Below are 115,343 nucleotides of genomic sequence, written 5' to 3' on the forward strand. Positions count from 1 at the left end.
CCCTCCCCGTCATTCCCGCGCACGCGGGAATCCCGAATGGCGAGGCATGACCCCATCCGCCCCTGGATTCCCGCGTGCGCGGGAATGACGGACGGAAGGCGCGGGGACATCACCTCAGGCGTCATCGCTCGCGAACTGGTTCATGGATGCGACGCCACCCGCCGCCGGGTTGGGGGGCGGCGCGACCTTGCCGGTCACCGGATTGGGGTAATGGAACGGCTCGCAATAATAGTTCGGGTACGTCAGATAGACGCGCGATGGCGCCAGGTCCGGCGGCGGCGGGAAGCTCTCCGGCCGCGTGTTGGGTGTGGTCACCTTGTGCCAGCCGTCTGTGTAGAGCGTGTACATGGTGAAGGGCGCGACCAGCTTGTCCATCACCCAGACGCCGTCGACCTTCTTGTAGTGGTTCTCATAGAGACAGTCGCCCCAGTTGACCGGCGCCCAGCTGCTGCCCCCGATGACGAAGGCGCGCCAGCGGCCTCGCGCGGTCCGGCCATCCTCGGAGACGGTGACGATGCCCTGGAACTGTTGGTGATTGATGATCTGCTCGCGCTGCGGACCGGTCGGGCCGAGGCCGATGCCCATATATTCGAGCACGCGCTTCTTGCCGAGGAAGACGCCGCGACCGCCAATCTCCAGCGTGGAGTCATCGACGAACAGGTCCGACACGTCGTTCCACATCGCCTTGTCGACATAATAGCCATAGCTGCGCTGCAGCTTCTCGCAGGCGCGCTGGTCCTCGATCCGCTCGACGCGCTTGGCGAGCGTCGAGAGCTGCGCGACGAGGCCGTCCGGATCGCTTTCCGGCAGCGCGGGAAGCGTCGGCTTCTCCGGCTGGGCGCCGGTCACCGGGTTGGGATAATGATAGGCCGGCAGATAGACCTCGGGCAGCGAGGCATAGATCTCCGTGGGCGGGCTGTCGGGCGGCAGCGTCTCGCTGGCGGGCGGCATCGGCAGATTGCCGAACACCCAGCCCTTGTCATAATCCCAAAGCACGGTCTGGTAGAAGTGCAGGCGGGCGATCTTCCAGACGCCGCCCTCGTTCACATAGTCATTCTCGAACGTGCCCTCGCCCCAGCTGGCCTTGCCGGCCTCGTTAAACTGCTGGTCGGTACGCCAGCGGGCCTTGGCGGTCTGGTTGTCCGGCGCGATCGTGATGATCGGCTGGCAGATGTAGTGATTGTTGAGATCGCCTTGAGCGAGCCCCTCCGGCCCGCGCAAGCCGAGCGCGGCGCGGATGCGCTCGCGGCCGCGATAGACGCCGCTCATGCCCCATTCCCAGCTGCCCTCGTCGGTGAAGAGATCGGCGGCGGCGGACCAGAGCCCCTTGTCGACATAATAGCCATAGGCGCGCTGCAGCCGCTCGACCGCCTCGTGCGAGGCCTGGCGGGCGGCGCGCAGCTCGACGGCGGCGAGATGGGCCTCCAGCGCGTCCAGCATATCGAGGGTTTCCGTGCTCATGATGCCACCGCCTCTCCGGTCACGGGATGGGTGAAATGGAAGGGCGGGACATGGACGTCCGGATAGGGCCGATAGTTGTCCGTCGGCGGCCGGTCGGGCGGGAAGTCGGCGAGCGCGGGTGAGCGCCAATCGCCCTCGACCGGCGTCAGCGTCGCCCAGCCGCCTTCATAAGGTGCAACGAAATTGGTGTAGAGCCGGACCGAGGCGATCTTCCAGACGCCGTCTTCCTTGCGGTAGCCATTCTCATAGACGCCGTCGCCCCAATGGGCGCTGGTGCCATAGTCGCCATACATGGAGAGCTCGTGCCAGCGGCCCCTCGCCGTCAAGCCATCGGCGGCGATGGTGATGACCGGCTGGAGCTGGAAGCGCTCGTGGAGCTGGCCGAAGGGCAGACCCGGGCCGACATTGCCGCCGGTGAGCTTGACGATCATCGCGTGGATGCGCGCGCGGCCGACATGGACGCCGTCGACGCCCTGCTCATAGGTCGCGTCCTCGGCGAACAGATTGGTCGCCTCGCGCCAGTAGCCCTTGTCGATGTAGAAGCCGTAGGCCCGCTGCAGCTTGATGATCGCGAGATAATCCTCGCGCCGCTGAACCTCGCCCGCAAGGGCGGCCAGCCGCTCCTTCAGGGCCGCGACACGGTCCGAACTCATTCGCCAATCTCCTCTGCCGTGCGCACGGGCTGTTCCTCGCGCGTCGGGATCTCGCCGATCACGCGGCGATAGTTGAAGCGCCAGCGCCCGTCCTCGCGCACCAGCTCGTCCTCGTAGCGCCCGGCCAGCATCGGCACCGGGCGGCCATCCTTGCGCGCGAAATAGACCAGGCGGGATTCCGCCGTGGCCGTGTCGCCGTCGACCTCGATCAACAGGTTGCTCATCAGGTGGAAATTCTTGGTGTTGCGGTAGTTCTTGGGCGTAGGCCCGAGCCCCTCGATCAGCATCGCCTCGATCGCTTCAGGCCCCGTCGCGTCGCCCATCCGGCCGGACCAGCGGCCCTCGCGCGCGAACAGGGCGGCATAGCCCTTGTGATCGAGCCGATCGAGGCGCTGGGCATAGCGGATGATGAGATCGCGAATCTCGCGCTCGTCCTCGAGCGCGCGCAGGCGTTGCTCGATCGACGCAGGCGCGCTGCCGCCATCCTCGCGCATCTCGGCCGCCATGACCCCTCCTTGCAACGGCGCTCTTGGCGGCGCCTGCCTTGTTTAGTGGGTTTAGTTTATGTGATTCGAAACAGGGCGTAAATCGCGGAATCCGGGCGGACTAGGAGGAGATGGCGACGTCTTTTGACTGATAAGGATGGGAGAACAACTTCCTAGCCCCTCCTCTTCAGAGGAGGGGCTGATCTTTGCTCACCCCCGCTTCGCAAGCTCGCTGAGGTTACGCGCGATCTGAAGGATCATCTGGTCGACTTTCGCCTCCAGCTGGCGAGTGGCAAGCCGGGGCAGCTCGATCTTCACGACGCGGACGCCCTCCTCGGCCGGTTCGGGCGACTGGGCGCGCGCGGCGCGGGGATGGGCGCGGTGATAGAGATCGAGGAAGCGCTCGCGCTCCTTGGGCGTCATATGCACCGCATCAAAGATCGGCTCGATATAACTCTCGGGCAGGGGGGTCGAATATTTGGGGTTGGTGACCTGCGAGACGAAGCTCTTGTTCTTGCCGATCATGTCGGCGATGCGCAGACGAATGCCGGACGGGCGCGCTTCGACGGCATCCTTGAGGATGCATTTATAGGCCCGGATCAGCTCCTGACGGGATTCCGTGGGCGCACTCGGCTTCATCCGCGCATCACCTCCTCCGCCGCAGAGACAACCTGATCGAGCGTGCCGCCCGAGGCCGCCTCGGCCGCGGCCATGATCGCGCCCTCGACCAGTGGCGCCTGGCAGATGCGCACGCGCTTGGCCTTGTCCGGCGCCATCTCCTCCACGGCCATTTCCGAATTGGTCTCGGCGCCGCCGACGTCGACGAGGATGGCGACGCCGTCCGGGCCCCAGATCGCATCGAGCTGCTCGGCGATCGCGCCCATGCTGGTGCCGAGGCCGCCGGCCGGATTGCCGCCGGTCCAGCCGATCGCCAGATCCGGCCCCGCCGTGCGCCGCGCCATCTCGGCCGTGCCGCGCGCGACATCGACCGAGTGGGAGACGATGAGGATCGCGACGGTCAAGCCGCGCCTTCCGCAAGCTTGGCCGCAACGAGCTGGACACAGATCATCGCCGTGGTCGCGCCCGGATCGTCCTGGCCGACCGAACGCTCGCCCACATAGGCGGCGCGCCCGCGCGAGGCATGCAGGCCGCGGCAGTGCAGATGGCCATCGACCGCCGCCTGGCTGAGTGCCGCGAGCGCGCTCGCAAAGTCCTGATCGACCGCGCCTTCGAATGCGCGTGCGGCAGGCCCCAGCACGTCGAGCATCGTCTTCTCGCCCTCGGCCGATTTGCCGCGCCGCGCAACGCCCTCGACCGCCAGCGTGAAGGCGCGCGCCCAGTCGGCGCGGCTTGCCTCGCCCTCCGGCAACCCCTTGCCCTGCTCCAGCAGCAAGGTGCCGTAGAGCGGGCCGGAGGCGCCGCCCACGCTCATCACCACCGCCTTGCCGGCGCGCTTGAGCATCTCGGGGACGGATAGCGGGGCCAGCTCGTCGCGGATCGCGAGCAGGGCGTTGGCGGCGCGCGCCAGGTTGTGGCCGTGATCGCCATCGCCGACCGCGCGGTCCAGCGCGTTCAGCTCGGCCTCGGCCTCGATCAGGCGCGCGCAGAGCGCGTCGAGAATGGCGAGCGCGGTCGCCTGGGTGGCGTCCTGTGTTGTCGTCATGACGCTCAGACTCCCCAACGCAGGCCCGGCGTGTGGACCGGATCGTCCCACAGCGCGAGCATCTGGTCGTCGAGCGCGGTCAGCGTGATCGACGCGCCCGGCATCTCCAGCGAGGAGCAGAGCGGCGCCACGATCGAGCGGGCGACGGTCAGGCCCTTCGCGTCCAGGATGCGCGCGGCCGCGTCATAAAGAATATATTGCTCCATCGGCGGCGTGCCACCGAGGCCGTTGATGAAGAGCAGCAGCGGCGTGGCTGCCTTGGGCTGCATGTCGGCGAGCAGCGTCTCCATCAGCTCCTCGACGATCGCGTCGGCGCTCGTGATGGGACCGCGGCGACGGCCCGGCTCGCCATGGATGCCGACGCCGATCTCCATTTCGCCCAGCGGCAGCTCCAGATTCGGCTTTTCCGACGTCGGTACGCGGCAGCCGCCGAGCGCAACGCCCATGCTGCGCGTGGCGGCCGCGACGCTCTCTGCGAGCAAGCGGCATCCCTCCAGATCGCCGCCCTGCTCGGCGAAGGCCCCGACGATCTTCTCGACGACCACCGTGCCCGCAACACCGCGCCGGCCGACCGTCGCGCTGCCGCCGGCCGCGCCGACATCATCCTGCACCACCATGGAGGCATTGGGGCCGTCATACAGCTCCATCGCCATCTCGAAATTCATGAGGTCGCCGGCATAATTCTTGATGATGCACAACAGCCCGGCATCGCTGCCGACCGCCTCGGCCGCCGCGAGAATCTGCTCGGTCGAGGGCGAGGAGAAGACCTCCCCCGGCACCGCCGCGTCGAGCATGCCGCGCCCGACGAAGCCGGCATGCATCGGGTCGTGGCCCGATCCGCCGCCCGAGATCAGGGCGACCTTGCCCGGTGTCAGCGTCTTGCGGCGTACGAAACGGGGCTGGTCCTCCAGATGCACGAGATCGGCATGAGCACGGGCGAAGCCGCGCAGGCTCTCGGTCACGGCATCTTCGGGCCGGTTCAGAAATTTCGTCAAGACGGCGTCCTCCCATTGGGTTTCGATAGATTATGCATGATGGCCGGCAGCGCTTGACCGTCCGCGCACCCCGGCCCAGCCTGCGCGCACGCGTGAACACCGCGCGCGAGGAGGGGATGATGACCGCGATCGCCGATACGAGCAGCCAGGACACCGAGGCGATCCGCTGCCTGCTGAGCGACTATGGCCGCCTGATCGACGCGCGCGACTGGGAAGGCTGGGCGAGCCTGTTCACGCCCGACGGCGCGTGGGTCGGTGGCCCCTATGGCGAGATACAGGGCCGGGAAGCGCTGATCATGTTCGGCAAGCGCGAGTTCGACGGGACGCCGCCCTGCGTCCACATGCTGTCCAACATGGCGGTGCGCCCGGACGGCGCGCGCGCCACGGCCTGGTCGCGCTGGCTGCTGATCGAGCAGCGGGCGGACGGGACGCTGCGCCCGGCGCTGGCCGGCAGCTATGCGGATCAGCTCGTCCGGCTCGCCGAAGGATGGCGCATCCAGCGGCGCGAGGCGACGCTCGACCTGCCGGCCGGCTGACCGCGCCGCGCTGGGCGCGGGCCTCTCCTGGTTTATCGTTCGCCCCAAAACACTAAACATCCCGCGAGTCCAAGCGTGCCGCTCCCCTATCGCGCGGACGACAGGAAAGGCAAGCATTTGTCAGCCGGATCGCGGTGGCGTCAGTTCACTGGCGTCTCTACCGGATCCGATCCATTACTAAACTCGCAGCGGGCGGCGGCGCTCGCCCTTTACTGCGCCTGCGGCTGGACCACACCCTGCAGGGCCGCCGGGCGCGGCGGCAGGTTCGGGTTGTTGCCGTCGCGATAGGGGATCACGCCGTGACTGGTGCGGCGATAGAGCTTCCAGACGCCATTCTCGCGCACGAGCTGGTCGACATAGCGCCCGGCGAGCGCGGCAACCGGCTTGCCATCCGGAGACGCGGTCATGAAGAGGTAGCGCGAGCGTGCGGTCGCCTTGTCACCGTCGACCTGAACGACTTCCGTCGTCATCAGGTGGAAATTGGACTTGTTGACGAAGCCGGGCTCGGGCTTGCCGAGATTCTTCTCCAGGATCGCCTGGATCGCGGCCGGGCCGGTCGCGCTGCCGAAGCCGCTGCTGGAGACGCCGTCCTTGGCGAAGAGCGAGGCATAGCCGGCATAGTCGCGCGCATCGAGATATTCGCCATATCTGATCAGCACCTGGCGGATCTCCTGCTGATCCTCAAGCACCCGCACGCGCTTCTCCAGCGCGGTCGCAGACGAGGTCGGCGCGGCAGTGGCAACAACGGTGCCGAAGAGCAGGGCCGACCCGAGCAGGATCGAGAGGCGGGGTGACGACATGAAACTTCTCCCTGAGACAAAGCGATAATCGACGAGATGGCGCCGTTCTCCGCCCAGCCGCGCGCGGGCGCAATGCCACCAGCGAACTGGCAAGTTGCGCGATGACGTCCGGCTCACGGGCCGGAATAGGGAATGATTCCATAAGTCGTGCGGCGCTTGATCCTCCAGCCGCCTGGCTCACGCACGAATGCGTCGACATAACGCCCCGCCCGGCTGGGAGCGGGCCTGCCGTCCGCATCGGCGGTGAATACCGTGAAGCGCGAGCGGACCGTGGCGGTGTCGCCCGTCACCGCGATCTGCTCGGTGGCCATGAGATGAAACTTGGTCCTGTTGATGAAGCCGGGCGCGGGCTTGCCCATGCTCTTTTCCATGAGCGCCTGGATAGCGGCGGGGCCGGTTGCGGTGCCATAGCCGCCGGTCCAGACCCCATCTTTGGCGAACAGGGCAGCATAATGCCCATAGTCCTGCGCATCCAGATAGTCGCCATATTGGATGAGCACCGCGCGGATCGCCTGCTGGTCCTCCAGCACCCGGACCCGATCGGCCAATGCGCCGGCAGAGGCGATAGGAGACGCGCTCGATACGGTCAGGCCGAGCAGGACAGCGAGCGCGAGAAAGCGTGTTGGCGGCATGGCCCTCTCCTTCCTTGCCAGCGTCAATCCGCCTTTTCCGCGCCTAACGCCAGCGCAGCGCTCCGCGCGGCCCTGTCAGCAAGGTCGGCGATGCACCCTCAGCAATGACAGCGACGCCGCGCCCTGTCAGCGTGGCTGGCATCGATCGAGGAGGGAATGATGTTAAGGACTTATGCCGCCGCGTTCGCGCTGGGGCTGGTCGCGGCCGGTCCGGCCGGGGCGCAGGCCTATGGCGAGACCAGCGCGCTCACCAGGGAGGCCTGCGGGCGCACCTGCCTCGAAAAGGCGCTCGATGCCTATGTCGCGGCACTGGCGAAGAAGGATCCCTCCGCCGCGCCGTTGGCCGAGACGGTGCGCTTCACCGAGAACAGTGTCGAGATGCCGATCGGCCAGGGCCTGTGGGAGACGGTCTCCTCCATCGTGCCCGACGACGGCATGAAGGCCTCCGATCCGGAGACCGGCAACACCGCCTGGTTCGGTCATGCCTATGAGCATGGCAAGCTCGTCTTCCTCGCCATCCGCCTCAAGGTCGACCATGACAGGATCACCGAGGCAGAGACGGTCGTCTCGCGCCAGACCGGCATGCCGCTCATCTTCGGCACCGGCAAGGAGCCGCACAATCCGGCCTGGGTGAAGGCGCTGACGCCCGAGCAGAGCCGCCCCCGCGCCCGCCTGCGCGCCGTGGCGGACAGCTATTTCAACACCGTCGAATATAATGACGGGCAGGTCTTCGCCCATTTCACCGACGATTGCTCGCGGCTAGAGAATGGCATCAGCACGACCTCGCCGACGACCACCCAGTCCAATTCCGCCTCGGTCGCATCGGGCTGCGAGAACCAGTTCAAGATGGGCATCTACCGGATCAACAAGCAGCTGCGCGAGCGCCGCTTCCCGCTGATCGACGTGGAGCGCGGTATCGTCGTGGGCATGACCTTCTTCGACCATGCCAATTATTTCGACGAATATAAGCTGACCGACGGGCGGACCATGAAGACCCTGCTCAAATGGCCCAACTCGCTCTCGATCATGGAAGCGTTCAAGATCATCGACGGCAAGATCTACACGATCGAGGCCAATTTCGATTACGTGCCCTACGGGATGCATTCGCCCTGGGCGGAGGAGAAGAAGTGATGCGCACGACCCTCGCTCTTCTCGCGCTCGGCGCAACCGCCCTTGCCCTCCCCGCCGCCGCGTCCGCCGCGCCGTGCGACGAGGCCTGCCTGCTCAAGCTCGCCGATCAGACCATGGTCGCGCTCGCCAGGCAGGACTGGAAGAGCCTGCCCTGGGCCGATCCGGTCGGCTACAGCGAAAACGGTGTGCGGCTGATGATCGGCGATGCGGGCTGGGGCTCGGCCGGCGCGACGGTCGGCAAGAAGGCCTTCGCCGCCGCCGATGCCAGGACCGGCAATGTCGTCTGGATCGGCACGATGTACGATCATGACGCGCCGGCCTTTGGCGGGGTGCGGATCAAGGCTCCCGAGGGCAAGATCCAGGAGATCGAGCTGATCGTCGCGCGCAAGGGCCTGCCGATGCTGTTCGGTGATCCGCTGGCCTTCACGATCGACAAGAGCTTCGCCAAGCCGCTCGCGGCTGCCGACAAACGCTCACGCGAGCGGCTGATCGACGTCGCCAACGCCTATCTCGGCACCAAGCAGCGCAACAACGGCACGCTGCTCACGCAGTTCACGCCGGGCTGCGAATTCAAGGAGAACGGCCTCTCGCTGACCGCCGGGACGACCGGGCCGGGCGCGCTCGCCAAGGGTTGCGAGGCGCAGCTCCAGCTCGGCGCCTATCAGCCGATCGACCGCATCCGCGACCGCCGCTTCCCGGTGGTCGACGAGGCGACCGGGCTGGTGGTCGCGATCAGCCTGCAGGACATGCCGCAGCGCGAGGCGAGCTTCACCACGACCGACGGACGCAAGGTCTCGACGCTGGACACGACGCCGATGAGTCAGATCCATCTGGAGTTGATCCGCGTCGAGGGTGACAAGGTCGCGCGCTCGGAAGGCGTGACGGTCGCTCAGCCGCTCAACATGCCCTCGCCCTGGAAGGAGTGAGAGCCGCCTGACCTAGCCCCTCCTCTTCAGAGGAAGGGGTTGGGGTGGTGCTTCGACGGTGCGGGCTTGTCGCTTCGCGAGCGATGCTGCGCATCGCCACCACCCCCGGCCCCTCCTCTGAAGAGGAGGGGTGATGCTTGCCTCGGCCCCTATTGCGGCATCTCGACATGGCCGCCGAAGCCGAAGCGCATGGCCGAGAGCAGCTTGTCGCCGAAGGTCGTGTCCGAGCGCGAGCGATAGCGTGCGTAGAGTGCGGCGGTGAGGACGTTGGCCGGCACGGCTTCCTCCATCGCCGCGTCGATCGTCCAGCGCCCCTCCCCGCTGTCGGCGACCCGGCCGCTGAACTGCGCGAGGTCATGATCGCCGGCAAGGCCGATCGCGATCAGATCGAGCAGCCAGGACGAGATGACGCTGCCGCGGCGCCAGACTTCCGCGATGTCGGTGAGGTCGAGCGTGTAGCGCTCCTCTTCGGGCAGCTTCTCGGACGCCTTGGTCTTGAGGATGTCGAAGCCCTCGGCATAGGCCTGCATCAGGCCATATTCGATGCCGTTGTGGATCATCTTGACGAAATGGCCCGCGCCGGCGGGGCCCGCATGGATATAGCCCCGCTCGGCCCGGTCGTCGGAAAGATTGCGGCCCCGCGTGGGGACGAGATTGCCCTTGCCGGGCGCCAGCGCGTCGAAGACCGGATCGAGCAGGTCGACAATCTCCTTCTCGCCGCCGATCATCATGCAGAAGCCGCGCTCCAGGCCCCAGACGCCGCCCGATGTGCCGACGTCGACATAATGGATCTGACAGTCACTGCAGCTCTTAGCGCGGCGGATGTCGTCCTTGTAGAAGCTGTTGCCGCCGTCGATGACGATATCGCCGGGCGATCCGATCTTGCAGAGCGTCTCGATCGTACTCTCGGTCGGCGCGCCGGCCGGGAGCATCACCCAGAAGATGCGCCGTCCGTCGAACTTGCCAGCGAGATCCTCCAGCGACGTGGCCGCGATGCCGCCCTGCGCCGCAAGCGCATCGACATTCGCCCGATTGTTGTCGAACCCGATCACCTCGTGTCCGCCGCGCATCAGGCGCAGCGCAAGGTTCGAGCCCATCCGGCCGAGGCCGATCATTGCCAGACGCATAGAGCGGTCTCCCAGACAGATAACGACATGCCTTATACGTTGATGGCCGATCGACGCGGCTTATGCATCAACTATTGCGGGCGTTGGTCAGGGGAAAGGCTTCCTCCCTCTCCGTCTTTTCCCGTCGGGGAGGAGAAGCCCACTTTCTCGGAAAGCAAGCGGGTCGTCTCGAAAGCCTCTCCGCGCCGCTCCACGGACAGCGCGCAGATATTTTCATCTACTTGAGATTGCGTGTCTCGATCTGCCAATCCGGATCGGTACAGAGCTTGCAATCCTTGCCCACGAACCATGTCCTGGCATTCTGGTCGCCACGCAGCTGCCAGTCCAGCCAGGCGACCACGGCCTGCGCCGCGCGGCCGCCGTTAGGCTGCGCATAGGTGCCATCATGCGTCACGTCGATGTTGATGACTGCGGAGGGCACATGCGTCAGGCGCGAATAGTCATCCATTCCGTTGGGATAGGCAATGTCCCTCTTGCCGCCCAGAACATAGATGATCGGCCGGTCAATCTTGTCCAGCAGGCTCTTGTCGGATGACATTTCCACCGAACCGGTGGGACCGTTGCCCCCGAGAATACCGCTATTCATGATGACGAACGTGCTGATGCGGGGATCGCCACCATATCTGAGCGCCTGGTTCCCGCCACAGGAATAGCCAGACACCGCGACGTGCTTGGTGTCGATCTTGCGATAGAAGGGGCTCCCCTTCCGGCCGTTTTCGGCAACCGCCCAGTCAATCGCCTCGCCCAGTTGCTGATAATGCGTCTTGTCGCGATGAAGGATCCAGCTCTGGGGAGTCATTACCACGCCCGGGCCGCTGTAAATGCCACCGGGCGCGACGACCAGATAGCCATGTGACGCGATCTCCAGAAGGTGCTGGCGCGATGATGCACCGTCCTCGGAACACGCTCCGTTGCCGAAGACATAGATCGGCATCTTCACGCCACCGAGCCGGGAAAGATCAGCGGGCTGATACACAACCTGGTTGGGCAGGCTCGGATATTGCAGCTTCTTGGCCGGATAGCGCCCTGTTCCGATACTGTCGGGCGCCTTGCCGTCCTCAATGCTGCGCGCCGCTGCCTGCGTAATCAGGTTGGAATCGATCCCGCCAGCCGGCGTGGCAGCCGGAGCGGCCTGCGCGAAACCGGGGCCGCTGGCCGCCAGCAAAAGGGAAGGACCGAGCAGTGCGATCAGGCAGGTCTTCAATGTGATCATCTCAATCCCTCCATATGGCCGTTATGCCAACGGCGGGGAGTTGAGATCACGCTCTACTCCCCGCCGCCCGCTTTTTCGAATTATCGCAAGAAGGTCAAAACCGGCGGCGCACGGTGACAGCCCACTGACGAGGCGTTCCGGGCTGCGCGCTTGCGTACCAGGTGTTGGTAAACTTGTTCAGGTAATAGAGCTTGTTGAACAAATTGGTGACTTCGAGCGCAACCGACCATTCCTTCTCCATGGTCTCGAAGGTCAACCTGGCGTTTGAGATCGTGTTGCTGTCGACGATGGCAATCGGCGTGCAGGTGAAGTCGCCGCAATAGCCGGACGTGTAGGCAATGTCGAAGCGCGGCGTGAGGGTAGCAAAGTCGCCAAGAATGGCTTGATACTGGATGCCCGCGCTCCACTTCCAGTCGCCGATGCCCGGTCGCTTCGCGCCGACCACGATGGAGGTTGTCGGATAGTTGATCGACGTGAACTTGAAGTCGGTCAGACTGAGCGATCCGTCGATGGTCAACCCGTCGACCGGCTTGATCGTCGTTTCGAGTTCGAAACCCTGGACGCGAGCATCGCCGATATTCAGATACTGACCGCACAGACCCGGCACACCACCGGCATTAGCCGGCAAGGGATTATTGTTGCTGTCCAGGCAGACCTGCGGAACGCCCTGATAGCCCTTATAATCCATATAGAAGACATCGCCGTTCACACGAACGCGACGATCCAGCAAATCGGTCTTGAAACCGATCTCGTAGGCGCGAAGCTTCTCGGGTCCGAAGCCACGGATCTGGCGATAATCGTAGGGACGCGGTGCCACACCGCCGCCCTTGAAGCCGGTCGAGAACTGCGCATAGACCATCGAGTCATCGTTGATCTTATAGGAAATCGCCGCGCGATAGTCGGTGGTCGTGCCCTTATAGGTGCCAACCTGACCGGTTAGCGGGTTAGCCGGGTTGCTGAGCGGCAGATAGTCGCTCAAGCCGTCCGGATTCAGGCGGGCATAATGATAGTCCTTCTGCTCATGCGTCACGCGAATGCCGCCCTCGAGCGTGAGCTTGTCCGTGATATTCCAGCTCACATTACCGAAGCCCGCATAGACCTTCAGCTTCGCCGTATCGTCGTTAATGAACGAGAAGGTTGGCTTGGCAACAACGCAGGCCGGCAGCGTGCCACCGCATGGGAACACGGCATATTCACCGAAACCCGAGAAGGGCGTGTGAATGCGGCCATCGTACCGCGTGTCGTCGTGATAATAGATACCGCCAACGGTGAAATGGACCGCATTGTCGGCGAGGTTACCCGACAAACGCAGTTCCTCGCTGAACTGATTGTGGGTGAAGTAACTGTAGCCGCCGCCGATGAAGGCCACCGGCGAGTTGTCATTGTCGTCCGAGCTTGCCGAGAAATAATGCCGATAACCGGTGATCGACTTCAACGCGAAATTTTCACCCAGCTTATAGTCGATCGTGCCCGAAACGCCCCAGCCTTCGTTCGTGCTTGACGGGTCCGCGAACAGCGGCCCGTTCGGCGCGCCGGCAGTGCCGGGACCACCCGTCGCGGTGGATGTCGCGGCACGATAGGTGACGCCCGGATCGAAGAAGTTGGCATAGGTCGCATAGGGATCGTTGAGGACGGCGTTCGGCCTGCGGTATTGCCCGTAGGTCACGAAGCGATTGTCGTACGGCACGCCCTGATAGGGGATGCTGTTATTCTGGCGGCCGGTCAGTTCGGCGCTTGCAAGAAGCACGGACGCCTGGGTAGCCGAATTGTCCTTCGTATAGTCGCCGGTCACATTGATTTCGAGCGGGCTGCCCGCGGGAGCAATGCGCAGCGAACCGCGCACGGCATACATCTTCTGATCGCCAAGGGTTCCGAGTACGCAGTGATTGCTGGTGGCGAGGCGCGGAATGGCCGCCGCGCCGGCCTGGATCACGCTGGTGCCCGGCTGAACATAAGGATCAGTGGGATTGACGCAGGCATAGTCATAGCGCGTGACATAACCATCGCGGTTGCGCGTCACGCCGGTGATACGGGCAAAGACCGCATCGGGGACCACGGTGAAATCAGCGCTTGCCTTGACGTCCCTGCGGTTCAGCGAACCGGCGGTGACCTCCACATAGCCGCCCTTGCCCTCGGGCTTCCGGGAATAGACTTTGACCGCGCCGCCCTCGGAATTCATGCCGGCCAGCGTACCCTGCGGGCCACGCAGCACCTCGACGCGATCGACGTCGCTCAGGTCAAAGGCGGATGCCGTGACCGAGCCGAAATAGATGTCATCAATGTAGATGCCGACGCCCGGCTCGACCGACGGGCTCTGGTCGGCCTGGCCGACGCCGCGGATATAGGCGCGCATCGAATTGCCGGAACCGGCCGGGTTCTGCTGCAGGATCACGTTCGGCGCCTGCGCCGCAATGTCGGTCAGGCGGGTCTGGCTGCGCGCCTCGAGCTGGGCGCCGCTCACCGCGGTGATGGCGAGCGGAATGTCCTGCAGATTCTGCGAACGCATCTGCGCGGTGACGATGATGTCGTTGCTGGTGTCTTCCGCCTCGGCGGCTTGCGGATCCTGCGCGAGCGCGGCTGTGCTCATGATCGACACGGTGGACAGGATCGTTCCCGTCGCGAGTGCGGCGCGCAACAGAGTGCGCGTCATGTTGTCCTGAAACTTCTTCATTCGAATCTCCCCTCCTGCCGGCTTTGCCGGACATGTCCCTTATTCTGGCCCCGTAAATGGGATCGCAACGGCGCCCATTTCGCCAATACACACGGCTCGCCCGTAACGGCGGCTCGTCTTGCGAAATATCCTGTTGGTCGCGGAGAGGCTTTGACTGCGGTAGAGTGGCGAGTTGCCACAGATGGAAAAAGCTAAACCGGGCAATGAGCGTGGTTTCGCGGCCACAACCCGCAGGATCGCGTCGCTGCAGGCGGCCCGACCGAGCCTCTTCGAGACCGCTAAGCCGTTGAACTAAACCGCGCGGTTCACCAGCCGGTGCCAACAGATCCTATTCGGACGGGGCGTCCACGCCGTAATAGAGCTCGCCGATGCGGATTTCCTCGCGGCCCTGGCTGACGCGATGCGCATTGGTGTCGCGCAGCGAGAAGACGCAGCCGCAATATTCCTGCTGGTAGAACTGCTCGCGCTTGCTGATCTCGATCATGCGCGCGCCGCCGCCCTGCTTGCGCCAGTTGAACGTCCAATATTTGATGTCGGGATAATGCGCCGCCGCGCGCTCGCCGCAATCGTTGATCTGGTTCATGTTCTTCCAGCGCGAGATGCCGAGCGAGCTGGTGATCACCGGGAAGCCATGCTCATGCGCATAAAGCGCGGTGCGCTCGAAGCGCATGTCGAAACACATGGTGCAGCGCGCGCCGCGCTCGGGCTCGAATTCCATGCCCTTGGCGCGCTTGAACCAGTTCACCGTGTCGTAATCCGCGTCCACGAACGGGACGCCATGCTCCTGCGCGAAGCGGATATTCTCGTCCTTGCGGAGGATATATTCCTCCTTGGGGTGGATGTTCGGATTGTAGAAGAAGATGGTGTAGTCGATCCCGCTCGCGGTCATCGCCTCCATCACCTCGCCCGAGCAGGGCGCGCAGCAGCTGTGCAGCAGCACCTTCTTCTGGCCATCGGGCGGGGTGAGGACGGGGCGCTGATAATCGAGGCTATTGGGGTTGGTCATGGCGCCGCCGATAGCAGAAAGGGGCGTATCGGCCAATCCCTGCCCCCGCCCGTTCGCTTCGAGCGGCCATCGAGCTTGTCGAGATGGCTGTCGAGAAGATCTGTGCTGAAGCATATTCTCGACACACGTCTCGACAAGCTCGACGCGCGCTCGAACCGAACGGGAAGTATGATCAAGTCTGGCCCTATTGCGGCATCGCCTCCGGCACGATGGTCTTCACGATCGAGGCGTCCAGCGCCTCATAGTCGTGCAGCCCGATCGTCTCGTACAACTCCGCGCGGGTCTGCATGCGGTCGACCATATTGTGGGTGCCGCCGTCGCGCCTGATCGCCGCATAAAGCTCGGCCTGCGCCTTGTTGGCAACGCGCAGCGAGGAGACCGGCCAGATCACCATGGCATAGCCCATCGCCTCGAACTCGCTCGCGGTGAAGAAGGGCGTCTTGCCGAACTCGGTCATGTTGGCGAGCAGGGGCACGCCCGGCATGCGCTCGGCGAAGGCGGTGAACATCTCGCGCGTGTTGAGCGCCTCGGGGAAGATCGCGTCGGCGCCGGCCTCCATGTAGAGCTTGGCGCGCGCTACCGCGCCGTCCAGCCCCTCGCTCGCCGCCGCATCGGTGCGCGCGACGATGACGAGGTCGCGCCGCGCCTTGGCGGCCGCAGCGACCTTGGCCGCCATGTCGTGCGCGTCGGCCAGCTTCTTGTCGTTCAGGTGCCCGCATTTCTTGGGGAGCAGCTGGTCCTCGAGATGCACGGCCCCCGCCCCCGCCTCCTCGAAGGTGCGCACCATGTGCATGACATTGAGCGCCTCGCCATAGCCGGTGTCGCCATCGACCAGCAGCGGCAGCCCGGACGAGCGGACGATCTGGCGGATGAAGAAGGCCACCTCGTCCACGGTGATGATGCCGAGATCGGGCAGCCCCATCGAGGCGGTCATGGCGGCGCCGGAGAGATAGAGCGCGTCGAAGCCGGCATTGCGCGCCTGGATCGCGGCCTGGCCGTTATGCGCGCCGGGAAGCTGAAGGATGCCGGGCGCGTCCAGCAGTGCGCGGAAGCGGCGGCCGGCGGGTTCGGTGGGGAGATCGGCGGCGGTCAGGTAGGGCATGCCTTGTCCTTTCTCTTGGCCCCTCCCCTTCAGGGGAGGGGTTGGGGTGGGGGCATCTTCGCAGATCGCTGCGCGACACCCACCCCCTGCCCCTCCCTTGAAAGGGAGGGGTGATCAGTGTGTCACTTCCGCTTCGCCAGCGGCACCCATTTCAGATCCTCCGGCCCGGTATAGTTCGCGCTCGGGCGGATGATCTTGTTGTCGATGCGTTGCTCGATGACGTGGGCGGACCAGCCGCTCGTGCGGGCGATCACGAAGAGGGGCGTGAACATCGCCGTCGGCACGCCCATCAGATGATAGCTCACCGCGCTGTACCAATCGAGATTGGGGAACATCGACTTCGCGTCCATCATCACCGTCTCGATGCGGTCGGCGATGTCGAACTGCTTCATCGCGCCGGCCTCTTCCGCCAGCCTCTTCGCGACGCGCTTGATGACGACATTGCGCGGATCGGACACGGTATAGACCGGGTGGCCGAAGCCGATGATGACTTCCTTCGCCTCCATACGGCGGCGGATATCGGCCTCGGCCTCGTCCGGCGTCGCGTAGCGCTTCTGAATCTCGAAGGCGACTTCGTTGGCGCCGCCATGCTTGGGGCCGCGCAGCGCGCCGATGCCGCCGGTGATCGCGCTGTACATGTCCGATCCGGTGCCGGCGATGACCCTTGCAGCGAAGGTCGAGGCGTTGAACTCATGCTCGGCATAGAGGACCAGCGAGACATGCATGGCGCGCACATGCGCCTCGCTCGGCGGCGTGCCGTGGAGCAGATGCAGGAAATGGCCGCCAATGCTGTCATCGTCGGTCTGCACCTCGATGCGCGTGCCGTTATGGCTGTAATGATACCAATAGAGCAGCATCGAGCCGAGCGAGGCCATCAGCCGGTCGGCAATGTCGCGCACGCCGGGCATATTGTGGTCATGCGTCTCGGGCAGGGTGCAGCCGAGCACGGAGACGCCGGTGCGCATCACGTCCATCGGATGCGCGGCGGCGGGCAGCGCCTCCAGCGCCTCCATCACCGCGAGCGGCAGGCCGCGCAGGGCCTTGAGCTTGGCCTTGTAGGCGGCCAGCTCGGCCTTGTTGGGCAAGGTGCCGTGGACGAGGAGGTGCGCGATCTCCTCGAACTCGCTCTCCTCGGCGAAATCGAGAATGTCATAGCCGCGATAATGGAGATCGTTGCCGGTGCGGCCCACCGTGCAGAGCGCGGTGTTGCCCGCGACGATGCCGGAGAGGGCGACACTCTTCTTGGGCTTGATGCTGGGAAGGTCGGTCATTTGGTCTTGTCCTCAAATCCTTCTCCCGCCGTTCGGTTCGAGCAAGGATCGAGCGAAGTCGAGAGCCTTGTCGAGAACTCCTGTCCAGTGTTCTCGACAGCCGTCTCGACTTCGCTCGACGGCCGCTCGAACCGAACGGGGGTCATATCATCAAAAAATCCCGGCCGGCGCCTCGGGCCCGAGCTGGTCCGGGGTCACGACGAAGTTGAGCTGCGCCACCTCCGCCGCGCTCAGCAATGGCAGCCGCCCGACCAGCGCCAGGAAGCGGTCCTGCTCGGCCGGCGAGACGATTCCCTCGGCCAGCGTGCGGAACTTATCGACATATTGCGGTCGCGCGAAAGGCCGTGCACCGAGCGGATTGGCGTCGGCGATGGCGAGCTGATCCTGGATGACGCTGCCGTCCTCCATGGTGATGATCACCTCGCCGCCAAAGGCCTTGTCCGCGCCGGGCGCGTGATAGCGCTTCGTCCAGACCGGGTCCTCGACCGTGCTGATCTTGTGCCACAGCGCCACCGTGTCCGGCCGTTGCGCGCGCTCGGGCGCATAGCTCTTCACATGGTGCCAGCCGCCATCCTGCAGCGCGACCGCAAAGATATACATGATCGAATGATCGAGGGTCTCGCGGCTCGCCTTCGGGTCCATCTTCTGCGGATCGTTGGCGCCGGTGCCGATGACGTAGTGCGTATGATGGCTGGTCTTGATCAGGATCGACTTGACCTTGGCGAAGTCGCCGACCTTCGGACCCATACGACGGGCAAGGTCGATCAGCGCCTGGCTCTGATATTCGGCGCTATACTCCTTGGTGTAGGTCTCCAGGATCGCGCGCTTGGGCTCGCCCGGCTCGGGCAGCGGGACATGATAGACATGGCCCGGGCCGGAGAGCAACCACGCGATGAAGCCGTCCTCGCCCTCATAGGCCGGCGACGGCGCGCCCTCGCCGCGCATGGCGCGATCTACTGCTTCGATCGCCATCTTGCCGGCGAAGGCAGGGGCGTAGGCCTTCCAGGTCGAGATCTCGCCCTTGCGCGACTGGCGCGTCGTCGTCGTCACATGCAGCGCCTGCTGGATCGCCTGATAGGTGACCTCTGTCGAGAGTCCGAGCAAAGCGCCGATGCCGCCCGCGGCGCTCGGACCGAGATGGGCGATATGGTCGATCTTGTGCTCGTGCAGGCAGATGCCCTTCACAAGATCGACCTGGATCTCGTAGCCCGCCGCGAGGCCACGCACGAGCGCCGCGCCGTCGAGGCCCCTGGCCTGCGCGACCGCCAGGATCGGCGGGATATTGTCGCCAGGGTGGCTGTAATCGGCGGCGAGGAAGGTATCGTGGAAGTCCAGTTCGCGCACCGCGACGCCATTGGCCCAGGCCGCCCATTCCGGGCTGACCAGCGTCTCGGCGGACAAGCCGAAGATCGGTGCGCCCTTCGCGCTCTTGTGCCCGAGCGCCTGCGCGCGCGCCGAGCGGATCGGCCCGCGCGCGATGGAGGCTGCGGCGACCGCGGCATTGTCGATGATGCGGTTGCCGATCATCTCGACCACGTCGGCCTCCACCGGCACGGGATCGGTCGCGACGGCGGCGAGCTTCCAGGCGAGCTGATCCTCGCGCGCGAGCGGTTCGGCGGACTTGTAGGTGCGGACGTCATGGATCTTCATGAAGCGGTCTTCCTTGACGAGTCTGTGCGACTGACAGCGGCGCGCGAGGGGCGCGCTGCAGATGGATGAGCGGCCTCTAGCGCAAATGAAAGGCGATGCCAAAGCCAGCAATGCGCCTCGCATTTCATTCGACAAATGTTGCGCGACATGCCGCGCGAAAGGCAGTTGCGTTGCGCCATACCGCCCATACAGATAATCAATCGATCGGAGGGGATGATGAGAGCTTTTCACGCAGCAGTTTTAGCCGCTGTCTTCGCGGCCGCGACTCCGGCGCAGGCTGGGTGGATCACGAGCTGGTCCGCCGCGCCTGTCCGCCCGATGCCCGGCTATGGCGCGATGTTCGCCGCGCCCTCCTTCAGGAACCAGACCCTGGTGCAGACGCTGCGCATCTCGGCCGGTGGCAAGGCGCTGCGGATAAGGCTCACCAATGCCTATGGCGAGACGCCGCTGGAGATCGGCGGCGCGCGCGTCGCCCTGCTGGACGCAGAGGGCAAGGAAGTGCCCGGCTCGGCGCATATGCTGACCTTCGCCGGCCGCGAGAGCGCGCGCGTGGCTGCCCGGGCGCCGCTTGTCAGCGATGCGATCGCCATGGCCGTGCCCGATCTCGCACGCCTGTCGCTGCAGCTCTATGTGCCCGGCGAGACCGGCCCCTGTTCCTGCCACCAGACCGGGCTCGACACGATACTGGTGTCGCCGGAGGGCAATTATCTCGGGCGAACCTTCGAGCCGGTGCAGACGCTGCAGAACCGGCCCTTCGCGGCGGCGATCGAGGTGGACGCGATCGACGGCGCGGGCACGATCGCGATGCTGGCGGACTCGATCACGGACGGCATCGGATCGACATTGGGCGCGAACCGTCGCTGGCCGGACTATCTGGCCGAGCGGCTGTCGGCTTGGGCCAAGGGGAAATGGGGTATCGCCAACCAGGGGATCAGCGGCAATCGCGTGCTGAACGAGGGGTTCGGCGAGAGCGGGCTGGCGCGCCTGGACCGCGACATCATCGCGCTGCCGGGGGTCCGATATGTCGTCGTCTTCCTCGGCGTGAACGATCTCGGCATGGCCTTCACACCCCCCGGCAGTCCTCCGCCGGCGCCGGGCACGGGCCTGCCCAATGCCGGCGTTCCGGTCACGCAGGAAATGTTGCTGGACGGCTACCGGCAGATCGTCGCTCGCGCGCATGACAAGGGCATCAAGGTGATCGGCGCGACCATCGCCCCCTACAAGGGCTCACTGCGCTGGACGGAGCAGGGCGAGACGGTTCGCGAGGGGATCAACGCCGCGATCCGCGCGGGCAGGATCTTCGACGGCTGGGTCGATTTCGACAAGGCCTTCGCGGATCCCGCCGACCCGCTCCAGATGCGGCCCGGCTATCACATGGGCGATCACCTCCATGGCACCGACGCGGGCTACAAGGCGGTGGCGGACTCCATCGACCTCGGGCTGTTCAAGTAGCGGTCGCATCCGGCCGTAGATAGCGGCTGTAGAGCCAGCCGATGCCGATCAGGCTGAAGCCGAGCGCCAGGAAGGAGAGGATGCGCAGCAATCCCTCCAGTCCCGAGGCATCGAGCAGGAAGACCTTGGCGACGGCGGCCAGCATGAGCAGCAGCGAGCCGATGCGCCAGGCGCGCTGGCCGGTGCGGATGCCCCAGAGCAGATAGCCGATCGCCAGCGCGATCGCGAGCACCGACCAGCAGATGCTCTCCGTCGCGCTCACGTCGCGCGCCGTCAGCAGGCTGCCCGCGAAGAGCTGGCGCAGGCTGGCATAAGCGAAGAGCAGGATGACGATCATGCGCAGGATCGCGCCGGGGCGCGGGAGGCGTGGCGCGAGCGCGGGGGCGACATGCCCGATCAGGCTCGGCCCGGCGAAGGCGATGGCAAAGGCCGGCAGCAGCAGATTGGCGAGCGGCCATGGCCCCACCGCCTGGCTGGCCCAGAGCGGATCATGCAGCAGCAGCGAATAAATGAGATTATGGGCGAGGCCGAGGCCGACGAGCACCAGCGGCTCCCGTCGGTCGGGCCGAACGCGTCCGATCGCGAGGCCCGCGCCGATCAGGAGCAGTTCCCAGAGCGTCCGCTCGGCAAGGCCGAGAGCGACGAAACCGGCCGTGTCACCGATCGCGAAGAGCTGCTTGTAGAGGATATGCACGCCGATCAGCGCGACGGCGCCCATCTGTGCCGAGGCGATGCGCAGGGCGAGCGGGTGCAGGTCATCCCGCTGGCGCCACAACGCGACGCAGCCGATCAGGGCGGGCAGGAAAAGATACTGCAGGGCAGTATGCGAGGTCGGCAGGTCCGCAACGAACACGGGATCGCCGGCGAGCGATTCCGCTCCGGCGAGCAGCCAGCGCGCCAGCGGCTCCAGCGCCCAGAGCGCGGCGATAAGGGCGAGAACGGCAGGCGCGATGGTGAGGCCGAGCGCGGGCCGGTGTCGCCCTGCTTCCACGGCGGCGAGCATGCCGAGCGCGGCGGCAATGGCGAGCCAGACGGCGGGGAGGAACTGCGCGACCAATCCATAGGCCAGCACTGCCGCGATCCCCTGGAGCAGCTTGCCGGTCATCGATCCGGCGAAGCGCCAGCTGAACGCGCTCGTGACCATGAGCGCGGCGACCCAGCGCAGCAAGGCCTGCAGCGGATGATCGAGCATCGGCATGGGCTGCGACAGGCGATTGAGTTCGGCGACGGCCGAGCCCGTCCCCATCAGCATGAGCAATGCGACGCCAAGAAAGGCCAGCGCGCCGTGACGGGTCCCGCCATCCGGCGCCGTTTCACCCACAAGGAGCAGACCGCCGGCAATGAGGGCGATCGAGACCGGGATCGTCCACTCGGAGAGGCCGAGAATGGCTGCGCACGAGACGAGCAGACCGGCACTGAGCGCGAGCGTGGCGAAACGATGGTCTCCCTGCCGCTCCGCCTTCGACCAGCCGAGGGCGACGCCCGCTGCCGGAAGCAGCGCGAAACAGATCGCCAGCAAGGCGAACTGCGTGTCTTCGCCCAGCGGAGCACTGTTGAACTGAAAATAGGCGACGAACAGGCCGCCAATCGCCGTCACGGCGAGCTGGGCCGCCTCCAGCGGGCCGCCGTCCGCCCGCCAGACGCGCCAGAGCGCGCTGCCCGCGAAGCTGAGGACGATGCCAGCCATCACCGCAACGAACTGGCCGAACGGCGGCTCGGGCCAGGTTGTGGCGAGGATCAGGGCGGTGAGCAAGGGCACGGCGACGGTCGCGCGAAGCGTCGGCATGCGCGTCGTCAGCCAGATGAAGGCCATAGAGAGCAGGCCGTAGAGGCCCCAGATGAGCGGCGCATAGCCGCCGGTCGCGACGAGCAGGGCAAGCTGCAGCGCCGCTACCATCGCGGCGACGACACGCAGGAGCGGCCCGTGATGGTCCGTCGCGGCGACGATCGGCAGCCCGATGCCGAGCATCAGCACGAGCAGGCCGACGGACAAGGCCGAGAGCTGGTCGAGCCCGCCCGTCACGATCAGCAATGCACTCCACGCGCCGCCGCCGATGAGCGCGCTCACCCCGAGCCAGACCCAGCGCTGGCGGCGAGAGAGCAAGGTGAGGCCGCCGATGACGATGGCGAGATAACCGGCCAGCAGCGGGACATTGCCCTCGCCGCTGTCGACGAGCGCGGGCGTCGCAAGCCCGCCCACGAGGCCAAGCACGGCGCACGGGGCCCCGAAGCGCAACGACAGCCCGATCGCGAGTGCGGTGATCAGGCACAGGCCCGCAAAGGCGATGCCGGGCGAGAAGAGGCCATAGAGATTGGCGCCGGCCAGCGTCGCGGCATAGAGGCTGCCGATGCCCGCTCCGGCCAGCGCCTGGGCGACGCGATCGTCCTGCACCAGATCGGCCTTGCGCCGTGCGACCTCGGCGCCGCCGATCAACCCGGCACCGAAGACCAGGCCAAGGAGGACCCGCACCGTCGGGGACAGGAGACCCGCGTCGATCGAATATTTGACCAGCAGCACGGCCGCGACGATCAGCGTGATGCCGCCGGCCCAGATCGGCAGCTTGCGGCCGAACAGATCCTCAAAGCTCGTCGATGCGCGGACGGGCTGTTGCGCTGGCTCGGCGGCGGGCAACGGGACGGCGAGAACCGGCTCGGCTGGAGCGTCAGGCTCCTCCATCGTCGGTGCCGGCTCGACGGGCGGCGGCGCATCGACGATGATGGCGCTCCGCCTGACGGGAGCCGGTTCGGCGGCCGCGGCTGGGCGATCGACGATAACCGCCGAGCGCCTCTGGTCTGGCTCCGGCGCGGGTTCCGCGTCAGGCATGCCTTGCTGGAACAGCCGCTCGAGCCGGGCAAGGCGATTGCGTGTGTTCCACAGCAGCGCCGCCAGAACCAACGTCACCAGAAACAGAAACTCTGTCATGTCATGCGCTCCCCCCTCTCAGGGACTGCCACAATGGGGCGAGCGCGAGAAGCGGCAAATCCGCAGGCGTCTCACCGCACCGTGAAGCGGACCTGGTCCACCCGCCGCCCGCTCTCGTCCAGCAGGGCGAGGAGATGGCTGCCAGGGATGAGCGGAAGCTGCACGGCCTCCTGCGCGCCACCCATCGGGCGACCGTCGAGCGAGAGGCGATGCGACGTCGCCGCACCGTTGACCACCACGCCGAGCGCCTGCTGGCGCGCGGGAATGTCGGGATCATAGGCGTAGACGCTGCCGGAGACGGGATTGGTGATGTGCGGGCGCCGGGCCGAGGCGGGGGCCTGGGCGAGCACTGCCTGACCCGTCCCGGCAAGGAACCATTCGGTGCGGGCCTGCTCGGTGCCGCTCACGAACGTGACGTGCGTGCCGCTCACATTGGCAGGACGCGCCGCCGCCTTGCCGGGGCGGCCCCGATGCAGCGCCATCATGATATCGCGCCAGACGGGCGCGGCGCCGCTCGTGCCAGAGACCGAGCGCATGGAATCGCCCTCGAGATTGCCGACCCAGACGGCGACGGTGAAGCGATCCGAAAAGCCGATGCACCAATTATCGCGCATGCCCTTGGAGGTGCCGGTCTTGGCGGCGGCCCAGAACGGCAGGCGCAGCGCGCTGTCGACGCCGAAGGTCGCCGCGCGGGCGCCGGCATCGGCGAGGATGTCCGCGACGATCCAGGCGGCGCCGGAGTCGAACAGCGCGCGCGGCGCGGCGCGCGCATCCTCGTTGCGCAGGCGGGCGGGCGACCAGCGGCCGAGATTGGCGAGCGCGCGATAGGCATTGGCCTGCTGGAGCAGGGTCACTTCCGCCGAGCCGAGCGCCAGCGAGAAGCCATAATAATCGCCGTCGCCGCTGAGGTCGGTGTAACCGAGATCGAACAGGCGGTCGCGGAAGCTCTGCACGCCGTCGAGGACGAGGGCGCGCACTGCGGGAACATTGAGGCTGTTGGCCAGCGCGCGGCGCACCGAGACCGGGCCGAGGAAGCTGTTGTCGTAATTGCGCGGCACATAGAGGCCCGAGGCGGTATCGAGCTGGACCGGACTGTCTTCCAGGATCGATCCGGCGGTCAGCCATTTGCGCTCGATGAGCTGGGCATAGAGGAAGGGCTTGAAGGTCGAGCCGGCCTGGCGCAGCGCATTGGCGCCGTCGACCGCCGCCGCGGTGGAGGAAAGGCCGACGCCGCCGACATAAGCCAGCACGTCGCCGGTCGCGTTGTCGAGCACGATGGCGGCGCCGTCGCGCGCGCGCGTCGGGCCGAGGCCGAGCAACTGGTGGCGCAGTGCCTGCACCGCGACCTGCTGCACGGCGGCGTCGAGCGTGGTGGTGATGCGTGTGCCCGGTTTGCGGAGCAGGCGTTGGGCGAGATGCGGCGCAATCCCCGGATCGAGCGCCTGCAGCCGCCCGGGCGCGACCATCCGCGCGGCCATGGCGGCAAGGACATTGCAATCGGCGCCCGGCACCAGGCGGCAGGCCCGCGCCGCGAGCTGATCCGGCCGTGCCGCCGGATTGGGCAGCAGCGCCGCCGTCAGCGCCGCCTCGCGCTTGTCGAGCGCGGCGGGGAGCTTGCCGAAGAGCGTCAGCGCGCTCGCGCCGATCCCCTGCGTCTCGCCCCGGAACGGCGCGAGATTGAGATAGGCTTCGAGGATCTGGTCCTTGCTCCAGCCCTGCTCGATGGCGCGGGCGGCGCGCATCTGGCGGACCTTGTCCAGCCAGCCACGCGCGCCGGGCGCGGCGATGTCCGGCGAAAGGAAGGCGGCGAGTTGCATGCTGATCGTGGAGGCGCCGCGATCATGACGGCGCGTCGCCTTGGCCCAGAGACCGCCCGCGACGGCGAGCCAGTCGACACCCTGATGGCTGACGAAGCGCCTATCCTCCGCCGCAATGATCGTATCGCGCATCGCCGGGCTCACCGCATCGAGCGGGGTCCAGGCGAGACGCCGCGCTGCATAGTCGACGCGGATGCGATCGAGCAGCTTGCCGTTGCGATCGTAGAGCCAGGCCTCGCTGGGCTTCCACCCATCGCGGACCCCGGCGAACGCGGGCAGGTCGGGCGGCCGGCTCAGCACATCCAGCGTCGAGCCGGCCGCGATCAGCGCGACCAGCGCGCCAACCGGACCCCAACGGCGGATCGGCCCCGGCAGGCGGCTCAGCGCGCCCATATCGTGATCGGCGCGACCGGCAGCTGCGCGCGGATCGCGGGCGAATACATCGCCTCGACCCGGCTCGGCGGCAGCGTGAAGTGGCCGATGCCGTTCAGCCGCAGCGTATATTCTATCGTGGTCGTGCCGCGCGGCAGCCAGTCGTAATAAGCCCGCCAGGCGTCACGGCCCTTCTCGACATAGGCCGGCCAGCTGCCCTCGCTCGCCTCGCCCTGCTTGAGCAACGCCGACTGGCCGCCGAGATCGGAGACCACCGTCGCGCCGGGCGGCAGCGGATCGCTGATCACCACCCAGGTCCGCTCGGCGCTCGCCTCGATCGTCAGCTTGACGCGGATCACGTCACCCTGGCTGAACCGGCCCTGCTGCCGCGCCGAGACGACGCTGATCGCGCGGGAGAGGCGATAGCCCGCCATCAGCGGCGCACGCAACGGCACGGCGGCGCGCACGCTCACCGTTGCCCACGGGCCTACCCCGCCCGTCTGGCTAAGGCTCATCGGTCCCGGCACCAGCGGCAGGCGCACCGGCCCGGCATTCGCCGCGAGCGGCCAGGCGACCGTGCGGCTGTTCGGCCCCAGCGCCACGCGCGTCGCGCCCGTCACCGCGCTTGCCGGATAGAGCCCGCCGAAGCGCCGGGCGACGACCGCGCCCCAGGCATTGGCAGGAGTGGTGTCCCAATGGCCATGCCATTGCCGCTGAGCGACGCCGGTCATCATGCGCGGCGCCTCGGCCGCCCAGCCGGGCTTGCCGAGCACGGCGTCCAGCGCCTTGATCGCCATCTCGTCGCCGCTGGTCATCATCCACCAGGGTGCATTCTTCTGGTCGGCAAGGTCGAGACGCGTGCCCTCATAGACGAGGCGCTTGCGCAGCTCGCCTTCCGCGGTCGCGCGCATCTGCGCCGAGCGCGCGGCACTCGGCACGCGATCAAGCGCGATGATCCAGTCGGCCAGCGCACTGGTCGGCATGTCTGCCGGGACCATGTCGATCGCGGCGATCAAGGCGGGATCGGCCGCCCCGGCCCGCGCCAGCGCGGCCAGCGACGCGATGCGCAGCAGCCGGTCGTCGCCGACGAACTTGCGATCGCGCGTCAGCCGCCTTTCGACCACCGAGCGCAGGGCCGCGATCATTTTCGCGCGGGACTCATCGGGGATGGCGAGCCCCGCCGCGGAGGTCACCGCCAGCGCGTACGCTGTCAGTTCCGGCGAACCCTGCACGTCGGCGATCGGCCAGTAACGCAGCAGCCCGTCGCTATCGAGATAGGTCGGCATCGACGCGGCCAGTGCCGTCCAGCCGCCCGTGTCGCCGGTCGCGACGATGCGCGACAGCCGCTGCTCGAAGCAATTATAGGGATAGTCGGTCATGTAGCTGCGCACGCCCGCGAGCGGCGGCGCCAGCGTGTCGGACAGCGCCACGTCGACCCAGCCGCCCGGCAGCGCGCCCGCCGGCCAGGCGATGGTCGGCGCCGCGCCCTCGCCGACGCGATAAAGGCTCGCCGCCCAGGTTTCGACCGGCACGGCGGGCACGACATCCTGGCTCGCCGTGACCTTGTCATTGTCCTTGCCGTCCGCCGAGCGCGCGGTGACCGTCCAGCGCAGCGTCACCGGATTGCCGGGCGCGCGGAGGTTCCAGCGCACGGTCGTCGCGCCGCCGGCGGGAATAGTGACGCTGATCGGCGCGACCTTGACATAGGCCGGCTCGATCGCGGGCGTCGCGGTGACCGTCATGGCATGATCGGAGCCGTTGCGCAGCGTGTAGATCGCGCCGTACCAGTCGCCGGTCCGCACCAGCGGCGGCATGCCGGAATAGATGGAGAGATTCTGCGCGGTGCGCACGCTGGTTTCGCCAGTGCCGAACAGCTGCGCGCCGTCCGTCGCGATCGCGACGAGCCTGAAGCTGGTCAGCGCATCCGGGAGCGGGACCGGCACGCGCGCGTTACCATTGGCATCGAGCGCGACATGGCCGCGCCAGAGCAAAACGGGCTGGAAATTCTCGCGATTGACCGCCGAGGCGTCACCACCGCCGCCACCGCCGGCCGCGACCGCCTTCTTGCCATAATGGCGCTTGCCGACGACCTGCATCTGCGCGGTCGAGGTGATGACCGACAGCGACCGCTCGCCCATCATCGCATCGAGGATGTTCCAGCTGGGATTGGGCATGAGCTGGAGAAGCGCTTCATCGACCGCGACGAAGGCGACGTCGGCACCGCGCGCCGGCCTGCCCGACGGATCCTTGACCGAGAGGCTGACACTGGCTGTGTCGCGCACCGCATATTTGGGTCGGTCGGCCTTCACCGCCACGGCCAGCCTATGCGCTTCCCAGCCGACCTTCACCTTGGCGATGCCCAGCCGATAGCTCGGCTTGGCGAGATCGACCAGGGCGGTCGGCGCCGCACCTTCGCGCGAGAAGAAGGGCAGGTGCCAGCGCCGCGCCAGATCGGCCAGCCACAGCTTGAAGCCGCCGACGCGACCGCGCACGGCCATGACCGACACATAGACGTTGGGCGCATAGGCACCGGGCATCGCCACCTCGACGACGGGATCCTTGCCCGAGAGCTGGGTCACGAAACTGGAGAGCACGCCCTCGCGTTCGACCGTCACCAGCGCCGTCGCCGAACGGAACGGCATGCGCACCTGGAAGCGCCCGGTCTCGCCGGCCTTGTAGGCGGTCTGCTCGGGGATGACATCCATGCGGTCGCCATTGTCGCCGCCGAACCACCAGTCGTCCTCGCCCGCCAGCCACACGGTGCGGACCGCGCGCGCCACCCGCCCCTGCGCGTCCATCGTCGTCGCGACGACCGTCACCTCGCCCGAGGTGCCGGGATCGAGCGCGCAGCCGGCGCGGCCGAGGCTGTCGGTGCGCGCGGTGCAGGTCGCGCCGATCTCGGTCACCTTCTCCTGATTGTCATAGGCGTAGAAACCGCCGATCAGACGGCGCCGCGCGGTGATGATCTCGCGCGAATAGAGCTTCACGTTGACGGTCTGGCCGCTCAGCGGCTTGCCGCTGAGATCGAGCGCGACGAACTGCAGGCGCAGATCGTCATTCTTCATCATCCAGCCGTCGGTCTTGACGCCGAGCTGCACAGCGGACGGATAGAGCGTCAGGTGCCGGCTGGCGGTCAGCGTCTCGCCATTGGCATCGGGATAGTCCATTTCGACCGTCAGGCCGAGCGGCTGCGTCACCTGCTGGTTGACATCGACGCTGGCCTTGACCGTACCGTCGGCGCCCAGGGTTACCGGCAAGGTCTGGGCATAGGGCAGAGGCGCGCTCGGCGCCTCACGCTGGTCATCGAGCGGCCGTGTGCCCGGCACGACGTCCGCGCCGCCGAACTGATAGCCGTCCCAGCCGTCGGGCGCGGGGACGTAGCTCGCGAAATCGGTGCGCAAAGTCACCGGCAGTTGTCCTGCCCCGCCGCCCGAGAGATAGCCGACATAGAGCGAGAGCGGCACGGCAGTCGGGCGCACCAGCGCCTCAGCCGGGCCGGTCACGGTCGCGCGCATCGTCGGCAGGCGATATTCGTCCACGCGCACCGACTGCTCGGTATAGACGGTGCGCCCATCAATCTCGAAGCGCAGCGAATAGTCGCCAAGCGGCGCGCCCTGCGGCACGGCCCATTCGGTCTCGCCGCTCCCCGAGGCGCTGATCGTCACGGGCATCGTGAACTGCGTGTCCGAGCCGAGATGGCTGAGCGTGAGCTTGCCCGAGAAGCCCCTGGCGAACGCGAAGCCGGCGGCGGAGGGATGGCGCAGGACATGCTTCATGTGCACCCTCTCGCCGACGCGGACGAGTGCGCGGTCGAAGATGGTGTGGATGATGTCCTCAGGCGCCGACCAGCCGAACGGCAGCTCGAAATCATAGGGCGCGATGCCCTGCGTCCAGCTTGTCAGGGTGAAGCTCATATCCTCGCCCAAGCGCGCAGAGACCATCAGCGGATGACTGGACTCGTCGTTGCAGGAACCGCCTGTCTCCGGCTCGGCGAGCTTGCCGCGGATCAACAGTCGCCCGGCACCATCGGTGCTGCCCCAGACGATCGGCTTGCCGGTGCAGCTATCCGTCACATGGATGGCGGCATTGGCGACGGGCGCGCCGCTCTTGAGCGCCGTCACCCAGACCAGCGAGCTTTCCCGACCCCATTTGAAATGCACGGCCATGTCGGTGACCAGCGTGCCGGCCGCAACATAGCGGGTGACGTTGTTGCGCCCCAAGAGCGCCCTGCCGAGCGCCGGGCTGGCCAGCTCGACGACATGGAAGCCATAGGATTTGAGCGGGATGCCGACGACCTCGAAATCCTTGCCCTTGCCCGGCAGGCCGAGGGTCATCGCGGTGCCGCCGCTGGTCAGAATCGGCTTCTCGCGCGTGTGGTTGATCGTGGTGGTCGTGCCGTCCTTATGATCAACCTCCTCATAGTCGCTCTCCTCCGCCTTATCGAGCTTGCGCAGCCAGTCGGCGATGGCGGCGTCGCTGTCCGCGATCTTCGCGCTCTTGCCGGCGATGGCGGTCGCCTTGCCCGCCAGTGACGGCTCGACCGCGCGCACCGTCACAGGCAGGACGCCACCTTCGCTTGCCTCGAGAATGCCGAAGCCGGCGGCGAACTTGACCAGCGGCGGCTGCGCATCGAAGCGCACGGCGAGCGGAAACCGCTCGCCATTGCTGAGCTTGCGGCCGGAAAGATCGGTGATCCCCTCCGGCAGGACGACGGTCGCGCCGGTCAGCGCCGGGAATGGCCCGGCGAACTGGAGATCGGCGACCTGCGCGTCATTCTTGTCGTCATCGGAGAGCTTCGGGCTGCGCTCGCTCCCATCGGCGAGGCGCAGGCGCACGGCCAGCGCCTTCTCGCGCGGGACCGGCGCGGAGAAATGGACCGAGGCGGGGCGGATCGGATCGCAGGCCGCGCCGCCGTTCACCCGGCCGCACTCGAACCGGGCTGTGAAGGCCTTGCGCACCTTGAAATCGAAGCGCTGGTCGCGCCCGGCCGCCTTGCCGCCATGATCGACGATGCCGGCGGTCCACAGGAGGGCAACATCGCGCTCGGGCGGCAACGGGCGGCGGCAGCGCAGTGCCATTACGCTGGCGAGCGCATTGGCGCGCGTCCTGGCGTCGGCCGGTAATTTGCTGGGGAGGCCTGCCTCGCTCAGGAAGCTGCTGACCCGCCAGTTGGTTTCACCGAGACCGGCGAGCAACTGCCCCGGGACACTCGCAGGCAGCACGTCGACGGCGATCGTCTCGCCGATTCCGTCGACGGCGCAGGCCGCCTGCGCAGCAACCGAACGGGCGTCGGCAGGAACATTGGTGGCGACGAGGAAGACCTGATCCTCGTCAATCTCATAATCATAACCGGGCGCAAGGACAGCGCGGACCGATGGCCCGCCGGTGTCGATCGGGAAGCGGCTGGTGCCGGACAGGCGGCTGCCCTTGAGCGTTGTGATCCCCGCGCGCAACGTGACCGCGCAGGAGAGCCCGCCCGGCAGCGGAGTGTCGAAATCCAGCACGAAAGTCTGTTGATCAACCCAGCGACCCTTGGCCGGCACCGGGCAATCACTGGTCGCCGCCGGCGTCGCGCGCGGATCGCCGAGCGGCACCATCGGCTCGGAGAAACGCAGGGTGAAACGCTCGATCGCGCCGCTCGCGGGGCCGGCGTTGCCGGCGACCGCCAGCGTGACCTGCGGACCGCTGTCCCCTTGGGCCGCGAAGGGCAGGACCAGAGCGCCCAGCAGGGCCAGCAGCCAGCGATGGCTCGTTCTCATGGCGCGCATGATCGCCTCCCCCAACGGTGATTCGAGGGGCAAGCTTCGTTCATCCCGGCGCGCCTGTCCATGATGGATCAGTACCGCTGGAGGCACGTCATGCTGCCGCCTCGGGCAAGGCACGTCGTTGACTCAATTCCCGGCGAGACATAGTCATCGATACGAGTTTCGCGGACACAGCGGGACCGGAAAAAGATTGAGGATGCCCTAAAAAGGGGAAGGCACGCCGTGCCCGGCAAGTACCATTTCTCGAACGAGAGAGCGGTCTGGCTCAGCCGGCATATCCTGCCGCACGAGCCGGCTCTGCGAGCGCAGCTTCATCGCTGGCGGGTGCCCGACGGGCTGGATGCCGACGACATCATCCAGGAGGCTTATGCCAAGCTGGCGACGCTTGAGGACGTGGAGGCGATCCGCAATCCCAAAGCCTATTTCTACCAGATCGCCCGCTCGGTCATCCTGATGCATGTGCGTCGCGCGCGCGTGGTATCGATCCAGGCTGTCGAGCAGATCGAGCAGTTGGCTATTGCCTCGGACGAACCCGGGCCTGATATCCAGATCTCCGATCGGCAACAATTGCATCTGCTCGCCACGATGATCGGGGCGCTTCCCAAGCCGGCCCGGACGGCAATGACGCTGCGCCTCGTCCACGATCTTTCACACCGTGAAATTGGTGATCGATTGGGCATGTCCCCGAATGCCGTTCAGAAAAGCCTGGCGAAAAGCCTATCGACCTTCGTGCGACAACTTGGCAGAGGCGGAACGGATGCATCCGAAGCATCTAGGGATCGAACCCTGAGGGACGACCAGCCTCGGCATGACAACGCGAGAGAGCAGTTCCGAGATTGACGAAGCCGCAGCGTCCTGGGCGATGCGGATCGACGAGGCCGTGCTCGATGAGGACGAGCAGACCGCCTTCGACATGTGGCTGGAGGGCGACCTCCGCCGGGTCGGCGCCTTCGCCCGCGCCCAGGCCGTGCTCGTCCACGCCAAGCGCGCCAAGGCGCTGGGCTCTGACTTCGAGCCGACCGCTTTCACGCCGGACCCCGCCGACCCCGCATCGATCACCGACGGACAACCGGCCCCACGACGGCTGACGCGGCGCAAGCTGCTGATCGGCGCGTCGGCGATCGCGGCTACGGGCGTCTTTGCCATGGTCCTGCCGCTCAAGCGGGCTTCAGCGAAAATCTATGAGACCAGCCGGGGCGAGACGCGCCTCGTGCCGCTCGAAGACGGCTCGACAGTCACGCTCAACACCGATTCCAGCATAGCCGTCACGATCGACGGCGAACATCGGACCGTAGCGCTGACCCGTGGCGAAGCACTGTTCAAGGTGGCGACGGCCGAGCACGCGCCTTTGATCGTCGAGGCCGGCGACACCGCGCTGCGCGCGCAGAACGCAACCTTTACCGTCTGCCGGCTCGATGACGAGCTGCTCAAGGTCCGGGTGTGCGAAGGCAGCGTCGAGGTTCGGCGCGACACATCGGAACCGCGCCTGCTGCGCGCCAATATGCAGGCGACCCTGCCCGCCAACGGCGCGTTCATCGCACGCAACATCGCGCCCGAGACGCTGCGGCGCGAGCTCTCCTGGCAGGAAGGCATGCTCTCCTTCGAGGACACGCCGCTGCGGCAGGCGGCCGACGAATTCGCGCGCTACAGCGATCGTAGGATCGGGATCGGCGATCCGACCGTCGGTGCCGAAACGGTCACGGGACTCTACGCGGCGAACAATCCCGAGGGATTTGCCCGGGCGGTCGCGCTCAGCCTCAATCTCCATGTGCAATCGAGTGCCGGCGGTATAATACTCTCCCGCTAGTATGGGCGCGCGGACCGGGCACAACCGGCCGGACGCTTGCTTATAAAGCCTGCGCCATGGCGGGCGGACACGGGAGAGGCTCAAGCATCTTGCCAAGGGGGACAGTTCTTGCCTGTGGCATAGCGGCGTCCGTTTTCTGCCTGCCGGACGCGGCACTGGCACAACAGCGCAGTTTCGACATCCCCAGCCAGCCTGCAAACCGCGCCATCACTTTGTTCGCGCGGCAGGCGGGCATCCAGATCATTGCGCCCGGCAGCCGGCTGCGGAATCTGCGGACCAAGGGCATCAAGGGGACCTACGAGATCCGCGCCGCGCTCAAGGCGATGCTGGAAGGCACCGGCATTCGCATCGTGGCGGATGCCAATAACACCATCACGCTGGCGATGCCCCCCGCGCCCGTGCGGCCGCCCGAGCTGGCAGGGACCCGGTCTGCGCGTTCCGGCGCGACTGAACCGCCGCCCCTTCCCGCCCGGCGGGCGATCCTCAGAACGCAGGCACAGGACGATGCTGCCCGGGCCGCGGCCGCGACGCAGGTGGGCGGCGGCGACATCCTCATCACCGGATCGCGACTGAAGACCAGCGGCTATGATTCCCCCGTTCCGCTCACGGTCATCGATGCCAGCCTGATCCGTCACCTGGGCCATGGCAACGCGGCCGATGTCGTGCGGCTGATCCCCCAGAACATCGCGACGCAATCCGACGCGACGGCCGGCAACGGCTTCTCGGCCGACATCGGTGCAGCGTTCGCCAATCTGCGCGGCCTCAACCCGACCTTCGGCACGCGGACGCTGACGCTGGTCAACAGCCGGCGCTTCGTGCCGACCTCGACCGGCGGCCAGGTCGACCTCAACCTCATTCCCTCGGTCCTGTTCGGACGGGTCGAGACGGTCACCGGCGGCGCGTCGGCGGCCTATGGATCCGACGCGGTGGCTGGCGTCGTCAACATCATCCTCGACAACAAGCTGGAGGGCTTCAAAGGCGTGGTCGACCATGGCCAGACCGCGCGCGGCGACGGCCAGTCCTTTCATGCCGCCGCCGCCCATGGTTTCAAGGTCGCGGGGGGGCGGGGACATATCGTGGTTGGCGCCGAATATCAGCGCAATCGCGGCATCTCACGTTGCGCGCAGGTTCGCAGCTGGTGCGCGGAAAGCTGGGGCATTTTCGTTAACGCGGCTGGCATTCAGCCCGGCACGCTCAACACGCCGGCGAACATCTCGGGCTACAATGTTCCCGGTTCCTTCGGCTATGGTGCGCCCAACTATATCGTCGACCCGCGCTCGGGCATGATCTACATGTCGCCCTATGGCGCGATCCGCAATTTCACGGCGCCGGCCAGCGTCAGCACGACCGCCTTCTCCAACATCGCCCCGGCCATCCAGCCGCCGCTCGCCGCCGTCGACAAGGTCTTCTCGGCGGATGGCAAGTCCGTCATGGACTATGACCCGGGCGCCTATGGACCAAAGAATGTCGGTGGTCAGGCCCAGGGCGGCGACAATCTCTCGGCTTACTCCGATCAGGCAATCCAGACGCCGCTGGAGCGCTATACGAGCTATGTGTCGACCGAATATGAGCTGAGCGACGCGCTGAAACTCTCCGCCGAGCTCATCTATGCCGGGCGGAGGTCCACGGCGCCGTCGATCGTCTCGGCGACGCGCTCGACCATGGCCATCAAGCCCGACAACGCCTTTCTGCCGCCTTCGGTCGTCGCGGCCATGAACGGCGCCAGCTTCAGCCTGGGCAAGGATGTCGACAATGAGCTGCGCAACGTCCAGCGCGTCAATGCCGAGGTGTTCCGTGGCGTAATCGGCCTCAGCGGCAAGCTCCTCGCCAACTGGACCTGGGACGCTTACTATCAATATGGCGACAGCCGGCGGCACGCCCGGGCCAATTATGCGCGGCAGAACGACGCCTTCGTGATGGCGATCGATGCGATCCGCGATCCCGCCAATCCCGGTCGGATCATCTGCCGGCCGCTTTCGCCGGCGACCCTGGCGACCTTCACGCCTGCCTATCAGGCGGAGTTGCAGGCGCTCTACGCCTCTTGCGTGCCGCTCAATCTGTTCGGCATCGGCAATATGGACCCGGCGGCGATCGCCTTCGTGTGGCGGGATGTCGGCGAGGATTTCCGCTATCGCCAGCATGCCCTGGCCGGGAGCGTGCAAGGAACGCTCTCGGCAGGCTGGGGCGCCGGGCCGATCGGCGTGGCGGCGGGGATCGATCACCGGGCCGAGCAGGGCGAAGTTACGCATGGCGGCGTCAACCCCAATGCCTATGCCGGCGCGTTCGGGCTCGACTATGCCGGCAGGATCAATGTCACCGAGACGTTCGTGGAAACCAACGTACCGACGCTGCGCGACTTCGGCCTGGGCGATTATCTCGAGCTGAACGGCGCGCTGCGCTATACGCTCAACAGGAGCAGCGACACGCTGACCGGCCAGTCACGCTCGACCGACGCGGCGAGCTGGAAGATCGGCGCGATCTACGACATGATCGACGGCATACGGCTGCGGGCCACCTGGTCGCGCGATATCCGCGCCGCTGGGTTCCGCGAACTGTTCCAGAAGACGGCGCCGACCGACGAAGGCACGATCCAGGGGCGCGTCAACAATCCGAACATCGCCGGGCCGAACAAGAACGACAACACGCCGATCTTCAGTGGCGGCAATTTCGGCCTGACCGCCGAGAAGGCCGACACCACGACGATCGGTACCGTACTCACGCCGGGTTTCCTGAGCGGCGTGCGGGTGTCGCTCGACTGGTACCAGATCAAGGTCAGGGACGCGATCGCCAACCTCAACGGCCAGCGCGTCACCGATCTGTGCATCGGCTACAAGGTCCTGTGCGACCGGATCAGCTTCGCCTCGCCCACCGACATCGTCCGGATCGACGCGGGACAGGCCAATGTCGGCAAGATCGAGATTCGCGGCTTCGATTTCGAGGCCTCCTATCGCCTGCCGCTGACCAGCCTCACGGCTTCGCTGGACGGGACACTCGACGTCCGCTTCCTGCTCAATCACCAATATGATTTCCAGGTGAAGCAGAGCGAAGGCATCCCGACCATCAACTATGCCGGCCAGTCCGGACCGGCTGTGGAAGGCGGCGACTTCTATCCGACGCCCAAATGGATGTGGAACGCGCTGATTGCCTATGACGGGCCGGGCTTCAACACGACAATGACCCTGCGCCATGTCGGCCAGGGCATCCTCAACCGCGAATGGACCGGCCCCGAGGATGCCGGCTATGCGCCAACCCTGCCGAACAGCGTCAATATCAATCGCGTCCCGTCGCGCACTTACGTCAATCTGGCCGTGTCGTATGAACTGCCGGTCGGCAGCGAAGATCAGATGATCGAATTGTTCGGGTCGATCGAGAATCTGTTCGACCTCAAGCCGCCCGTGGCGCCAGGCGGAACAACCACCGTGCTGGTCTCCGCCTATCCCACCAATCCGGTCTTCTTCGACACGTTCGGTATGCGCTGGAAGGCGGGCGTGCGCGTGCAGTTCTGAACGCCGATCAGCACTGAGCAGAAAATTTTACCCTTGCGGCGGCGGATTCCGCCTGCCCCGCGCATCTCATCCCACAGCGTCATGCGAGAAACGCAGGCGAAGGAGGGGACGAGCATGAACATCTCATCGACACGGGCGATACTCATTCGCGGCACCGCGCTGGCGGCACTGATCCTGCCGTCCTTGGCCGCAGCGCAGACCGAGCCGCAAGCGACCGAAGAGGGCGCGGCCGGAGGCGGAGAAATCCTCGTCACCGGATCGCGCATCAAGAAGGACGGCTTCGACTCGCCGGTTCCCGTGACGGTTGTCGACGCAGGCTTGATCCAGAATCTGGGCCAGACCAACGCGGCGGAAGTCGTCAAGCTGATGCCGCAGAACATCGCGTCGCAGTCCGACGCGACGTCGGGCACGAGCCTTTCGGCCAACGCCGGCTCGCAGTTCGCCAACCTTCGCGGCCTCAACCCGACCTTCGGCACCCGCACGCTCACGCTGGTGAACACCCGGCGCTTCATCCCGACGTCGGACGGCGGCCAGGTCGATCTCAACCTCATTCCGTCGGTGTTGATCGGCCGGGTCGAAACCGTTACCGGCGGCGCTTCGGCGGCCTATGGTTCCGACGCCATCGCCGGCGTCGTCAACATCATCCTCGACAACACGTTCACCGGCTTCAAGGGCCAGATCGATTACGGACAGACCGGGCGCGGCGACGGCAAGTCCCTGCACGCGGCAGCGGCCTACGGCCTCAACTTCGCCGACGGCCGCGGCCATATCATGATCGGCGGCGAATATCAGCGCAACAAGGGCATCGGACAATGCGCCGACGTGCGCGAATGGTGCGCGGAAAGCTGGGGCACCGTTGCCAACCAGGGCGCCATTCGTCCTGGTTACGACCGTAACGACCGCACGACGCTCAACCAGAACCAGGCCGGCCGATCGGGGCCGTCCAATACGGTTGGGTACAATGTCCCGGGGTCCATCGGGGCCGGCCTGCCCAACTTCATCATCGGTCGCGGTCTGGGGCTGGTCTACAACTCGACCTATGGCGTCATCCGCAACTTCTATCAGGCGGGGAGCACGACCGGGACCGCCTACAACGCCGTTTTCCCGGCGGTGAACCCGCCGCCAGCGCTGGTCGACAAGGTCTTCTCGCCCAACGGCCAGACGGTCAGCGACTATGACCCTGGCCTCTTCGGGCCGAAGCTGGTCGGCGGCGTCGCGCTCGGCGGCGACAATGACGGCGCCTATCGCGACCAATATATCCAGACGCCGGTCAAGCGCTACTCGACCTATCTCGCGGCGGAATATGAACTCTCCGACGCGTTGAAGATCTCCACAGAGCTTTCCTATGCGGACCGGAAGGCGAACAGCCGGTCGCTGACAGCTGCGACCCGATCGACCATGTCGATCCAGGCCGACAACGCCTTCCTATCACCTGCTCTGGCGGCGATCATGAATGCGCCCCAAGCGCCCGGCTCGTCGCCTTATCCGATCGCCCCCTATACGTTCAGCCTCGGCAAGGATCCCGACGACGAGCTCGACAATGAGATCTCGGTCGATGCGCAGGCGTTCCGCGGCGTGCTCGGGCTCAGCGGCTCTCTCTTCGCCGACTGGACTTGGGATGCTTACTACCAGTATGGCGAGAACAAGCGCTTTTCGTCCGTCAAATATTCGCGCCACAACGATGCCTTCTTCATGGCGATCGATGCCGTGCGACAGGATCCGGCGAACCCCAACAGCCAAATCATCTGTCGTCCGCTGAACGAGGCGACCATCGCCGCAGGTGTGGCGGCCGGACGCTTCTCGAGCGCCTATGTGACGCAGCTGAGGGCTCTCAACGCGGCCTGTAAGCCGCTCAATCTGTTCGGGTCCGGCAATATGAATCCGGAGGCGATCGCCTTCGCCTGGCGACCGGCGGTCGAGGACTTCAAGTTCCGTCAGCATGTCCTGTCCGCCAGCGTGCAGGGAACGGCGTTCCAGGGTTGGGGCGCAGGGCCGATCAGCGTGGCAGCCGGCCTCGACTATCGCGACGACAAAGGCGACGTTACCCATGGCGGCGTCAATCCCAATGATTATGCGTTCTCGTTCGGCCTTGATTATGCCGGCAAAATCAGTGTGATCGAAGGATTCTTCGAAACGAACGTGCCGGTGTTCCGCGATTCCGCTCTGGGCGACATGTTCGAGCTGAACGGCGCGATCCGCTACACGAAGAACAAGAGCACCGACACGCTCACCAGTCAGTCGCGGACGATCAATGCGACGAGCTGGAAGGTCGGCGGCATCTATGACGTGTTCGACGGCCTGCGGTTCCGCGCCACCCAGTCGCGCGACATCCGCGCGGCCGGCTTCCGCGAACTGTTCATGAAAACCGCTCCGACCGAATCGGGTACTGCCCAGGGGCGGGTCAACAACTTCAACAAGACCAATCCCGCCACGGGCGGGGTCGTGGGTGCCGATCCGGCCGACGCCACACCGATCTACAGCGGCGGCAATTTCACCCTGGCGCCTGAAAAGGCAGACACCACGACCGCTGGCGTCGTGTTCTCGCCGACCTTCATGCGCGGCTTCCGGATCTCGCTGGACTGGTATCAGATCAAGCTGAAGGACGCGATCGCCAACCTCAGCGGGCAGCGGGTTGTCGATCTCTGCCGGGATTCCGGACTGCTGTGCGATCGCGTCACCTTCGCGTCGCCGCTCGACATCACGCGGGTCAATGCCGGTTCGGCCAATGTCGGCCTGATCACCACGCGCGGGTTCGACTTCGAGGCCTCCTACCGGCTTCCGTTGTCCGACCTGAAGGGCTCGCTGCCGGGTTCCCTCGATCTGCGCTTCCTGCTCAATCACACCTATGACTTCGTGGTGCAGCAGGGTCCGGGCGCGGTGGCCAGGGACTATGCGGGTCAGTCGGGCCCTGTCGTCGAAGGCGGCGATTTCTATCCGTCGCCCAAGTGGATGTGGAATGCGCTGATCGGCTACAGCACTGAGCGCTTCAACTACACGCTCACGGTCCGCCATGTCGGCAAGGGTATTCTGAACGTCGAGCGGATCGGTCCGGAAGATCCCGGCTATGCTCCGAACATTGCGAACAGCATCACGACCAACCGGGTGAACTCGGCGACCTACTTCAACGTCGCCATGTCGTACAAGATTCCGCTCGGCGCCGACATCGACCAGAATATCGAGGTCTTCGGCGCGATCGAGAATCTACTCGACAAGAAGCCGCCGGTCGCTCCTGGCACGAGCCCGACCAACCCTGCGGCCTATCCCACCAACCCGGTCTATTTCGATACCTTCGGCATGCGCTGGAAAGCGGGCGCCCGCCTGAAGTTCTGACGCTTCGAAGACAACTTGCGCCGGATCCCGCCCCTCCTCGCGGGGTCCGGTTTTATTTGGACGCCAGCCGAGCGAGCCGCACGGTCAGCGTCCCACGCCGATCAGCATTCCTCGCCGACGAGCCGGCGGCCGTGGTGCGCCACGGGCGGCGACTTGGCGCTGTGCATGATCTTCCAGAGCGAGAGCGCGATGCGAACCTCGGCAAAATCGTCGCCCTGCCCGGCTGCGACGATGGCCGCCTCGTCCGGATAACCTTGATCGCGCAGATGCCGGGCTGCGGCCGCGCGCGCTGCCGCCATGTCGGTCGTTTCCGTCATGTCGGCTGGGCTGGAGGCGCCACGACCCGCCCCTCGCCGGCCTTGAAGAAATATTGGCTGCACACCAGCCAGCCCTTGAGCGGGCGCAAGGGCAGGATGCAGGTCGCAAGCGTCAACGGCACGGTGGTCAACAGATGCACCCAGAAGGGCGGGCTAAACTTGATCTGGAGCAGCAGCGCGAAAGTCACGGCCGGCACGCAGGCGAAGCAGATGACGAAGAAGGCCGGCCCATCGGCGGGATCGGCATAGTCATAGGACAGGCCACAGACCTCGCAGCCCTTTCGCATCTTCAGGAAGCCGTCGAAGATATGCCCCTCGCCGCAACGCGGACAATGGCCGCGAATGCCGGTGCGAACCGGGTCGAGCTTGGGCCAGTCGCGGCCCTCCTGATCAATCTGCTGTGCCATGTCGCGGTTCCTTGTTCCGCGCCGATATAGGCTTTATGTATGCAGATCGTAATCATACATAAATGTCAGAGCCGCCATGCAGAACTGGCTTTCCCTGATCCGGCTCGACGCCGGCCCGCGCTATGCCGCCATCGCCGATGCCATTGCCGGTGCGATCCGTTCGGGCGCGCTGCGGCCCGGCGAGCGCTTGCCGACCCATCGCGAGCTTGCCGGGCGCCTTGGCGTCGACCTGACGACGGTCACGCGGGCCTATGGCCTGGTTCGCGATGCGGGCCTCGTCGAAGGCGCGGGCAAGCTCGGCACCTTCGTGCGCAACGATGTCGCGCTGCCGAAGTTCGGCGAGACAGCGAGCGAAGCGGGCATGAATGTGCCTCCACAGCCAAGCTTCAACCTGCTGCCCGAGGCGATCCGATCGGGCATGGCGGCGCTGCTCCGATCGGGCCGGCACTCGCCGATCCTGCAATATCAGCCCAGCATCGGCAACATATCGGATCGTGCACGCGGGGCCGCGATGCTGACAGCACGCGGCATCCCGACCCGGCCGGAGCAGATTGCCATCACGGCGGGATCGCAGCACGCTCTGCACGGTGTCGTCGCCGCGCTGCTGAAGCCGCGCGACCGGATCTGCTGCGCACCGTTCATCTATCCCGGGATGATCGCGCTCGCGAAACGCTATCGCCTTCAGCTCGTCGCCGTCCCGTCCGACGAAGAGGGCATGCTGCCCGATGCGCTCGACGCCGCGCTGCGGGCCGGGGCGCGGACCATCTATCTGACACCCACCATCGATAATCCCACGACCGCAACGATGGGACAGGCTCGACGCGGCGAGATCGTCGCAGTGGCGCGGCAGCACGATGCGATAATCCTGGAGGATGATGCTTATGGGCCACTGCTCGCGGAACCGCATCCGCCCTGCGCGGCGCTGGCGCCCGAGTGCTGCTGGCACATCGCCGGAACCTCCAAGCTGATCTCTCCGGTGATCCGCATCGCCTATGTCCGGGCGCCATCGGCCCGCGAGGCGGCAATGCTGGCGACGGACATCAGCGAGACTGCCGTCATGGCCCCGCCGCTCAATGCCGCCCTTGTCTCGCTCTGGCACCGCAGCGGCCAGTTCGCCGAGTTGGTCTCCGGCGTGCGCGCCGAGTCGATCGCGCGGCAGCGGATCGTCGCGAGCCAGCTTGCCAGCCAGCCCTATCGCGCCCATCGCGAGGGCTATCACTTCTGGCTGGATTTGCGCGGGCGCACCGATGCCGACGCCCTGGTCGCGAGGGTGGCGGCGCTGGGCCTGTCTGCGGTGCCGGGACGCGTGTTCGACGTTTCGGGCAGCGCGCGCTCGTCACATATGCGCGTCTCGGTCGGCGGCGCGATCGATTATCATGGCTTGGAGCGGGCGCTTTCGGTCCTCGCCGAAGCGCTGGCGTCACGAGCCTGACCGGCCGGCCTATTTCGCGGGCTCGGCCACGACATTGCCCGCCGTCGCCTCGATCGCGATCGGGCCGACCAGCGATGCGACGATGCCGGGGCCGGTCTGATCGGGTCGCCGCGCATCCATGCGCATCTCGTTCATCGCGATATGCGCCGTGACGTGGCGATCGAACGGCAGGATCGTCCCGTCGCCCCAATCCTGATGCACGATGTCGAAGCTGAGCGTGTCGCCGTCGATCCTGAAATTCTCGAGCGCGCCGAACGTGTAGGGATTGTCGCACCGGCCGCATGCCACGCCGAACAGGCCGCCGCCGTCGCGGCGGATGATGAAATATTGCTTGTCCATGCCGACACCGAAGCCGAGCCAGACGCCGACCACATCGGCCGCTGTCAGGGATCGCCATGGCGCGGGCGGCACATAAGGCGGCGCGCGGCCGATGCCACTGGCGGGCTTGAGAAGCGGTGGCGCCGTGGTCCCGGGCGGCAGCACCGCGATCGGCCCCGTCGACGGGACGGGACCACGCGGATCCTTGATCGTCGGATGCTCGAACGCCGCGCCGCCCGGCCCGCCACGCGATCCGGTCACGATCAGCCGACCTTTGACCAACCGGGCGGTCGCCAGATCCTCGGACATTAGCGACCCATCGAGCCGCAGATGTCGGATCGTGAAAGCGAGACCTGTCGCTTCATCGAAGGTGCCGACGATCGGCGCAAGGGTCGTGCCGTCGGCACATTGGGTGCAATAGACGCCGCTGACCCGGTTACCCCTGATCACGAACTGATAGACATGCGGCTCGCCCGCATCAGTCCGCCACCCGCCGCGATAATAATCTGCGCCCTCGGCATGCGCGCCCGCTGTCGCGGCAAAGGCCGCGAGCGCCGCTGTCACGAGTGCAATTGACCGAATGAGCATCGGCATCCTCTCCCCTGAACATTCCCTGCGCGCCTCTGCCGGGCGACGGCGCGGATGCTAGCATCTGCCGAGGCGTTTCAGAAGGAAAAGCGGGCCGATCCAACGACGTCGTCGTGAAGCCGAACGGCGCCGTCTATTTCACCGGCGCCTTCTCGTTCAACCCGTCAGGCTCGGTATTCCCGGCGTGCCTGTCCCACGCGGCGAAATCCTGTAAGGGAACAGCATGAAGGAAGAGATCGGGGGCATGACCCTCGATCCGCCGCACTGGGGAGGATGACTGAGTGACTGAAGCGAAGATTGGGAACACAATCGAAACGCCCACCATGCCAGCCGACCCAGATCCGGACGACACTAGCCGGCGCGGCTGGTACACGGTCATCCTCCTGGGCATCGTCTCGACGCTCTCCTTCGTCGACCGGGGTGTCATGGCGCTGTTCGTCCAGCCCATGAAGCGTGATTTCCACCTGTCCGACACCGAGGTCAGCCTCCTGCTCGGGCTGGCCTTCACCATACCTTATGTGATTGTTGGCTTCCCGATGGCCCGCTTCATCGATCGGGGCAGCCGCCGCAACCTGATCGCGGGCTGCCTCGCGGTGTGGAGCTTCGCGACGGGCGCTTGTGGTATCGCCCAGAATTACTGGACCCTGTTCGTCTGCCGCTTCGTGACCGGCGGCGCGGAGTCCGTGAACACGTCCGGCTCGCTGTCCATGATCGCCGATTGCGTCCCGCGCGAGAAGATGCCGCGCGCCTTTGCCATCCAGTCGGCCGGCGTCGCGGGCGGCGCCGCCCTGTCGCTGCTGATCGGCGGCGTGCTCTATGGCCTGCTGGTCAAGGTGCCGCCAACCCATGTGCCTCTCATCGGCGTGATCCACAACTGGCAGCTGGTGTTCATGATCGTCGGCATTCCGGGTTTGCTTGTCGCCGGACTGATGTTCTTCACCGTGCCCGAGCCGCGCCGCAAGCGCGGCACGCGGCCGGGCGGCTATCCGCTGCGCGAGGTGCTGAGCCTGGTAAAGCAGCAGCAATCACTGCATCTGCCCTTGCTCGGCGGCATGCTCCTGCTGGCGATCATGACCAGCGGCTTCGCGGCCTGGATGCCGGCCTTCTACGAGCGCACCTATGGCTGGGGACCGGAGAAGGTCGGCCCGATGCTGGGCGCGGTCTCCCTGTTCACCTCGATCATCGGCCTGATCGCCGGCGCCCGGCTGGCCGAATGGTTCGGCAAGCGCCGGGACGATGCCAATCTGCGCGTGCTGTTCCTGGCGCACCTGCTGTCGCAGCCTTTGCTCATCATCATGCCGCTGATGCCCAATCCCTGGCTGGCGCTGGGCTGCGCGGCCATTTCCGGCGTGTTCGGCGTGATGGGCGGGCCGGGCTTCAGCGCGGCGATCCAGATCACCACGCCCAACGAGATGCGCGCGCAGATCAACGTCATGTATGCCGCCAGCATCACCGCCATCGGCGGGTCGGTAGGGCCGACCCTAATCGGCTTCCTGACCGACTTCGTCGCGGGGTCGGAGGCGGATCTGCGCTATGTGCTGGTCGCCGTGAAACTGCTGTTCGGGCCGCTCGCCGTCTACCTGATCTGGAGGTCGATGGCGCCCTACGGCAAGCTGTTCCGTCAGGATCTGGACGAAGCGCGCTAGAGCCATTCCCGATCGAAGGGGCCGGTGCTCCTGCGAAAGCAGGAGCCCAGGGCGGCTAGGGACGGCACATGCGGCCTGAGCTCCTGCCTTCGCGGGGGCAATGAGATTACGGACGGCTGCCTTCCGTGCCACTTTCGCGCCCTCGTCACGCATTCCGCTGGTCGAAGGCTCTTTTCAGCTCCCATCAATCCGTTTCCACCGCGCAAGGAAAACTTGCACACGCCTGCCTTGTAATTATCCGCCAATAAAGTATCTGCATATGCAGCTAATTATGAGGCAGATGAAATGGCGCGATTCGGTATGGACATTTGCGTGGGGCCCTTTTCCCCGGGCCGCATGATCCGTCGCCTCGCGAAGATCGCGACAGCCCATGTGGAATCCCGCCTGGAATCGCGGTTTCGCGAGCTGGATCTGGGCTTCACGCAGTGGATCGCGCTCAAGGTGATCCATGACGGCGTGGTCAGCACGGCCGGCGAGCTGGCGCGGGAGCTAGGCATCACCACCGGCGCCACGACGCGCCTCATCGACACGCTGGAAGAGCATGACCTGCTGTTCCGCGATCGGGGCACGGCCGACCGGCGCGTCGTCAAGCTCTCGCTTACCGATGCCGGGCGCAAGGTGACGGCCGCGCTGCTGCCCGACGTGATCAACGCCTGGACCGAGATCTTCGAGGATGTCGACCAGCCGGAAGCCGAGGCGTTCGTCGCCACGCTGAAGAAGATGTTCGCGACCGCCGAGCGGCTGGAGAACCGTGCCGAGGAGGTGGTGCTGTGACCCGCTCCGCTCCCTTCGCGGCGCTCGCCGCCCTGCTGCTCGCCGGCTGCGCCAGTGTGCCCCATGTTTCGCCGCAGCTCACGCAGGCGACGCCGACCACGATTGGACTGGATGCCGCGGCGCGCGCGCAGGTTTCCGACACATGGTGGACCGCGTTCGGCGATCCCCAGCTCGACCGCCTGATCGCGATGGGCGTCGCAGGCAATCCCGACCTGGCTGGCGCGCTTGCCCGCGTCCGCGCCGCGCAGGCCACGATTGGCGCCCGGCGCGCCGATACCCTGCCCCAGATCGCGGCCAGCGCGAAGGCGCCGCGCCAGCGTTATCCGGAGAATTACATCCTGCCGCCACCGCTCGGCGGATCGACGTTCTGGGTACCGCAGATCGAAGCGACACTCGACTGGGATCTGGATCTGTTCGGCCGCAACAAGGCGGCCTTGGCGCAGGCACGCTCCAATGCCGCAGCCACCGCGCTCGATGCGGAAGCCGCGCGGCTTACGCTCACCACCGCGATCGCGCAGACCTATGTCGGCCTTGCCCATGCCGAGCGCCAGATAGCGGTCGCCGACGGTTTCGTGCAGACGCGCGGTCAGGCGCTGTCGCTGGTCGAGACACGCGTGAAGAGCCAACTCGCCAACAATATCGACCTGCAGCAGGCGCAAACCCTGCTCGCCGAGGCGCAGCAGGCCAAGACCCGCGCCGTCGAACAGCGCGACACGATCGTCCATGCACTCGCCGCTTTGGTCGGCCGTGGCCCGGATTTCTATGGCCAGATCACGGCGCCGACGCTTGCCTTCGACAGCCCGCCAGTGGTGCCCGATGTCCTGCCTGCCGACCTGCTCGGCCGCCGGCCGGACCTGCTCGCCGGGCAAGCCCGGATCGATGCCGCCATGGCCGGCCGCCAGATCGCCAAGGCGGAGTTCCTGCCGAACATCAGCATCCAGGCGCTGGCAGGGACACTGGCGCTCGGCCTCGGCAACGCCTTCAAGCCCGGCTCAACCGAGTTCGGCGTCGGCCCGGCAATCCACTTGCCGATCTTCGAAGGCGGCCGGCTCAAGGCCAATTATATCGGCGCGACGGCAGGCATCGACGAAGCGATCGCCTCCTATGACGGCGCAGTCGTGAAATCCGTCCGCGATGCCGCCGACGCCATCACCCATGTCGGCGCGGCCGATCGCGATCTTGCCGATCAGGCTCGCATCGTCGGCGGCCTGCGCGAGACCGTACGCCTCAATCAGGTGCGCCTCGACACCGGGCTCGGCTCGAAGCTGGACACGATCGACTCCGGCTTCCGCCTGCTCGAGGCGGAGCAGGCGCTCGTCACGCTCCAGGCCCAGGCGTTCACGCGCCGCATCCAGCTCATCGCCGCTCTGGGCGGCGGCTTCGATCCCAACGCGCCGCGCGTCGCGGCAACCAGTGCAGTGGACCCCCAATCATGACCGACTATAGCAACGAGCGTTTCGACCGCAGCGAGACCATCGAGGAAGAGCGCGTCGAGCTGGCGCAGGCTGCGGACGTGACCGAGGCGCCGCGACCGCCGGCGCCCCCTGCCGGCAAGCCCAAGGCGCGCCGCACGGGCTTCATCCTGCTTGGCGCGGCCGTCGCGCTCGCCGCGCTCGTCTATGGCGGCATGCAGTATTTCGCGCCACCGAGCGAGGAGACAGACGACGCCTATGTCAGCGGCAACATCGTCGCGATCACCGCGCGCCAGAGCGGCACCGTGCTCGCACTCAATGCCGACAATACCCAGGCGGTGCAGCGCGGCCAGAGCCTGATCGAGCTGGACCCGGCGCAACAGGACGTCGCCCTTGCGGCGGCCGAAGCGAGGCTCGGCGAGGCCGTCCGCTCGGTGCGCTCGGGCCAGTCCGCCGTCGCGGAAGGATCGGCCGAGATCGAGAAGGCCCGCACCGACCTCGCCACCGCGCAGGCCGACTATGCCCGCCGCAAAAGCGCGGCTGCGGCCGGCGCAATTTCGGGCGAGGAGCTCAGCCACGCCAATGACGCGATCGCCTCGGCCCGCGCCGCCCTTACGCTTGCGCAGGCGCGCCGCGGGCAGGCCGCCAGCACCGTTTCCGGCACCAGCGTCGCGGGCAATCCGCAGGTGCTCTCGGCCATCGCCGGGCTGCGCCAGGCCGCGATCAATCGCGCCTATATGACGATCAAGGCGCCGGTGGCGGGCGTGGTCGCGCAGCGCACCGTCCAACTCGGCCAGCAGGTCGCGGCCGGCCAGCCCCTGATGGCAGTTATCCCGCTGGATTCCGTCTGGATCGACGCCAATTTCCGCGAGACCCAGCTTGCCGACCTGCGCGTCGGCCAGCCCGTGACGATCGTGGCGGATGTCTATGGCAGCGCCGTGACTTTCCACGGCAAGGTGCTGGGCCTCGGCGCCGGCAGCGGCAATGCCTTCTCGCTGCTGCCCCCGCAGAATGCCTCGGGCAACTGGATCAAGATCGTGCAGCGCGTGCCCGTGCGCATCGCGCTCGATCCCAAGGAATTGCGCGCGCATCCGCTGCGCATCGGTCTCTCGGCCAAGGTGAACGTCGATACGTCCGTTCGCTCTGGCCCGCTCGTCGCCGCCAGTACACCCCCCGCCGGCGGCACGCAGCAGAGCCTGGACGGTGGCCCGCAAGTCGACGCCACCGTCCAGCGTATCATCGCCGCCAATCTCGGCGGACGGGTGCGGTGAGCGACGCAGCCCAGAGCAGCGGCCCCGCGCCACTGCGTGGCCTCTCGCTCGGCCTCGCCGCCTTCGCGCTGGCGCTCGGCACCTTCATGCAGGTGCTCGACACGACGATCGCCAACGTCTCGCTGCCCACCATCTCCGGCAATCTCGGCGTGTCGAGCGACAGCGGCACCTGGGTGATCACCGCCTTCGCGGTCGCCAATGGCGTCATCGTGCCGCTCACTGGCTGGCTGATGATGCGCTACGGCGTCGTGCGCACCTTCACCGTCTCGGTACTCGCCTTCACGGTGGCGTCTTTCCTCTGCGGCATCGCCTGGGACCTGCCCTCTCTGGTGATTTTCCGCGTTCTCCAGGGCGGGGTCTCGGGGCCGATGATCCCTGGCAGCCAGGCGTTGCTGCTCGCCATCTTCCCGTCCGAAAAGCGCGGCACGGCGCTCGGCATCTGGTCCGCGATGACGCTCGCCGCGCCGATCTTCGGTCCCGTGATGGGCGGCTATATCTCGGACAATTATCACTGGGGCTGGATCTTCCTGATCAACGTGCCGCTGGGCCTCCTCACTGGCGGGATCACCTGGATGATGCTCGCCAAGCGCGACACGCCGACCCGCAAGATCCCGGTCGACAAGGTCGGGCTGCTGCTGCTCACCTTCTGGGTGTTCAGCCTGCAGACCATGCTCGACCTCGGCAAGAATCGCGACTGGTTCAATGACCCGTTGATCGTCGTGCTGACCATCTTCGCCGCGATCGGCTTCGCCGCCTGGGTGATCTGGGAACTGACCGAAGGCCAGCCTGCCGTCGACCTGACGCTGTTCAGGTCCCGCAATTTCACCTTCGGCGTCATCGCCCTCTGCCTCGGCTATGCGCTGCTCTTCGCCAACAATCTGTTGCTGCCGCTCTGGCTCCAGACACAGATGGGCTACACCGCCACATGGGCCGGCCTCGTGGCCGCGCCCGCCGGGCTGGTGGCGGTCGTCACCACGCCGCTGATCAGCAAGCTCAAGGTCGACGCGCGAATCATGGCGACCATCTCCTTCCTTTGCTACGGCGCCTCCTTCCTGATGCGCAGCCATTATACGCCAGACGCGACCTTCTTCACGCTGGCCGCGCCCATGCTGCTGCAGGGCGTCGCGATGACCACCTTCTTCGTGCCGCTGCTCACCATCCTGCTGGACGGCCTGCCACCCGAGCGCATCCCGTCGGCAAGCGGGGTCTCCAACTTCGCGCGCATCACCGCGGGCAGCTTCGCCGCCTCGCTCGTCACCAGCTATTGGGACCGGCGCGAGGCGCTGCATCAGACCCGCCTCGCGGAATCGGGCAGCCTCTTGTCTCCCCTGTATCGTGAGGCGCTCGCCCGCCTGGAGAGCCTTGGCCTCAATCCGCAGCAAGCCGCCGGATCGATCTCGCACTCGATCGCCAACCAAGCCTATCTCCTGTCCACGCTCGACATCTTCTGGGCATCAGGCTGGATGGCACTGGCGATGATCGCGCTGGTCTGGTTCACGAAGCGCCCCAAGCCTAGCGATCATGCCATCGCTGCGGATTAGTCGGCACGGACGGAACCGACCGAAATGGGATGGGGAACAGCCATTAGCCCCCCCTTCAAGGGAGGGACTCCGTGTCTCTAAAAGCGTCGCATCCTGTCAGTCCGCATTGGTTCCAGGAGGCAAACATGCGGAAGATCATGGCCGTCATGCCCAGGTTCTATCGGGACATTATCAGGCCTGCCGCTTTCTTTCCAAAAGTTCATGTCCACGCCACGCTCCGGATGGGCAAGATCTCCCATACAGGACCTGCGATCCGGACTGGACCGCGAGCCTGAAGGAGAACATCATGAACCGTCGCCTGATCATTGCCGGCCTTGCATCGCTGGCAGCCATCGCCACGCCGCTCGCCGCGCAGGCTGCGACAGCGCCGCTCGCCAAGCACCACCATCATCATCACGCCAAGAAGGCACCCACGGCCGCCCCGGCCGCCGCTCCCAAGAACTGAACGGTTCCGACCGGAGCCGGCGCGCGGCGTCCCCCTCGCTCCCCGCGCTGGCTCCGGTCGACCCGCCGCCCTGACTGGACGGGAAAGGACAAGGATGAACCGCCGAAATCTCACGGTTTCCCTGCTCGGCTGCGCATCCATGTTCTGCGCCGTGGTGGCCTGGTGGCTCTCGCACGGTCCGGTTCCATCGACGGCCAGACCGCTCGCCGCGCATCACCAGATGAGCACGACCACGCCCCGCTCCGTCCTGACCTGAAGGCCAATCAACCCGTTACCGGAAGCAAAATTTCCACTGCAAAGAGATCGTCGCGTCGGCCGAACCGGAGTACTCCCCCGTGCATTCGGGCGACCGCCGCGACGAGCGAGAGGCCGAGGCCAGCTCCCGCAATCCCCCGCGAGGAGTCCAGCCTTCCAAACCGGCGCAAGGCTTCGGTCTCTCGTTCCACCGGAATTCCTGGCCCCTCGTCGGCCAGTCCGATCAGGGCCTGCCCATTCTCCTTCGCCAGATAGAGCGTCATCCCTCCCGCCCCATATTTGAGCGCATTGTCGATCAGGTTCGACAAGGCCTGACCCAACAGCTCGCGATGCACCGGCAGCGAGGCCGGCGTCTCGATCGATACGATCAGCTTGCGGCCCTGTTCATCGACGAGTGGCTCGTAAAGCTCCCCAATATCCGCGAGCATCGCGCCGAGATCAGTACGCGCGAAGCGGTCACGGCCGATGCCGGCTTCCATCCGGCTGATCTCGAGTGCAGTGCCGAGCATCGCCAACAATTCGTCGGCCTCTCGGCTGATGCCGTCGATCGCGCCGCGCAGCGCCTCTGGCTCCTCAGTCTCCATCGCCCGGTCGATGCGGGCGCGCATCCGCGTGAGTGGCGAGCGCAGGTCATGCGCGATGCTGTTCGTCACAGTCCGCAGTTCCAGCAGCAGGCCGCCGATCCGGTCCAGCATCGTGTTGATCGCGCCGCCGAGCACATCGAAACTGTCGCCCGAGCCGTCGAGCGGCACGCGCCTGTCGATATCCCCGGCGCCGACGCCCGCCGCCGCCGCCGCGATATGCGCGATCCGCCGGTCGATGATGTGGACCACCAGCCAGGCGCCGACCAGCGCCAGCGGGAGCGCCATGAGCAACGCCGTGAACAGTGCGTCCTCGACCGTGCGCCTGATCTGGTCACTGTCATCCGTGCGCTGGCCGACCAATAGCCGCCGTCCGTCGGGCAATTGCGCCGCCGCGATACCGAAGGGTGCCGGCTGGTTGTCGCCGATCCGGTAGAGATCGATCTTCAGCCAGTGGGTCCCGATGCCGACATTGGGTGGCCAGACCGACAGATTGCCGGCGATCCGCTTGCCGTCCTGGTCGGCGAGCAGGACCACGGCGTCCTTTTCGCCACTTGCGCGCTCCGTGATGGCCCGCTGAAGCGCGCCATCGCCCTCGTCCCGACCGATCGCCAGCAGTGTATCGCGTCCCTGCGTGGCGATGGCGCTGTCCGCTACGTCGAGATCGGCGCGCACCAGCTGGGTGACGGAGAGCAGGAGCGCCGCCCCGAACAGGATTTCGAGCAGCAGGATCAGCCCGATGAAGCGGACGTGCGAGGAGCGCAGCCAGCGCATGCCCCGCGCCGGTCGAACCGCCGTTCCGCTCATTCACCCAGCCGATAGCCGGCGCCGCGCACCGTGTGAATGAGGGGCAGGTCGCCCTCGCCATCGATCTTGCGACGCAGGCGGCTGATATGCACGTCGATGACGTTGGTGCCGGGATCGAAATGATAGTCCCACACACTCTCGAGCAGCATCGTACGTGTGACCACCTGCCCGGCATGGCGCATCAGAAATTCGAGCAGGCGGAACTCGCGCGGCTGCAGATCGACCCGCCGCTCACCCCGTTGCACCTCCCGCTTGAGGAGGTCCATGCGCAGCGAACCGCACGCCAACACGGTCTCGACCGCCGTGCCGCTGCCGCGCCGACGCATCAGCAGCTCCAGCCGCGCGAGCAGCTCCGCGAAGGCGAAGGGCTTGACCAGATAGTCGTCTGACCCCGCCGTCAGCCCAGTCACCCGATCATCGACCGAGCCGAGCGCAGAGAGCAGGATCACCGGGGTCTCGATGCCCGCCGCACGCAATGCGGCGAGCACAGCCAGCCCATCCATCCCGGGCAGCATGCGATCGAGGATGATCGCATCATAGCCGCCGTCGGTCGCCATGAAGAGGCCATCGCGGCCATTGGCGCTATGGTCACCGACATGGCCATGTTCGGTCAATCCCTTGAGGATGAAGTCGGCCGTGGTGTGGTCGTCCTCAACCAGCAATATCTTGCGACCCATTGCGGCCATTCCTCCGCTCACCCCTCGCTACTCGCCCGTCTTATCGCATTGCTGCAAACTTGCCAGGTGCAGCTGGCCTTGACGCGCCACATCGATCAGGAGATCGCAACGGGCCGGATCCTCGAGGAGTTGCCGGGACATGGCAAGGCCGGAGACGCGCCGCCCGGCAATCTCGCGCAACTCGTCCCCCACCGCGATGCCGCTCCGGTCAGCCGGTCCTCCCGCTCGCAGGCTCGTGACGATGACGCGATGACGCGGATCGGCGCCCAGCGTCAGTCCCGCCCGCTCGGTGACCGCGTCGGGCGGCAATGGGCGCGCCAGCCGCGAAGACAGCAGGAGCGGGCTCGCCGCAAGCAGAAGCGCGATCGCATAGAGGAGGCGCCGGGGCCAGAGCATAAGCGGACCCTATCGTACACGCCGTGGCGGTCGGCTGACCGGGACATGACATAAAGTTCATGCGGCCGTCACCGGCCGGGCCGCCCGACATTGGCAGAGGCGCATCATCAACATCATGGCTCAGGGACGAAATCGATGAAGCGCAGTCGGATGAGAAAGGCGATGGTCGGCACGACCGGCGTGGCCGCGCTCATCCTGCTCCTCTTCGGCTGGCTCGGCTATTTCGGCGGTGATCCGTTCACGATCCTGTGCCCAGATGGTTATCGAGCGCGCACCGATGCACCGGTCGCGATCATGCTATCGGGGGATATCGGCTTCCGGCTGGGCCTCGGCACGATGATCGCGAACCGTCTGGAAAAGGACGGAATCCCTGTCGTCGGCATCAATACGCTGACCTATTTCCGCACCACGCGCACGCCGGCGGAAGCCGGGGCGCTCGTCCAGGAGGCCATCCGCCGGGCGAAGGCGATCAACCCGGCAGGACGGATCATCCTCATCGGCCAGTCCTTCGGCGCGGACATGCTCCATGTCGGCCTCGCCAGCCTGCCTCAGGCACAGCGACGCGACATCGCCTTCGTCGCGCTGATCGTGCCGGGCGCGACAGTCGAATATCGCGCATCGCCGGGCGAAACGCTGACGTTCCTGATGGCCGAGGCGGACGCGCTGCCCACCGCGCGGCGGCTCGACTGGGTGCCACTGCTCTGCATCCATGGCGCCGAGGAGTCGGGCAGCCTCTGTCCGCTGCTCCACCAGCGCAACCTGCGGGCGATCGCCCTGCCGGGCGGCCACCAGCTTCACTGGGACGCGGACGGCATCAAGCAACTGCTCCTCACCACCATGGCGCGGATCGGGCTGCGCACTCATGCATAAGCGCCTCCGCCCCATCCTCGCGGCGCTTGCCCTGCTCAGCAACCCCGCCACCGCGCAAGGATCGGTCAGCGGGACCTGGATCAATCCGCGGGGCACGGTCGTCGTCACCACCGGCGACTGTCGCGAGAAACTATGTGGCTGGGTGAGCTGGGCCAGCGAAGAGGCGCTCGCCGACGCGACCGACGCCGGCGTGCAGCATCTCATCGGCACCGAATTGCTGCAGGACTATCATGCGACCGGCGAACGGCGCTGGACCGGCCGGGTATACGTGCCCGACATGGGCCGGACCTTCTCGTCCACGATCGAGCAGCTGGACGCGAACCGGCTGAAGATTTCCGGTTGCCTGCTTGGGTCATGGTTCTGCAGAAGTCAGATCTGGCTACGTCACTGAGAGGATGGGTAGCGCAATGGTTCCGAGTGGCCTGATTCGGCGCCACCGCACCGCTTTGTCGGCCGGCATCGTATTGGTTCTGGCCGCCTTGAGCTTCGTCGCGCTCAGCCATTTGCTGCATGAGGTTCGCCTGCGCGATGTGCGCGCCGCCTGGCACGCCCTGCCGGGGACGCGCCTGCTGGTCGCCGCCCTGCTGACCGGCCTCAGCTATCTGACCCTGACCTTCTACGACGTCATGGCCCTGCGCGCGATCGGCCGGCCGCTGCCATACCGGACGGCGGCGCTCGCTTCCTTCACCAGCTATACGCTCAGCCACAATCTCGGGCTCTCGCTGCTGACCGGCGGTTCGGCCCGCTATCGCGTCTATAGCGCGGCAGGCCTTGGCGCCGGCGACATTGCCCGCGTGGTGGTGATCGGCAGCGCAACCTTCTGGAGCGGCGTATTCGTCCTGGCGGGCGCCCTGCTCGCCTGGCAACCGGAAGCGCTGGCCTATGGCTCGCTGGCAGTTCCGACCGGGCTGTTGCGGATCGTCGGCATCGCGCTGTTGCTGGGCACGGGCGCGCTGCTCCTCTGGTCCGGTGTGCGCGGACGAACCCTGCGCCTCGCGCGCTGGTCGGCCCCGCTGCCGCCGGCCCGCAGCATCGTCGCGCAGATCGGTATCGGCATGCTCGATCTGGCGGCGGCCAGTGGCGCCCTGTTCGTGCTGGTGCCGGGTGTCGGCATCGATGCCTGGCCGGCCTTCTTCATCGGCTACACGTTCGCCATCATCGCCGTGCTGATCACGCATGTGCCCGGCGGTGTCGGCGTCTTCGAGGCGCTGATGCTGATCGCGCTGCCCGGCACCAGCCGCCCGGAGCTGGTCGCCGCTTTGATCGCCTATCGCCTCATCTATTATATCGCACCTCTGCTCCTGGCGACCGGGCTGATCCTGCTACAGGAGGGCCGCCGCTGGCACAGACCGATCGCGCGCACATTGCGCGGCGTCCAGGTGGTCGCGTCCGGCATGGCTCCGCTAATGATCTCGACGCTGGTGTTCCTCGGTGGAGCGGTTCTGCTCGTGTCGGGATCGCTGCCGACCGTGCCGTGGCGGGCCGCGACGCTCTATGCTTTGTTGCCGCTGCCGTTCGTGGAAGCCTCGCACATGGCGGGCAGCCTCGTCGGCGCCGCGCTGCTCATCCTCTCCGCCGGGCTCTACCGGCGCCTGGATGGTGCATACTGGCTGACTCGAATTCTGCTGCTCGCCGGAGCCCTCTTCTCGCTGCTCAAAGGCCTCGACTATGAGGAAGCGGTGGTGATGATGCTGATCGCCGCCGCCCTTCAATGGGCGCGCCCGGCCTTTTATCGCCGCACGCGCTTCCTTGCGGAAGCCTTCTCGCCCGGCTGGCTCGCGACCGTCGCGATCGTGCTGGGCCTGTCGGTCTGGATCGGCCTCTTCGCCTACAAGCATGTCGACTACCAGAACGACCTGTGGTGGCAATTTTCCGAGCGCGGCAATGCCTCGCGCTTCCTGCGGGCGACCTTCGCGGTGGCAATCCTGCTGGTCACGGTCGGCTTTCTGCGGCTGTTTCGCCCGGCTGCGCCGATCCGGCAGGAGCGCAGCAGCATCAGCGCACCCTCATCGGCGGCATTGGCGCTCGCCGAGCGGACCGATGCCAATCTCGCCTTCACCGGAGACAAACGCTTCCTCGTGTCGGATAGCGGGCAGTCCTTCCTCATGTACCAGATCAGGGGCCATAGCTGGATCGTCATGGGCGATCCCGTTGGCGCGCGCGGAGAGTGGGCGGATCTCCTCTGGCAATTGCGCGAACAGGCCGATGCCGCGCAGGGTCGCCTCTTGCTCTATCAGATCAGCCCGGAAGCCTTGCCGTTCGCGATCGAGCTAGGCCTGCAGATCACCAAATATGGTGAGGAGGCGCATGTCGATCTCGCCAGCTTTTCGCTCGAAGGCAGCGATGCCAGGCCGTTGCGCTATGCCGAGCGTCGTGCGGCGCGCGAGGGCGCGACGTTCGACATCATTCCCGCGTCCGGCGTGCCCGGCCACATGGCAGAACTCGCCGCCGTCTCGACACACTGGCTCAAGGCCAAGGGGCACAAGGAGAAGGGCTTCAGCGTCGGCCGCTTCGATCCCGACTATATGGCCCGGTTCGACTGCGCGGCGGTGCGCTGGCACGGCCGCGTCGTCGCCTTCGCCAATATCTGGACGACGCACGACAAGTCCGAACTGTCGATCGACCTCATGCGCCATGATGACGAAATACCCTATGGCACCATGGACTTCCTGTTCATTCACCTGATGCAATGGGGTCAGGCGCAGGGCTATCGCTGGTTCAATCTCGGCGTGGCGCCACTCTCGGGCCTGGAGGCACGCAGGCTGTCACCGCTCTGGTCCAAGCTCGGCGCACTACTCTATCAGCATGGCAATGCCCTCTACGGCTTCGAGGGCCTGCGCGCCTACAAAGAGAAGTTCGCGCCGGAATGGGAAGCGCGGTTCGTTGCGGGACCGCAGGGTGTGTCATTCGCCCGCTCGCTGATCGACCTGCAGGCCCTGATCGGCAGCGGCGCGCCCGCGCGATCATGACAAATATGTCATACCTCCGCAAAAGCCATGATAGTTGGAATGGCCCATGATCAGCTCCTGATCGAATTGGGATATCAAGATGCGCACCCTGCCCCGCATTGCCACGGCCTTGCTTGCAGGCCTCGCCCTTCTCACGACGGGTGTGAACCGGCCCGTGCGAGCGGCCCAGCCACCGCGGATTCGCGAGAGCAGTTATGCCGTCACCATTTTCGGCAGGGTCGCCATCTATCAGCCGGCAAGCGCACCACGTGCGACCGCCCTGCTTCTCTCCGGCGATGGCGGCTGGAACCCCGGCGCAGCCAGGGTGGCGCAGGATCTGGCGGCGCACGGCATGCTGGTGGCGGGCATCTCGACACCCACCTTCATGCGCTCGCTCGAGCATGCGCGCGGCAGTTGCATCAATCCCAACTACGCGCTGATCGGCCTTGCCCGGAACGTGCAGCATCACATGGGCGTCCATGCCTATATGAAGCCGATCATCATCGGCTATTCGGCCGGCGCGACGATCGCCTATGCCGGCCTCGCGCAATGGCCGAACGGCGGCTATCGCGGCGTCTTCTCGCTCGGCTTCAGCAACGACATGCCGGGCCGCAAGCCATGGTGCCGCGCGCCCGGCTTCAGCGCCCGGCCGATGAAACAGCCCGTGCGCGGATGGCTTTTCGCACCGAGTACGCGGATCAAGGTGCCGTGGATCGTCCTGCAGGGCGGAGAGGACAAGGTGGTCGATTTCGCAGCCGCCAGGCGGTTCGTCGCGGCCGTGCCGCGCGCCCGGATGATCGCGCTCCCGAATGTCGCGCATGACTTCGCCGATCATCGCCAGTGGATGCCGCAGATGGCCGCCGCGTTCAGTCCCATGCTCGCGCATATCGGCCCGCGCGCGGACGGGCTGCCGCAGGATCTGCCGATCACGATCGTCCCCGCGACGGGCCGCAAGGCGCCTGGCGACATCATGGCCGTCATCTATTCCGGAGACGGCGGCTGGGTCGGCATCGATCGCGACATTGCCGCGCAACTGTCGGCCCGGGGCATTCCCGTGGTCGGAGTCGACAGCCTCTCCTATTTCTGGAGCGCGCGCACGCCGCAGGGCGCCGCGCAGGATCTGCGCCGGATCATCGCCGCCTATGGCACACGCTGGCACCGGCCCAAGGTCATGCTAATCGGCTACAGCTTTGGCGCCGACGTCCTGCCCGCGATCGTCGGCTCACTGGACAGTGCCTCGCGCGCCCGGGTCGACAGCCTGTCGCTGCTCGGCCTTGGCCCGAGTGCCGATTTCCAGTTCCACCTCGCTTCGTGGCTGAACATCTCGTCGGCACGGGCATTGCCGACCATCCCGGCCATCCTGCAGCTCAAGGGCATGGACATACGCTGCATCCGCGGCGCGCTGGAGGCCGGCAGTGCGTGCGGCGATATCCCGACCGGGATCGCCAAGACGACCACCGTGCCGGGCGATCATCATTTCAACCGCAACGCGCAATTGCTGGCTTATCTCATCACGGCCTGAGCGTCGCATCTCTGCCTAATCGCCAGCGCGAGTCAGCAACTCGGTCAGCAGGGGCCGGAGACGCTTTATCTCTTCACGATGCGTGGCGCTGAGTTGCGCGAGGATCGTCCGCGCCTTGTCGGTCAGTTCGAGCAGCGCCTGACGACGATCCACCAGCGAATGCCGGCGGACGAGCAGGCCGAGCGTTTCCAGCCGATCGACCAGCCCGGTGGCGCTGTGCGGCTTGAGGATCAGGCGCTCGGCGACGTAGCCGACCGTCGCCTTGTCCGGCCCTGCGGCGCGGATCGCCAACAGCGCCTGATGCTGCTGCGCTGTCAGCCCCTGCGCTGCTGCCTTGCCTTCGCTGAACGCCATGAACTGACGCAGCGTGTAGCGAAAATCCGCCAGCGTCACATAATCCGCGTCGGAAAGGATCGGCTCCGCCATGTTCCTGCTCATCCTTGATAAATATCGTATTACGATATAACTGGCCGCGACTCTTCCCGGAAAGACCATGACGACCGCGACATCACAACCCCATGCGCACCGGCTCGCCGATCACAGCGCGGACTGGCGCATGCTGGTGCTCGTCGCCGCGTCCCTCTTCGTCGGCACTGGCGGCGCGTTCGGCGCATGGGCCCTGCTCAAGCTCATCGCCATCGCGACCAACATCTTCTGGTTCGGCAGGCTGTCCGATGCTCCCGTCCAGATCGTCGACAGCCTGGTCGGCCCCGGTGTCGTCGTCATTCCGGTTATCGGCAGCCTGATCATCGGGGTGATGGCACGCTTCGGATCGGACAAGATTCGCGGCCATGGCATCCCTGAGGCGATCGAGGCGATCCTCTACGGGGAAAGTCGGCTGTCGGCCAAGGTCGCGTTCCTCAAACCACTCTCCTCCGCCATCTCGATCGGCAGCGGCGGACCGTTCGGCGCCGAGGGGCCGATCATCATGACCGGCGGGGCGATCGGATCGCTGTTTGCTCAGCGCTTCCATCTGAGCGCGGCGGAGCGCAAGACCTTGCTCGTCGCCGGTGCCGCGGCTGGCATGACGGCGATCTTCGGAACACCGGTCGCCGCGATCCTGCTCGCCGTTGAGGTCCTGCTGTTCGAATGGAAGCCGCGCAGTTTCGTGCCGGTGGTCGTGGCCGCCCTCGTCTCCCTGGCCTGGCGCCCCTTACTCGTCGGCAGCGGTCCGCTGTTCCCGTTCCACGGCGTGCCGGCGACGAGCTGGCTGATCATGGCGGGCGCGGGCGGCATCGGCCTTCTGGTTGGCCTGGAAGCCGTGCTGCTCTCAACGCTGCTCTATCGCATCGAGGATTTGTTTCACCGGCTCCCCATTCACTGGATGTGGTGGCCCGCGCTCGGCGCCGTCATCGTCGGGCTCGGTGGCCTGATCGACGCGCATGTGCTCGGCGCGGGCTATCAGAGCATCCAGGACCTGCTCGACGGTTCGCTCGCCACGCGCGTCGTCCTCGCGCTTTTCATCGTGAAGGCGATCGTCTGGCTGGTCGCGCTCGGCTCGGGCACGTCCGGAGGCGTTCTCGCTCCCTTGCTGATCCTCGGTGGCGCTTGCGCGTCGATGATCGGCCTCGGCATCGGCGCTAACCCGGGGTTCTGCGCGATGCTCGGTATGGCCGGCATCCTGAGCGGCGCCATGCGCGCCCCGCTCACCGGCGCGGTGTTCGCAGCCGAACTGACCGGCCATTTCGACAGCCTGCCAGCGACTTTCGCCGCCGCCGTCTGTGCCTATGCGGTCAGCGTGCTGATTATGCGCCGGTCGATCCTGACCGAGAAGATCGCGCGGCGCGGCCGGCATATCCTCCAGGAATATATCGTCGATCCGTTCGACTTCCTGCAGGCCGGACATATCATGACGCCCGATCCACAGACCCTGCCGGGCACGACCAGCATCGCCCGGACGATCGCCTTTTTCGCGAACGAGGCGGTTCATCGCAGCTATCCGGTGGTGGATGAGGGCGGACATCTCCTCGGGCTGGTCTCGCGTGCCGATGTGTTGCGCTGGCAGGTCGAAAGCGGGCCGCAGGATACATCGCTCGCCGAAGGCGTGTCGGATGCCTCGCAGCCCTTCGCCGTGCCCCAGGCGCCGGTCGGCGTGGTGGCCGATCTGATGGTCGAGAGCGGGATCGGACGCATTCCGATCGTCGATCCGGTCAGCCACCGGGTGATCGGCATCCTCTCGCGTCACGATCTCCTCAAGGCGCGGCGCATCGGCGTCGCGGCGGAGCGAATGCGCAGCCGATAGGCCGGGCGGCGCGACCAGCCATTGTCCAGACCCGGCGCGGCGCGCGAAGTCGACCGCTGTCGCCGATGAACAGGATGCGCAGCTGATCGGAATTGAGTATCAATGTCGTTGCGGTGGGCACGGAAAAGGGCGCGCCAAGCCGGCGCGCCCTTCAGAAGGTCGGTCCTTGCGGCTCAGGCCAGCGCAGCCTTGAGATCCTCGACGAGGTCGGTGCGCTCCCATGAGAAGAAGTCGCCCTCGGGCTTGCGGCCGAAGTGGCCGTAGGCGGCGGTCTTCCTGTAGATCGGCTTGTTGAGGCCGAGATGGGTGCGGATGCCGCGCGGGGTGAGGCCGCCCAGCTTCTCGATGCTCTGGATCGCCTGCTCGATCTTGTCGTCGCCCACCGTGCCGGTGCCATGCGTGTCGACATAGAGCGAGAGCGGCTTGGAGACGCCGATCGCATAAGCGAGCTGGATCGTGCAGCGCCTGGCCAGGCCCGCCGCCACGATGTTCTTAGCGAGGTAGCGCGAGATATACGCCGCCGAGCGGTCGACCTTGGTCGGGTCCTTGCCCGAGAAGGCACCGCCGCCATGCGGGGCCGCGCCACCATAGGTGTCGACGATGATCTTGCGGCCGGTCAGGCCCGCGTCGCCGTCCGGCCCGCCAATCTCGAAGCTGCCGGTCGGGTTGATGTGATAGACCGTCTCGTCCGAGAGCAAGGCCGCCGGCATCACGTCGGCCACCACCTTCTTCACATAGGCGTGCAGCTGCGCTTCCTTCTCGCCCTCGTCATAGCCCGGCGCATGCTGGGTCGAGACCACGATCGCGGTCGCCGCCACCGGCACCCCGTTCTCGAAGCGCAAGGTCACCTGGCTCTTGGTGTCCGGCTCCAGGAACGGCGCCGCGCCCGAGTGGCGATCCGCCGCCATCTGCTCCAGGATCTTGTGGCTGTAATAGAGGGTCGCCGGCATGAGGTCCGGCGTCTCGTCGCAGGCGAAGCCGAACATGATGCCCTGGTCGCCCGCGCCCTCGTCCTTGTTGCCAGAGGCATCCACGCCCTGGGCGATATGCGCCGACTGCGCGTGCAGATGGTTCTGGAAGCTCAAGGTCCGCCAGTGGAAACCGTCCTGCTCGTAGCCGATCTCCCTGACCGTGTTGCGCACGGTCTTCTCGATCTCCTCCAGCGCCCCGTCGACCCAGCCGCCATTCTCGTACACGCCCTTGCACCGGATCTCCCCGGCAAGAACCACAAGCTGCGTCGTCGTCAGCGTCTCGCACCCGATCCGCGCCTCAGGATCCTTCGACAGAAACAGGTCCACAATCGCGTCCGATATCTGATCCGACACCTTGTCCGGATGACCCTCCGACACCGACTCCGACGTGAACAAATAACTACTGCGCATGGGGATCAGCCTTTCTTCTAGCGGCTCGGCATTGGCCGCAATTGATATAAAGAAATGTTTATGTGCGCCCTTAGCGGGTGCGGCGGCCGATGGCAACGCTGCCGATCAACATGAGGAACGCCAGGCCGAGCGGAATGAGATTGCCCCCGCGCGCGAACAGCGTCGGGGCATATGCGGCCGGAAGCAACGCATCGAAGGCACCCGCGTGTTCATGGCCGATGGCGTCGACGATCCGCCCGGCGGGATCGACCAAAGCGGAAATTCCCGTGGGCGTCGAGCGGATGACGGGCAGCCCTTCCTCGATCGCCCGCAGCCTCGCCTGCGCCAGATGCTGAGGCGGTCCCCAGCTGCCGAACCAGGCATCGTTGGACGGATTGAAGATGAAATCGGGCCGATGGGTGCGATCGACCACCTGGCCGGAGAAGACGATCTCGTAGCAGATCTGGACGCCCATCCGCAGCGGAGCGCGGCCACCGCCGGCCGGCAGGTCCAGCGTGCGCGGGCCGGGGCCGGGCCAGAAATCGACATCGCCCGGCACGAGGCGCGACAGACCGATCGCGCTCAGCAACGGCCGCATCGGCAGATATTCGCCATAAGGGACGAGGTGCGCCTTGTCGTAGCGCCCGAGCAGCCGCTCATGCGCATCGAGCACCCAGAGGCTGTTGTTCGCCCCCTCCAGCACGCTGGTGTCGATCATGCCGCCCTGCTCGCGATAATGGAATTTGTCGCCGCCGAGCATCAGCAGGTCATCCGGCCCGAGCAGGCCCGCGATGCGGGCGCGCCAGCGCGGCTCCATGTCGAGGATGGCGGGCACCGCCGCCTCCGGCCAGAAGACGAGCCGCCCCGTCCGGGACGATCGGCCGGTCAGTTCGGCCAGGCGGCGGAAGTTCAGCTCCTCCAGATCGGGATCATATTTCTCGTTCTGGTTGATGTTGGGCTGGACGACGCGGATGGCGGTGGCGCCAGTCGATGGCGATGGAGATGCGCTTACGCGGATCAGCCCGAGCAGCGCGACGACCGCCAGGCCACCGACCAGCATTCCCGCCGGCCGCCATTGCCGATGCGTGGCCCACCACAGCGCGCCGCCCGCCAGCATCGCGAGGAGGCCCAGCCCATAAGTGCCGATCACGCTCGCGGCCTGATCCACGCCGGTGCCGAGCCAGATCACGCCCAACGGATTCCAGGCGAACCCCGTGAACATCGTCGCGCGCAGATATTCGGTGAACAGCCAGGCACAGGCGAGGAAGGTCGCGAAAAGCCCCGCCCGCCCGCGCCCCAACTGCCAGCCGATCAGCGCGGCGATCGCCGGATAGACGGCGAGATAGAAGGAGAGCAGGACGACCGCGAGATAGCCCAGCCAGTGCGGCATCGTGTCCTGGAAGGTGAAGGCATGGGCGATCCAGTTCAGGCCGACGACGAACTGGCCGAGCCCGAAGGCGTAGCCGGTCTTGAAGGCGCCGCGCCGGTCCGGCGTGTGCCAGAGCAGGTGGATGAGCAGCGCCAGGGTTGCCAGAGTCACCGGCCAGAGATGCAGCGGCTCGAAGCCCGTCGCCGAGAGGGCGCCAGCCAGCAGCGCGGTCAGCCCGGGGCGCCGCTTCATGCCCGCATCGATCATCTGGATTTTCGCCACGCGCGCTCCTATCGCCGGGTTTGATGACAGTTGCAATTACGCGCGGCGGAGTTCGATCGATGAGACCCTTTCATATCGCTTTCCCCGTCCACGATCTCGCCGCGGCCCGCGCCTTTTATGGCGGCATGATGGGCTGCCCGGAGGGGCGCAGCAGCGATCACTGGATCGACTTCGACCTCTATGGCCACCAGATCGTCGCCCACCTCGACGCCGGGAAGGCGGCGCCGGGGCCGATCCATAACCCGGTCGACGGCCATGACGTGCCAGTCCCGCATTTCGGCGTGATTCTCGACCGCGCGGACTGGGACGCTCTCGCCGCGCGGATGATCGCCGCTGGCACCGATTTTATCATCGAGCCCTACGTCCGCTTCGAGGGCGAGGCCGGCGAGCAGGCGACGATGTTCTTCCTGGATCCCAGCGGCAACGCGCTCGAATTCAAGAGCTTCGCCAGCGACGACATGATCTTCGCGACCTGAGAGATTTTCCGGAACTTCTCTAACATCGCACATATCGCACATGGTGAGTTACAAGCCGGCGGCGCTGTAGGACAGCGCTTTCTCAGCGCGCGGAGGTCATGTCCGCCATCGTCGCGCCGCTGCACTTGTCGCTCGCTTTCGTGCCGCCGCTGAGCGCACCGGCCGCGAGGATTCCACCGACGACCAGCACCACGAACGCCGCCGAAATCCAGGCGAGATAGCGTTCCAGGAAGACCTTGATCGGCGCGCCGAACTTCCAGAACAGCACGCCGACGAGGATGAATTGCATGCCGCGCGAGACGATGCTGGCCCACAGGAACGTGAACAGCGACAGGCCAATGAAGCCCGCCGTGATCGTGATCAGCTTGAACGGGATCGGCGTCGCGCCCTTCACCAGGATGATCTCGGCGCCATAATCGCGCAGATAGCAGGCGGCTTTCGGGAAGCTGGCAGTCAGGTGCAGCAGGTCGAGCAGGCTCGTGCCCACCGTCGCGAACAGGAAATGGCCGATCGCATAGCCGAGCAGGCCGCCGCAGACGGACGCCGCCGTGCAGATGATCCCGTAACGCAGCGCCTTCTCCGGCCGGGCGAGGCACATCAGGCCGAGCAACGGATGCGGCGGGATCGGGAAGAAGCTCGATTCCATGAAGGAGAAGGCGATGAGCCACCATTCGGCGTGGCGGTGCGCGGCCTTGGCCAGCGTCCATTGGTAAAGGCGGTGCAGCATCGCGGCGGCCCATAGCGGCTTTGCGGGATGGCCGCCAGCGCGTTGACCGTGATTTCAGGCAGCGCCGACGGCGAGGCAGGCGAGGAACATCAGCAGCCCGGCGAAACGATTCGAGCGGAACTTGACCAGCGGATCGGCGCCGTCCTCCTGGAGTGTACTCACCTGCCAGAGAAAGTGCAGCGCAATCGGCACGAGCGCGAGCGGAGCGACCCAGATCGGCTGCACCAGCCAGACTGCCGCGCTCCACAGCAGGATCGCCAGCGCAAAGCAGAGGCCGACGCCGGCCCTGACATGGCGGCCCATGGTGAGAGCACTGGAGCCGATGCCGACCAGCGCATCGTCCTCGCGGTCCTGCAGCGCGTAGATGGTGTCATAGCCGATGCACCAGAAGAAGGCGCCGGCATAGAGCAGCAGGCCGGCCGCGCTCATCCCGCCCCTGATCTCGACCCAGGCGACCGGCGCCGCCCAGGTGAAGACGAGGCCGAGCCACGCCTGCGGAAAGCCGGTGATGCGCTTCATGAAGGGATAGGCCGCGACCAGTGCGAGGCTGGCCAGCGCGACGATCTGCGCCTGCCAGCGCAATTGCAGGAGCACGACGAGGCCGACGAGGCACAGGAATATCAGCCATGCCCAGGCCGCCTTGAGCGAGACCGCGCCGCTGGCGATCGGCCGGCTGGCGGTGCGCGCGACCTGCGCATCGAGATCGCGATCGACGATGTCGTTATAGACGCAGCCAGCGCCGCGCATCGCGATGCTGCCGAACAGGAACCAGAGCAGCAGCGGCCAGCGCTGCGGCAATCCCCCGGCCAGGGCGATCGCCCAGGCGCCGGGCCAGAAGAGCAGCCACCAGCCGATCGGCCGATCGAACCGCGCGAGCAGCGCATAAGGCCGCGCGGCCGCCGGCAGCAGGCGCAGAAGCCCTCGCGTCTCGGTATCGGGGACTGTCTGTGCGGCGCCCATGCGTGGCCCTCTGCCACAGATGGGGCAGCGAAGGACATAGCTCTTTGTCGGCGAATTTCCCGGAAGCGCATGGCGGCCAGGTCGCCTTCAGGTTCATTTGTCTCAGGATTAGACGAGATTACTTCTCATTACTGTGGCAATTTCAGTCACATCCGGAATTCCCGATATCAACGAGCCGTTTTTGGGGCTCCGACAGGCAGTCGCCGGTCAATTGCACACCGGCCGTTAAGTATATTTCCCAATGTTCATCGCTTCGCGGCGACCAGTACATTGCGGTTTCACTACCAACAGGATGACTGGAGCACTGGGATGCGCAGCATAATTGCAGCGGCACTAGCCGCGAGCATGCTCGTCGGTTGCATGGACGACGAGGGCGGCAGTCGCCCGGAGACCCAATGGCGCAGATACGACTATAACCGCCCCGACCCCAGCTATGGCGGCTACTACGCTGACCGTTACTATCGCGAGGACAGCCGCTATCGCGAGCGTCGCCTGTCACGCAACGACCGCATCTATCGCGGCAGTGATGACCGATATTATTGCCGTCGGTCCGATGGCACCACTGGCCTGGTCGTTGGCGCGATCGTGGGCGGCGCGCTCGGCAATCGGATTGGACGTGGTGGATCGGAGACGCTGGGCACCCTATTGGGCGCTCTCGCCGGCGCCGCCGCGGGCCGCGAAATCGATCGCAGCGGCGACGTTCGCTGCCGCTGAGGCGCTAGACCAGAAGAGCAGCCACCAGCCGATCGACCGATCGAACCGGGCTGGCAGCGCAGCCGCGCGACGGCAGGTAGCAGGCGCAGAAGCCCTCGCGTCTCGGCATCGAGGACGATCTGCGCTGCGCCCATGCCGCTCTGGCCTTGTCTATTCCTCATGCTTGTCTCGCCGGTCCCTCTGCCACATAAGCAGCCGGAATTGACGGGGGTAAAGCCGTGGCCGAGGCCAATACCGATGCCGTAACCGATGTACGCGCGATCAATCGCGCCGGATGGAACCGCCGGGTGGCGGAAGGCGACATGTGGTCGATCCCCGTCTCGCCGGAGGAGATTGCGCGCGCCCGGGAGGGCGACTGGTCCGTTGTGTTGACGCCGAAGAAATTCGTGCCGCGCAGCTGGTTCGGCGAGATTGCAGGCAAGGATCTGCTCGGTCTGGCCTCAGGCGGAGGCCAGCAATGCCCGCTCTTCGCCGCCGCCGGTGCGCGCGTGACCAGCTTCGACGCCTCTGACGCGCAGCTCGGCCGCGATGCCGAGGTGGCCGCGCGCGAGGGCCTGCATATCCAAACGGTGCAGGGCTATATGGACGATCTCTCCGTCTTCCCCGACGAAAGCTTCGATCTCATCTTCCATCCTGTCTCGAACTGCTTTGCGCCGGAGGTCGTGCCGGTCTGGCGCGAATGCGCTCGCGTGCTGCGGCCGGGCGGGGCCTTGCTGGCCGGGCTGTGCAATCCGCTGAACTATATCTTCGACATGGACGCGCAGGAGCGTGGCGAGATGATCGTGCGACACAAGCTGCCTTATGCCGATACCGACCTGCCACCGGCCGAGGTCGAGCGGCTGATCGCGCGCGACCATACGCTGGAGTTCAGCCACACGCTCGAGACCCAGATCGGCGGGCAGCTCGCCGCCGGCCTCATGCTGACCGATCTGTTCGAGGATGGCGACAGCGATCCGCCGCGCGCCAGCGCCGCCTATTTCCAGCCCTTCCTCGCCACGCGGGCGATCCGGCCGATCGCCTGACCCATGCCCGCCACGCCTGCCTGGCCACCCCGATCCGCGCCGCGCCTGTTCGTCGAGACCGCGCTCGGTGGGGGCGTGGCCGTGCCGGTGGACGGCAATGGCGCGCATTATCTAATCTCGGTCATGCGGGTGCGTGAGGGCGACACGGTGTTGCTGTTCGACGGGCAATCGGGCGAATGGGCCGCGACCGCCGAGCAGGTGCGCAAGCGCGACCTCGTCCTGCGCTGCGTGCAGCAGACCAAGCCGGCCGAGACGGTGCCCGACTTCTGGCTGTGCGCGGCGCCGATCAAGAAGGGGCGGATCGACTTGGTCGCCGAGAAGGCCTGCGAGCTGGGCGTGGCAAAGCTGGTGCCGGTGCTGACCGAGCGGAGCGTGGTCGACAAGGTCAATCTCGACCGGCTCCACGCCCATCTGGTCGAGGCCGCCGAGCAATGCGGCCGCACCGCGCTGCCCGAGCTGGCCCCGATGATCCCGCTCGCGCGGCTGCTGGCCGACTGGCCTGCCGAGCGTACACTCTTCTTCGCCGACGAGTTGGGCGGCGCGCCGATGCGCGACGCCTTCACCGCCGCGCCCGGCCCGGCCGCCCTGCTGATCGGCCCGGAAGGCGGTTTCACCACCGCCGAGCGCGATCTCATCCGCGCCGCGCCGCAGGCCCGTGCCATCTCGCTCGGCCCGCGCATCCTGCGCGCCGAGACCGCCGCGATCGCCGCCACCGCCTGCTGGATGGCGGCGAATGGCGACTGGACAAGTTGCGAAACGAAATGAATTTGCGCGCCCCAATCAAAGGCCTTATGGGCCGCGCGAGGCAGGGTGAGGAATCGGATCGGGTATGAGTACACGCACGCAGGCCGACGGCGATGACCCGATCATCGAGAGCCGCGACCAGCTAATCAGCCTGTTCGAGAAGGGCGAGAAGCCAGCGGATCGCTGGCGGATCGGCACCGAGCACGAGAAGCTGGTCTATCGCACCGCCGACCACAAGGCGCCCTCCTATGAGGAGCCGGGCGGCATTCGCGATCTGCTCGACGGGCTGCGCCAGTTCGGCTGGGAGCCGGTCGAGGAAGGCGGCAAGGTCATCGCGCTCGCCGGCACCGACGGCAATATCAGCCTCGAGCCGGCCGGGCAGCTCGAGCTTTCCGGTGCGCCGCTCGATAATCTGCACGAGACCTGCGCCGAGACCGGCCGCCATCTGGAGCAGGTGAAGGCGGTCGGCGACCAGCTCGGCCTCGGCTTCCTCGGCCTCGGCATGTGGCCGGACAAGACGCGCGAAGAGCTGCCGATCATGCCCAAGGGTCGCTATGCGATCATGTTGCGGCACATGCCGCGCGTCGGAAGCCTCGGCCTCGACATGATGCTGCGCACCTGCACCATCCAGGTGAACCTCGATTATTCGAGCGAGGCGCGCATGGCGAAGATGTTCCGCGTCAGCCTCGCGCTGCAACCGATGGCCACCGCCCTGTTCGCCAATTCGCCGTTCACGGAAGGCAAGCCCAACGGCTTCCTCTCCTTCCGCAGCCACATCTGGTCGGACACCGATCCGCACCGCACCGGCATGCTGCCCTTCGTCTTCGAGGACGGCTTCGGCTATGAGCGCTATGCCGACTATGCGCTCGACGTGCCGATGTATTTCGTGTTCCGCGACGGCAAATATATCGATGCGGCGGGCCTCAGCTTCCGCGACTTCCTCGCGGGCAAGCTCTCGGTTCTCCCCGGCGAGAAGCCGACGATGAGCGACTGGGCGGACCATCTTTCGACCGCCTTCCCCGAAGTGCGGATGAAGAGCTTCCTGGAAATGCGCGGCGCCGATGGCGGCCCGTGGAACCGCATCTGCGCCCTGCCCGCCTTCTGGGTCGGCCTGCTCTACGATGACAACGCGCTCGATGCGGCCTGGGATCTGGTCAAGGACTGGACGATGGAGGAGCGCGAGACCTTGCGTTCCGAAGTGCCTCGCCTTGCCCTCGACGCGCCGATCGGCGGCGGCGGCACGCTGCGCGACATCGCCGCGCGGGTGATGGACATTTCCCGGTCCGGCCTCGCCGCCCGTGCGCGGCTGAACAGCATCGGCGACAATGAGACGGGCTATCTCGCCGCGCTCGACGAGGTGGTCGCGAACGGCAAGACCCACGCCGAGCGGCTGCTGGAGCGCTACAACGGCGCCTGGGCTGGCGACATCTCGAAGATTTACGCCGAAGAGAGCTTCTAGGCTCCGGGCTCCTCGTCCAGCGGCCTGCCGCCCCGCGCGCGCAGATCGGCCAGCAGCGTCTTCATCGCCCAGCGGCAGCTTCTCGCGATCTCCTCGCCCGAGAGTCCCCACTGGTCGTGCATCTCCAGCCAAGCCGTCGTGTGCAGGAATTGCAGCATCGCCGTCGCGATCCGCTGATCCGGCTCAGGCAGATCCTTGACGGCGTCGGCGGTGGCGGCGCGATAGCGGGCCTGCCGCTTGTCCCGATCGGCGAGACGGATGGCGCGCCCCTGCGGCGTGGTGCGCATCAGGATGCTCACTGCTTCGATCCTGTCGAAGCCGGTATAGATGTCGTCGAGCTGGTCGATCAGATCGCTCTCCGATTCCGGCATGCGCACATTGGGACCGATCATCCCCTGCACATGTTCGCGCGCGCCGCGCAGCAGCGCCGTCTGGTCGGGGAAATAGCGATAGACCGTCCGGCGCGAGACGCCGGCATGCTCGGCCACCGCGTCATGATTGATCGCGCCGAACTGGCCGATGAGATCGACCGCCGCGCCGGCGATGCGCTGGCGGGTCTCGTCATTGGAGGCGGAGGACGCGGCTTTGCGGGATGTCTTGGGGCTGGCCATGAGAGCGATATAAGCCATGGCACAAAAAATGCCATAAGATCGTTGACACTTTTTGTGTCACGCCTATTAGGCCCTCAACACAGATGTTCAGGGAGTGATTCGATGATTTTTCACCTGTCGATCGACGCCGACGACGCGCGTCATGTCGCCTTCGTGCTGGCCGAGCTGCTGGGCGGCGAGGCGATGCCCTTCCCGCCCGTCATCGAGGGCAGCTGGCTGGCCGTGGCCGACGATGACCGGGGCAGCTCGGTCGAGGTCTATCCGCGCGGAACGCAGCTCATGATCGCGCAGGGCGATGCCGATGCCTATGGCGTGCCCGGCGGGCCCGGCCCCCATTCGGCCACCCATTTCGCGATGGCGACAAAGCTCAGCGTCGAACAGGTTTTCGCTATCGCCGAGCGCGAGGGCTGGCCCGCTAAGTATCGCAAGCGCGGCGGGATGTTCGGCGTCATCGAGCTGTGGATCGAGCGCACACGCATGATCGAAGTTCTTACCGACGAGATGCAGCGCGAATATCTGGCCGCAATGACCATCGAGAACTGGAAAGCCATGCTCGCGCACGGCGCGCCCGCAACGGTCTGACGATCGGCCAAAGCCGGCGCGGGATTTACTCCGCCGGCTCCATCGTCGTTGCGGCGGCGGGCGGGCGCTTGCCGCTGAGCAGCGCGATCATGCGCGGGACAGGGCCGTGCCGGTTCATCCACGCGGCATAGGCCCGGTAGGCGGGATCGGTGCCGAGATGCGCTTCCTCGGTGCGGGCGCGCCAATAATAGATGCCGCTGACCAGCCCGAGGATGATCGTATTGCGCGCCGCCGTCTCGACGCTGCCGGTCGTCACCAGGAAGGGCAAGGTGGAGAGCCACCAGAAGCTGTTCTTGGCGAGATAGGCCGGGTGCTTGCTGATCCGGTAGGGCCCGTGCGTCAGGATGCCGCGATGGGTGAGGTTCGAGAAGCGCAGGCCGAAGGCGACCGTCGCCCAGGCATAGGCGCCGGTCAGGAACACCAGAGCGGCGCCCCAGACCCAGAGCAGGGCCGGATGACCGGAGAACCAATAATCCCAGGCGCGCGTGTCCGTCTCGTAGAAGAGCGGGCCGCCCGGCCCCATCATCGCGAAGGGCGGATAGCACATCAACGCCGAGAGCCAGCCGGCGAGCAGCGGATTGGCGGTGCGGATATGCGCGTCCAGCGGCCGCATGGTGAGCACATAGCCCACGGTCGCGAAAGCGACGTCGACGGCGAACATCAAAGTGATCAGGAAGCCGGCAAGGCTGACCGGATTGGTCCACAGATCGTCCGCCTGCCAATCGACCATCCCGGCGAAATTGCCCGGCACGATGGAGAGCATGAAGGCGAGGAAGAAGGCTTTCACCGCCCAGGCGCGGGCATGATTGGCGATGGCGCCGGGCGCGGGCTTGCCCGATGCGCCGCCGATCACCCACTGGCCGAAGGCATAGGCGCCGTCGCGCGGATCGACCAGATAGCGATCCAGCCACAGCACATAGGGGACGGAGAGCAGGACCACGGCCGGCGCGGCATAAGTGAGCACCGAGACGGCGTAGCGATAGTCGCCCTGCATGTACCAGCCGCCGACCATGTAGAAGAGCGCGATGGCGCCCCAGGTGATCCACAGGCCGGTGAGCTTGACGATGGCGCCGTCGATCACCTCGCGCAGTGGGCGCGGGTTGGCCCAGTCGATGCCGGTGCTGGCGCGGCCGTGGACCTTGTCGACGAAGACCGACCACAGCACCATCGGGATGCCGCAGGCGAAGACCGCGGCGAGGCCGGCATTGGGACCGTCCATATGATAGGTCCGCGCCGCGACGATCCAGAGTGCGAGGCCGGCGAGGCCGGCGAGGCCGACGCCGTGGCTGACGGCCGATCGAGGGCGGGTGTCCGGGGCGAATGGCTGGTCGCTCATGCGCGTGGTCCTAAACGGGAATGGTAAGCAAGCGGTGAAAGCCGCGACCCGCTTCCATTCCCGATCTCACGTCCGTTCGTTTCGAGCTGAGGTTCGAGCGAAGTCGAGAACCGGAGTCGAGAAAGGCGTTCTCGACAACCGTCTCGACTTCGCTCGACGGCCGCTCGAACCGAACGGTCCGGAAACAGTCTATCCCCCCAGGATATTGATCGTGAACGCCACGATGCCGAGGTTGAACAGGAACGCGGCGAGGCTATGGAACAAGGCCACCTTGCGGATGCGCGGATCGCTGATCTCTATGTCGCTGGTCTGGAAGGTCATGCCGAGGGTGAAGGCGAAATAGGCGAAGTCCCAATAATCGGGCTCCTCGCGCGCCGGGAAGCCGAGGCCGCCATTGTCCTTCCCGCGCCGCCCGGGACCGTCACCGCTGCGATAATAGAGATAGGCGTAGTGGAATGTGTAGACGATGTTCGAGAAGAGCCAGGCGAGGATGAGCGTGGCGACGATCAGCGCCAGCATAGCTTCGCTCGGGCCTTTGCCATAGCGCAGCTCGCTGGCGACGATAACCAGGATGACCATCATCACGATGCCGGTCAACACGAGGATCAGGGTGCGGTTGGCGTCGTTCTTGCGGGCATGCTCGCGCATCCTGTCAGCGCAATGGGCAAGCAGCGAGGGGATGGTCAGAAGCAGCGCGATGACGCCGAGATCGAAGCCGAGCATCACGCCGGTGATCGTGCCCAGTGTCAGAGCGAACGGAACGGCACTCGCGAATCCGAGCAGGAACAGAGCGTAGCGCCACGGAAGAATGCTGCTGCTCGACGAATTTTGTTTCATGCCTTCTCTCCATCCGGCGCAATAGGATCCCGGCCGCGCAACTTTCGGTCGAAGTTCACGAAAGTCACACTCAGGATCAATTTCTCAAATTCGAAGTCGATCCTGCGTGGCCGCGCCCGAACACCTTCGCAGCACCATGGCATGATCGGCAGTCCGTAGGACAGAGGGCTTCGCGCTCGGCCCGCCAAATCCGTTGCGTCGCGAAATGCACGGGCCAATATGCGCGCGCTTTCCCTAACGTCAGCGGAGTCGCTCCCATGCGCTACAACCAGCTCGGCCGCACCGGCCTCCTCGTCTCGGAATTTTGCCTCGGCGCGATGAGCTTCGGGCGGGACGATGCGCACTGGACCGGGCGCGGCCAGGGTACGCAACAGGCGGTCGACGCGGTGATCAAGGGCGCGCTCGACGCCGGCGTCAACTTCATCGACACCGCGAACATCTATGGTCAGGGCTCCTCCGAGGAAACGCTGGGACAGGGACTGCGCAATCTCGGCATCGCGCGCGAGGATGTCGTCATCGCCACCAAGGTGATGGGCCGGATGGGACCGGGCGTGAACGCCATGGGCAGCTCGCGCCTGCACATCATGGATCAGGTCAAGGAGAGTCTGCGCCGCCTGCAGACCGATCATATCGATCTCTACCAGGTGCATGGCTTCGACGTGCTGGTGCCGATCGAGGAGACCATCCGCGCGCTCGACGATCTCGTGCGGCAGGGTCATGTCCGCTATGTCGGCTGCTCCAACTGGGCCGCCTGGCAGATCGCCAAGGCGCACGGCATCAGCAAGGCCGAGACGCTTTCGCGCTTCGAGAGCCTGCAGGCCTATTACAGCCTCGTCGGCCGCGGGCTGGAGCGGCAGGAAGCGCCGATGCTGCTCTCCGAGCAGGTCGGCCTCATGGTGTGGAGCCCGCTCGCCGGCGGCTTCCTCTCCGGTCGCTATACGCGCGACGGCGGCGGCGAAGGGCGCCGCTCCGCCTTCGAGTTCCCGCCGGTCGACAAGGATCGCGCTTATGACGTGATCGACGCGATGCGGCCGATCGCGCAGGCGCATGGCGCGAGCATGCCGCAGATCGCGCTCGCCTGGCTGCTCCACCAGCGCTGGGTGACGAGCGTCATCGTCGGCGTGCGCAACGTCGAGCAGTTGCAGGAGAATCTCGGCGCGGGCGACATCGCGCTGACCCCGGACGAGCTGGCGGCGCTCGATGCGGCGAGCAAGCTGCCGGAGGAATATCCCGGCTGGATGCAGGTCATGCAGCGCGCCAATCGCGCGACCCCGCCGGGTGCGCAGCCGTCGAGGTGGGTGAAGTAAGGGGAGGGAGCCGAGGAAGACCACTTGGGGCTGGTGAGCGGACGTCAGTTCCTCGCCTCCTTCAGGGGGGAGAGGATAGGGAAGCTTACCGATGCAATCGGCTAGCGAACCTTGGAGAGGGGGCTTTGCGCCTGCGAGGTCGTCACCCCTCTCCCTAGCCCTCTCCCCTTGAAAGGGGCGAGGGAACTGGTCGCGCCAATGACCGCAAAGTCGTCACATCCCGGCCATCCACCGGACCGGGACACCCCAAACCCCGTTGCATCCCGCAACGCACTGGCCAATATGCGCGCGCCTCCAACCCCCTCATCCCGGAGTCGTCCCCCATGCGCTATAACCAGCTCGGCCGCACCGGCCTCCTCGTCTCTGAACTCTGCCTCGGCACCATGACCTTCGGCTCGTCCGAGGGGCTGTGGGCCAATATCGGCCAGCTCGACCAGCCCGCCGTCGACGAGATCGTCAGGACCAGCTTCGATGCCGGCATCAACTTCTACGACACGGCCAACGTCTATTCGGAGGGCACCTCCGAGGAGCGGCTCGGCCAGTCGATCCGCAACCTCGGCATCGCCCGCGAGGATGTCGTCATCGCCACCAAGGTGCTTGGCCAGATGGGGCCGGGCGTCAATTCGCGCGGCCTCTCGCGCCTGCACATCATGGATCAGGTCAAGGCCAGCCTGAAGCGGCTGCAAACCGACCATATCGACCTCTACCAGGTGCATGGCGTCGATCCGCTCACGCCCGTCGAGGAGACGGTGCGCGCGCTCGACGACCTCGTGAAGCAGGGCCATGTCCGCTATGTCGGCTGCTCCAACTGGCCGGCCTGGCGGATCATGAAGGCGCATGGCGTGTCGAAAGCGGAGACGCTGGCGCGGTTCGAGAGCCTGCAGGCCTATTACACCATCGCCGGGCGCGACCTGGAGCGCGAGCTGGTGCCGATGATGACGTCCGAGCAGGTCGGCCTGATGGTCTGGAGCCCGCTCGCCGGCGGCCTGCTCTCCGGCAAATATGGCCGGGACCAAGAGGGGGAAGGCCGGCGCGCCGCGTTCGACTTCCCGCCGGTGAACAAGGACAAGGCCTTCGACATCATCGACGTGATGCGGCCGATGGCGGAAGAACGCGGCGTCTCGGTCGCGCAGATCGCGCTGGCCTGGCTGTTGCACCAGCGCGTCGTCACCAGCGTCATCATCGGCGCGCGGCGGCTGGACCAGCTCACCGACAATATCGCGGCGAGCCAGGTCACGCTCGGTGACGACGAGCTCAAGGCGCTGGACGCGGCGAGCGCGCTCGCGCCCGAATATCCCGGCTGGATGCTGGAGCGGCAGGGCGCCGGCCGCATCCCCGAGACGCGCTGGAGCTGATCGCACAGGTGGCCCTATTCCCCTCCCTTCCAGGGAGGGGAGTTACGAGGATGACCTGGCCCTACCCCGCCGCGGCGGGGTCAGGACAGGACCGGCACCATGCCGAAATGCTGCTGCCGATAGGCGCGCGGCGAGCATTCGAAGCGGGCGCGAAAGCTGCGCGCGAAGTGCGGGGCGCTGTTGAAACCCCAGGCAAAGGCGATCTCGGTGATCGAGTGGCTGTGCCACGCCGGATCGCGCAGCTGACGGGCGCATTCCTCCAGCCGGCGGCGCAGGATATAGGCCGAGGGCGGCTCGTCGCTGACCGAGAAGATCATCCGCAGATAGCGATCCGACAGGTTGAGCTTGCGCGCGATCAGCGACGGCGTCAGCTCGGGATCGCGCAGATTCTCCTCGATGAACAGCTTCACCTTCCAGAAGCGGCCGGACATGATCGCGGAGGCCGACTTCCATTGATCGACCAGCGGTGCATAGGAGCTGGCCAGCACATCGAGCAGATGGCGCCCGGCGCGATCGCGCACGTCGGCGCTGAGCTTCCCCTCGTCCTTCGAGGCGAGGTCCATCGCCATCGCCGCCGCCGTCGAAGCCAGGCTTTCGTCGCGGTGCAGCTTCACCCCGCAGAGAAAATCGGGAGTCGGGATCGTCTCCTTGAGCAGGTCGGTCGGCACGCGGAAGAGGATGAGTTCGCTCGTGTCGCCATGCTTCAGTTCATATTGCGCATTATTGTTGCACAACGCGAAGTCGCCTTCGTCGAGCGCGATCTGATTGCCGTAATGGTTGAAGGACGTATGGCCCCGGACCTGCAGGATGAAGGTCGACATACGCTGCGAGCGGCCACTGAGCTCCTCGGCATAGCGGCGGACCTCCATCCAGCCGCACCGCATCAGGATCATCTCCATCTGCCCCAGCTCGATGGCGCGATTCACCGGATCCGGGACGCGGGTATAGATGGCGAAGTGCGTCCGCTCGCCATGGACGAATTCGTTATAGACGGTCGGAACCAAGCTCCGGCTCTGCCAGGTCGTCTCGGGGGTGCGCGTCATCGGCCTTGCCCTCATCCTCACCATGGGCGCCTGTTAACGCCACGCCCCATGATAGGTTACGAGAAGCGGTCCGCCAATCCCGATATAACAATCCCTGCATATCCCGCCGACACTGTGCCTTTCCGGTTCAGCTGAGCGCCCGCGCCACGACTTCGCCGCGCCCCGTCAGCCGATAGGCGCTCGACGGCGGGAAGCCGGCAACCAGATCGCGCGCGACCAGATCATGCGCGATCAGCGCCTTGAGACTGGCCGCGACCGCGCGCGGCGTGGCGCCCTCCATGGCGCGCTCAAGGCGATTGAAGCGCGCCTCGCCGCCGCCGATCAGGCGGAGCAGCGGCAGGGACCAGCGCGTCACCGCCTGCGGCGGCATGCCCGCCTTGGCCTGCGCCGCGACGATCGCCCGGCAGGCCGAGCCGATCGGCCGGCCCGCCTCGGTCAGCAGATAATCGGGCCGCAGCGGATGGCCGTGGCCCGGATTGGGCATGATCCAGCCCTGCGCGATCAGCGCGGCGAGCGTGCGCCGCAGGCTGTCGCGCGGCGCCCCGATGCGATTGGCCATTTCCGCGAACCGCCCGCCGCCCCGCTCGGCCATGTGGGCGAGCACCACCACCGCCCAGCGATGCTTGCTGAGCGCCTGCAGCAGATCGGGCGAAAGATTTGACGACATAATAGAGCTACTATACTTTCCGTCATGTTAGCTCAAGGGTCGAGTCGGATCGTTGGGGCGGATGGCGAGCGCGGCGGTTCGGGCTCGTGCGATCCATCCGGCGGGACGGTCGACGACGGCAGCATGGCAAAGCGCACGCAAGTCGGACAAAGGCGAAAGGGACAGAGATGGCACTGGAATTGGATGGCGGACTGACGCTGGCGATGCGCTCCACGGATATCGAACGCAGCATCGAATGGTATCAGCGCGTGCTGGGCTTCACCCTGTTGTATCGCGCCGAAGAGATGGCCTGGTGCGAGCTGCAGACCGGCGTCGCGCGCGTCAACCTCGGCTTCAGCGAGTCGGAGAGCGTCGGCGCGGACGGCGGCGCCATCCCGACCTGGGGCGTTACCGATATCGTCGCGGCGAAGGCGAGCATTGCCGCCCATGGCGTGCGCACGGACGGCGACATCCAGCACATTCCGGGCATGGTCAAACTGCTGACCTTCTATGACCCGGACGGCAACGCCATGATGTTCTACCAGACCGACGGCGCCCCGGCATAACCCATCCGGAGCACTGGCCCGGCGGACCTAGCTGACCAGGGCCGCCGGCGTCACCATGGTCGGGCCGTCATCGACATGAGCGACCTGTTCCTCGGCGGCGCGGGCAATGTCCTGAGCCTTTTCGCCGGCCTGCTCGATGATCGTGCGCGGCTGCGGCAGGACGCTGGTCATGAGGGCGAGATTGCTCTCGAGCAATTCCATTCCGATCTGAGCGGGCATCATCCAGATGCGGAAAAGCGGCTCGAAGCTGGTGCCGGTGCTGGTTTCCGGCTGAAGCGTGGTGGTCATGGAACGACTCCTCTCAACGCGGCAATCACTGAATACAGGATGCCTGCCTTCAGGGACAGTTTGACGACGGACCACTGATCGCGTTTTCGCCACGCCGGCCTGCCGAAGCGAAGGCCGGGGGAATACCTCGGCGAAAAACCTCTCCGTTCGTGTCGAGCGAAGTCGAGACACGCACAGGACAGCGCTCGGCGTGTCTCGACTTCGCTCGACACGAACGGGATCGAATCCCCATCCATCCCACAGCGACGACGCCTAGCGCTCCAGATCTTCCTTCAGCTGCCCCAGCATGCCGACCGCACGCGCCGCGTGCGGGCCGATCCAGCGCTCGTGGATCGCGTGGATCGGCAGCGGGTTGAGATGGTTCCAGCGCTCCCGGCCGCGCCGCACGACCGTCACCAGATCGGCCTCCTCCAGCACCTTTAGATGCTGCATCACCGTGCACCGGTCGAGCTCGGGAAAATGGGCGCACAGCATGCCGGTGGTCAGCGGCTGATCGCGCAGATCGTCGAGAATCTGCCGGCGCACGGACGCCGAGAGCGCCTTGAAAATCCGGTCGTGCGTGTCGGCAATTGACATGTTATATATTTATAACATAATTGACGGCGACTCAAGAGGAGATGCGCGATGGATCTCAAATTCAAGGTGGCGATCCGGGTCGCCCGGCCGGTCCATGAGGTGTTCGAGGCGGTGGCCGATCCCGATCAGCTCTCGCATTATTTCACCACCGGCGGCGCCAAGGGCCGGCTGGAGACCGGCGCGACGGTGATGTGGGATTTCCACGACTTTCCGGGCGCCTTCCCGGTCGAGGTGGTCGAGGTCGTGCCGGATGCCAGGATCGTGCTGCGCTGGGCCGCCAATGACAAGTCAGCGTCGACGCCCTACCAGACGCAGGTCGAGATGAGCTTCGAAGGGTTGGACGATGGCCGCACCCTCGTCTCGATCAGCGAGCATGGCTGGCACGAGACGCCGAGCGGCCTCGCCACATCCTATGGCAACTGCATGGGCTGGACCCAGATGATCTGCGCGCTGAAGGCCTGGATGGAGCATGGCGTCAATTTGCGTGAGGGCGCGTTCAAATAGCCGAATTCCCCAGATTTTACAGGAACGGCTCGGTTCCCTAACGCGTTATGACACCGAAAGGAGCCGATCATGGACATCGAGATTCACAAAAGCACGGATGATGCGCGCGCGGGCAGCACACCTCACATCGTCCGCTACGTTCTCGCTGTATCGCTGTTTCTTGCGATCCTGGCGCTGGCGGGACTGTTTCTGTGGGGCACCACGCAGGGCTGACCGTCACCGGTCGATGATTCGAAACCTGTCGGGAGGGCGGCTCCGACAGGATTGGTGAGCCGGTTGCGGGATCGGCTGTGGACGCAGGCCGGCGACCCCGAAACAAAGGTTTAACTCGCGCTTGCTAAGCCCGGGTTTGGTTGGGAGTTGTTCCAACGTTCAGATTTCATCTGATCGCGCGCAACCCGGGGGCTCTGAATGCAAGACGGCAGCGAGACCGGCCAGGCCGACCCAGCGTCCGCGGCGGATGGCGATCCAGCACGGAGCGTGCGCGAGGTGCCGCTCTGTGTCGATCTGGACGGCACACTGACATTAACCGACCTGCTGCACGAGGGCGCGGTGCGTTATTTCAAGAGCTCGCCGTTCGCCATCTTCCACATGCTGTTCTGGCTGCTGCGCGGCAAGGCACATCTCAAGCGGATGCTGGCCGAACACGCGGTCATGCGCGGCGATCTCCTGCCCTATCGTGCCAACCTGGTCGCATTCCTTGAGGAAGAACGGGGACGCCAGCGCGAGATCCATCTCGTCACCGCCTCGCCGCAAGCCTGGGCCGATATGGTCGCCGGCCATCTCGGCCTGTTCGACGGCGTGATCGGCACCACTGCCGAGAATCTCAAGGGCAGCCGGAAGGCGGCGATGCTGGTCGAGCGCTACGGGCATCAGGGCTATGACTATGTCGGTGATCATCCCGCCGACCTAACGGTGTGGAAAACGGCGCGCACGGCCCATTCGCCGGGCCGCGCGGGCGCAGCCTGGCCGCGCAAGCGACCGGCGCCGCGCCGGGCCAGGTGTTCGACGGCGGCATGAGCTCGACTCTCAAGGGCCTCGTCAAGGCCGCTCGGCCTCATCAATGGTCCAAGAATCTGCTGCTCTTCGTCTCGATCACCGCGGCGCATCAGCTGTTCAATTTCGGCGCGCTGATCAACGTCGTGATAGCCTTCGCCAGCCTGTCGCTGATGGCCTCGGCCACCTACATGATCAACGACCTGCTCGATCTCGATGCGGATCGCGCCCACCCCCGCAAGCGCAAGCGGCCCTTCGCGAGCGGCGCCGTCAGCATCGCGGACGATATCAAGGCGATCATCGTGCTAGCGCTGGTCGCCATCGGCCTGGCTGCCCTGCTACCGCCCTTCTTCGCGGTGCTTCTGGCCGTCTATGTCGCCACGACGCTCGCTTATTCTTTCCGCCTCAAGCGCGCCGCGCTGGCCGACGTCATCACCCTCGCCGGCCTCTACACGCTGCGCATCGTGATCGGCACGGCGGCGGCGGGCATTCCGATCTCGACCTGGCTGCTCGCCTTCTCGATGTTCTGCTTCATCACTCTCGCCATCGCCAAACGCTGCGCCGAGCTCACCGGGACGCAGGTCGATCCCAACGCGAAGATCGCCGGACGAGGCTATTATGGCGCGGATATCGAGGTGCTGGCAGGCATGGGCAGCGCCAGCAGCTTCTGTGCCTCGCTGGTGCTCTGCATCTACACCTCCCAGCCCTATGTGCTCACGCGCTATTCCAGCCCTGCGCTGCTCTGGCTGCTCTGCTCCGTGATGCTCTACATCCTCAACCGCATCCTGATCTTGGCGCGGCGCGGCCACATGGACGATGATCCGATCATCTTCTGCGTGCGAGACAGGATCACGCTCAAGCTGCTCGCCGTCTCGGCCGTCATCGTCGTCGCGGCGGCCCTCGTGCATCTTCCTGTGGATCTGATCGCCAATGTCTGACCCGCGACCGGACCTCAACAGGGGAAAACAGTCCATGACCGTCGCGCTCCTCCTGCTGATCCTCCCCAGCACGACGTTCAACGCCTTCGCCCAAATCGCGCTGCGCAAGGCGATGCTCGTGGCCGCGCCGGGCATGCCGCCGCTGACCGGTCCGGTGGCGCTTGGCCTCCACCTCATTACCAGTCTTTATCTTTGGGGCGGGCTGCTGCTCTTCGGCGGCAGCATCGCTGTGGCTGGGCGTGCTGGCGCGCGTTCCCGTCTCGGCCGCTTATCCGATGGCCTCGCTCGGCTATGTCGTGGCGGCGGCGACCGGCGTCATGCTGCTGGGCGAGACGGTGACGCTGGGCCGTGCCATCGGGCTCGTCGTGATCTGCCTCGGCGTGTTCATCGTGGGACGCACGGTCTGACCTGCAACCTTGCGAGGGCCTGACTTCCACAATATCGATGCTGCATTGCGGACAGGGGTGACGTCTTGACGAACAGATCCATCAGCCCGGCACGACCGGCCCTCCTCCCTTGGGCTGTGCTCATCGCCATCCTCGCTGTGCTCGTCGGCGCCAGCGTCGGCATTATGGCGGACGCGCCCTATAATGACGATTTCGCCTATCTGACGAGTGTCCGCTGGCTGCACGAAGCCGGCGTGCTCAAGTTCACCAACTGGCAGTATATGACTCTCGTCACCCAGACCGCGCTCGGCGGCCTGTGGACCTTCTTCTTCGGCTACTCCGTCCACGCCCTGCGCATCCTGACGCTCGTCATCTGGGCCGTGGGGACAGTCGCGCTGGTCCAGGCGCTGCGGTCTGACAACTGGGTCAAGACGCTCATCCTCCTGTCCGCCGCCGCGCTCAGCCCGATGGCGCTGGTGCTTGCCACCTCCTTCATGACCGACATCTATTACTGGGCCTTGATCATCGTGGCGATGACGCTGTTCGCGAGCGGCCTCGAAACGGATCGCCGCGCCGTGCTCATCGCCAGCTGGGTGGTCCTGTTCCTCGCAGTGTTCGTGCGGCAGGTCGCCCTCCCTGTCGCCGTCGCCTTCGTCATCGCGGATCTCCTGAAGAACGGCTTCAGCCGCTCCGTGCTCGTCCGCTCGGTGCTGCCGCTCGCGCTGATCGCGCTGGCCTATGCCCTGTCGGTGAAGCTTGCTGCAGCCACCATCGGCCTGCCGCGCGATTTCACCGATTCGACCGCCGCGATCTCCCACATGCTGCGCGATCTCATGATGCTGAAGCTCGGCGCGTTGCGGCCCTTTTTCAACGCCTGCATCCTGACTTCGGTCTATGTCGGGCTGTTCTTCATCCCGCTGTTCCTGGCCGGCCTGGTCGGGATGATCCGCCTGCCCTATCCGCGCCTGACCGCTGCCGGCACGATCGCACTGGGTGCGCTGCTGTTCGTCTGCTTGGCGCTGCTGGTGAAGCAGCCGCTGCCATCGGCGGGCAATCTCATCAATCTCTACGGCCTAGGACCGCGCAGCGACTGGCGGGAACTGGGCTCATCAGTGCCGCCGGTCTGGTGGGCAGTAACGGTGCTTGCCAGCCTTTCCGGCGCCTTCCTGGTGACGGCCATTCTTTGCGAAATTGCGTCGATCCTGCTGACCGGCGGATGGCGGGCCCTGCGCGGGCAGTGGCGCCCGCTGATGTTTCTCGTCGCAGCGGTGCTGGGCAATGCGCCATTGATGGTCGGCTATGCCGCCTGGTTCGATCGCCATCTGCTCGCCCTTCTGGCGATGCTGGGGATCGGCTGCCTCTCGCTGCTGCGCTTCGCTCCCGTGTCGGCGCCGCGCACCGCCGTCCCGGTGGTTCCGGCCTTGCTCGGTATCCTCCTGTCGATCCTGCTGCTGCATGATTTCGGCGCCTGGCAGCGCGCGACATTGCAAGGATATGCTGCTCTGCAGGCGCATGGCATTGCCGCGTCACAGGTCGACGGCGGCTTCGAGATATCGAACCATGTCCTGCACGCGGCTGCCCGCGCGGATCAGCCCGCCCCGGACGTCCTGCATCTGGAGGTCCGGTCGCGCCCCTGCCAGGTCACGGATCTTGAAACGACGCGGGCGGGAGGTGCCATTGCCGGCATCGTTCCGATCGAGCGCTGGCTGCCGATCGGCCCGGCTGCCGTTTCCTATCGCTGCGGCGAGTTCACCGGTCCCGACGTCCCAAGAGCCGCAGCCGTAGCGCATTGAGCTTGATGAAGCCGGCCGCGTCGCGCTGGTCATAGGCGCCCGCATCATCCTCGAAGGTCACGACCTTCTCGCTGTAGAGGGAATAAGGCGACTTGCGGCCGACCACGATGACATTGCCCTTGTAGAGCTTGAGGCGCACCGTGCCGGTGACCTTCTCCTGGCTGTGATCGATCGCCGCCTGCAGCATCTCGCGCTCCGGGCTGAACCAGAAGCCGTTGTAGATGAGCTCGGCATAGCGCGGCATCAGCTCGTCCTTGAGATGCGCGGCGCCGCGGTCGAGCGTCAGCTGCTCGATGCCGCGATGGGCGAGGTGATAGATGGCGCCGCCGGGCGTCTCGTACATGCCGCGCGACTTCATGCCGACGAAGCGATTCTCGACCAGATCGAGCCGGCCGATGCCATGCTTGCGGCCAAGCTCGTTGAGCGCTTCGAGCAAGGTGGCGGGCGACATTTTCCTGTCGTTCAGCGCGACGCCGTCGCCGCGTTCGAAATCGACGGTGATATATTCCGGCGTGTCCGGCGCATCCTCCGGATTGACGGTGCGCGAATAGACATAGTCCGGCACCTCCTCCCACGGATCCTCGAGCACCTTGCCCTCCGACGAGGTGTGCAGCATGTTCGCGTCGGTGGAGAAAGGCGCCTCGCCGCGCTTGTCCTTGGGCACCATGATCTGATGCTGCTCGGCCCATTCGATGAGGCGCGTGCGGCTGGTCAGATCCCATTCGCGCCAGGGGGCGATCACCTTGATGTCCGGCTGGAGCGCATAATAGCTGAGCTCGAAGCGGACCTGGTCATTGCCCTTGCCGGTCGCGCCGTGGGCGACCGCATCGGCGCCGACCTGCTGCGCGATCTCGATCTGGCGCTTGGCGATGAGCGGCCGCGCGATCGAGGTGCCGAGCAGGTACAGCCCTTCATAGAGCGCATTGGCGCGCATCATCGGGAAGACATAGTCGCGCACGAATTCCTCGCGCACGTCGTCGATGAAGATATGCTCGGGCTTGACCCCGGCATTGAGCGCCTTGGCGCGCGCCGGCTCCAGCTCCTCGCCTTGCCCCAGATCGGCGGTGAAGGTCACCACTTCGCATCGATAGTTGATCTGCAGCCATTTCAGGATGACGCTGGTGTCGAGGCCGCCGGAATAAGCGAGGACGACGCGCTTGATTTGATCAGACATGGCAGATCCTGTGGCTGGGAAAATATGAACGGCGCGCGGTTAACAGGGGGGGAGCCGGAGCGCAACAACTCGCGCAGCCGCGCTCAGTGCATGATGCCCATGGCGAGGAGGATCGCGAGATACAGGATCAGCACGAACAGGCCCATCGCCATGAGCAGACCGGTACGCAGCAACGTGCCCAAGCGGCTGCTGCCATAGGCGCCACGCAGCTGGCGATAGGCATGGAGCGGAGGCACGAAGACGGCGGCCAGCGTGATGACCGACGCCGGCGCGCCGAGCGCGCCCGCGATCGAGAGGACCGTCACCAGCAGCAGCATGAAGGTGATCGAGAAGGTCACGAACACCAGATGATCGTAGAATTTATACTGGCGCTTCCAGAAGAAGAGCAGCCAGACCAGCGGTGTCGAGAGCGGGATCAGCAGCCAGCTATATTTATAGGCGCTCGATTGCAGCCGGTAGAGGAACAGGCCCGGATTCTCGTTCGCGGCCTGAATGCCGTGATCGAGCGTCGCCCAGCCGGTCTTGATGCCGTTGATGAACTGGCCGCTCTCGCGCTCGGGCTTCGAGCCCTCGGCGGGAACCAGGCCGCGTGCGGTCTTGAGGCCGTCAATCTCGTCAACGATGTCGGCACGCGCCTTCGCGAGATCGCTGGCGTCCTGCCCGCGTTTCTTCACGTCCGTGATCTTCGCGTCGACGGCGGCGAGCTTCTTTGTCTGGGCAGCGAGTTGCACGTCGAGATTGGCCCTGGCGTGCGCCCGGTCCGGTGCGTTCACATGCACGTTGCCGATATCGCCGGCGAGGCTGCCGACCACCGCGAACATCAGGAAGGTGCAGAACAGGAACAGCGCCAGCGGCGACACGAATTTGGCGCGCTCGCCCGCGATATAGCGCCGGGTCAGCTCGCCGGGACGCAAGAGCAGCATCGGCAACGTCGCCCAGATCTTCCCTTCGAAATGGAAGACGCCGTGCAGCAGGTCATGCGCGAAGCCGGCGATCGTGCGGTGCAAATGGCTGTTCTGGCCGCAAGTCTGGCAGAAGGGACCGGCCAGCACCGTGCCGCAATTGAGGCAGGCGTCATGGCCCGCATGGCCGGTCTCGCCATGGCCCGGCTCGACCGCGCTTGCAATCACCGCGCCGGTCGCGGCATCGGCGGCGGCTTCCAGCCCTGATGTCATGGCGCGGCGTACCCCCAAAGTCGCTCTTCAGTGGTCCGGTCTAACAGCGGCGGATTGGCCCGGCAACGGCGCGACTGCAAACTGCCCGCAAAAGGATTATGAGGCGGCGCTGGCGCAGCTCCAGCAGGATGAGATCAAGGAATTTGCGGGGGATGTTACGTGTACGCGAGATCGGTTCGCCCAGGATCGGCGCGCCGGCGCCGGCCAGATGCGTCGTCGCCTCGAGGCATATTTCTATTTATTCGGCAGCATTGCCCGCCCGGCCGCCCCGCCTCTCCGGCGCGCGCACATCGAGCGGGCGCGCCCTCTCCCGCATCCGGCGAGGGCTGCATGATCAAATGGACTATTCCAGATAAAGTGCCTTGAGCCGGGCGAGATCGACCTTGGTGACGCCGACTTCCTTCTCGAGATAGGCATCGACTGATCCCCATTTGGCGTCGATCTCATCGAACGCCCCTTTGAGGAAGGGCGTGCCGTCCGCCTCCTGCAGGGGCTGCGGCGTCATATAGGCCGGGTTGTCCTGATAGCGCGAGAAGAGCTGGGCCGCCGCGTCAATGATCGTTGTCAGGAAGCATTCCGATAACGATGAGGCTTCGCGATTTGGCAAGCGACATTGCCGCCAACATCTTGGGTGGGCTGTGTATTCGTGCAACAGGCCGGCACAGATCGTAATGGAAACGTAACAATCTAACCGTCACTGCTTGCCATACGCAAGTTCGCGGTGCTTCTTCCAGCGCGTCAAGTCTCTGATCGAGAGGGACGGCGGGAGGATGTCGTGAGGCTCTGAAACAGAGGAGCCCCCGCCATGACCATTTCAAAGGCCTTTCTCCGTACATCAGCCGCGCTGGCGGCACTCACCTTCACAAGCCTCCCATCGCCGATCTTCGCGCAGGACGCAGTAGCCAGCTCCGCCGAAGAAGGGACCATGATCATCGTGACCGGCTCGCGCATTCGTCGCGATCCGGTGGATGCGGACCAGCCCGTGGTGACCGTCGACAGCCAGGCCATCGCGCAGACCGGCCTCAGCTCGATCGCCGATGTCTTGCAGCGCCTGCCCAGTTCCAGCGGCGGCCTCAACACCAAGGTCAACAATGCCGGCAACATCGGCGGACCGCCTGACGGCACCGGCGTCAGCTCCGGCTCGGCGGAGATCGACCTGCGCTACTTCGGCGCGAAGCGTACGCTCGTGCTCGTCGATGGCCTGCGCTATGTGAACGGCTCGTCGGCTGGCGGCATTCCAGCCTCGGTCGACCTCAACAGCATTCCGGCCAACATGATCGAGCGTGTCGAAGTGCTGCAGTCCGGCGCATCGCCCCTATATGGCTCCGACGCGGTGGCCGGCGTCGTCAACATCATCACCAAGCAGAATCAGAAGGGCCTTCAGGGCTCGGCGCAATTCGGCACGTTCCGGCAGGGCGACGGCCATACCTTCGACGCGAATCTGAGCTATGGTCTGGAGACGGACCGCGTTTCGGTGGTGGGCGGCGTGAGCTATGTGAAGCAGGAAGCTGTCCGCACGAGCGATCGGTCGATCTCCCTGTTCCCAACGCCAGGTGCGACAAGCTGCGCTGCCGGCGGTTGCTCCAGTGCCGTTCCGAACGGCCGCTTCGACGTGCTCGGCCAGAGCCTGACTCTCAAGGCGCCGGTCATTGGCCGCAATTCCGTCTATCCGGCCGATTTCCGCAATTATTCCTCGGCGACCGATTCCTTCAATTTCGCGCCTTACAATTATCTTCTGACGCCGTCGGAACGCTATGGCGCCTTCCTGAGCTTCAAGGGCGAAGTCACCGACAACATCAACTTCCGCACCCGCGCGGTTTATTCGCGCCGGAATTCGACCACCAAGGCGGCCTTCCTGCCCTTGTTCATCGGTCCGGACGCGGGCAACGGCAATCTGCTCGACATCATCTCGGTCGATGCAACCAATCCCTATAATCCGTTCGGCGTCACCCTCTCCTCGGGGGCGGACGGCACGCCGGCCAATTATTCGACGATCCGGCGCCGCTTTGTCGAAGGCGGCGAGCGCACCTTCACCCAGAATGTCGATACGATGTCGGTTTCCTCCACGCTCGACGGCTCTTTCGAGGTCGGCGGGCACAAGTGGTTCTGGGACGTGAACGGCGTCTATGGCATCAACGACGCCCATCAGCTCTTCACCGGAAACCTCAATGCGGCCAAGCTTGCGCAGGCGCTGGGGCCGGTCGCCAATTGCACGGGCGCCTGCGTGCCCTTCAACATCTTCGGAGGGGCCGGGTCGATCACGCAGCCGATGCTCGATTTCGTCACCTTCGACGAGCATGACAAGAGCGAGCAGCGCCTGGTGGATGTCTCTGCGAACCTGAGCGGCGAGTTGTTCGACCTGCCGGCGGGCGCGGTCGGCATCGCGATCGGCTATGAGCATCGCGACATGTATGCCTCCTACACGCCGGACCCGGTGATCGTCGCGGGTCTCGGCGCGGACGTTCCGACCAGTGCCGCGCATGGCCGCTTCAATGTCGATGAAGTCTATGGCGAGCTTCGCGTTCCCGTCCTTTCAGACGTCCCCTTCTTCCAGAAGCTGGAGCTGTCCGGTGCCGCCCGTTATTCGGATTATTCGACCTTCGGCGGCAATACCACGGTCACCGCGTCCGGCCTGTGGAAGCCGGTTGCCGATTTCCTGATCCGCGGCGGCTATTCGGAGAGCTTGCGGGCGCCGAGCCTGGGCGAGCTGTATGCGGGCCTGTCCCGCTTCGACGCGACGATCAACGATCCTTGCACCAGCGCGACCGGCGGCTCCTTCCAGACCAACGCCACCGTTCGCGCCAACTGCATCGCCCATGGCGTTCCGGCCAATGGCAGCTATGCCGAACCGACGGGTGGCCAGCTGGGCGTGTTCACGCAAGGGTCCACCAGCTTGCAGCCCGAAACGTCGAAGACCTACACTGTCGGCGCTGTCTACAGCCCGAAATGGGCGCGGGATTCCGGCTTTGCCAGCGCGCTCAGCCTGGAGGTCAATTACTACCGGATCGACCTCAAGAACGCGATCGACTCCGTGCCGGCGGACTATACGCTCTCGCGCTGCGCCTTCGACAACGACCCGGCCAGCTGCGCCGCGATCACACGCACGTCGAACGGGCAGGTCGCCGGCATCAGCGGTCGCCTGCTCAACCTGAATGGAATCAAGACCGAAGGCATCGACGCGACGTTTAACTATCGCTCGCGCGGCGTGGGCGCCGGCACGATCGGACTGGTCCTGAACGCGGCGTTCCTGCTGAAATATGACGTCATCACGCCGACGGCGACGGGCGCGACGGTCATCCATCGCAAGGGCACGGAACGGGGCAGCCCGGATCAGGCCTATCCCGAGTTCAAGCTCAACGGCACGTTGAGCTGGAATTCACCGATGTTCGGCGCATCGGCGACCGGCCGCTACATCAGCTCGGTGCTCGAGGGCGGCGGGACGAGGATGAGCAGCGTATTCTATGGTGACATGCAGCTTTATTTCTCGCCGTCGTGGATGGATCATCGCACGCGGCTGACTGTCGGCGTCAACAACATCTTCGACCGGGATCCGCCGGCCTGCTTCAGCTGCGACAGCGCCAACTTCGACCCCACCACCTATGACGTGCCCGGCCAGTTCGGCTATCTTCGTCTGTCTTTCGCGATGTAACCATTCACCACGATTTGTGGACGGACTGGAGCCGCTCGCGGAGCGGCTCCAGTCCAACGCCAGCCTGGCGCGGCGTTCGAAGCAGAACCGACCCTCTGCTTGCCCTATCCATCCAGACGGTCCCGACCGATGACTGCGAAGCGGACGCGCTTGGGGTAGCCGCAAAAAATGGAAAAATTTTACGGGACTGGAGAAATGCCGCGTCCTTGACGTCAGGAGAATGACGCGCATGCCATCTGCGGTGCAGCACTTACGCCTGGAAGCGGTGGCAGTCGAATTTCGCGGCCCCCTGTTGCGCTTTTTCCAAAGGCGAACACCAGCTGGCGAGGAAGCCGAAGATCTGGTGCAGGAGGTTTTCAGCCGCCTGGCGCGACAGGATCTCGCTGCCATAGAAAACATCCAGGGTTACATCTTCCGGATCGCGGCCAACGTTCTACGCGACCGTGCGCGTCGCGCCGGTGTGCGCGCCATTTTGGTCCACTCCCCTGAAGACTTCGACATCGAGGATGAGAGTGGCTTCACGCCGGAGCGTATCCTTCAGGGTCAGGAAGCGTTGCAGATCATGGTCTCCGCGCTCTACGAGTTGCCCGAAACGGTCCGGATGGTCTTCAGCCAGTATCATTTTGACGGCGTTGCCCAGGTGGACATCTCGCGACGGCTGGGGCTGTCGCTAAGCACGGTTGAAAAGCACATGGCGAAAGCCAACCGACACCTCCTGCGTCGTCTTCGAGAGGTCATATGAATTTGCCCCGTTATGAAGCCGAAGACCAGGCCGCCGCCTGGGATGCGCGTCTGCGCGGGGCCCGCGCGACCAACGGCAATCACCGTGCTTTTCAGGCGTGGCTGGAAGAAGCGCCCGAAAATCGGGAAGCTCACGAGCGCCTTCAAGCCGCGCTCGCGGCCCTGCGTCTGCACGCCAACCAGCCGGAAATGGCCGCGCTGCGCGACGAGGCGCGCAGCAGCATCCGTTACAGCAATCGTCGACGGCTGTTCGGGGCGGTGGCGGCGATGCTGCTGATCATCCTCGGCGCCGGAATATGGTTCGAACGCGGGCAGGAATGGTCAGCGTTGATGGGCCGTGGCACCGAATATTCGACCGAGAATGACGAACAGGTCAAGGTGACACTGGCCGATGGTTCGGTGGTGACGCTGGACAGCAACACCAGACTGGTGGTGCGACTGAGTCCCTCGCGGCGCGACATCTCCATGATGGCCGGACACGCCCTGTTCCAGGTGGCCAAGGATACCCGTCGTCCCTTTGTGGTCACCGCTCACGATCGGACGATCACTGCGCTTGGCACGTTGTTCGATGTCCGCATTTATCCACGCGGTCTGCGGGTGACACTGGCCAAGGGATCCGTGGCGATCCGTCCTGCCCAATCGCAGATCGGAACGACCGCCATCCTGAAACCCAGGCAGCAGTTCGTTGAGACGGACAGCGCGGAAGCCCCCAACATCCGGGCTGTCGACGCGGAGAAGGCCGTGAGCTGGGCTGACGGCCAGCTGTTCTTCGACAATGACACGCTTGAGGCCGCCGCCGCCGAAATGAACCAATATTCGCCTCGTCACCAGATCATCGTGGACCCCGCCGTCGCCGACATCAGGATCAGCGGCATGTTCCACACCAACGATCCATCGGGCTTCGTCGAAGCGCTGGAGGCGACGCTCCCCGTCCAGATACGCTCCCGGGGTGACGGTCGTATCTTCGTTTCAAGACGGCACGGCTCATCCGATGAGCAGCAGAAAGAAACCCCCTGAAGACTGAATGATCGGTTTGCCCGCTGTTTCGGCGGGCATATCGGGTCGATGCGGGTGGGCCGATCCACTCGCGCATCATCCCGACGAAGCGCGGCGGCATGTCCGCCAAACGGGTCCGAGGGGTCCTATTTTACGTATGCCGCACTGCAACATTTTCTTGCGGGATCGAAACCCTCCTGCGTCTCAATAGACGTGACCGCGACGGGCGCGGCAGGGAGGCTAGGAATGAGCAACAGGGGGCATGTCGCATCATTTGGTTACAGCGCCGCGGCAATAGTGGCGCTTTGTGCCGCCGTGGTACCCGCAGCGGCAGCGGGGCAGGCTCGGAATTTCGACATTTCCGCCGGCGATCTGGCAAGCGCGCTCAACGCGTTCGCGCGTCAGTCCAACCAGGACATCATTTTCCAGAGCAACCTCGTCACGGGGAAACGGACCAAGGGCGTTCGCGGCAGCCTGGAGCCCCGCGCCGCCTTGCAGCTATTGCTGCAGGGCACGGGATTGCGCGTCGATGGCGACGCGGTCCTCTATGTGCGCAAGGCGGGACCGGTCGCGCCGGCGCCGGTGCGGCAACAACCCGCCAGCTTTGCGACCAATGTCGCCATCGCCGCCACGCAGGAAGCCGATAGTGGCGGAGCCCCGGCAGCAGCCGAGCCTGAGGCCGAGCCGACAGCATCAGCGGAAATCATTGTCACGGGTTCGCGCATCGTGCGCAACGGCAATGACGCGCCCACGCCCACGACGGTCCTGAGCACCGAGGCGATCAATGAGCGCTCGCCCGCCAACGTCGCGGACTATCTCAACCAGCTCCCCTCGATGGGCCAGGGCAACACGCCGCGCACGACCACCGTCTATGCCAACGCCACGGGCGGCGCGAACCAGATCAACGCGCGGGGCCTGGGCGTGACGCGCACACTGACCCTGCTAGACGGGCGCCGCGTGGTCGGCTCCGGCATGAACCCGGCGGTGGACATCAACATGCTGCCGCAGAATCTGGTGCAGCGTGTCGACGTGGTGACGGGCGGCGCTTCGGCGGCTTATGGCTCGGACGCGGTTGCCGGCGTCGTCAATTTCATCCTCGACAACAAGTTCACCGGCCTCAAAGGCAATCTGAGCGTCAGCCAGACCGACTATTCCGACGGCCGGATCTTCTCCGGCGACCTCGCCTTCGGCGCGAAGCTCGGCGGCGGGCGCGGCCATGTCCTGCTGAGCGGCAGCTATTACAAGGGCGACGGCATCGATTTCTATGATAGCACGCGTCCCTGGTATCAGCCGGGCCTCGCCACGCTGAGCAATCCCGCCTGGACGGCGACCAATGGCCAGTCCGGCCTGATCGTGCGCAACGATGTCGGCATCACCGCCACGCCCGGCGGCGTGATCTCGGCAGGGCCGCTCAAGGGCATCATGTTCCTGCCGGGCGGGCAGACCGGCAATTTCGTCACCGGCGACATCGTGCAGGGTCTCAACCAGGCCGGCGGCACCTTCGTCGCCGGGTCCAGCTCGCGCGGGTCGCTGCTGCCCTATGACAAGCACTGGAACGTCTATGGCCGGCTGAGCTACGACCTGACCGACAATATCACGGCGATCGTCGAAGCCAGCTACGCCGGCAATGATTCCGTCAACTGGTCGGCCATCTATACGCGCAATCCCGGCACCACCGCGATCACCGTGTCCCGGACCAATCCCTTCCTGCCCTTGTCCGTGCAGCAGGCCATGGACACGGCCAAGGTCACCACTTTCCCGCTGGCGCGCATCTTCTTCGACATGACCAACGATCCCGACAGCCATAACGGCCAGGCGGGCTATTTCCGGCGTCAGGATCGCATCATGGCGGCGCTGGAAGGCAGCTTCGGCAGCAGCGGCATCTGGCACGCTTACTATCAGCGCGGCCACAGCAAGGTCTGGTACACCCGCGAGAACAACATCATCCTCACGCGCTTCAACCAGGCGGTCGATGCGGTGGCCAATCCGGCGACGGGCGGCGTGCCCGGGGTCGCGGTGGGCACACCTGTGTGCCGCTCGACTCTCACGGCCCCGACCAATGGCTGCGTGCCGATGAACATCTTCGGCGAGGGCTCCCTTGGCGCGGCCTCGATTGCCTGGGTTACCGGCGCATCCGACGGTTTGCTGACGCGCCAGGATATCGACTTCTATCAGCATGTCTGGTCGATCGACGGTCAGTACAGCCCCTTTTCGACCTGGGCGGGGGAAGTGTCGATCGCAGCAGGCTTCGAATATCGCAAGGAATCCTTCAGCTCGAGGGCCGACCCGACCTCGCTTGCTTCGGCCTGGAACGTGGGGAACTACAAGGGTGGCGCCGCAGGCTATAATGTGAAGGAGTTCTTCGGCGAGTTGCTGGTGCCGCTGCTCAAGGATGCCCCGATCGCCAAAAGCGTGGAGTTCAACGGCGCGGTCCGCCGGACCGACTATACGACCAGCGGTACCGTCACGACCTGGAAGGCGGGCCTCAGCTGGCAGCTCAACGACGACCTGCGGCTGCGCGGCACGCGCTCCCGCGACATCCGCGCGCCCAATCTGAACGACCTGTTCGCGCCTGCCAGCCAGTTCGTGAACCAGTATCTCGATCGCACCCAGCCCGGCAGCCCGCAGGTGCCGAACTTCACGCTCAGCGGCGGCAACCCAAATCTGACGCCGGAAATCGCCGACACCTGGACAGCGGGCGGCGTCTATCAGCCGCACTGGCTGCCCGGCTTCGCCCTGTCGATCGACTGGTACAAGATCAACATCAAGGATGCGATCACCAGCGTCGGTGCCCAGACGATCATCGACATGTGCTATGGCTTCAATCGGCCGCAGAACCCGGCGGCCTGCAACTCGATCGTGCTGGCGCCGGGCGCCACCAACCTCGTCAACGCCACGATCTACACCGCCGGCATCAATGCGCAGAATGTCGCGGTCGAGGGGATCGACTATGAGGCCAGCTATCGCACGGAGCTTGACGGGATCTCCGAGAAGCTGCCCGGTGCGCTCGCCATGCGCCTGCTGGTGTCGCAGCGCCTGAAGGACGAGACCAATCTGCCCGGAGACAGCCAGCCCGCGACGCTGGGCACCTATGGCAGCCTTAAGTGGAAGGCCTTCATGACGACGACCTACAGCGTCGGCCCGAGCCGCACCACCTTGACCACCCGCTATTACGGCCCGGCCAGCATCAGCAATCAGCCGATGACCTCAAGCACGGGGTATCCGGCCAATTTCAATCACGTCCCGTCGGTCTGGTATTTCGATCTCAACGAGAATTACGACATCAGCGTCGGCGGCCAGAAGGTGACGCTCTACGCCGGCGTGGAGAATCTGTTCAACAAGGCGCCGCCGCCGATCCCCGGCGGCCGCGCCTTCGGCTCGGATGCGCCCTATGACCTGATCGGGCGCACCTATCGTCTGGGATTCCGCTTCAAATATTGAGGACACGTCGCAGGCTCCCACATCCCCAAGCACTGCCTGCAAACCTTATGCCCCGGCGAAAGCCGGGGTATTTTTTGCTGCCGGCGAAGGGAGAGGAGGCTTCGGTTTCTAGCTTGGCATATTCGGGAGGAGGCAGCCTGTCGGGATGCCACGCCGCAAAGGTCACACTAAGGTCACACTATTGCGTTGTTTTTCCGGCGCGGGTCATCGGGCATATTCGCGCTAAGAAAGAGCCGCCCGGGCGAACCGGGATGGCGCAGACTGGCATGGGCGCGCGCTTGTAGGACAGCTTTTCCTGCAACGACAGGCTTTCCCTGTCTGAAGCGCCCTAGCGGACAGCGATGCGGAGGATGCCTGGATCGGAGGCGCGCGATTGGCCGGCGCAGAAGCCGATGTCGGGAGGCGACGGAAAGCAGACCTTCCCTCACTTCCCGTCGTCATTCCCGCGCAGGCGGGAATCCAGTCAACCGAGCGGGTCGAACCCAAGGTCGATCGCAAGATCGCGCCAGTCCGGATTGTTCTGCTCGATCAGATCGAGCTTCCAGGCACGCCGCCACTTCTTGATCTGCTTTTCACGCACGATGGCGTGCTCCATCGTTCCGTGCTGCTCGAACCAGACGAGCATCTTGATGTCATGAGCGGCCGTGAAGCCGCCGAACGTCTCGTCGCGATGTTGCGCGACGCGCTGGAGCAGGTTTGACGTTACGCCGACGTACAGGGTTCCGTTCCGCCGCGAGGCGAGAAGATAGACGAACGGATCGACCTCGCGCGACATCGCAGCGTTGCTACTGGATTCCCGCGTTCGCGGGAATGACGACGGGATTGGTTTGCTCCCCACCTCACCCGGCCACCGAAGCTTACGCACGAACCTCGGGAAGCGGATGGTTCCGACCGCCCCCCTCCCGGACTCGCGACTTAGCGCCCGCGGCGGGGCGGTATTCCGCCGAAGGTGACGATGCTTTCGGCACCGTTGGTGCCCAGCGCCGATACGCCGAGGAAATTGTCGTCGACGATCACGCCCTTGATGACGGCCTGCGCCGTATCGCCCCCGGCCACATCGACATGGTCGGTCCATTCATATTTGTCGGCGCGTTTCCAGTAGATGCGGTAGCCGGTGGCGCCGGTGGCGGGCTTCCAGTCGACCCTGGCGCCGGTCACCACCCGGCCGAAATTGCTCTCGCCGGCAGGGGCTTCGCTATAGGCTGGCGCCAGGGTCACAGCCTCGGGCGCCGCCGGCGCGCTGGCAAGCCGGCGGAGCGTGGCGACATTGATCGCCGTTACCTTGGCCAGATAGGGGAAGTCCATCTTGTCGGGCGTGTCGCCAAAGCCCGGGCGCAGGTCCTGGTGCTGAGCGGCGAAATCTTCAAGGCCGACCGAGAAGCGCACCGCTGCCGGAAAGCCGGCCTCGAGAAACGCCGTGTGGTCGCCGCCGCGGCCGAAGCGGTCCGGACGGCGAACGGTGAGGACGTCCAGCCCGCCCGGAATGGTCTTGGCGACGTCGCGGATCGTCCTAGCGAGCGCGCGCGAGGGACTGTCGTCCTCGGCCCCGCTAGCGCGGCGCACTAGCTGCGTGTTGATCGGCGCCGCCGCCTCGATGCCTTCGGAGAAGACCCGGACGCGGTCGGCGACCACCATCCCGTCGGCCTGGCGGCGCGTGTTGCCGACGATGTCGTTGTTGAGCACCGCGGTCACGGTCCAGCCGCGTTCCTTGGCCGTGGTCGCGAGCAGCCTGCCGCCCAGCAGACCCTGCTCCTCGCCCGAGAGCGCCGCATAGACGATCGTGGCGTTGAACTTCTCCTTCGAGAGCAGGCGGGCGGCCTCGAGCACCAGCACCGTGCCCGAGCCATCGTCATTGGCGCCCGGCGCATCGGCGGTGCTGTTCATGACGTCGGTCACGCGGCTGTCGATATGGCCCATCACGATCACGACACGATTGGGCTCGGTGCCCGGCTGGATGCCGAGGACGTCGACGATATTGACGCCGCTCGGCGCCCGCTCGTTGGTGAAAACGCGCTCGATCATGGAGGTCTGGATGCAGTTGCCGCACTGCTTGCTGATCTTGTCCAGCTCGCTCTGGAACCAGCGCCGCGCCGCGCCGATGCCGCGCTTCGGATCGTCGACAAGGGACGCGCTGTGCCGGGTCCCGAAGCTGACGAGCTTTTCGTCATCGGCCTTCAGCCGGGCTGCGCTCGGCATTTCCTGGGCCGTGGCGACGGTGGACAACAACATGGCCGTGAGGGCGAGGTAGGAGGTGCGCATCAGCTTATCCCTGTTCAGTTGTGTGCGGCGTGGTCTTGCGAGCCGAAAGGACCGATCTCCGGGCGGGGCGACCACCTGCTTCCCCGCCCGTCCGATCGTCAGTTTTCCGAAGGGTCCTCATACTCGAAAGGATCGGTCGGCGCCGGCTGGGTTGGCAACGGTTTGCGGGGCAGCGTCTTTGCGCTGTTCGCCGATTGAAACAGCATGCCGGCCAGCACCACTGCCCCCTGGCGCATATCTTCCGCCTTCAGATGATCGAAGGTGTCGATGCTGGTGTGGTGGACGCGGCTGCCATAATCGAGCGGATCCTGGATGAACTGAAACCCTGGCGCGCCGACCGCCTGGATGTAGACATGATCGGTGGACCCGGTGGACTGGGCCGCCACGCTGTTCGCGCCCAAGCTGGCGAAGGGCGTCAGCCATTCCTTGAGCAGCGGCACCGCGGCGACATTGCCTTCCGCATGGATGCCGCGCAGCCTGCCCGACCCATTGTCGATGTTGAAATAGGCCTTTAGGTCGCCATAGCCCGGCTGCGGAAGGATCGGGAAGCGATAGCGATAGCGCTGCGTTTGCTCCATGCTGCCCTCTGCTCCGGCTCCCGGCGCCAGTGCGCGCTTGGCGAGGTGGGCATCGACCCAGGCCATGGAACCGAGCAGACCCTGCTCCTCTCCGGCCCACAGGGCGAAGCGAATGGTGCGCTTGGGCTTGATGCCAAGCTTTGAGAGAATGCGCGCCGCCTCCATGATCATGGAACTGCCCGCTGCATTGTCCGACGCGCCGTCGCCCGCGGCCCAGCTGTCGAGATGCGCGCCGGCCATCACATAGCCGGCCTTGGGATCCGTGCCGGGGATCTCGGCGACGATGTTGTAGGCATTGTGGTCGCTGTCGTCGAAGACAACGTCGCTGGCGATCTCCAGCACCGGGGCAGGGCCAACCTTGGCGAGGCGGGCGAGGCGTCGATAATCCTCGGCCGCGATCTCGACGCCGGGAAGCAAAGCCTCGTCTCCGACGCGAAACCGGTTGCCCGTGCCGTGCAGCAGCTTGCCGTCGCGCTGGGAAATGCGCGCCCAGGCCACCGCGCCCTCGGCTTTCAGGAAGGCATCGAGCTTGCGAGCGAAACCCGAGTTTGCAAGACGCTTTTCGACCTCGGCTGGATCCCAGTCCGGCGGAGTAAATTTGTCGCGCTTGGCGATGTCTTCGCTCGTCAGTCGTTTGAAGGCCGGCTCACCTGGCTCGCTGCCGTCGCCGGGCATCGATATGAGCACGATCTTGCCGCCGAGCTTGCCACGCCAGGCATCGAAATCGCGCTCCTTCATCATGGGTGCGACGATGACCGGCGCGCTGACAACGCCGTTGGTTGCGGGCGTCCAGGCGACCGGAATGGAGGTCAACGCGATGGGTCGGGGCGAGACCATCTGCGCATGGGCGCTCCTGACCCACCAACCGCGCCCGAAATTGAAACCTTCCTTGTGGACATTGGCGAGGCCCCAGGCCCGAAACTGCCCGGCGGTCCACTCCTCCGCGGCGCGCATCTGCGGTGAATTGGTCATGCGGCCGCCGATCCCGTCGGTCAGATGTTCGGCCGTCTGCATCACCTCGCTGCGGTTGAATCCTTCGTCGATGATGCGATTGAGGTCGTCCGCCTGCTGCGCGCCGGCAGCACCGGGCATGACGGCAAGGCACAACGCCATGACCGCCGCAGAACCATAACCAAACCGCCCGAAACGCCCCCTGTCGATCATTCTCAACCTCCTTGTCGCGCATTGTTGCGCGCACCGCCGCATTTATATTCAATGACGCAGGAGATGCCCGGTCCCGCCGGAAAAATATTGCCGGGTCCGCCATGTCCGGTCCAATTCGGAATGATGGTGCGGGTTGGCCGGATACCATGAAATACCAGGATTGAAGGTGGCCGACAGCGAAGGGCCGGCGTGCGCGGCGACAATGTTCCCGCGTTGTTGGCGACGTCCGTGGACGCTGCAGAATGTTGAAAAGAGAAATAATGGTGCCGGGGACGGAGTCGAATAGGGCACTTAACCAGCTGATAAGCCGTCGAAAAAATTATCGATGAAATCGATCGTACCATCAAAAGTACCATGCGATCCGTATCCGTACGAGGTTCGACTCCCAATTGAGGTGAGGCGGGCCCCAGCTAGGATGAACCGCAATTTTCCCAGATCGTAACGATATATTTTCGGCAAAGTCTGACGATCCGGACTGGCGGCTTTTGGAAATCGAAATCTGGCGGCTGACGTTCAGGATTGGATTCGCGATGATGAATCTTCGGAAAGCGCACCGCAAATTGCGCCGCGTTCCGCTTCATGCGCATGATCTTTTTTGTCCTCAACCACCTGCGGAATATCGTTTCAGGCGCGCAGTAACCTCGGCCCCTGGAAGGCGGCATCGGGGATGACCGGATATGGTGGTCAACCCAGCGTGAAGCCGTTCGCAATCCAGCACGGCGTGCGCCTCAAGCTGATCGCAGATCCAGAGTACTCCGTTGGTAGCTACACCTTGATCGCTCGCAAAGCGACGCAGTGCGCCGTCGCCGGTGAGCAATGCCCAATTCCTGCTCTCCGCGATCGCGAAAGCAAAAGTGTCGGGTGTGGAGAGGGCAGTTCGCTCACGACGAACAACAATGGCCCTGGCAAGCTCTGATGAATCCAGTTCCTCCACTCTTAAGCCCAACGCCAGAAGCTGCTCTCCAAGTTCTCCCTTGAGCTCTCTGTCGAAAAGTAGGTCGGGTACAGCGAACTCGAACGGCAGGCTAAACAGATCCTGGAGGAAGCTGCCTCGTTCCAGATCAATAATGACTGAAGTGTCCGAAACGAGGATAGGCAAGGGCTACACCATATTCTGATCCAATCGCGCATCGAGCTCGCGCACCGATATACCGAGCAACTCTGCTGCCCTTGCTTCTCCAATAACACGCTCAGCCAATGCTCTATAGCATAGTCGTTCGAAACGCCGAGGCTCTTCGACTTCGGGTTGAATAAACCCGGGTTCCTCATAGGGCGGAGAACGCCAACCACGCTCCGTGAATACACGGAATAGCCGACCAAACGTAGCTTGATTGAGGATCCCAAGGTCCTTGCACCGATAAGCAAGAGCTTGAATGCTGACCCCGAAGCGCTCCTTAAGAGCTACAAGTTCACCAATACTGATCATCGAGCGGTGTGCGCCAATCTCCGCCCGGATAACATCCGCAGGCATCAGAAAAGCACCAGCGAAACGATGCGCAGCTTTCTCCTCATCAACATCCGCAGCAGGCGCGAGCACCATGTGCCCAAGTTCATGGGCCAAATTGAAGCGCTTCCGCTCCGACCAAGAGCTCTTCTTGATGACGATAACCCGCGCCGCCGTTCGATCTTTCCGGCGAACCTTGGCCGCTAGGCCGTCGATGTCATCCAGATCGACCGAAAGGACTTTGATGCCACGTTCCTCAAGCAACTCGGCGAGCTTGGGTATGGGGTCATTACCGAGGCCCCAATCGTCGCGAACCGATCGCGCAGCATCCTCTGCGTCGCGAATATCTGCCACAGGATGAGGCGCGCTGCGCGGCTGTTCCCAGTCAACGCTGCGAAGGTTTAGTAGATCTTCAAGCGCTAGGTAGCGCTCCAGAAGATGGATCGTGCGCGCCTCGAGTTGAGCCTCCTCCCGCGCCGAAGCTGCCGACTTCTTCCGAAAATCTACGCCTTCAAGTTCGAGCTCTTCCGCACTCAGCAGATAGTCTACGGACACGTTTAGCGCTTCCGCCAGCGAAATTAACGCCGCAGACCCCGGCATATCTTCATCTCGTTCATATTTTCCGATTGCCTGAGCAGAAACGCGATTGCCGATCGCATCCGATAGGCCGCGCAGCGAAAGACCGGCGGCAGATCGTGCCACCTTCAGCTTGCGTCCAATCATATCGACCTCCTGTCTCGTGGTTTACAAAATGCCATGTAGTGACATTTTTGTAAACCGTTACCCCTTGAATATGAGAAAATCGTTCCCACGTGAGGTGCATAAGCTCGGATTTTTCGGGCTTTGTAAACCTCGAGGTCAATTATGTCGAACGAGAATAAGCCCGACCATCCGCCACATCCAGATCATCCTCAGCACCCGGACGTCCCCAAGGGACCGCCGAGCCACACGCCCGGACTTCCCGACGGCCCGCCCGTCCCCTCCAGGCCCCCTTCACATCGCCCCGTCGGCTGAGGGCGATGGTCACAAAGGAACAGCAGAACACCGACTGGTGGAAGTGTTGGCCGTCTCTGTATGAAGCTGAGATGGCCGCCTTCGCGGCGCGCGGCGCGACAGTGCAGACGCGCCACGACCGTCATGGCCTGCTTATTCTCGAGGTGGAATGGCCCTTACAGGTTGGCTCCGTATCCCTCGAGATTGGCTACTCGCCGCTACATCCGTTCCATAGACCGGTTGTATCAGCGCGAGGTCTCCAACTCGAACGTCATCAACACCCCTTTGATGGGGGACTGTGCTTGCTCGTTCCAGATTCGGGGCAATGGTACCCGCACCAGAAAGTTGCAGATCTAATAGAAGAGCAATTGAGTAAGATCTTGAGGGTCAATGAGCTTCGCAGCAATGAAAATTGGGCTGAAGCTGCAGAGATTGAAGAACAAGCTCCCGATCCCTTGGCCGCCTACTATACTCATGCTGCTGAACCGGTTTCGGCAGCTTATTTTGCCAGCCCGACCGCCGTTCCGCCCCAAAACTGCGGAGTAGCTGAATTTTCAATCAACGCCCGAGCACGCGGCGAGAAAGTCCAACACTTCGAGGCATTGCTTCACACAGCCAAACCCGTAAGCGGCAAATGGCTTGCCCAGCCCTTTGAGCCAAAGTGGCTTGGGGCTTGGAGTCGCACAAACGGGCGGTGGGTCCGACTGGAGCGGCCGCTGCCGCAAAGTGCAGACGATCTGCTAGCGCTCGCAGACGCCGAAATTGCACGCCAAGCACTTATCAATCCGGCCTATCGGCAGCTTCAGCACATGGGCAAGGCGGATCTTAGCCTTACAGCGATCGTGTTTGAAGACGAGGTGGCCTACGGAGCACGTCAGCTCGGAGACGGATGGCTATTTATCGCTAGTCGGAAAGTAGGAAAAAAGGGGCAACGTTCGGTTTCGTTGATCAGAGGCTTCGGGATATCGGACGATCTTTTCTCCCGGGTGCCCGTCGCGGCCGCGATGCGTAGCAAGAATATCCTCCTCTTCGGATGCGGCGCGATCGGTAGTTTTGTTGCGCTGGAACTTGCTCGAGCCGGCATAGGAAAGCTCACAATTCTTGACTATGATATCGTCGAACCAGGGAATAGCGTTCGTTGGCCGCTAGGACGCTCCGCTTGGGGTGTGCCCAAAACAGCGGCTTTGAGGGACTTCTTAGTCGCCAACTATCCGTCGACAAATATCGAAGCCCTTGCAGGCCGCCTTGGGGAAACTACGACCAGCCTCGAAACTGCTCAGTTGGCGAAGAGTAGTCCGCGCGATCAACTCAGAACAATGATTGAGGGCGTCGATCTTGTCATTGACGCAACCGCCTCGACCGAATGCCAGCTTGCCCTTTCCAACGAATGCCGTGCTCTCGGCAAGCCTCTGGTCATTGGCTATGCAACAGAGGGCGTTGTTGGAGGCGTCGTGGCACGATTTCGGCCAGCCGCCTCCGCCTGCTGGGTTTGCTTAAACGAGCATTGGGAAGACAAAAGCATTGCGCTTCCACCCGCAAATCCGACCGCCACAGTTCTGCCCATCGGCTGTAACTCGCCTACATTCACGGGCGGCTCATTCGATCTGCAGGAGGTCTCTCTTGAGGTCGTTCGTAGCGCCATCGGTCTTCTGGCGCCCAATGCATTCGACGCCGGCGACTGGGATTGGTCTTCTCTGACGTTGGCCGAAGGGGAACGCCGTTGCCTTCCCACTTGGCGATCGGGCCATCTGGCCCCCCATCCTCGTTGTGCTGGCTGCGGCCACCCGTGACGACCTGGCTCTCACGGGACGTAGCCGACGCAATTCAGCTCCTTGCTACCACCTACTATCCTGTTGAGACCGGTGGTGTTCTACTCGGATGGCGCGACGGGGAAGACAGGATAGTTACAGGCCTGACGGGTCCTGGGCCGAGGGCTCTCCACGGGCGACATACGTTTCTGCCTGATCACCGATGGCAGGTCGCCCAAATCGAACAGGCTTTCGCTGCCTCATCCGGTGATCTTGATTATCTCGGGGATTGGCACACACATCCTGACGGTATCGCTTCTATGAGCGAAATGGACCGCAAAACGCTTGCCAGGATTGAACGGCGGGTCCGATCGCCGCTCATGCTCATTGCGGCAGGAGCCGCAGAGAGTTGGGCAATAAATAGCTGGATTGGTCGTCGGTCAGGATTCCTTTCCAGGCTGCCTCCCCGTATCGAGCCTACACGACTGTTTGAACTGTCGATGGGTTGGCCATTCTACATTGCAACTCATGACTTGGACGCCGCGGAGCTAGGCGAGCCTTAGCAACAGCCTCCGATTTCCTATTTCGCCCGCACAAAAGAACGATCGCTTTCGGGCAGCAAGAGCGCGCCTCAGAACGGCTGAAATCCGGGGCTCACTGACCGGCCACCACGCTGCCAGATCGATCTCCATGCCCCTGAGTCCGCTCACCCAGCTTCCGGTCCTCGCGCTGCAGTGGCAGACCACGACCTTTACCTAGCCATCAGATGATCCCAAACATTAAGCCAAGTCGGTATAATCTTGGCGAACGTGCTTGTCTTTGCGCGGCCCCTAATTCAATCGCATAGCATCGGGCGTCACTTCGCCGCCCAATAGTCGGGTGAGGATGATGCGGGTAGCGCGGATCGTAATTCAGAACTTTCGTACCTTCGCGTCGCTTGACGTGAATGTCGCTGATGATCTGTGCTGCATCATCGGCGAGAACAATACGGGCAAGACCGGGATCCTGCGTGCGATCCAGATCTGTCTCGACAATATGTTGCCGTCGAGTTTCCGGTCACTGCTGCGCGAGGACATCCACTCCGCGATCGATATTGCCGAGCCAAGCCAAGTTCTAATCGGCATTGAGCTGACCGAGTTCGAGGGCACGGTGAACGAAGAGGCGCTAGTCAGTACCTGGAAGACCGCCGCAGATCGGGCGCGCATATTTTACCGCTTTCGCCCGCGCCCGGCTGTCCGGGAGCAACTTGCGAGTGGCGACATCGCACCGGGCACTCTGACTCTTGAGGACTATCAGTGGGAAATCCGCGGTGGCGGTGATCCTGCGATCGACCTGCCCGACATTGCCTGGGATGACGAGGGGATCGGCGAGGCCGTGCGCTTCGCTGACCTTCAATCCTACCTGCTTGTTCATCTGCCCGCGCTCCGCGATGTCGAGAATGACTTGCGGAACCCCCGCCAGTCGCCGCTTATCCGCCTGATCGAGGCGTTCGAGATCGATGCGGCCGAACAGGACGCCCTGATCGCCATCCTTGACCAGGCCAATCAGGCAATCGCGAACTCGGCGACTATCGCCGAGATAGCAGGGGCAATCGACGCACGGTTCAAGGATGTCTCTGGCCCCGCGTTCGAGATGGACGCCACGCTCGGCCTGTCCGCCGCGACGTTCCGCGCGATCATCCGTAACCTGAAAATCATTCTGTCGGACCTGTCGCTCACCTCGTTCGAACCCGGCCGCAACGGTCTTGGAATGAACAACATCCTCTACATCGCGATCTTGATAGAATATCTCCAGCGGCGGATCGCGCTCAATCGCTCGGCCGGCCAGTTGATCCTGATCGAGGAACCCGAAGCGCATCTCCATCCCCAACTGCAATTCTCGCTCATCGCGGCACTGCGCGCGATCGGCGTGCAGACCATCCTGACCAGTCACAGCACCCAGGTGACCTCGCAGGTTCCGCTGAGCAGTATTGTATCGCTCACTAAGCGCGAGGACGCCACCATTGCTGCGGGCAATCTCGCGCTCAATGCGGCGCTGACCGCGCCGGAGATTGCCGATCTCGAACGCTATCTCGACGCAACCAAGAGCGCATTGCTCTATGCCCGCAAGGTCATGCTGGTCGAAGGCCCGGCCGAGATGTTCCTGATCCCGGCGCTGATCGAGCAGGTGTACGGCGTGAAGCTCGAGCGGCTCGGCATCTCGGTTATAGCGATTCATGGCGTCCATTTCGACGTCTATGCCAAGCTGTTTCGCGCTGGCTCGCTCGAGAAGAAATGCGCCATCGTGGCCGATGCTGACATGAAGCCGTCCGACGCCGAGGACTTCGATCCGGAAACCGACGCTCCCGATCTGGTGGCACTGGAAAGCAACTTCGTGGCCGCATTCGCGGGCGCGACTACGTTCGAACGCGAACTGGTATCGGTCGGGCGCTTACCGATGCTGGTCGAGACCGTTCGTGCTCTCGGCGCGCCGCAGATCCTCGCGCAGATGGAGAATGGACTCGCAACGCTCGCGCTCGGAGGAATGGGCGTCGCTGAAGAGACGGCGCTGCGCGTCGAGCTCGGTCGTATCACGCTCAATACTGCCAAGCGCTTTGGCAAGGCGCGTTTCGCGCAGATAGCAGCGCGCTACGCCAATCTCGCGACCGATCTGCCACCCTATATCGAGCAGGCCTATGAGTGGCTCACCGAATGATCCGGCTGACACCCGAACAGCGCGAGGCGGTCGAACATGACGGCAATCTGCTGCTGACGGCTTGCCCAGGCAGCGGCAAGACGCGGGTCATTCTCGCCAAACTGCTGACGCTGGCCGATCAAGTCATCGGCACGCCTCAATTCATTGGCTGCATCACCTATACCAATGCCGCGGTCGACGAGATTGAGGCCCGGTTGCGCACCTACGGCAACAACGCGATCGCGGACCGCTGTGAAATCTCCACGATCCACGCTTTCTGCCTGCAATTCATCCTGCGTCCCTATAGCTGGCTGATTCCCGAAGTGCCGGCAGCGTTTCAGGTGCTCTCCCGCGAGAACAGTCTGTTCGAGCAAATCGTGACGGCGGTCGAGGACGCCTTCGGTCGCATACCCGCCGGGCAGGCGTTCGACGACTATGAATCGCTTCGCATTGATGTGAACGGCGAGCCTTGCGGTCAGGGTATCGAGACAGGCATCGTCACCGAGGAATCCGCCGCGCTCTATTGGGAGCGGGCCCGCGCCCACGGATGCCTCGATTTCGCTATGATCCTCTATTATTCATGGAAAATTCTCGAACAGTACCCGTTCGTCGGACGCGGCATCGCGAGCCGCTTTGCGTGGCTGCTGATCGACGAATTCCAGGACACCACAGACATCCAGATCGCCATCTTCGGCGCGCTCCGCCATTTCCTCCACACCCGCTTCTTTCTCGTCGGTGACAAGAACCAGTCGATCATGCGCTTCGCCGGCGCGTGCCCCGAACTCGCCGAGCAGTTCGGCGATCAGATCGACGCACACCGTGACACGGCCCTGACCGGCAACTTCCGATGCGGGCCGGCGATAGTCAGCACTGCATCAACACTCATCCCGACCGTTCCGGCGATGCAGTCGGCGGGCGATGCGGCTCAGCTCGCGGCGCAGGTGAATTACGTCCATGTCGGCCGGCCGATCGACGCTATCACCGACCATTTCCTGCCCGCCCTGCAGGATGCCGGCATCCCGCTCGGCAAGGCCGCAATCCTCGCGCCATGGTGGACGCATCTCATCCCTGTCGCCCGCGCCCTCCGCGAATTCGACGTCCCGGTCTTCGGTCCGGGTGCGCGTCCCTATAAGCGTCGGCGTCTGCTTGCCGGACTTGCCGAGCAACTTGGAGCCTGCGCCGAGGCAGGCAATTACCTCGGCCTCCCGGGTGTCGAGCGAGCACTGTTTCGGCTCATCGGTGATCTCACCGGAAACTCGCGCTACGACATGTTTAGCTACCAGGGGCGTCGCGTGGCGCTTGGCTTGATCTATCTCGCTCGCGAACTTGCCGACCAGCATCCCGGCGGCGTCGTTTGGCTGCGTGCCATCGCCCGCGAGACTGGAGACTATCTCGAACGCGAGGAATGGTTGCCGGGAAACGCCAAACAGCCGCTGATCGATTCCGCCGAGGAAATGCTGTCTGACATGCAGGCCAGCAAAGTGGATCTCGCGAATCTGCTGATCTCCGATATGGGCCTGTTCGCCAATCCCGAGCATGCGCTAAAGCTGATCACGCTGCACAACTCCAAGGGGCGTGAATTCGATGGCGTAGCCCTGATCTGCATGAACAATGGCAGTATCCCGCATTTCTCGACATCGACGCAGGAGGCGTATGACGAATCTCGACGGCTATTCTACGTCGGCCTGACCCGCGCCAAGCGCATCCTCGTCGTCGCGTCAGATCAGTCTCACTGGAAGAACACGCCGACACCGTTTATCGCGGAGGCAGGCCTTGGATGAGCGTCCTGCCCTGTTTAGACCGGGTTTGCGCTAGACTTCCTGTCATTCAGGGCGAAGTCTGGCGAGATAAATCATTGTCGCGATGGAGCGCTGTCGATTGTGCCCCACACCGGCACCAACGCGACACTGGGCAGTGCACCGGCTTGTCTGATCAAGGGAAGCTTTCGATCCACTCCGGTGAGAATGACGGTAGCTATCGGGATTTGCGATCATACAGACGAAGGTCGGCTATTGGCGGCAGTGCCGATAAAAAGGGGTTGCTAGGCTAGGTAACGGGGAATCTCCTTCCCGCCGCAGGGGGATGGGAGATGTGTCATGGGACTATCCGAGTATGATCCTGCTTTTCGAGAACGCCCGCCCTGGAATGCCGGGGTTATGGTTGGGCCTAAGCGGCCCCTGAAACCACGCGATGTATGGGCGATCCGCTTCTTTCTCGACGAGCATCGACGAATACGGGATCGCGCTCTCTTTGATTTCGCGATCGACAGCAAACTCCGCGGTTGCGACATTGTGAAGATCAAGATCAGCGATCTCGTGAGCGGGGCAGCGATCCGAAATCGCGCAACCGTGATCCAGCAAAAGACGGGGCGACCGGTTCAGTTCGAGATGATGACCGACTGTCGCGCCAGCCTTCTAAAATGGCTTGAGCGACGTGGCGGCAGCATCCACGATCACGTGTTTCCAAGCCGCGTGGATTATCTTGGGCACATCAGCACGCGACAATATGCGCGACTTGTTGACGAATGGGTGACCGCCATCGGCTTGGATAGCCGGGAATACGGAACACACTCGCTCCGCCGAACCAAGGCATCGATGATCTACAAGGCCACTGGCAACCTCCGTGCGGTCCAGATCCTGCTAGGCCATAGCAAGATCGAGAACACGGTCCGGTATCTTGGCGTCGATATCGATGACGCTCTGGTCCTGGCCGAAAGGACCGAGATCTAGGCTCATTGGCAGCTCCTCGCTTTCGCGGGGAGCTGCTGAACAGACGGCAGCTTTCGGGAAACGTAAATTCGTGTTCGAACGTCTGAGATTGGGGCGAGAGCGGAATTCCAAGACGCATACTGCGTGCCCGTGAAGGTTAGACGGCCGACCGAGTAAGACTGACCCCGGCAATCCGTTCCACCACAGCGCGCGCGACGTCCGAGGGGACGGCCAGGCCAATGCCGACATTGCCGTCGCCAGGCGTGATGATCGCACTGTTCACACCGATGACCTCGCCGCGCATATTGATGAGCGGGCCGCCGGAATTGCCGGGATTGATGGCGGCATCGGTCTGGATATAGCGGCGGCCGTCGCTGGACGATGTCCGGATGGCGCTGACGATGCCCGAGGTCACGGTCTGTCCCACCTCGAAGGGATTGCCGATCGCCACGACATAGTCGCCCACATGGGTGCGCCGTGCGTCGCCGAGCGAAAGCTGGCGCAGGCCTCGCGGCGGAACCCGCAGCACGGCCAAGTCAGTCCGGGGATCACTTCCGACAAATTCGGCCTCGACCTGGCGATTGCCGATACCGACCGCAATGGCTCGCGCGTTGGCAATGACATGGTGGTTGGTCACGACCAGCCCACGCGCGGCGTCGACGATGAAGCCCGAGCCCGCCGACATGCGCGGCGCCAGTGCCTCGTCAGGAACCCCCATGAAGAGCCGATAGTAAGGATCGCGCAGCAGCGGATTCTGCAGATAGGGGGAGGCCTGCAGAACCGCGATGTTGACGACCGCGGGCGCCACGCGCTCCACTAGAGGCGCGAGCGTGAGCTGATTGAGCGGTACCGTGTCGACGGGGATTGAAGGGGACATGGTGGCCGCACGCGCTTCTTCCCGTTCCGAAACCGCCGACATCACCGCCCCGCCCGCAAAGCTGCCGAGCGCGCAGATGCTCAGTAAAGCGGCCATGAATGCGCGGGAACGGGATGGTGAAGGAGAATCCTGGCTCATATCATGCTCCACTGGGCCGGCTGGAATGACTCCATTGCTCGCCCCGGCTTGCCGAAACGGGGTCCGGCCAAGCGGCCGGACCCCAGACCGATCAGTAGTCCATTGCCGGCATGGGCGCCGCTTTCTCCTCCTTGGGCAGCTCGGCGACGAGCGCCTCAGTGGTGATCAGCAGCGAAGCGACGGACGCGGCATCCTGCAGCGCGGTGCGCACGACCTTCGTGGGGTCGATCACGCCCGCCTGGACCAGATCCTGATACAGACCGATCGCGGCATTGAAGCCCCAGTTATAGTCCTGGCTCTCGAGCAGCTTGCCGACAATATAGGCGCCGTCCTCGCCCGCATTCTCGGCGATCTGCCGCGCCGGCGCGCGCAGGGCGCGGCGGACGATGTCGATGCCCGACTGCTGGTCATCGTTTGCCGCCTTGAGGCCGTCGAGGGCCTTGATCGCGCGCAGCAGCGGAATGCCGCCGCCCGGAAGGATGCCTTCCTCGACCGCGGCGCGGGTGGCGTGCAGCGCGTCGTCGACGCGGTCCTTCTTCTCCTTGACCTCGACCTCGGTGGCGCCACCGACACGGATCACCGCGACGCCGCCGGCGAGCTTGGCAAGCCGCTCCTGCAGCTTCTCGCGGTCATAGTCGCTGGTGGTCGTCTCGATCTGCTGGCGGATCTGCGCGACGCGGCCATCGATGTCAGACTTGCTGCCGATGCCGTCGATGATCGTCGTGTTGTCCTTGTCGATCGTCACCTTCTTGGCCCGGCCGAGCATGTTGATCGTGACGTTCTCCAGCTTGGTGCCGAGCTCCTCGCTGACGACATTGCCGCCTGTCAGGATCGCAATGTCCTCCAGCATGGCCTTGCGGCGATCACCGAAGCCGGGCGCCTTGACGGCCGCGACCTTGAGGCCGCCGCGCAGCTTGTTGACGACGAGCGTGGCCAGTGCCTCGCCCTCGACATCCTCGGCGATGATCAGCAGCGGACGGCCCGACTGTACGACCTTCTCGAGCAGCGGCACCAGCGCCTGCAGGTTGGAGAGCTTCTTCTCGTGGATCAGAATGTACGGGTCATCCAGTTCCACCTTCAGCTTCTCGGCATTGGTAATGAAGTATGGGGAGAGATAGCCGCGATCGAACTGCATGCCCTCGACCGTCTCCAGCTCCGTCTCGAGGCTCTTAGCCTCTTCCACCGTGATCACGCCTTCGTTGCCGACCTTCTCCATCGCCTCGGCGAGAATGCGGCCGACCTCCTGGTCGCCATTGGCGGAGATCGTCGCGACCTGGGCGATCTCGCTATTGGCGCTCACCTTCTTCGAATGGGCCTCGAGATCCTTGACCACCGCGGTCACGGCAAGGTCGATGCCACGCTTGACGTCCATCGGGTTCATGCCCGCCGCGACGGCCTTGGCGCCCTCGCGCACGATTGCCTGGGCGAGCACGGTCGCGGTGGTGGTGCCGTCGCCGGCCTTGTCATTCTGCTTGTTGGCGACCTCGCGCAGCATCTGCGCACCCATATTCTCGAACTTGTCGGCGAGCTCGATCTCCTTGGCGACGGTGACGCCGTCCTTGGTGATGCGCGGCGCGCCGAAGCTCTTCTCGATCACGACATTGCGGCCCTTGGGACCCAGCGTCACCTTCACTGCATTCGCAAGCGTATCCACGCCGCGCAGCATGCGATCACGCGCGTCCGACGCAAATTTGACTTCCTTGGCAGCCATGATGGCCTAACTCCTTTCTATGTCCTTCCTGAATGTTTGAGGGGGTGAAGCAGCTCAGGCCGCCTGCCGGAGTTCGGCGGTGGCCTCGATCACGCCGAGGATATCGCTCTCCTTCATGATGAGCAGGTCCTCGCCGTCGATCTTGACCTCTGTCCCCAACCATTTGCCGAACAGGATCCGGTCGCCGGTCTTCACGCTGAGCTCGACGAGCTTGCCATTCTCGTCGCGCGCACCGGGACCGATGGCGACGACCTCGCCTTCCTGCGGCTTTTCCTTGGCAGTGTCGGGGATGATGATGCCGCCCGAGGTCTTCTCCTCGGCTTCGATGCGGCGGACGACCACACGGTCGTGCAAGGGGCGGAAATGCATGGCAAAACCTCCAGATGCAAAAGCGTTATGGATATGCCCCGTCCCTCCCAGGACCGGGCGAGCGCCGAGCTAGGAATCGATAATTTGACGTTCAAGAGGGCGCGCAAATTTTTTTGGCACTCGGCAGTCCACACTGCCAGTACGCTGGAATGATACCATTTTGTTGCTGAATGGTCCCTCTTGACGGCGGCAGGACGATCACCAAATTTTCCCGATCGGCCACGCCGATGCATGAGAAAGGAGCGACTACAGGAAAGGAGGCACAGCCATGTCGCAGCCCATCTCCCGTTTTCTTCATCCCTTCGATGTCGCCCGCCATCCGAGCCTCGAGCCGGAGGTCAAGCGGGCCATATTGGCATCCTGGGCATCTGACCGGGTCTCGGTCGAAGGCAAGCCCGCACTTCGCAAGCCGCCGGGGCTGAAGCGTCCGGTTCCCGTCGACGATGTGCTTGCCGCCTTGCGGGCGCTCGATGAGGACGACCCGAGAGAGGGGCAGCCGGTCCAGTGACCGACCGCGCCTTGATCGCACAGCTGCAGGGCTATGGGCTGACGACGGCGGAGATCCATTACTACCGCCCAGACGCGCCCTCGCTGCTGCAGCTGTTCGTCTGGCAGGACTATGATCTCGCGCCGGATTTCCCGATATTGTTCGACTTCCTCGACTATTGGCGGCGCGAGATCGAGGCGGCGCTCCACTCTGTGCGGATCGCACACGACCGGCTGATCCGGCCCACGGAGTGGCGCGCCGTGAAGGGCGAAGTCGACTTTCACTGAGGCGGGGCGGGAGCGCTCTACGCGAAGCGGAACGGCCCCTCGGCCAGCCCGTCAAAGACGAACTGTACCGCCAGGGCAGCAAGCAAAATGCCGGAAATACGGCTGACGACGTCCGCTCCGGTCTCGCCAAGCAGGCGCAGCAGCCTCTCGGCCGCGAACATGGCCAGCCAGGTGAGCAGCAGGCAGACCAGGATCATTGCCGGAACACCGGCCGCTTCCCCGATTGTCTGCGCACGCCCCATGAGCAGCACGGCAGCGGACAGCGCGCCGGGCCCCGCGATCAGTGGGAAGGCCAGCGGAAAGACGGCGATGTTCCCTGGTCGCAGCGCGTCGCTCTTCTCGCTTTCACTGATCGAGGAAAGGCCGGGACTCGAGAATGTGAGCGTGAGCGCCTGAAGAAACAGCAGGATGCCGCCCGCCACGCGAAAGGCCGGCAGCGAAATATGCAGGAGCCCGAGCACCGCATTGCCGGCAAGCGCGAACAGGAGCAGCACGAAGCCGGCGATCAGGATGGCCTGCGCGGCCAGCCTGCGCCGCGCGGCATGATGCACGCCCGCCGTCAGGCCGGCAAAGACGATGGCCGTCTCGACCGGGCCGATGGTGATCAGCAGCGTGATGAAGGTCGAGAAAAGACTGGAAGCAAGCTGCATGCGATGTTGCCGATCGCTGGCTCTCTAGGGCATGGGTCCGAGGCGGAAGGCCGGTCCGAGGCTTTACGCCCCGGACCGGCAATTCAAGCGGCGCTCGTATTGACGGGAATGCGCCGCACATTCTCGTTGGCCGCCGCCGTCTTGGGCAGCGTGACCGTGAGGATGCCGTTGCGGAAGGTCGCGTTCGCCTTGTCGCGATCGATGGTCTTGGGCAGGCCGATGCGCCGCTCGAAGCGACCGTAGCCGCGCTCGGAATAGCCGCGATCCTTGTCCTCCACCTCGGCGCGCTTCTCGCCCCGCAGGGTCAGCACGCCGTCCTCGACGGTAATCTCGACATTCTTCTCGTCGAGCCCCGGTAGCTCCGCGGTCACGCGAATCTCCTTGTCGGTCTCGCCGAGTTCCACGGACGGCCATCCGGCAAGGCGGTCGAAGCCGCCGAAGGCGGGCGCGCCGAAGCCGCGAAGCACGTCGTCGAAGAGGCGGTTCATCTCGCGGTGGAGGGAGAACAGTTGATGGTCGCTCCGGTCACGCTCGGCGTCGACCGGGACAGGGAGCCGGTTTTCCTGCCGGCTCCAGGGAATGAGATCACGAAATGCCATGACGATCATCTCCTTTTCTGGCTGGAATTGTCTTGGCCTCCGGGCCGGCTTCGCTGCCGACCCGGCAAGCCGGTAAGCGTCAGGATCAGGCCGCTTCGAGAGCCTTGTCCTTCGGCGGTTCGATCTTTTCCCGCGAAGGACTCCCGCCGATCTCGATCCGGCGCGGCTTCATCGCCTCGGGCACGACGCGCTTGAGCGCGACGCTCAGCAGGCCGTTCTCGAAGCTGGCCTCGCCCACCTCGATGAAATCGGCAAGCTGGAAGCGCCGCTCGAAGCTGCGCGCGGCGATGCCGCGATGCAGATACTCGCGCTTGTCATCTTCCGGGGCATGCTTGCCGATGACGATGAGCTGGTTCGGCTGGGCGACCAGTTCGATCTCGTCGGGACGGAAACCGGCGACCGCAAGCGTGATCCGGTAGCTGTCCTCGCCTTCCCGGACGATATCGAAGGGCGGATAGCCATCGGCGACATCGCCGCGCAGGCCGGTTTCAAGCAGATCGAACAGTCGGTCGAAGCCGACCGTGGCGCGCCGATAGGGCGCAAAGTCGAAATTGGTTCTCATTTCCAAATCCTCCATTGAAGCGATCTGGGCATGAAACGCGCCGGATACAGAGCCGGCGCTCTCGATGTCCAGCCGGGCCCGGATGGCGCCCGGCGGCAATTAGCTAGTTAAGCTAAGGGCCATTTCAAGGGTGGGATGCACCGGAATGAACGTCAGCTTTCAGGAACCAGGTCCTGATCTCCAAATGTCCGATATCAGGGCGCCATCTGCCGACGATTGAAGCCTGGCGTGAGCTGGCTCGTGGTGACGCCGAAAGTCTAGCTTCAATCTGCTGATGGAAACTGCCGGCGCAACGGTATGAGAATGTCTTCAACTAAGACGGTGCGGTCAAGACCGAGTGCTGCGCGCCGCGTGGTGAGGGTAACCGGTGGTCGTTCACGCTCGCCTCCCATTCCCAACTGCATTGAATTCGGTCTTGCAGCGTGTTGTGCCTGTGTCCGCCAACCGCGGTACTCTACCCCCGACAATCGAACCGCTATTACCAAGTGCGTCAGCCGCTGCGTACGGTCGATGTGATCGATGATTTCTGCCGCGAAATCGAGCGCCATGCCGAGTCGATTCTGGACTGACTCCTCAATGATCACCATGCCGCTCATATGATCCATACCCCGACCCTGAGAACGAGGCTCATCTAGAGGAACACGAACAGCAATCGATCCATGCTCAGTCAAACGTATACTAGCACCGCGCTCTTGGCTGAGTATCAGGTCGGCTCCATCGAGACCGCTGGTAGTGCCCAGCGAACGGTCGAACAGTCGATTTTTTCCGTACAACGCCGACTGCTCCAGACGTTCGGCAAGACCTTCGTCTTCAAGTTCGACCGGGCGCAGTATCCGCTGCCGCGGCCCGCCAACTACGACCAGTTCGAGCATGGCAGATGTTGCTTGGTTCCGGTTTTCCCTTGGCAGCATTGCGATGGCGCTCGCCACCATTTCCTGTTCATCAACCGGCGCTGTTGCATTAGCCAAAGTGACGTCGTGTAGTGCGCGCGTAAGGCCATCTTGCAAGTCGTCGGGCGCAATAAAACTACCCCGGAACAGCCCGCCTTCCCAAGCCTGCACTTCGGCTATGAAAGCCGCCTGCTCGGGGCCAGGCGCTATGCCCTCTTGAACGAACGCGAGAACTGGCTTGGTTTCGCGCGCCTCTCGATATTCCTGGTGGGTCGCTGACAAAGGGGAGCTATGCGGCACAAATCCATAATGCTCGCCGAGGATCAGGACCATCATGTCACTGCTTCTTAAACCTTGTAGGCAAGCGATCTGCGGCGAGTTCGGCTGAGCGCCAAAGTCTTCGGCCATC

Annotated in this window: 99 protein-coding genes (1 of these 99 running past the window's edge); 47 read left to right on the plus strand and 52 right to left on the minus strand. The window is 65.0% G+C overall.

The features are described 5' to 3' along the window. Positions 1-114: 114 nt before the first annotated feature. The 7 genes from KK488_RS19320 to KK488_RS19350 all read right to left on the minus strand — a co-directional run bounded on the left by KK488_RS19320 (position 115) and on the right by KK488_RS19350 (position 5,257). On the minus strand, positions 115-1,461 hold the full coding sequence (locus KK488_RS19320) for a nuclear transport factor 2 family protein (RefSeq protein WP_214625356.1): 1,347 nt from the start codon (positions 1,459-1,461) through the stop codon (positions 115-117). After that, complete coding sequence (locus KK488_RS19325) at positions 1,458-2,114, minus strand: nuclear transport factor 2 family protein (RefSeq protein WP_214625357.1); 657 nt, start codon at positions 2,112-2,114, stop codon at positions 1,458-1,460. The genes KK488_RS19320 and KK488_RS19325 overlap by 4 nt, the downstream gene beginning before the upstream one ends. Beyond that, positions 2,111-2,620, minus strand: coding sequence for a nuclear transport factor 2 family protein (locus KK488_RS19330; RefSeq protein WP_214625358.1), 510 nt, complete (start codon positions 2,618-2,620; stop codon positions 2,111-2,113). Before KK488_RS19330 ends, KK488_RS19325 begins: the two co-directional genes overlap by 4 nt. A gap of 189 nt (positions 2,621-2,809) precedes the next feature. Further along, entirely contained in the window at positions 2,810-3,238 is a 429-nt protein-coding gene (locus tag KK488_RS19335; protein ID WP_214625359.1) for a hypothetical protein, read from the minus strand. Further along, a complete protein-coding gene (dhaM, locus tag KK488_RS19340; RefSeq protein ID WP_214625360.1) occupies positions 3,235-3,621 on the minus strand; it encodes a dihydroxyacetone kinase phosphoryl donor subunit DhaM in 387 nt (128 codons plus the stop codon). The genes KK488_RS19335 and dhaM overlap by 4 nt, the downstream gene beginning before the upstream one ends. Then, on the minus strand, positions 3,618-4,262 hold the full coding sequence (gene dhaL, locus KK488_RS19345) for a dihydroxyacetone kinase subunit DhaL (RefSeq protein WP_214625361.1): 645 nt from the start codon (positions 4,260-4,262) through the stop codon (positions 3,618-3,620). The genes dhaM and dhaL overlap by 4 nt, the downstream gene beginning before the upstream one ends. Positions 4,263-4,267: 5 nt before the next feature. Beyond that, on the minus strand, positions 4,268-5,257 hold the full coding sequence (locus tag KK488_RS19350; protein ID WP_214625362.1) for a dihydroxyacetone kinase subunit DhaK: 990 nt from the start codon (positions 5,255-5,257) through the stop codon (positions 4,268-4,270). A 119-nt stretch (positions 5,258-5,376) separates the two neighbouring features. Here KK488_RS19350 and KK488_RS19355 point away from each other — a divergent pair, with 119 nt between their 5' ends. Next, on the plus strand, positions 5,377-5,793 hold the full coding sequence (locus KK488_RS19355; protein ID WP_214625363.1) for a nuclear transport factor 2 family protein: 417 nt from the start codon (positions 5,377-5,379) through the stop codon (positions 5,791-5,793). 209 nt (positions 5,794-6,002) lie between these two features. Here the strand turns inward: KK488_RS19355 and KK488_RS19360 are convergent, their stop codons facing one another. Both KK488_RS19360 and KK488_RS19365 read right to left on the minus strand, forming a co-directional pair. Continuing rightward, positions 6,003-6,593, minus strand: coding sequence for a nuclear transport factor 2 family protein (locus KK488_RS19360; RefSeq protein ID WP_214625364.1), 591 nt, complete (start codon positions 6,591-6,593; stop codon positions 6,003-6,005). A gap of 113 nt (positions 6,594-6,706) precedes the next feature. Next, positions 6,707-7,225 (minus strand): nuclear transport factor 2 family protein, encoded by a 519-nt coding sequence (locus KK488_RS19365; RefSeq protein ID WP_214625365.1) that lies wholly within the window; start codon positions 7,223-7,225, stop codon positions 6,707-6,709. Between the two features lie 159 nt (positions 7,226-7,384). On the opposite strand from KK488_RS19365, the gene KK488_RS19370 reads away from it, so the two are divergent. Next, positions 7,385-8,356, plus strand: coding sequence for a DUF8021 domain-containing protein (locus KK488_RS19370; protein WP_214625366.1), 972 nt, complete (start codon positions 7,385-7,387; stop codon positions 8,354-8,356). Beyond that, on the plus strand, positions 8,356-9,282 hold the full coding sequence (locus KK488_RS19375; protein ID WP_214625367.1) for a DUF8021 domain-containing protein: 927 nt from the start codon (positions 8,356-8,358) through the stop codon (positions 9,280-9,282). Before KK488_RS19370 ends, KK488_RS19375 begins: the two co-directional genes overlap by 1 nt. 149 nt (positions 9,283-9,431) lie before the next feature. On the opposite strand, the gene gnd is transcribed toward KK488_RS19375, so the two are convergent. From gnd to KK488_RS19410, 7 genes are all read right to left on the minus strand, one after another. Further along, positions 9,432-10,409, minus strand: coding sequence for a phosphogluconate dehydrogenase (NAD(+)-dependent, decarboxylating) (gene gnd / locus KK488_RS19380; RefSeq protein ID WP_214625368.1), 978 nt, complete (start codon positions 10,407-10,409; stop codon positions 9,432-9,434). 217 nt (positions 10,410-10,626) lie between these two features. After that, positions 10,627-11,622 carry an alpha/beta hydrolase gene (locus KK488_RS19385; protein WP_214625369.1) on the minus strand — a complete coding sequence of 332 codons (996 nt, stop codon included), beginning with the start codon at positions 11,620-11,622 and terminating at the stop codon, positions 10,627-10,629. A gap of 94 nt (positions 11,623-11,716) precedes the next feature. Further along, positions 11,717-14,293: a TonB-dependent receptor gene (locus tag KK488_RS19390; RefSeq protein WP_214625370.1), complete on the minus strand. Its 2,577-nt coding sequence runs from the start codon at positions 14,291-14,293 to the stop codon at positions 11,717-11,719. Between the two features lie 328 nt (positions 14,294-14,621). Further along, positions 14,622-15,299 carry an epoxyqueuosine reductase QueH gene (locus KK488_RS19395; protein WP_214625371.1) on the minus strand — a complete coding sequence of 226 codons (678 nt, stop codon included), beginning with the start codon at positions 15,297-15,299 and terminating at the stop codon, positions 14,622-14,624. Between the two features lie 184 nt (positions 15,300-15,483). Next, positions 15,484-16,401 carry a methylisocitrate lyase gene (prpB, locus tag KK488_RS19400; RefSeq protein ID WP_214625372.1) on the minus strand — a complete coding sequence of 306 codons (918 nt, stop codon included), beginning with the start codon at positions 16,399-16,401 and terminating at the stop codon, positions 15,484-15,486. Between the two features lie 122 nt (positions 16,402-16,523). Further along, the gene (gene prpC / locus KK488_RS19405; RefSeq protein ID WP_214625373.1) at positions 16,524-17,672 is read right to left on the minus strand and encodes a bifunctional 2-methylcitrate synthase/citrate synthase; all 1,149 of its coding nucleotides are present in this window, start codon (positions 17,670-17,672) and stop codon (positions 16,524-16,526) included. 150 nt (positions 17,673-17,822) lie between these two features. Then, the gene (locus KK488_RS19410) at positions 17,823-19,322 is read right to left on the minus strand and encodes an MmgE/PrpD family protein (protein WP_214625374.1); all 1,500 of its coding nucleotides are present in this window, start codon (positions 19,320-19,322) and stop codon (positions 17,823-17,825) included. Positions 19,323-19,538: 216 nt separating this feature from the next. Here KK488_RS19410 and KK488_RS19415 point away from each other — a divergent pair, with 216 nt between their 5' ends. After that, positions 19,539-20,774 carry an SGNH/GDSL hydrolase family protein gene (locus tag KK488_RS19415; protein WP_214625375.1) on the plus strand — a complete coding sequence of 412 codons (1,236 nt, stop codon included), beginning with the start codon at positions 19,539-19,541 and terminating at the stop codon, positions 20,772-20,774. Here KK488_RS19415 and KK488_RS19420 read toward each other — a convergent pair. The 3 genes from KK488_RS19420 to KK488_RS19430 form a co-directional block, all read right to left on the minus strand. Beyond that, the gene (locus KK488_RS19420) at positions 20,767-23,697 is read right to left on the minus strand and encodes a DUF2339 domain-containing protein (protein ID WP_214625376.1); all 2,931 of its coding nucleotides are present in this window, start codon (positions 23,695-23,697) and stop codon (positions 20,767-20,769) included. The genes KK488_RS19415 and KK488_RS19420 overlap by 8 nt on opposite strands. A 71-nt stretch (positions 23,698-23,768) precedes the next feature. Then, positions 23,769-25,907, minus strand: a complete 2,139-nt coding sequence (gene pbpC / locus KK488_RS19425) for a penicillin-binding protein 1C (RefSeq protein ID WP_214625377.1) — start codon at positions 25,905-25,907, stop codon at positions 23,769-23,771. Next, positions 25,895-31,654 (minus strand): alpha-2-macroglobulin family protein, encoded by a 5,760-nt coding sequence (locus KK488_RS19430; RefSeq protein WP_349356939.1) that lies wholly within the window; start codon positions 31,652-31,654, stop codon positions 25,895-25,897. Before KK488_RS19430 ends, pbpC begins: the two co-directional genes overlap by 13 nt. A gap of 219 nt (positions 31,655-31,873) precedes the next feature. Here KK488_RS19430 and KK488_RS19435 point away from each other — a divergent pair, with 219 nt between their 5' ends. From KK488_RS19435 to KK488_RS19450, 4 genes are all read left to right on the plus strand, one after another. Continuing rightward, the gene (locus KK488_RS19435; protein ID WP_214625378.1) at positions 31,874-32,491 is read left to right on the plus strand and encodes an RNA polymerase sigma factor; all 618 of its coding nucleotides are present in this window, start codon (positions 31,874-31,876) and stop codon (positions 32,489-32,491) included. A 22-nt stretch (positions 32,492-32,513) separates the two neighbouring features. Next, a complete protein-coding gene (locus KK488_RS19440) occupies positions 32,514-33,458 on the plus strand; it encodes a FecR family protein (protein ID WP_214625379.1) in 945 nt (314 codons plus the stop codon). A gap of 89 nt (positions 33,459-33,547) precedes the next feature. Continuing rightward, positions 33,548-36,964: a TonB-dependent receptor gene (locus KK488_RS19445; RefSeq protein ID WP_250890787.1), complete on the plus strand. Its 3,417-nt coding sequence runs from the start codon at positions 33,548-33,550 to the stop codon at positions 36,962-36,964. 114 nt (positions 36,965-37,078) lie between these two features. Then, complete coding sequence (locus KK488_RS19450; protein WP_214625380.1) at positions 37,079-40,294, plus strand: TonB-dependent receptor domain-containing protein; 3,216 nt, start codon at positions 37,079-37,081, stop codon at positions 40,292-40,294. A 101-nt stretch (positions 40,295-40,395) separates the two neighbouring features. On the opposite strand, the gene KK488_RS19455 is transcribed toward KK488_RS19450, so the two are convergent. Both KK488_RS19455 and KK488_RS19460 read right to left on the minus strand, forming a co-directional pair. Next, a complete protein-coding gene (locus KK488_RS19455) occupies positions 40,396-40,611 on the minus strand; it encodes a hypothetical protein (RefSeq protein ID WP_214625381.1) in 216 nt (71 codons plus the stop codon). Next, positions 40,608-41,018: a DUF983 domain-containing protein gene (locus KK488_RS19460; RefSeq protein ID WP_214625382.1), complete on the minus strand. Its 411-nt coding sequence runs from the start codon at positions 41,016-41,018 to the stop codon at positions 40,608-40,610. Before KK488_RS19460 ends, KK488_RS19455 begins: the two co-directional genes overlap by 4 nt. Positions 41,019-41,094: 76 nt before the next feature. Here KK488_RS19460 and KK488_RS19465 point away from each other — a divergent pair, with 76 nt between their 5' ends. Next, positions 41,095-42,450 carry an aminotransferase-like domain-containing protein gene (locus KK488_RS19465; protein ID WP_214625383.1) on the plus strand — a complete coding sequence of 452 codons (1,356 nt, stop codon included), beginning with the start codon at positions 41,095-41,097 and terminating at the stop codon, positions 42,448-42,450. A gap of 9 nt (positions 42,451-42,459) precedes the next feature. Here the strand turns inward: KK488_RS19465 and KK488_RS19470 are convergent, their stop codons facing one another. After that, positions 42,460-43,356 (minus strand): hypothetical protein, encoded by an 897-nt coding sequence (locus KK488_RS19470; RefSeq protein ID WP_214625384.1) that lies wholly within the window; start codon positions 43,354-43,356, stop codon positions 42,460-42,462. Between the two features lie 323 nt (positions 43,357-43,679). Between KK488_RS19470 and KK488_RS19475 the strand changes: the two genes are divergently transcribed. From KK488_RS19475 to KK488_RS19505, 7 genes are all read left to right on the plus strand, one after another. Next, the gene (locus KK488_RS19475) at positions 43,680-45,002 is read left to right on the plus strand and encodes an MFS transporter (protein ID WP_214625385.1); all 1,323 of its coding nucleotides are present in this window, start codon (positions 43,680-43,682) and stop codon (positions 45,000-45,002) included. A gap of 336 nt (positions 45,003-45,338) precedes the next feature. Beyond that, positions 45,339-45,776, plus strand: a complete 438-nt coding sequence (locus tag KK488_RS19480) for a MarR family winged helix-turn-helix transcriptional regulator (protein WP_250890789.1) — start codon at positions 45,339-45,341, stop codon at positions 45,774-45,776. Next, complete coding sequence (locus KK488_RS19485) at positions 45,773-47,212, plus strand: efflux transporter outer membrane subunit (protein WP_214625387.1); 1,440 nt, start codon at positions 45,773-45,775, stop codon at positions 47,210-47,212. The genes KK488_RS19480 and KK488_RS19485 overlap by 4 nt, the downstream gene beginning before the upstream one ends. Next, positions 47,209-48,459, plus strand: coding sequence for an HlyD/EmrA/EmrK family protein (locus KK488_RS19490; RefSeq protein ID WP_214625388.1), 1,251 nt, complete (start codon positions 47,209-47,211; stop codon positions 48,457-48,459). Before KK488_RS19485 ends, KK488_RS19490 begins: the two co-directional genes overlap by 4 nt. Continuing rightward, the gene (locus KK488_RS19495; RefSeq protein WP_349356940.1) at positions 48,456-50,000 is read left to right on the plus strand and encodes a DHA2 family efflux MFS transporter permease subunit; all 1,545 of its coding nucleotides are present in this window, start codon (positions 48,456-48,458) and stop codon (positions 49,998-50,000) included. Before KK488_RS19490 ends, KK488_RS19495 begins: the two co-directional genes overlap by 4 nt. Positions 50,001-50,286: 286 nt before the next feature. Then, complete coding sequence (locus KK488_RS19500) at positions 50,287-50,445, plus strand: hypothetical protein (RefSeq protein WP_214625389.1); 159 nt, start codon at positions 50,287-50,289, stop codon at positions 50,443-50,445. 94 nt (positions 50,446-50,539) lie between these two features. After that, entirely contained in the window at positions 50,540-50,701 is a 162-nt protein-coding gene (locus KK488_RS19505) for a hypothetical protein (RefSeq protein WP_214625390.1), read from the plus strand. A 7-nt stretch (positions 50,702-50,708) separates the two neighbouring features. On the opposite strand, the gene KK488_RS19510 is transcribed toward KK488_RS19505, so the two are convergent. From KK488_RS19510 to KK488_RS19520, 3 genes are read right to left on the minus strand one after another with little or no spacing between them, the layout of a single operon-like run. Next, positions 50,709-52,088 carry a sensor histidine kinase gene (locus tag KK488_RS19510; RefSeq protein WP_214625391.1) on the minus strand — a complete coding sequence of 460 codons (1,380 nt, stop codon included), beginning with the start codon at positions 52,086-52,088 and terminating at the stop codon, positions 50,709-50,711. Beyond that, complete coding sequence (locus KK488_RS19515; protein WP_214625392.1) at positions 52,085-52,765, minus strand: winged helix-turn-helix domain-containing protein; 681 nt, start codon at positions 52,763-52,765, stop codon at positions 52,085-52,087. The genes KK488_RS19510 and KK488_RS19515 overlap by 4 nt, the downstream gene beginning before the upstream one ends. A gap of 27 nt (positions 52,766-52,792) precedes the next feature. Continuing rightward, a complete protein-coding gene (locus tag KK488_RS19520) occupies positions 52,793-53,161 on the minus strand; it encodes a PDZ domain-containing protein (RefSeq protein WP_214625393.1) in 369 nt (122 codons plus the stop codon). Between the two features lie 135 nt (positions 53,162-53,296). Between KK488_RS19520 and KK488_RS19525 the strand changes: the two genes are divergently transcribed. From KK488_RS19525 to KK488_RS19540, 4 genes are all read left to right on the plus strand, one after another. Further along, entirely contained in the window at positions 53,297-54,031 is a 735-nt protein-coding gene (locus KK488_RS19525) for an AcvB/VirJ family lysyl-phosphatidylglycerol hydrolase (protein WP_214625394.1), read from the plus strand. Then, positions 54,024-54,422, plus strand: a complete 399-nt coding sequence (locus KK488_RS19530) for a DUF2147 domain-containing protein (protein WP_214625395.1) — start codon at positions 54,024-54,026, stop codon at positions 54,420-54,422. The genes KK488_RS19525 and KK488_RS19530 overlap by 8 nt, the downstream gene beginning before the upstream one ends. Before the next feature lie 16 nt (positions 54,423-54,438). Then, the gene (gene mprF, locus KK488_RS19535; RefSeq protein WP_214625396.1) at positions 54,439-57,000 is read left to right on the plus strand and encodes a bifunctional lysylphosphatidylglycerol flippase/synthetase MprF; all 2,562 of its coding nucleotides are present in this window, start codon (positions 54,439-54,441) and stop codon (positions 56,998-57,000) included. Positions 57,001-57,079: 79 nt separating this feature from the next. After that, on the plus strand, positions 57,080-58,501 hold the full coding sequence (locus KK488_RS19540; protein WP_214625397.1) for an AcvB/VirJ family lysyl-phosphatidylglycerol hydrolase: 1,422 nt from the start codon (positions 57,080-57,082) through the stop codon (positions 58,499-58,501). A gap of 15 nt (positions 58,502-58,516) precedes the next feature. Here KK488_RS19540 and KK488_RS19545 read toward each other — a convergent pair whose 3' ends face one another. After that, positions 58,517-58,927: a MarR family winged helix-turn-helix transcriptional regulator gene (locus tag KK488_RS19545; protein WP_432653877.1), complete on the minus strand. Its 411-nt coding sequence runs from the start codon at positions 58,925-58,927 to the stop codon at positions 58,517-58,519. Positions 58,928-58,994: 67 nt separating this feature from the next. Between KK488_RS19545 and KK488_RS19550 the strand changes: the two genes are divergently transcribed. Continuing rightward, the gene (locus KK488_RS19550) at positions 58,995-60,743 is read left to right on the plus strand and encodes a chloride channel protein (RefSeq protein WP_250890791.1); all 1,749 of its coding nucleotides are present in this window, start codon (positions 58,995-58,997) and stop codon (positions 60,741-60,743) included. A 173-nt stretch (positions 60,744-60,916) separates the two neighbouring features. Here KK488_RS19550 and metK read toward each other — a convergent pair whose 3' ends face one another. Continuing rightward, a complete protein-coding gene (gene metK, locus KK488_RS19555) occupies positions 60,917-62,125 on the minus strand; it encodes a methionine adenosyltransferase (protein WP_214625399.1) in 1,209 nt (402 codons plus the stop codon). 70 nt (positions 62,126-62,195) lie between these two features. After that, positions 62,196-63,740: an apolipoprotein N-acyltransferase gene (gene lnt / locus KK488_RS19560; protein WP_432653878.1), complete on the minus strand. Its 1,545-nt coding sequence runs from the start codon at positions 63,738-63,740 to the stop codon at positions 62,196-62,198. Positions 63,741-63,814: 74 nt separating this feature from the next. Here lnt and KK488_RS19565 point away from each other — a divergent pair, with 74 nt between their 5' ends. Continuing rightward, positions 63,815-64,231 (plus strand): VOC family protein, encoded by a 417-nt coding sequence (locus KK488_RS19565; RefSeq protein ID WP_214625400.1) that lies wholly within the window; start codon positions 63,815-63,817, stop codon positions 64,229-64,231. Between the two features lie 82 nt (positions 64,232-64,313). Here the strand turns inward: KK488_RS19565 and KK488_RS19570 are convergent, their stop codons facing one another. Both KK488_RS19570 and ubiA read right to left on the minus strand, forming a co-directional pair. Beyond that, positions 64,314-64,958, minus strand: coding sequence for a YqaA family protein (locus KK488_RS19570; RefSeq protein WP_214625401.1), 645 nt, complete (start codon positions 64,956-64,958; stop codon positions 64,314-64,316). A 54-nt stretch (positions 64,959-65,012) separates the two neighbouring features. Then, positions 65,013-65,918, minus strand: a complete 906-nt coding sequence (gene ubiA / locus KK488_RS19575; RefSeq protein ID WP_214625402.1) for a 4-hydroxybenzoate octaprenyltransferase — start codon at positions 65,916-65,918, stop codon at positions 65,013-65,015. A 309-nt stretch (positions 65,919-66,227) separates the two neighbouring features. Between ubiA and KK488_RS19580 the strand changes: the two genes are divergently transcribed. The 4 genes from KK488_RS19580 (at position 66,228) to KK488_RS19595 (ending at position 69,857) form a co-directional block, all read left to right on the plus strand. After that, positions 66,228-66,632 (plus strand): glycine zipper 2TM domain-containing protein, encoded by a 405-nt coding sequence (locus KK488_RS19580; protein ID WP_214625403.1) that lies wholly within the window; start codon positions 66,228-66,230, stop codon positions 66,630-66,632. A gap of 218 nt (positions 66,633-66,850) precedes the next feature. Then, entirely contained in the window at positions 66,851-67,654 is an 804-nt protein-coding gene (locus KK488_RS19585) for a class I SAM-dependent methyltransferase (protein ID WP_214625404.1), read from the plus strand. A gap of 3 nt (positions 67,655-67,657) precedes the next feature. After that, a complete protein-coding gene (locus KK488_RS19590) occupies positions 67,658-68,419 on the plus strand; it encodes a 16S rRNA (uracil(1498)-N(3))-methyltransferase (RefSeq protein WP_214625405.1) in 762 nt (253 codons plus the stop codon). A gap of 64 nt (positions 68,420-68,483) precedes the next feature. After that, positions 68,484-69,857 (plus strand): glutamate--cysteine ligase, encoded by a 1,374-nt coding sequence (locus KK488_RS19595; RefSeq protein ID WP_214625406.1) that lies wholly within the window; start codon positions 68,484-68,486, stop codon positions 69,855-69,857. Here KK488_RS19595 and KK488_RS19600 read toward each other — a convergent pair. Then, on the minus strand, positions 69,854-70,486 hold the full coding sequence (locus tag KK488_RS19600) for a TetR/AcrR family transcriptional regulator (RefSeq protein ID WP_250890793.1): 633 nt from the start codon (positions 70,484-70,486) through the stop codon (positions 69,854-69,856). The two genes, KK488_RS19595 and KK488_RS19600, sit on opposite strands and share 4 nt — an antisense overlap. Before the next feature lie 84 nt (positions 70,487-70,570). On the opposite strand from KK488_RS19600, the gene KK488_RS19605 reads away from it, so the two are divergent. Continuing rightward, positions 70,571-71,050 carry a hypothetical protein gene (locus tag KK488_RS19605; protein ID WP_214625407.1) on the plus strand — a complete coding sequence of 160 codons (480 nt, stop codon included), beginning with the start codon at positions 70,571-70,573 and terminating at the stop codon, positions 71,048-71,050. 25 nt (positions 71,051-71,075) lie between these two features. Here KK488_RS19605 and KK488_RS19610 read toward each other — a convergent pair whose 3' ends face one another. After that, the gene (locus tag KK488_RS19610) at positions 71,076-72,386 is read right to left on the minus strand and encodes a methyltransferase family protein (protein WP_214625408.1); all 1,311 of its coding nucleotides are present in this window, start codon (positions 72,384-72,386) and stop codon (positions 71,076-71,078) included. A 189-nt stretch (positions 72,387-72,575) separates the two neighbouring features. Next, positions 72,576-73,223 (minus strand): DUF1345 domain-containing protein, encoded by a 648-nt coding sequence (locus KK488_RS19615; RefSeq protein WP_214625409.1) that lies wholly within the window; start codon positions 73,221-73,223, stop codon positions 72,576-72,578. Between the two features lie 257 nt (positions 73,224-73,480). On the opposite strand from KK488_RS19615, the gene KK488_RS19620 reads away from it, so the two are divergent. Together KK488_RS19620 and KK488_RS19625 are read left to right on the plus strand one after the other, a co-directional pair. Beyond that, positions 73,481-74,530, plus strand: coding sequence for an aldo/keto reductase (locus KK488_RS19620; protein ID WP_214625410.1), 1,050 nt, complete (start codon positions 73,481-73,483; stop codon positions 74,528-74,530). A 323-nt stretch (positions 74,531-74,853) separates the two neighbouring features. Further along, positions 74,854-75,885 carry an aldo/keto reductase gene (locus KK488_RS19625; protein ID WP_214625411.1) on the plus strand — a complete coding sequence of 344 codons (1,032 nt, stop codon included), beginning with the start codon at positions 74,854-74,856 and terminating at the stop codon, positions 75,883-75,885. A gap of 80 nt (positions 75,886-75,965) precedes the next feature. Here KK488_RS19625 and KK488_RS19630 read toward each other — a convergent pair whose 3' ends face one another. Continuing rightward, the gene (locus KK488_RS19630) at positions 75,966-76,928 is read right to left on the minus strand and encodes a helix-turn-helix domain-containing protein (RefSeq protein WP_214625412.1); all 963 of its coding nucleotides are present in this window, start codon (positions 76,926-76,928) and stop codon (positions 75,966-75,968) included. A gap of 127 nt (positions 76,929-77,055) precedes the next feature. Further along, positions 77,056-77,595 (minus strand): winged helix-turn-helix transcriptional regulator, encoded by a 540-nt coding sequence (locus KK488_RS19635; protein WP_214625413.1) that lies wholly within the window; start codon positions 77,593-77,595, stop codon positions 77,056-77,058. A 167-nt stretch (positions 77,596-77,762) separates the two neighbouring features. Between KK488_RS19635 and KK488_RS19640 the strand changes: the two genes are divergently transcribed. Beyond that, positions 77,763-78,140: a VOC family protein gene (locus tag KK488_RS19640; RefSeq protein WP_214625414.1), complete on the plus strand. Its 378-nt coding sequence runs from the start codon at positions 77,763-77,765 to the stop codon at positions 78,138-78,140. A 27-nt stretch (positions 78,141-78,167) separates the two neighbouring features. On the opposite strand, the gene KK488_RS19645 is transcribed toward KK488_RS19640, so the two are convergent. Both KK488_RS19645 and KK488_RS19650 read right to left on the minus strand, forming a co-directional pair. Continuing rightward, positions 78,168-78,428 carry a hypothetical protein gene (locus KK488_RS19645; protein ID WP_214625415.1) on the minus strand — a complete coding sequence of 87 codons (261 nt, stop codon included), beginning with the start codon at positions 78,426-78,428 and terminating at the stop codon, positions 78,168-78,170. 252 nt (positions 78,429-78,680) lie between these two features. After that, positions 78,681-79,004 carry an ArsR/SmtB family transcription factor gene (locus KK488_RS19650; protein WP_214625416.1) on the minus strand — a complete coding sequence of 108 codons (324 nt, stop codon included), beginning with the start codon at positions 79,002-79,004 and terminating at the stop codon, positions 78,681-78,683. A 48-nt stretch (positions 79,005-79,052) separates the two neighbouring features. Between KK488_RS19650 and KK488_RS19655 the strand changes: the two genes are divergently transcribed. The 6 genes from KK488_RS19655 (at position 79,053) to KK488_RS19680 (ending at position 83,621) form a co-directional block, all read left to right on the plus strand. Further along, a complete protein-coding gene (locus KK488_RS19655) occupies positions 79,053-79,508 on the plus strand; it encodes an SRPBCC domain-containing protein (protein WP_214625417.1) in 456 nt (151 codons plus the stop codon). A 69-nt stretch (positions 79,509-79,577) separates the two neighbouring features. Then, positions 79,578-79,721, plus strand: coding sequence for a hypothetical protein (locus KK488_RS19660; protein WP_214625418.1), 144 nt, complete (start codon positions 79,578-79,580; stop codon positions 79,719-79,721). Positions 79,722-79,919: 198 nt separating this feature from the next. Beyond that, positions 79,920-80,528, plus strand: a complete 609-nt coding sequence (locus KK488_RS19665) for a haloacid dehalogenase-like hydrolase (protein WP_214625419.1) — start codon at positions 79,920-79,922, stop codon at positions 80,526-80,528. After that, entirely contained in the window at positions 80,510-81,442 is a 933-nt protein-coding gene (locus KK488_RS19670) for a UbiA family prenyltransferase (RefSeq protein ID WP_214625420.1), read from the plus strand. Before KK488_RS19665 ends, KK488_RS19670 begins: the two co-directional genes overlap by 19 nt. A 161-nt stretch (positions 81,443-81,603) precedes the next feature. Then, the gene (locus KK488_RS19675; RefSeq protein WP_214625421.1) at positions 81,604-81,849 is read left to right on the plus strand and encodes an EamA family transporter; all 246 of its coding nucleotides are present in this window, start codon (positions 81,604-81,606) and stop codon (positions 81,847-81,849) included. A gap of 65 nt (positions 81,850-81,914) precedes the next feature. Continuing rightward, the gene (locus KK488_RS19680) at positions 81,915-83,621 is read left to right on the plus strand and encodes a glycosyltransferase family protein (protein ID WP_214625422.1); all 1,707 of its coding nucleotides are present in this window, start codon (positions 81,915-81,917) and stop codon (positions 83,619-83,621) included. Here the strand turns inward: KK488_RS19680 and KK488_RS19685 are convergent. From KK488_RS19685 to KK488_RS19695, 3 genes are all read right to left on the minus strand, one after another. Next, the gene (locus tag KK488_RS19685) at positions 83,578-84,795 is read right to left on the minus strand and encodes an argininosuccinate synthase (RefSeq protein ID WP_214625423.1); all 1,218 of its coding nucleotides are present in this window, start codon (positions 84,793-84,795) and stop codon (positions 83,578-83,580) included. The genes KK488_RS19680 and KK488_RS19685 overlap by 44 nt on opposite strands. 83 nt (positions 84,796-84,878) lie before the next feature. Continuing rightward, positions 84,879-85,970, minus strand: a complete 1,092-nt coding sequence (locus tag KK488_RS19690; protein WP_214625424.1) for a DUF3667 domain-containing protein — start codon at positions 85,968-85,970, stop codon at positions 84,879-84,881. Between the two features lie 343 nt (positions 85,971-86,313). Then, positions 86,314-86,475, minus strand: a complete 162-nt coding sequence (locus KK488_RS19695) for a tyrosine-protein phosphatase (RefSeq protein WP_214625425.1) — start codon at positions 86,473-86,475, stop codon at positions 86,314-86,316. Positions 86,476-86,775: 300 nt separating this feature from the next. Between KK488_RS19695 and KK488_RS19700 the strand changes: the two genes are divergently transcribed. The 4 genes from KK488_RS19700 (at position 86,776) to KK488_RS19715 (ending at position 94,797) form a co-directional block, all read left to right on the plus strand. Then, a complete protein-coding gene (locus KK488_RS19700; RefSeq protein WP_214625426.1) occupies positions 86,776-89,619 on the plus strand; it encodes a TonB-dependent receptor domain-containing protein in 2,844 nt (947 codons plus the stop codon). Between the two features lie 220 nt (positions 89,620-89,839). Then, the gene (locus KK488_RS19705) at positions 89,840-90,361 is read left to right on the plus strand and encodes an RNA polymerase sigma factor (protein ID WP_214625427.1); all 522 of its coding nucleotides are present in this window, start codon (positions 89,840-89,842) and stop codon (positions 90,359-90,361) included. After that, on the plus strand, positions 90,358-91,377 hold the full coding sequence (locus tag KK488_RS19710) for a FecR family protein (RefSeq protein ID WP_214625428.1): 1,020 nt from the start codon (positions 90,358-90,360) through the stop codon (positions 91,375-91,377). The genes KK488_RS19705 and KK488_RS19710 overlap by 4 nt, the downstream gene beginning before the upstream one ends. 225 nt (positions 91,378-91,602) lie before the next feature. Further along, the gene (locus tag KK488_RS19715; protein ID WP_214625429.1) at positions 91,603-94,797 is read left to right on the plus strand and encodes a TonB-dependent receptor domain-containing protein; all 3,195 of its coding nucleotides are present in this window, start codon (positions 91,603-91,605) and stop codon (positions 94,795-94,797) included. A gap of 463 nt (positions 94,798-95,260) precedes the next feature. Here KK488_RS19715 and KK488_RS19720 read toward each other — a convergent pair whose 3' ends face one another. From KK488_RS19720 to KK488_RS19740, 5 genes are all read right to left on the minus strand, one after another. Then, positions 95,261-95,572: a GIY-YIG nuclease family protein gene (locus tag KK488_RS19720; RefSeq protein ID WP_214625430.1), complete on the minus strand. Its 312-nt coding sequence runs from the start codon at positions 95,570-95,572 to the stop codon at positions 95,261-95,263. Between the two features lie 140 nt (positions 95,573-95,712). Further along, positions 95,713-97,056, minus strand: a complete 1,344-nt coding sequence (locus KK488_RS19725; protein WP_214625431.1) for a M20/M25/M40 family metallo-hydrolase — start codon at positions 97,054-97,056, stop codon at positions 95,713-95,715. Positions 97,057-97,154: 98 nt separating this feature from the next. Next, entirely contained in the window at positions 97,155-98,747 is a 1,593-nt protein-coding gene (locus tag KK488_RS19730; protein WP_214625465.1) for a M20/M25/M40 family metallo-hydrolase, read from the minus strand. Between the two features lie 652 nt (positions 98,748-99,399). After that, positions 99,400-99,897, minus strand: a complete 498-nt coding sequence (locus KK488_RS19735; RefSeq protein ID WP_214625432.1) for a PIN domain-containing protein — start codon at positions 99,895-99,897, stop codon at positions 99,400-99,402. 3 nt (positions 99,898-99,900) lie between these two features. After that, positions 99,901-100,965 carry an XRE family transcriptional regulator gene (locus KK488_RS19740; RefSeq protein ID WP_214625433.1) on the minus strand — a complete coding sequence of 355 codons (1,065 nt, stop codon included), beginning with the start codon at positions 100,963-100,965 and terminating at the stop codon, positions 99,901-99,903. 296 nt (positions 100,966-101,261) lie between these two features. Between KK488_RS19740 and KK488_RS19745 the strand changes: the two genes are divergently transcribed. The 5 genes from KK488_RS19745 to KK488_RS19765 all read left to right on the plus strand — a co-directional run bounded on the left by KK488_RS19745 (position 101,262) and on the right by KK488_RS19765 (position 108,385). After that, entirely contained in the window at positions 101,262-103,025 is a 1,764-nt protein-coding gene (locus tag KK488_RS19745) for a HesA/MoeB/ThiF family protein (protein WP_214625434.1), read from the plus strand. Continuing rightward, positions 103,022-103,546: a Mov34/MPN/PAD-1 family protein gene (locus KK488_RS21840; protein WP_214625435.1), complete on the plus strand. Its 525-nt coding sequence runs from the start codon at positions 103,022-103,024 to the stop codon at positions 103,544-103,546. Before KK488_RS19745 ends, KK488_RS21840 begins: the two co-directional genes overlap by 4 nt. A gap of 325 nt (positions 103,547-103,871) precedes the next feature. After that, positions 103,872-105,677 carry an ATP-dependent nuclease gene (locus tag KK488_RS19755; RefSeq protein WP_214625466.1) on the plus strand — a complete coding sequence of 602 codons (1,806 nt, stop codon included), beginning with the start codon at positions 103,872-103,874 and terminating at the stop codon, positions 105,675-105,677. Further along, positions 105,674-107,437, plus strand: a complete 1,764-nt coding sequence (locus KK488_RS19760) for a UvrD-helicase domain-containing protein (protein ID WP_214625436.1) — start codon at positions 105,674-105,676, stop codon at positions 107,435-107,437. Before KK488_RS19755 ends, KK488_RS19760 begins: the two co-directional genes overlap by 4 nt. A gap of 315 nt (positions 107,438-107,752) precedes the next feature. Next, the gene (locus tag KK488_RS19765) at positions 107,753-108,385 is read left to right on the plus strand and encodes a tyrosine-type recombinase/integrase (protein ID WP_214625437.1); all 633 of its coding nucleotides are present in this window, start codon (positions 107,753-107,755) and stop codon (positions 108,383-108,385) included. Between the two features lie 136 nt (positions 108,386-108,521). Here KK488_RS19765 and KK488_RS19770 read toward each other — a convergent pair whose 3' ends face one another. From KK488_RS19770 to groES, 3 genes are all read right to left on the minus strand, one after another. Next, the gene (locus tag KK488_RS19770) at positions 108,522-109,337 is read right to left on the minus strand and encodes a trypsin-like peptidase domain-containing protein (RefSeq protein ID WP_250890797.1); all 816 of its coding nucleotides are present in this window, start codon (positions 109,335-109,337) and stop codon (positions 108,522-108,524) included. Positions 109,338-109,470: 133 nt separating this feature from the next. Beyond that, positions 109,471-111,090, minus strand: a complete 1,620-nt coding sequence (gene groL, locus KK488_RS19775; protein WP_214625439.1) for a chaperonin GroEL — start codon at positions 111,088-111,090, stop codon at positions 109,471-109,473. Between the two features lie 54 nt (positions 111,091-111,144). Then, positions 111,145-111,459, minus strand: a complete 315-nt coding sequence (gene groES / locus KK488_RS19780) for a co-chaperone GroES (RefSeq protein WP_214625440.1) — start codon at positions 111,457-111,459, stop codon at positions 111,145-111,147. A gap of 268 nt (positions 111,460-111,727) precedes the next feature. Here groES and KK488_RS19785 point away from each other — a divergent pair, with 268 nt between their 5' ends. Both KK488_RS19785 and KK488_RS19790 read left to right on the plus strand, forming a co-directional pair. Beyond that, positions 111,728-111,967, plus strand: a complete 240-nt coding sequence (locus tag KK488_RS19785; RefSeq protein ID WP_214625441.1) for a hypothetical protein — start codon at positions 111,728-111,730, stop codon at positions 111,965-111,967. Further along, the gene (locus KK488_RS19790; RefSeq protein WP_214625442.1) at positions 111,964-112,233 is read left to right on the plus strand and encodes an usg protein; all 270 of its coding nucleotides are present in this window, start codon (positions 111,964-111,966) and stop codon (positions 112,231-112,233) included. Before KK488_RS19785 ends, KK488_RS19790 begins: the two co-directional genes overlap by 4 nt. Positions 112,234-112,250: 17 nt before the next feature. Here KK488_RS19790 and KK488_RS19795 read toward each other — a convergent pair whose 3' ends face one another. From KK488_RS19795 to KK488_RS19810, 4 genes are all read right to left on the minus strand, one after another. Beyond that, positions 112,251-112,883, minus strand: a complete 633-nt coding sequence (locus KK488_RS19795; RefSeq protein WP_214625443.1) for a MarC family protein — start codon at positions 112,881-112,883, stop codon at positions 112,251-112,253. An 83-nt stretch (positions 112,884-112,966) separates the two neighbouring features. Continuing rightward, complete coding sequence (locus KK488_RS19800) at positions 112,967-113,482, minus strand: Hsp20/alpha crystallin family protein (protein WP_214625444.1); 516 nt, start codon at positions 113,480-113,482, stop codon at positions 112,967-112,969. A gap of 85 nt (positions 113,483-113,567) precedes the next feature. Next, positions 113,568-114,044 carry an Hsp20 family protein gene (locus KK488_RS19805; protein ID WP_214625445.1) on the minus strand — a complete coding sequence of 159 codons (477 nt, stop codon included), beginning with the start codon at positions 114,042-114,044 and terminating at the stop codon, positions 113,568-113,570. A 263-nt stretch (positions 114,045-114,307) separates the two neighbouring features. Further along, positions 114,308-115,343 carry the 3' portion of a DUF4062 domain-containing protein gene (locus KK488_RS19810; RefSeq protein WP_214625446.1) on the minus strand. Its footprint extends 92 nt past the window's final position, so the window shows 1,036 of its 1,128 coding nt (coding positions 93-1,128); its start codon lies beyond the right edge, outside the window; it ends in the stop codon at positions 114,308-114,310.

The organism is Sphingobium nicotianae, assembly GCF_018603885.1.
Taxonomy (GTDB): domain Bacteria; phylum Pseudomonadota; class Alphaproteobacteria; order Sphingomonadales; family Sphingomonadaceae; genus Sphingobium; species Sphingobium nicotianae.

Coding starts and splice junctions, on each gene's coding strand:
- KK488_RS19320 (WP_214625356.1), bottom strand. CDS start 1,461: ATGAGCACGGAAACCCTCGATATGCTGGACGCGCTGGAGGCCCATCTC.
- KK488_RS19325 (WP_214625357.1), bottom strand. CDS start 2,114: ATGAGTTCGGACCGTGTCGCGGCCCTGAAGGAGCGGCTGGCCGCCCTT.
- KK488_RS19330 (WP_214625358.1), bottom strand. CDS start 2,620: ATGGCGGCCGAGATGCGCGAGGATGGCGGCAGCGCGCCTGCGTCGATC.
- KK488_RS19335 (WP_214625359.1), bottom strand. CDS start 3,238: ATGAAGCCGAGTGCGCCCACGGAATCCCGTCAGGAGCTGATCCGGGCC.
- dhaL (WP_214625361.1), bottom strand. CDS start 4,262: ATGACGACAACACAGGACGCCACCCAGGCGACCGCGCTCGCCATTCTC.
- KK488_RS19355 (WP_214625363.1), top strand. CDS start 5,377: ATGACCGCGATCGCCGATACGAGCAGCCAGGACACCGAGGCGATCCGC.
- KK488_RS19360 (WP_214625364.1), bottom strand. CDS start 6,593: ATGTCGTCACCCCGCCTCTCGATCCTGCTCGGGTCGGCCCTGCTCTTC.
- KK488_RS19365 (WP_214625365.1), bottom strand. CDS start 7,225: ATGCCGCCAACACGCTTTCTCGCGCTCGCTGTCCTGCTCGGCCTGACC.
- KK488_RS19370 (WP_214625366.1), top strand. CDS start 7,385: ATGTTAAGGACTTATGCCGCCGCGTTCGCGCTGGGGCTGGTCGCGGCC.
- KK488_RS19375 (WP_214625367.1), top strand. CDS start 8,356: ATGCGCACGACCCTCGCTCTTCTCGCGCTCGGCGCAACCGCCCTTGCC.
- gnd (WP_214625368.1), bottom strand. CDS start 10,409: ATGCGTCTGGCAATGATCGGCCTCGGCCGGATGGGCTCGAACCTTGCG.
- KK488_RS19385 (WP_214625369.1), bottom strand. CDS start 11,622: ATGATCACATTGAAGACCTGCCTGATCGCACTGCTCGGTCCTTCCCTT.
- KK488_RS19390 (WP_214625370.1), bottom strand. CDS start 14,293: ATGAAGAAGTTTCAGGACAACATGACGCGCACTCTGTTGCGCGCCGCA.
- KK488_RS19395 (WP_214625371.1), bottom strand. CDS start 15,299: ATGACCAACCCCAATAGCCTCGATTATCAGCGCCCCGTCCTCACCCCG.
- prpB (WP_214625372.1), bottom strand. CDS start 16,401: ATGCCCTACCTGACCGCCGCCGATCTCCCCACCGAACCCGCCGGCCGC.
- prpC (WP_214625373.1), bottom strand. CDS start 17,672: ATGACCGACCTTCCCAGCATCAAGCCCAAGAAGAGTGTCGCCCTCTCC.
- KK488_RS19410 (WP_214625374.1), bottom strand. CDS start 19,322: ATGAAGATCCATGACGTCCGCACCTACAAGTCCGCCGAACCGCTCGCG.
- KK488_RS19415 (WP_214625375.1), top strand. CDS start 19,539: ATGAGAGCTTTTCACGCAGCAGTTTTAGCCGCTGTCTTCGCGGCCGCG.
- KK488_RS19420 (WP_214625376.1), bottom strand. CDS start 23,697: ATGACAGAGTTTCTGTTTCTGGTGACGTTGGTTCTGGCGGCGCTGCTG.
- pbpC (WP_214625377.1), bottom strand. CDS start 25,907: ATGGGCGCGCTGAGCCGCCTGCCGGGGCCGATCCGCCGTTGGGGTCCG.
- KK488_RS19430 (WP_349356939.1), bottom strand. CDS start 31,654: ATGCGCGCCATGAGAACGAGCCATCGCTGGCTGCTGGCCCTGCTGGGC.
- KK488_RS19440 (WP_214625379.1), top strand. CDS start 32,514: ATGCGGATCGACGAGGCCGTGCTCGATGAGGACGAGCAGACCGCCTTC.
- KK488_RS19450 (WP_214625380.1), top strand. CDS start 37,079: ATGAACATCTCATCGACACGGGCGATACTCATTCGCGGCACCGCGCTG.
- KK488_RS19455 (WP_214625381.1), bottom strand. CDS start 40,611: ATGACGGAAACGACCGACATGGCGGCAGCGCGCGCGGCCGCAGCCCGG.
- KK488_RS19460 (WP_214625382.1), bottom strand. CDS start 41,018: ATGGCACAGCAGATTGATCAGGAGGGCCGCGACTGGCCCAAGCTCGAC.
- KK488_RS19465 (WP_214625383.1), top strand. CDS start 41,095: ATGCAGAACTGGCTTTCCCTGATCCGGCTCGACGCCGGCCCGCGCTAT.
- KK488_RS19470 (WP_214625384.1), bottom strand. CDS start 43,356: ATGCTCATTCGGTCAATTGCACTCGTGACAGCGGCGCTCGCGGCCTTT.
- KK488_RS19475 (WP_214625385.1), top strand. CDS start 43,680: ATGCCAGCCGACCCAGATCCGGACGACACTAGCCGGCGCGGCTGGTAC.
- KK488_RS19480 (WP_250890789.1), top strand. CDS start 45,339: ATGATCCGTCGCCTCGCGAAGATCGCGACAGCCCATGTGGAATCCCGC.
- KK488_RS19490 (WP_214625388.1), top strand. CDS start 47,209: ATGACCGACTATAGCAACGAGCGTTTCGACCGCAGCGAGACCATCGAG.
- KK488_RS19500 (WP_214625389.1), top strand. CDS start 50,287: ATGAACCGTCGCCTGATCATTGCCGGCCTTGCATCGCTGGCAGCCATC.
- KK488_RS19505 (WP_214625390.1), top strand. CDS start 50,540: ATGAACCGCCGAAATCTCACGGTTTCCCTGCTCGGCTGCGCATCCATG.
- KK488_RS19510 (WP_214625391.1), bottom strand. CDS start 52,088: ATGAGCGGAACGGCGGTTCGACCGGCGCGGGGCATGCGCTGGCTGCGC.
- KK488_RS19515 (WP_214625392.1), bottom strand. CDS start 52,765: ATGGGTCGCAAGATATTGCTGGTTGAGGACGACCACACCACGGCCGAC.
- KK488_RS19520 (WP_214625393.1), bottom strand. CDS start 53,161: ATGCTCTGGCCCCGGCGCCTCCTCTATGCGATCGCGCTTCTGCTTGCG.
- KK488_RS19525 (WP_214625394.1), top strand. CDS start 53,297: ATGAAGCGCAGTCGGATGAGAAAGGCGATGGTCGGCACGACCGGCGTG.
- KK488_RS19530 (WP_214625395.1), top strand. CDS start 54,024: ATGCATAAGCGCCTCCGCCCCATCCTCGCGGCGCTTGCCCTGCTCAGC.
- mprF (WP_214625396.1), top strand. CDS start 54,439: ATGGTTCCGAGTGGCCTGATTCGGCGCCACCGCACCGCTTTGTCGGCC.
- KK488_RS19540 (WP_214625397.1), top strand. CDS start 57,080: ATGCGCACCCTGCCCCGCATTGCCACGGCCTTGCTTGCAGGCCTCGCC.
- KK488_RS19545 (WP_432653877.1), bottom strand. CDS start 58,927: ATGGCGGAGCCGATCCTTTCCGACGCGGATTATGTGACGCTGGCGGAT.
- KK488_RS19550 (WP_250890791.1), top strand. CDS start 58,995: ATGACGACCGCGACATCACAACCCCATGCGCACCGGCTCGCCGATCAC.
- metK (WP_214625399.1), bottom strand. CDS start 62,125: ATGCGCAGTAGTTATTTGTTCACGTCGGAGTCGGTGTCGGAGGGTCAT.
- lnt (WP_432653878.1), bottom strand. CDS start 63,740: ATGATCGATGCGGGCATGAAGCGGCGCCCCGGGCTGACCGCGCTGCTG.
- KK488_RS19565 (WP_214625400.1), top strand. CDS start 63,815: ATGAGACCCTTTCATATCGCTTTCCCCGTCCACGATCTCGCCGCGGCC.
- KK488_RS19570 (WP_214625401.1), bottom strand. CDS start 64,958: ATGCTGCACCGCCTTTACCAATGGACGCTGGCCAAGGCCGCGCACCGC.
- ubiA (WP_214625402.1), bottom strand. CDS start 65,918: ATGGGCGCCGCACAGACAGTCCCCGATACCGAGACGCGAGGGCTTCTG.
- KK488_RS19580 (WP_214625403.1), top strand. CDS start 66,228: ATGCGCAGCATAATTGCAGCGGCACTAGCCGCGAGCATGCTCGTCGGT.
- KK488_RS19590 (WP_214625405.1), top strand. CDS start 67,658: ATGCCCGCCACGCCTGCCTGGCCACCCCGATCCGCGCCGCGCCTGTTC.
- KK488_RS19595 (WP_214625406.1), top strand. CDS start 68,484: ATGAGTACACGCACGCAGGCCGACGGCGATGACCCGATCATCGAGAGC.
- KK488_RS19600 (WP_250890793.1), bottom strand. CDS start 70,486: ATGGCTTATATCGCTCTCATGGCCAGCCCCAAGACATCCCGCAAAGCC.
- KK488_RS19605 (WP_214625407.1), top strand. CDS start 70,571: ATGATTTTTCACCTGTCGATCGACGCCGACGACGCGCGTCATGTCGCC.
- KK488_RS19610 (WP_214625408.1), bottom strand. CDS start 72,386: ATGAGCGACCAGCCATTCGCCCCGGACACCCGCCCTCGATCGGCCGTC.
- KK488_RS19615 (WP_214625409.1), bottom strand. CDS start 73,223: ATGAAACAAAATTCGTCGAGCAGCAGCATTCTTCCGTGGCGCTACGCT.
- KK488_RS19620 (WP_214625410.1), top strand. CDS start 73,481: ATGCGCTACAACCAGCTCGGCCGCACCGGCCTCCTCGTCTCGGAATTT.
- KK488_RS19625 (WP_214625411.1), top strand. CDS start 74,854: ATGCGCTATAACCAGCTCGGCCGCACCGGCCTCCTCGTCTCTGAACTC.
- KK488_RS19630 (WP_214625412.1), bottom strand. CDS start 76,928: ATGACGCGCACCCCCGAGACGACCTGGCAGAGCCGGAGCTTGGTTCCG.
- KK488_RS19635 (WP_214625413.1), bottom strand. CDS start 77,595: ATGTCGTCAAATCTTTCGCCCGATCTGCTGCAGGCGCTCAGCAAGCAT.
- KK488_RS19640 (WP_214625414.1), top strand. CDS start 77,763: ATGGCACTGGAATTGGATGGCGGACTGACGCTGGCGATGCGCTCCACG.
- KK488_RS19645 (WP_214625415.1), bottom strand. CDS start 78,428: ATGACCACCACGCTTCAGCCGGAAACCAGCACCGGCACCAGCTTCGAG.
- KK488_RS19650 (WP_214625416.1), bottom strand. CDS start 79,004: ATGTCAATTGCCGACACGCACGACCGGATTTTCAAGGCGCTCTCGGCG.
- KK488_RS19655 (WP_214625417.1), top strand. CDS start 79,053: ATGGATCTCAAATTCAAGGTGGCGATCCGGGTCGCCCGGCCGGTCCAT.
- KK488_RS19660 (WP_214625418.1), top strand. CDS start 79,578: ATGGACATCGAGATTCACAAAAGCACGGATGATGCGCGCGCGGGCAGC.
- KK488_RS19665 (WP_214625419.1), top strand. CDS start 79,920: ATGCAAGACGGCAGCGAGACCGGCCAGGCCGACCCAGCGTCCGCGGCG.
- KK488_RS19685 (WP_214625423.1), bottom strand. CDS start 84,795: ATGTCTGATCAAATCAAGCGCGTCGTCCTCGCTTATTCCGGCGGCCTC.
- KK488_RS19690 (WP_214625424.1), bottom strand. CDS start 85,970: ATGACATCAGGGCTGGAAGCCGCCGCCGATGCCGCGACCGGCGCGGTG.
- KK488_RS19695 (WP_214625425.1), bottom strand. CDS start 86,475: ATGACGCCGCAGCCCCTGCAGGAGGCGGACGGCACGCCCTTCCTCAAA.
- KK488_RS19700 (WP_214625426.1), top strand. CDS start 86,776: ATGACCATTTCAAAGGCCTTTCTCCGTACATCAGCCGCGCTGGCGGCA.
- KK488_RS19705 (WP_214625427.1), top strand. CDS start 89,840: ATGACGCGCATGCCATCTGCGGTGCAGCACTTACGCCTGGAAGCGGTG.
- KK488_RS19710 (WP_214625428.1), top strand. CDS start 90,358: ATGAATTTGCCCCGTTATGAAGCCGAAGACCAGGCCGCCGCCTGGGAT.
- KK488_RS19715 (WP_214625429.1), top strand. CDS start 91,603: ATGAGCAACAGGGGGCATGTCGCATCATTTGGTTACAGCGCCGCGGCA.
- KK488_RS19720 (WP_214625430.1), bottom strand. CDS start 95,572: ATGTCGCGCGAGGTCGATCCGTTCGTCTATCTTCTCGCCTCGCGGCGG.
- KK488_RS19725 (WP_214625431.1), bottom strand. CDS start 97,056: ATGCGCACCTCCTACCTCGCCCTCACGGCCATGTTGTTGTCCACCGTC.
- KK488_RS19730 (WP_214625465.1), bottom strand. CDS start 98,747: ATGGCGTTGTGCCTTGCCGTCATGCCCGGTGCTGCCGGCGCGCAGCAG.
- KK488_RS19740 (WP_214625433.1), bottom strand. CDS start 100,965: ATGATTGGACGCAAGCTGAAGGTGGCACGATCTGCCGCCGGTCTTTCG.
- KK488_RS19745 (WP_214625434.1), top strand. CDS start 101,262: ATGGTCACAAAGGAACAGCAGAACACCGACTGGTGGAAGTGTTGGCCG.
- KK488_RS19755 (WP_214625466.1), top strand. CDS start 103,872: ATGCGGGTAGCGCGGATCGTAATTCAGAACTTTCGTACCTTCGCGTCG.
- KK488_RS19760 (WP_214625436.1), top strand. CDS start 105,674: ATGATCCGGCTGACACCCGAACAGCGCGAGGCGGTCGAACATGACGGC.
- KK488_RS19765 (WP_214625437.1), top strand. CDS start 107,753: ATGGGACTATCCGAGTATGATCCTGCTTTTCGAGAACGCCCGCCCTGG.
- KK488_RS19770 (WP_250890797.1), bottom strand. CDS start 109,337: ATGGCCGCTTTACTGAGCATCTGCGCGCTCGGCAGCTTTGCGGGCGGG.
- groL (WP_214625439.1), bottom strand. CDS start 111,090: ATGGCTGCCAAGGAAGTCAAATTTGCGTCGGACGCGCGTGATCGCATG.
- groES (WP_214625440.1), bottom strand. CDS start 111,459: ATGCATTTCCGCCCCTTGCACGACCGTGTGGTCGTCCGCCGCATCGAA.
- KK488_RS19785 (WP_214625441.1), top strand. CDS start 111,728: ATGTCGCAGCCCATCTCCCGTTTTCTTCATCCCTTCGATGTCGCCCGC.
- KK488_RS19795 (WP_214625443.1), bottom strand. CDS start 112,883: ATGCAGCTTGCTTCCAGTCTTTTCTCGACCTTCATCACGCTGCTGATC.
- KK488_RS19800 (WP_214625444.1), bottom strand. CDS start 113,482: ATGGCATTTCGTGATCTCATTCCCTGGAGCCGGCAGGAAAACCGGCTC.
- KK488_RS19805 (WP_214625445.1), bottom strand. CDS start 114,044: ATGAGAACCAATTTCGACTTTGCGCCCTATCGGCGCGCCACGGTCGGC.